We start from the raw sequence: 115,343 nt of genomic DNA on the forward strand, positions 1-115,343 counted from the left end.
ATAAACGAACGTATAACTTTCAATGGAAAAGCGGGTGTGCCTGTTGGAGGTATTAATCAATCTGCTATTGTTGGAAATGTCGAAATACAATACCGAGTTAACGAAGATGGTACTTTGAATTTGAAGTTCTTTAACAGAGAAAACGATATTAATTATCTTGGTCAAAACATTGGCTACACACAAGGTTTCGGAATTTCGTATGAAGTTGATTTTGACACTTTTCAAGAACTACTTCACAAGATATTCAAAAACCAAAAGATTGAAAAAGAAAAACAATCTGAAAAAGAAGTTCCTGATTCTGAAGTTCTACCAGAATTTATAAACTTTACTGATTCTTCCAAAAAGAAAAAAGAAACTACCGAACAAAAGAAAGAGTCGGCACCTCAAGAGGATTAATTTTTCATCTAAATAAGTAAAAATTAAAAACTTATCAACGAAAACGTTTGAATTTACCATATTTTATCATATTGGTAAAATTCAGGTGCTTTATATGGTTATTCTTTGCTAAATTTACATTTTAAAACATAAAAATATGTCAAAAACGATAAAAAAAATAGCTGTCCTAACATCTGGTGGTGACTCTCCAGGAATGAATGCTGCTATTCGTTCTGTGGTTAGAACTTGTGCCTATTATAATGTTGATTGTGTTGGAATTTACAGAGGTTATCAAGGAATGATAGAAGGTGATTTTAAAGAAATGGGACCACGTTCTGTACACAATATTATAAACAAAGGTGGAACAATTTTAAAATCAGCTCGTTCAAAAGAATTTATGACAGTTGAAGGTCGTGCAAAAGCACACAAAAATTTAGTTGAAGCTGGAGTTGAAGCATTAGTAGTTATTGGTGGTGATGGTTCTTTCACAGGAGCAGAAGTTTTTAATAACGAATATAATTTTCCAGTAATGGGAATTCCAGGAACTATCGATAATGATATTTTTGGAACAAGTCACACATTAGGTTACGATACTGCATTAAATACTGTTGTTGAATGTATTGATAAAATTCGTGATACAGCAAGTTCTCATAACCGACTTTTCTTTGTGGAAGTTATGGGAAGAGATGCTGGTCACATTGCACTAAACGCAGGAATTGGAGCAGGAGCAGAGGAAATTCTTATTCCTGAAGAAGATTTAGGTTTAGAAAGACTTTTAGAATCATTAAGAAAAAGCAAATTATCTGGAAAATCTTCAAGTATCGTGGTTATTGCAGAAGGCGATAAAATAGGTAAAAACGTATTCGAATTAAAGGATTATGTTGAAGAAAATATGCCAGAATATGATGTTCGTGTTTCTGTATTAGGTCACATGCAACGTGGTGGCTCACCTTCATGTTATGATAGAGTTCTAGCATCAAGATTAGGAGTTAAAGCAGTTGAATCTATTTTAGAAGGAAAATCAAATTTTATGGTTGGAATTCTTAATGATAAAGTTGCACTTACACCACTTGAACAAGCTATTAAAGGTCATTCAGAAATAGATCACGAATTAGTAAGAGTTTCTGATATAATGACAACATAGTTCAATATCAAAAATCAATTGCAATATCAAAAATCAAAATCAATTACAATATCAAATAATAATACAATATAAAAATAAAATAAGATGTCAAAAGTAAAATTAGGAATAAATGGTTTCGGAAGAATTGGAAGAATCGTTTTCAGAGAAACATTTAACAGAGATAATGTAGAAGTAGTAGCTATCAATGATTTATTAGATGTAGATCACTTAGCTTATTTATTAAAATATGATTCAGTTCACGGTCGTTTCAACGGAAAAGTGGAAGTTAAAGACGGACAACTTTATGTAAATGATAAATTCATCAGAGTTACTGCAGAAAGAGATCCAAAACTAATCAAATGGGATGATAAAGACGTTGATGTTGATATCGTTGCAGAATGTACTGGAATTTTCACCACTTTAGAAACAGCTCAATATCATATTGATGGTGGTGCTAAAAAAGTAGTTATTTCAGCTCCATCTGCTGATGCTCCAATGTTTGTAATGGGTGTAAATCATACAGAAGCAAAAGCTACAGATACTGTTGTTTCTAATGCTTCATGTACAACAAACTGTTTAGCGCCATTAGCAAAAGTTATCAATGATAATTTCGGAATTGTTGAAGGTCTTATGACAACTGTTCATGCTACAACCGCTACTCAATTAACTGCTGACGGACCATCAAGAAAAGATTGGAGAGGCGGACGTGCTGCAAGTGTAAATATTATTCCTTCATCTACAGGTGCTGCTAAAGCTGTTGGAAAAGTAATTCCTGCATTAAATGGAAAACTAACAGGTATGTCGTTCCGTGTTCCTACAGTTGATGTTTCTGTAGTTGACTTAACTGTAAAATTAGCTAAAGAAACTTCTTATGAAGATATTATGGCAGTTTTGAAAAAAGCTTCAGAAAATGAAATGAAAGGAATTTTAGGATATACTGAAGATGATGTTGTTTCTCAAGATTTTGTTGGTGATTCAAGAACTTCTATCGTAGATGCTAAAGCAGGAATAGGATTGAATTCTACTTTCTTCAAATTAGTTTCTTGGTATGATAACGAATATGGTTATTCAAGTAAATTAATTGATTTAGCTGTACATATTGCAAAATTATAATATATTTGAAATCCCGTTGCCTAACTAGTAACGGGATTTTTTCACAAAAAAACTAAACAAACCAAATAATTAGCGTTAGTTCTAGTCACTAATCACTAATTACTAATCACTTAACAAAATGAAATTATTAGTTGATAGTGGTTCTACAAAAGCTGACTGGATAGCCATTGATGACAATGGAAAAGTCCTTTTTACCACACAAACATTGGGTTTAAATCCTGAAATTTTAAAAAAAGAAGATGTAATAAGCCGATTGGATGCAAAGTTTGATATTGAGCATAACAAAGAAAAAGCTACGCATCTTTTTTTCTACGGAGCAGGTTGTGGAACCGAAAGAATGAAAGATTTTTTAGCAGATGTTTTTAAAGAATATTTCCCAAATGCAGCAGTAGCTGTTCATGAAGATACTTATGCTGCTGTTTATGCAACAACTCCAAAAGGCGAACAAGCCATTGTTTGCATACTCGGAACAGGTTCTAATTGTAGCTTTTTTGACGGAACAGTTTTGCATCAAAAAGTACAATCGTTAGGTTACATTGCTATGGATGATGGTTCAGGAAATCGTTTTGGACGTTCATTGATTCGCGGATATTATTTCAATAAAATGCCAAAAGATTTAGCCAAAGAATTTGAAGAAGAATACAATTTAGATGCCGATTATATCAAAGCTAATTTGTATAAAGAAGCCAATCCAAATGCCTATTTAGCCACTTTTGCTAAGTTTATCATCAAAAATAAAGATACTGAATTTTGTAAAAAAATCATTTACAAAGAATTAAAGAAATTTGCTAAAAACTACATTATGCAATATGAAAATTGCAAAGAAGTTCCAGTACATTTTGTAGGTTCAATAGCTTTTTATTTGAAAGATGAATTAACAGAAATTCTAACTGAATACGGAATTCAAATAGGAAACGTTTTAAGACGACCAATCGACGGATTAATCGCTTACCACGTTTTGAATAAATAATAGAATAGAACCTGAAAAGAAATTTTCAGGTTTTTTTTGCGATATTTGTGTCACCCTGAGCGCAGTCGAAGGGCTTTGATCATTAAAATTGAATAAACTTGATAAATAACTAATCAATTAAAAGAGGATTACTTCGTGCCTCGCAATGACTTATGGAAATAGCAATAATTGCCCACGACGGAAAAAAAGCTGACATGGTTCAGTTTCTAGATAAAAATAAGCATATTCTTCACAAAGAAAACATCAAACTTATAGCCACTGGCACAACAGGCGGAAAAGCCGAAGCAGCTGGATTTAAAGTCAAAAAAATGCTTTCAGGACCACAAGGTGGCGATGCACAAATAGCGGCTCGCGTAGCCGAAGGGAAAACAAAAATGGTCTTATTCTTCAAAGATCCCAACTCAAGCCATCCGCACGAACCCGACATTAATATGTTAATAAGGATTTGTGATGTTCACAATGTACCATTAGCCACTAACGAAGCTACAGCACAATTGTTGCTTTTGGGAATTGATGAGATGGAGTAGGAGTTTTGTATATATAGCAAAATTTCAACGTTTTGTTGCTTTTCACAGCTTCTTATTTTGCTTACTAACATTCACATATACAACAAAAAATTTAGTTTTAAAAATTGCATTCTATAAATAAATCCCAAGCTAGCCAGTGCGAGAAACAACTTTTAGTAGTTGTTTTTATTTAATCCAACCAACTTTTTTTTTCCAAAGATCAATTTCAATTTTTCTTTCATTAAGGTTTTTTGGTGCTTTTTGATTTTCATTTTTTGCTTGTTGTCTTATTTTTTGTGTTTGTTCTTCTATAGTGCATAATCCAATTTTTAATCTTCGAATGTTGACCTTCGAAAAATCATCACAAATATTTGGACTTAATTCACCATTTTCGTCCCAGTCAAATTGAGTTCCATATAATTGAGGTTTTCCCTCCAATACAGCTATTCTATCTGATAAATAAGCCAAATTTTTTTCGCAATTTTTATTTTCAACGCTTATATTCTCTAAAAGCTTCAAGCATTTTTTCATAAAATAAGGTTCACTAATAGAATGTTGTATTATTAGCCAAGCAGATTCATTTGCTTCAATTCCAACTTTTTCAATTGTAGGAAAACCGACCTTATCAATAATCTCATTAAGTTTTTTTGCATTGCTAATGTGAAGATTTTCCATTTCAACATCATAACCTTGAGAGAGTTTTTTTTTCTCAATCAATTTTTCTCTTAATTCTAAGTCAGTATTTTTTAATTTGATTAAATCATTTGCAACTTTAGAATAATTCATTTTATTGGAAAATTTTTAAGGTTATGATGTGTAAAAAACAGTTACTAACTAACGTCTATTTACATAAACAACAATTGTAAATATAAAAAAATCCCAAAAAGTTTTCACTCTTAAGGATTACTATTTTTCTGTCAACGTTAATTTACTTAACTGCTATCATTGAGATTTCAACATTCACGCCTTTTGGTAAGCCAGCTACTTGTACCGTTTCTCTTGCTGGTGCGGTTGACTCGTTAAAATAGCTTCCGTAAACACCGTTTATTTTGGCAAAGTCATTCATATCCATAATGAAAATGGTTGTTTTTACCACGTTTTCATATGTCATTTCGGCTGCTGCTAAAACCGCTTTCATGTTTTCCATTACTTGCTTGGTTTCGGTTTCAATATCATCAAGAACCAATTCCATTGTAGCAGGATTCAAGGCTATTTGCCCAGAAGTATAAAGTGTATTTCCCACCAAAACCGCTTGGTTATAAGGACCAATAGGAGCAGGAGCATCGCTAGTAATTATTATTTTTTTCATGTGCAAATTGTTATCTAAATTCTAAACTCAAATTTCTAAATTCTAAATTCTGAAATTATCTCGGTTTATTTTTCTCCCACTTAATATCGCTAAGAACACCCGCTTTTATTCCAATAAAAAATCCCCAAAATGAGTTGTTTCCAAAAGGCGACCAGTTAAAATCCATTCGCCAACTCAATAAATCTCTTTCAAATCGAAGTTGGGTAAACGTAACACCTTTTTGTACAAAATCATAACCAGTAGAAGCTCCAATTTTCCATTTGGGCGACAAATCAGTATTCATAGAAACCATTAAAGAGTTTCCAGAAATTTTCTTTTCACGTCTATCATTGCTATAAGTCAGCTGATAGGCGAGTGTCATATCCCAAGGAATTACCGATTTGAAAAACCCTTTAAAGTTGTCTTCTTCGTCATCATCGTCGGTAAATTGGCTTTCTCGTCGGTCACTAAAATCGACATTCGTACCAAATAAGTCATCTTCTCGACCACCATTTCGCGCACCTTGTTTGTTTTTTTTCTTTTCATCTTCGCCACCTTTGCTTGAAAGTGAATAATTCAAAGTCATATTGGCACTTGTCATTCTAAACAAACTTCCACCATTATCAATATTAAACATGTTGATTGTTTTTCCAGAATTATCAAGCGCGTATGGGTTTAATGTCATTCCAAAATTAACGTTCATTTTGTCTTTAAATAATAATGTTCCGCCGCTAACTCTCAAAGGTGACCAACGCAACGAATCGGCAATTACATTATAACTAGTTTGAAAGTTAAGATTGTTAAGCAACATTATTTTTTTAGGTTCCGTTTTGGTACTGTCTTTATCAGTAACTTTTGCTTCAAAAGTATTGCTTAAACTAAATCCGAAACTATTGGATTTACTAATTCCTGGTGCTCCGTACATTCCGCCTTCAAAACGGGTGTATTCTTTAATTTCCATACGACCACTTGCGTCAGAAGCATAAGTATCGTAATATTTTTCAAAACTTGGTGTATAACTATATGATAAGTTTGGTTTCATGACATGACGAATCGACTTGATTTTTTTGTTTTCACCCAAATTAAATGTTCCGTAAACCGTTGTTCCAATACCTGTTGAATAGGAATAGGTTCTAAAAGCATCAAAACCATTAACAGTTGAAGTTATATCTTTATCTGAATTAGCATCATATTCTCTTTTAATAGTTTTCAAATACCAAATTTCTTCATAATTTACAGATGATGAAACGCTAAAATATTTCATAACCTTAAAGTTGGTACTCAACGGAATAGAGTGTTTCATACCAGTCATTGCTTCTTTAAACATTTCTGATTTAAAAAAGAATTCATCAGTTGTTTTAAAACGATTTTCGCCAAGCAAATTATATTGTAAATTGATATTTTTAAAAAATCCTTTTTTTGGTGCATCTTTTGGTGCAAATGGAAATATTCTGTCAACACTAACTTGAAGCGTTGGCAACGTCATATTTATTTCTTGCGATTGCGTGTTCTGGCTATGAGTAGCCGTTAACGACATATTAACTTGAGGAACAGAATTAAATGTTTTGGAATACGAAATAGATGAGCTTAATGTATTGTTCAACTGCGAACCAACATTTACTTGATTAAGAGATTGTTGAAAATACTTGCTACTTCCTAAATTCACCGAAGCCGAGAATCTAGAATTCGGATTTGCTTTTCCATCTTGCGAATGTGACCATTGAATATTATAAATTCTCGATTTTGAATAATTTGGAAAGCCGCGTTCTTCAAAAATTTGATTTTCAAAACGCACATTCACATTTCCTCTAAATTTATATCGTTTTGCATAACTCGATTCAAATCGCATGGCATAACTTCCATTGGTATAATAATCGCCAAGAATGGCTAAGTCGTACATATCGCCAAGTGCAAAATAATAACCTCCATTTTGCAACGCATAACCTTGAGCACGCGTATCATTAAAAGTTGGAATAATCAAACCCGAAACACTTTCGGTAGTCATTGGAAAAAAGGCAAAAGGTAAGGCAAGAGGTGTTGGTACATTGGCAATTACCATATTGGTCATACCTGTAACCACTTTTTTTCCGGGAACAAATTTTACTTTGTTAGTTTTAAAATAATATTCTGGATCTTCAATATCTTTGGCAGTTGTAAATCGTGCACCTTTTAAGAAATAGACTGAGTCATTTTCTCTTTTTGAAATTTCTGCTTTTACTTTAAATTCACCTTGATCGGTTCTAGAATTCCAAATTAATGCTTTTTTGGTTTTAAAATTGAATCTAATAGAATCGGGTTCTACAACATTTGCACCTTGTTTGAAAACGGGTAATTGTGTATACTTTCCAGTTGAATCTTTTATTCTACCAGCATAAACTTCATCTTTTTCATAGTCTAAAACGATGATTCCCGACGTTAATTCGATGTCTTGATAGTATAATTCAGCTTTATTATAAAGTGTAATTCTTTTCTTTTCTTGATCTATTTTTTCATAGTCAACTGCTTTTCTTTTGATTTTACTTTCTATAACAGACTTCTTTTTTTTGACAGAATCTGTCTTGGTAGAATCTTTTTCGGTAAGTAAACTTGGTATTGAAATATGAGTGCTATCTGCTTGTTTATTAGCAGGTATAGTCAAGGTTTTATTGCCAATTTCTTGTGAATAACTTTTGGATATTCCAATTGTTAGGAAAATTGCTGATAAAACGATATTAAATAAGTTTGTGCGCAAAGGTTTAAATACTATTTTTGTAAAAATATGGCGTAATTATTGATACGCCAAACATACGTATTAATTTTCGCCAAAAATAAACATTTATAAATTTTAAAACGATACGCTTTTTATAAAAATTAACTTTATTAGTTCTATGAACATTAAACATAAATTTAGATTACTACTATTTCTTTTTGTTTTTGTATTTACTACGAATGCAATTTGGGCACAAAATAGTGAAAAGTTTATTGTAACACTTGATGCAGGGCATGGAGCACATGACCCAGGAGCTAAATATAATGGACATACCGAAAAAGAAATTACACTTGCAATAGTTCTTAAAACGGGAAAAATATTAGAAAAGCATTCAGATATTGAAGTTGTTTATACACGTAAAACAGATGTTTTTATCGATTTAGTTGAACGTGCAAATATTGCAAATCGTGCTGGAGCCAACATTTTTGTTTCTATTCACTGCGATGCAATTGCTAGGGCTGAAGCCTATGGTTCTCAATCATTTGTAATGGGTATTAACAAAAACGCGTCTAATTTAGCGGTCTCAAAAAGAGAAAACTCGGTTATTACTTTAGAAAAAGATTATAAGAAAAACTACAAAGGTTTTGATATAAATAATCCCGAAACTATTATTGGAGCAACTGTTTTGCAAGAGCAATATATGGATAACAGTATTTCGTTAGCAAGCAAAATTCAAGAAAAGTTTACGCATGATTTAGGAAGAAAAAACAGAGGTGTTTCTCCTGCGCCATTTATGGTGTTGCATAAGGCTTCAATGCCAAGAGTTTTGGTTGAAACAGGATTTATATCCAATCCTAGTGAAGGAAATTATTTGGGTTCTGAGTTTGGTCAAAATCAAATTGCACAAGCAATAGCTGATGCCATAATTAGTTATAAAAGAGAATATTATGGAACAAATGATGATGATTTTAAAGAAAAACCTAAGTATAGTAAGGAAGAAGTAAAAGAAATAACAAAACCTATAAAAGAAGAAGTTGTTGTTCCTGCCAAAACAGATACAGTAGTTCCAAAAGCTGAAAATATTGTGAAAACTGATAGTTTAAATGAAACTGACGGAATTATTTTCAAAGTTCAAATCATGGCTGCTAATCAGAAACTTGATTTAAAACCTAAAAATTTTAAAGGGTTGAAAAATGTTGATATGAAATATGAAACAGGTGGATTATACAAATACACTTATGGCACAACATCTGATTATCAAACGGCTAAAATGAATCTTCAAGAAGCAAAAGATAAAGGTTTTACAACAGCTTATCTTATAGCCTTTAAAGATGGAAAAAGAATAGACATTAAAGACGCTATCAAATAAAAAAAATAATCTAAATTTGTTAAAAACTACTTATTTTGAAATTTACAAGAGAAATTAAAACCGCCATATTAGTCATTGCCTCAATAGTATTATTTATTTGGGGCTATAGTTTTTTAAAAGGAAGCAACATACTAAATGATCATAAAAAATTGTATGTTGAATACGAAAACGTTGAAGGTCTTGCAACTGGAGCACCTGTGACTGTTAGTGGAAAAATTATTGGAAAAGTAAATTCAATTAACTTGACCAAAATGGGGAAATTATTGATTGAACTTCAAATTAACGAAGAAGATTTTCCTATTTCTAAATCAAGTGTTGCTCAAATATATGAGCCTGGTTTTATTGGCGGAAAACAAATTGCTATTATTCCAAATTATAAAGATCAGAACATGGCTGTAACCGGTGATAGACTGATGCCAAATGTAAAAATTGGTTTGATTTCATCTTTCGGAGATAAATTAGAACCGCTTCAAGAACGTTTAGAAAAATTGTTGGCAAATGCTGATGTTATGATTACTAATATCAATTCCGTTTTAGACGCACAAACACAAGCCAATTTAAAAGCAGCTGTAAAAGAATTGAACACAACGTTAGCTAATTTCAGTCATGTTTCTTCAAATATTGATGGAATGTTAGTTGAAAACAAAGCCAAAATTGGTTCTGCTGTTACTAATTTAGACAAAACAACGCAAAGTTTTGCCAATATTTCTTCCGACTTGGAGAAAGCAAAATTGAACGAAATGGTTACTAAATTACAAACTACTTTAGATAATGTAAACAAAATCATGACAAGTATCGAATCAGGAAATGGAACGGTTGGTAAGTTGATGAAAGATGATAAAATGTACACCAATTTCACCAAAGCATCCAAAGAATTAGAATTACTGCTTCAAGATTTGCGATTAAATCCAACCAGATATGTCAATGTTTCTCTTTTTGGAAAGAAAAACAAACCTTATAATGAACCAGTTTCCGATACAATCAAAAAGTAAAAACTAACCGCTATGAGTTTTTTAGATAATATACTATTTGCAATTCTCCTTATTATAGGTTTTGGCTATTTTGCTATCAATGTAAAAAAGCTAATTCGTAATATTAAATTAGGTCAAGATATTGACAGAAACGATAATTCCTCGCAACGATGGAAAAACATGACTATGATTGCGCTTGGTCAATCTAAAATGGTAAAAAGACCAATTGCTGGATTTTTACACATTATAGTTTATGTAGGTTTTGTAATTATCAATATCGAATTACTAGAAATTATTATTGATGGTCTTTTTGGAACACACAGAGTATTTTCTGGTTTAGGAGGTTTGTATAATTTCTTAATTGGTTCTTTTGAAATACTAGCATTATTAGTTTTAGTTACAGTAATTGTATTTTGGATAAGAAGAAACGTAATCAAATTAATACGTTTTACAAGTTCTGATTTAAATGGTGCTCCAAAGAAAGATGCCAACACAATTTTATATTTCGAAATAGTTTTAATGTCATTATTTTTACTAATGAATGCAGCCGATTTCCATTTGCAAAATGTAGTTGGCGGATTCGGACATTATCATCAAGCTGGTTCTTTTCCTGTTTCACAATTTATTGCGCCAATTTTTGATGGAATGAATAACCAACTTGTTGCCATTTTAGAAAGAACATTCTGGTGGTTGCATATTGTCGGAATTTTATGCTTCTTAAACTATTTATACTTTTCAAAACATTTACACATTTTATTAGCATTCCCAAATACATTTTATGCAGATTTGAATGCAAAAGGAAAGTTTGATAACCTTGAAAGTGTAACAAAAGAAGTTAAATTAATGATGGATCCAAACGCTGATCCATTCGCTGCTCAGCCTGTCGATGAAAATGCAGCTCCAAGTAAGTTTGGTGCTTCCGATGTTCAAGATTTGAATTGGGTGCAACTGCTAAATGCCTATACTTGTACAGAATGTGGACGTTGTTCATCTGCATGTCCAGCGAATCAAACTGGCAAAAAATTGTCACCAAGAAAAATCATGATGTCAACTCGTGATAGACTAGAAGAAGTTGGTAGAAATTTGGATGCAAATAAAGGAGTTTTTGTTCCAGATAATAAATCGCTATTAAACGATTATATCACTACTGAAGAGCTTTGGGCGTGTACATCATGTAATGCTTGCGTAGAAGAATGTCCAGTAAGTATAAGTCCATTGTCTATTATTATGGACATGAGAAGATACTTGGTTATGGAGCAAAGTGCAGCACCACAATCATTAAATGCAATGATGACCAATATAGAAAATAATGGTGCTCCATGGCAATACAACCAAATGGACAGATTAAACTGGAAAGACGAAAATTAAATATAAATAAACCTGATATTTTCCCTTTGTGAGGCTTGGGAAATTGTCAAATGAAATTAAAAAACTGAAAAAAATGAAAGCGGAAGACATCGAAAAAAACCTCCAATCGTTAACTGAAAATGGACAACATTTAAGTCCAATTTTAAAAGAAGGAATTAAAAATTATTTAATAGATATTGACGGAACAGTTTGTGACGACATTCCAAACGAAGAACCAGAAAGAATGCTAACTGCAGAAGTTTATCCTGATGCATTGATAACATTGAACAAATGGTATGATGAAGGACATATTATTTTCTTTTTTACTTCAAGAACTGAGGCTCATAGAGAATATACTGAGCGTTGGTTGAAACAACACGGTTTCAAATACCACGGCATTTTGTTTGGAAAACCTCGAGGTGGAAACTACCATTGGATAGACAATCACTTGGTAAAAGCAACTCGTTACAGAGGAAAATTTACCGATTTAATAGAAAAAGAAGTAACCATCGAAGTTTTTGACGATGGACAACATGAATAATTTTGATTAAAGAATAACGATTTTTGATTGTAGAATTTATCAGTTATGTTTTTCTAAACTCATAAACTTCTAAACTCATAAACTCATAAACAATAAAATATGTCAGAAGTTTTAATTGTGCCTACAATGGCCGAAATGATGGCTCAAGGCAAACAACCAGAAGTATTATTTTGGGTTGGATGTTCTGGTAGTTTCGATGATAGAGCAAAACGTATTACAAAGGCTTTCGTGCGAATTTTAAATCGTGCTAAAGTTGATTTTGCTGTACTTGGAACCGAAGAAAGTTGTACAGGTGATCCAGCAAAACGTGCCGGAAACGAATTTTTATTTCAAATGCAAGCTATGATGAACATTGAGGTTCTAAATGCTTATGAAGTTAAAAAAATTGTAACCGCTTGTCCGCATTGTTTCAACACAATTAAAAATGAATATCCTGAATTAGGCGGAAAATATGAAGTTGTTCATCACACAGAATTTTTAAAATCATTATTAGATTCTGGAAGATTAACAATTGAAGGCGGACAATTCAAAGGAAAACGAATTACGTTTCATGATCCATGTTATCTGGGAAGAGCGAATAATATTTATGAAGCCCCAAGAGATTTAATTCAAAAATTAGATGCTGAATTGGTCGAAATGAAACGTTCCAAAGCTAATGGTTTATGTTGTGGTGCTGGTGGTGCGCAAATGTTTAAAGATGCTGAACCAGGAAACAAAGAAATAAACGTTGAAAGAACAGAAGATGCTTTAGAATTAAAACCAGAAATTATTGCAGCTGGTTGCCCATTTTGTAACACAATGCTAACGGATGGTGTAAAGGTAAAAGAAAAAGAAAGTGAAGTAAAAGTGCTTGATATTGCTGAATTGATAGCAAATGCGCAAGATTTATAATTATGAAATATATTTATTTAGCATTTTTATTTTTTTTTAGTTTCTGGAATGTAACAGCTCAAGAACTAATTGATGTTGTAACGGCAGAAGTTTGTTCTTGCTCAGAACTTAAAAAAGAAAAGCTCGCAGGTTTAAAAGATGAAAAACTTCAATTCGAACTTGGGTTGTGTATTTTGGCAAGCTATTCTAAACATACTTCTGAAATTAAATCTACTTATGGTGATTTGTTGGTAGAAAAAGATAAAATGGAAAAATTCGGTGGTGATATTGGTATAAAAATGGCAACGATTTGTCCAGATAAATTACTCTATTTTGCTGGAAGTATGGAATTTGATGACGACGATACTGTTGTAAAATCAAATAGCACCATTGAAGGCAAGATTGTTGAAATAAAAATTGATCAGTTTGCCACAATTGTTGTAAAGGATAAAAATGGAAGAGTTCATAATTTCTTGTTTTTGAATTATTTTGATACAGCTTCATTATTTACAAATGATGAAATCAAAAAGAATGATTTTATTAGTGTTAATTATTCAGAATCTGAGATTTACGACCCTAAAAACAAAGAATTTCGTTATTATAAAATCATTTCTGGTTTAGAAAAAAAATAAAAAAATGTACATACCATTTGAAACATTACCCGAAGAATCTCGCATTTGGATATACCAATCCAATCGTAAGTTTTCTGATACCGAAATCGCTGAAATCGAAAAAGATTTAGTTGAATTTCTAACCAATTGGTCAGCACATGGAAGTTCTTTAGAAGCTTCTTACCAAATAAAATACAATCGATTTATAATAATTGCAATTAATCAAGAAGTTCATCCTGCAACGGGTTGTTCGATTGATTCTTCTGTTTCGTTTATTCAAAATCTAGAAAAGAAATACGAAGTTGATTTGCTAGATAAAATGAATGTTGCTTTCAAGCAAGGTGAATTTATAACCTACAAAACCTTACTTGATTTTAAAAAATTAGCTAAAGAGAAAGCAGTTTCTGAAAATACAATTGTTTTTAATAATTTAGTGAATACCATACAAGAATGGAACGAAAGTTGGGAAGTACCAGCAGCCGAAAGTTGGCATAGTCGTTTCTTTTAAAAAAAAATCAAATAGCAGTATGAATTATAATCAAAAAAACCTTTTTGTTAAGGTACTTTTTATGGTAACAATTGTTGTTATTACTATAAACTGTGCTTCTAAAAAAAGTAATATAACACCAATTTCTAAAACACCTGCTGTTCAAGTTGTAAAGAAAAAAGAAATAATTGGTGATGATCACGAAATTGTAGAAGAAGTTCAAGAAGTGACCATTCCAAAATACACAAAAGATTCTACAGATTATTTTTCTGATTCATCACTTGAAATCCAGTGGTCTGATAGCATTTACAATACATTAAGTCTTGACGAAAAGATTAGCCAATTGATGATGGTAGGAGCATATCCTAACAAAGACGAAGTTCATTATACTGCTGTTGATTCTTTAATCACAAAATATAAAATTGGTGGTTTGATTTTTTTTCAAGGTGGACCAGTTAAACAAGCCAAACTAAATAATCGTTTTCAATCAAAATCAAAAATCCCGATGCTTATTGGTATTGATGCCGAATGGGGATTGAGTATGCGAGTTGATTCGACTTATAAATTTCCATTTAACATGACGCTTGGAGCAGTTAAAGATTTGAATTTGATTCAAGCGGTCGGAAAAAAAATGGGAGCAGAGGCAAAAAGAATGGGAATTCACTATACTTTCTCGCCAGTGGTTGATATTAACACCAATCCGAGTAATCCAATTATTGGCGTTCGCTCTTTTGGTGAAGACAAAGAAGATGTCACAAATAAAGCTATCGCACTTATGAAAGGCATTAATAGCCAAGGTGTTTTCGCAACGGCTAAGCATTTTCCTGGTCATGGTGATACTTCTACCGATTCACATCATACATTGCCAGTTATCAATTTCACCAAACTTAGACTTGACGAAGTTGAACTTTATCCATATAAGAAAATGTTTGCTGAAGGTTTGCAATCGGTTATGGTAGCACATCTAAATGTTCCTGTTTTAGAACCAAATCCTGCTACGCCAAGTTCTCTTTCTAAAAATATTGTTACCGATTTACTAAAAAAAGAATTAGGTTTTAAAGGAATGATAATTACTGATGCACTTAACATGAAAGGCGCAAGTAATGCTTTTAAACCAGGAGATATTGAACTAGCTGCTTTTTTAGCAGGAAATGATATTTTATTAATACCCGAAAATGTTCCTGTTGCCATTGAAACTATCAAAAAAGCTTATAATGACACTCTTTTTTCTGAAGAAAGACTTGCTGAATCTGTAAAAAAGATTCTTCGTCATAAATATAAAGTTGGTTTAAAAAATTATAAGCCAATTGTAATTGATAATTTGTATAACGATATAAATCCGGTTCTAAATGATTCATTGCAATATGAGATTTATCAAAATGCAATTACGGTATTAAAAAATGACTCTAAAATTATACCTATAAAAGATTTATCTAAGAAAATAGCTTATGTAAAAGTTGGTAAAGATTTTAATTCTGATTTTGTTGAAACATTAAAAAAATATACTTCTGTGACGGAAGTTACTGGTGAAAATAGTACAGAATTAAATGAAAAATTAAAAGATTTTGATATTGTAATAGTCGGATATCATCCATCTGATAAAGCATGGAGAAACACCAATTTAACCGATGCGGAAGTAGCTTTGATTAACGATTTGGCTGCCAATAATAAAGTCATAGTTGACTTGTTTGCAAAACCTTATACCTTATTACCTTTCACTAACTTTGATGCTTTTGAAGGATTAATTATTTCTTATCAAAACAATCCAATAGCTCAAATTGTTTCTTCCGAAATTATATTTGGAGCAGCACAAGCAAAAGGAAAATTGCCCGTTTCTATCAATAACTTTTTCAAAATTAATGATGGAATTACTACTCAAAATCTTTATAGACTAGGATTTTCATCTCCAGAATTTGTTGGAATTAATTCTGAAAAATTAAAAGAAATTGAAAACTTTACTACCAAAGCAATTTCAAGAAAAATGGCACCTGGAATGCAAATTCTGGTAGCAAGAAAAGGGAAAGTGTTCTATCAAAAATCATTCGGATATCATACTTATAACCAAATAACGAAGGTTCAAAATTCAGATATTTATGATGTTGCTTCTATAACAAAAATGGTAGCTACTTTGCCCAATATCATGCAACATTTTGATAGAAAGAAGCTAACTCTAAGTACAACTTTAGGCGAAATGTTACCTGTTTTTAGAGATACCGATAAACAAGATATTAATCTTCTTGATGTGCTTTCTCATTATGGCCGTTTACAAGCTTGGAAACCTTTTTATAAAGAAACATTAGATAGTTTGCAATGTCCTTTAGATAAATATTATAGCAAAACGTATTCTTCAAAATTTTCTCGTAAAGTTGTTGATAGTCTTTATTTTAGAACCGATTATCATGATAGTATAATGAAATATATTGCGAATAGTAAATTAGCAGAAACCAAAACATATAAATACAGTGATTTTGCCTTTATGATTTTGGCAGAATATCTAAAAAAATCAACTGGAAAGACAATTGATAAATTAGCGTATGATAATTTCTATAAATCTATGGGAATGAATTATACACTATATAATCCATTACAAAAGTTTGATAAATCGGTTATTCCGCCATCAGAAGATGATGATTATTTTCGCCACACAATAGTACAAGGCTATGTACACGATATGGCTGCAGCTTTGGAAGGCGGTGTTGCAGGACATGCAGGAATTTTTTCAAACAGTATGGATATTGCCAAAATGATGCAAATGTATTTGCAAAAAGGTCGTTACGGAACCAAACGCTATTTCTCAGAAGATACTTTTGACATGTTTAACAATTGTTATTATTGTGATTTAGGAAACCGTCGTGGATTGGGATTTGACAAACCTCAAAGTGATAAAAAAGATGCTACTTGTGATTGTGTTTCCATGTTGAGTTTTGGACACACAGGTTTTACAGGAACAATTGCATGGGCAGATCCTGAAACTGAAATAATTTACGTGTTTTTGTCTAATAGAACTTTTCCAAATTCGACTTATAATACTTTATCAAAAGAAAATATTAGAGAAGATATCCAAAAAATCATTCAAGAGGCCATCATCAAATAATTTAACTTCATTTTTTGAGTTTTCTAATTAAGTATCTTTAACTTCGTGATTCTAAAAATTTCTAAATGAAAATTGCAATTGTTTGTTATCCGACATTTGGAGGAAGTGGTGTTGTGGCAACCGAATTAGGTATTGAGCTTTCTCATCGTGGGCACGAAGTTCATTTTATAACCTACAAACAACCCGTTCGACTTGAGCTACTAAACCCAAATGTGCATTTTCACGAAGTAAATGTTCCCGAATATCCTTTGTTTCATTATCAACCATACGAACTGGCACTTTCGAGTAAGTTAGTTGATATGGTAAAATTGTATAAAATCGAATTGTTACATGTTCATTATGCTATTCCACATGCCTATGCAGGTTATATGGCAAAGCAAATGTTGAAAGATGAAGGAATTCATATTCCAATGGTAACAACACTTCACGGAACAGATATTACACTTGTTGGAAATCATCCATTTTATAAAACAGCTGTTACTTTTAGTATCAATAAATCTGATTTTGTTACCTCGGTTTCACAAAGTTTAAAAGATGATACTTTAAAACTTTTCAACATAAAGAAAGAAATCAATGTAATTCCGAATTTTATTGAATTGGATAAACACCGAAATGAAACTTTAATTTCCTGTCAGCGTTCAGTTATGGCAAAACCTGAAGAGAAAATAGTGACACACATTAGTAATTTCAGACGAGTTAAGAGAATTCCCGATGTTATAAAAATTTTCTTCAAAATTCAAGAACAAATTCCAGCAAAATTGATGATGGTTGGTGATGGTCCAGAAAAAGTTAAAGCTGAAATTTTGTGTGAAGAATTGGGTATTTCTGATAAAGTAATCTTTTTTGGAAACAGTAATGAAATCGATAAAATTCTTTCTTATACCGATTTATTTTTGTTGCCATCAGAAACCGAAAGTTTTGGACTTGCAGCATTAGAAGCTATGGCTTGGAGTGTTCCTGTTATTTCAAGTAACTCTGGCGGTTTGCCAGAAGTTAATTTTGACGGGCAATCAGGTTATTTAAGCAACGTTGGTAATATTGATGAAATGGCCCAAAATGCTTTGAAAATTTTAGAAAATGACAAGACACTTTCTGAATTTAAAGAAAGAGCATTGTCTGTAGCACAACAGTTTGATATCAAAAACATTTTGCCAATGTATGAAGATTTATACGAACAAGCTTTGACAATCAAATTATGAAAAAATTAATTGCTTTATTTTCCGTGTTTGTTTTGTTTTCTTGCGCATCCAATTCTTCAAAAAAAACAAAACCTTTATTTGAAATTTTGACGGAGCAAAATAATGGTGGTGCATCCATTCAGTTTTATGAAATTCTATCAGAAGAAAAGGAAATAACAATGTTGTTGAATGATGATAATCTGAAAAGAAAAGTCAAACCAGAAGATATAAAAACGGCTAATTTTATTATTCTAAATCTTGGAGAAAAGAATTCAGGTGGTTACTCAGTAAAAGTTGAAAACATTCAAGAAACCGAAAATCAAGTTATCTTAACAGTTAAGGAAGTTAAACCAAAAGCAGGTGAACCAGTAACCGATGTAATGAGTAATCCTTATACTATTGTAAAAATAAATTCTAAAAAAGAAATTATTATAAAATAAAAAAACTCCAACATTTCTGTTGAAGTTTCTAGTGGGCGATGAGGGGTTCGAACCCCCGACCCCCTCGGTGTAAACGAGGTGCTCTGAACCAGCTGAGCTAATCGCCCTAAAAAAAAATAGGTCTGCAAATATACATTTACTATTTGTATTTCCAACTATAAATTAAAGGAATTTATTTTTTTTTAATTTCTTTTAAAACAGCTTTGGAAGTATAATTTATAACTTTTAGTTCAATAGCTTGATTTTTAACCGTTTTTCCCTCTACAATATAAATTTTTCCATTTTCAAATTTGATATTGCTTTTATCAAAATCAACATCACCATAAGTTAAAGTGTTTTTTATATCAGTAGTATCAATCCAATTCTCGGCTAAAACAGTCGATGCTTCTTTAGAATATTCAAATGGTTTGTTTCTCAAATCATTCAAAACTCTTGCATTTGGAAAATAATTGCATCGCGTATCTTTTCCGGTTAAAACTGCTGCTACAAAAAAACTTCCTAAAACAAAACCTACTAGGTAATAGGCAAATCGATATTTAAAACTCATGAAATATTTTTTTGCAAAGGTAAAGTTTTCTTTATTTAAAAAACAATTAAATTTATATCGCTATACTGAATATTGAACCATTCGCCAATAGCTTTATTAGTCAAAATTCCGTGATATAAATAAACACCATTTTTTAAACCTTTATTGCAACGAATGGCACTTTCAATTCCGCCATCTTCCGCAATTTGAAGTAGGTAAGGAGTGATGATATTACTGATAGATAAAGAAGCGGTTTTAGAATATCTCGATGGAATATTAGGAACACAATAATGAATTACGTTATGTTTTATGAAAGTTGGTTTTTCGTGAGTTGTAATTTCTGATGATTCAAAACAGCCACCTGTATCAATACTTACATCAACAATAACTGCACCTTTCTTCATGTGTTCGACCATTGTATCGGTTACAACAACTGGACATCTTTCTTTGCCTCGCATAGCACCAATGGCAACATCGCAACGACGAAGTGCTTTTAATAAAGTTTTGGGTTGAATAGTAGAAGTAAAAATATTTTGACTCAAGTTATTTTGAAGCCTTCTCAATTTGGTTATGGAATTGTCAAAAACTTTTACATTTGCTCCTAAACCAACAGCAGTTTTGGCTGCAAATTCGCCAACAGTTCCGGCACCAACTATTACAACATCGGTAGGAGGAACGCCAGTTATATTTCCAAAAAGTAAACCTTTTCCAAATTGGTTGTTAATCATCAATTCAGCAGCAATTAAGACTGAAGCAGTTCCCGCAATTTCGCTCAATGATTTTACAGCAGGATATGAGCCATCTTCATCTTTTATATATTCAAAAGCAAGTGCGGTGATTTTCTTTTTGGTTAATGCTTCAAAATAAGCAACTTTTCTAGTTTTTAATTGAATAGCCGAAATCACAACCGTATTCGGATTTACTAATTCAATCTCGTTCATTGTCAGCGGTTCAACTTTTAATAGAAAAGGACAACCTAGAACTTTTTGAGTATCCGCCGTTATTTCTGCTCCAGCATCACTATATTCTTTGTCTGAATAACTAGAACTTAAACCTGCACCAGCTTCAATAAGAACTCTATGTCCGTGAGAAGTTAGCGAATTAACAGCATCAGGCGTTAGGCAAATTCTTCTTTCTTGGTAACTTGTTTCTTTGGGAATACCAATAAAGAGTTCGCTTTTGTGTCTTGCGACTTCTAACTTTTCTTCTTGCGGAAGCAGTTGTTGCTTGGTAAAAGGTGTTAAAGACATATACTTTTGCTAAAATAGTTGGTATAAAGTTATAAAAAAGCTAGTAAGTACCAAAAAATAGCAACCGAATCTGTTATTTTTATTCAAAAGTTAACAATCTGTTTCCGTTAGCAAGCATTTTGATTGTAATTAAAGAATACTCTTCTGGAATAAGATTTGGAATCTTTTCTGACCATTCAATAAAACACCAATTGCCTGAATAAAGATATTCTTCAATTCCCATATCAAGTGCTTCATCTTCCGATTTTATTCTATAAACATCAAAATGAAAAACTTTTTGGTTTTGAATAGTTTGATATTCATTGACTAATGAAAAAGTTGGACTACTCATAGTGTCATTTACACCAAGTAATTTTGAAAAGGATTTAATAAAAGTTGTTTTTCCGGCACCCATTTCGCCGTTAAAAAGAATTACTTTTTTTGGATTTTGTGCCAAAACTTGAGCTGCAGCTTCGTTGATTTCGGTAAGAGAAAATTCGATATTCATTTAAAAAAATTAAGAATTTAGAATTAGAAACTATGAATTCATAAAAATCAGTCTTTCATCCATTAGTCTCTCATCTTGTTGTCTTATTTAGGATTAAAAACTAAAAACGGTACAATCATTTCTTCTAGTGAAATCCCACCATGTTGGTAAGTGTTTCTATAATAACTCACATAATGGTTGTAATTATTCACATAAGCCAAGAAATTATCATTTTTTGCAAAAATATAAGAACTACTCATATTTATAGCAGGTAAACCAATTAATTTTGGATCTTTTACTGCATAAACATCTTTATCTTCATACGAAAGACTTCTTCCTGTTTTGTATCTTAAGTTCAAACTAGTGTTTTTGTCGCCAATAACTTTAGAAGGATTTTTGACATTAATAGTTCCGTGGTCGGTTGTCAGAATCAACTTGAAACCCAATTTTTGAGCTTGTTGAATAATTTCTAACAAAGGTGAATTTTTAAACCAACTCGCTGTCAATGATCGATACGCTTTATCATCGGAAGCTAATTCTTTTACAACATCCATTTCAGTTTTAGCATGTGAAAGCATATCTACAAAATTGTAAACTACTGTTACTAGATTGTTATCTTTTAACCCTTTGAAATTTTCGGCCAATTTTTTTCCACTAGCAAGATTGGTGATTTTGAAATAATCTTGTTTGATATTCAAACCTAATCTTTTTAAATGAGCTGTTAAAAATTCGGCTTCATAAAGGTTTTTTCCACCATCTTCAACATCATTTTTCCAATATTGAGGAAATTGTTTTTCCATTTCTAAAGGTGTTAAACCCGAAAAAATGGCATTTCTCGCATATTGAGTGGCGGTTGGCAAAATAGCATAATAGGGAACTTCTTTCTCTAATTTATAATGATTAGAAACCACATTTTCTAATGTTTTCCATTGGTCATAACGTAAATTGTCGATTACTACAAATAAAATCGGTTTGTCTTTTTTTGTAATTTCAGGAACTACTAGTTCTCTAAAAAGGTTATGAGACAAAACAGGTTTATCTGCTTTTGGCAAAAACCAATCTTCATAATTACGCTCAATAAATTTACCAAACTGCGAATTAGCTTCCACCTTTTGAGATTCAAGAATTTCAATCATGCTTTGGTCTTCTATGTTTTCGAGTTCTAATTCCCAAAACAATAATTTTTTGTAACAATCAATCCATTCTTCATAAGAATTTACCATTGCCATTTCCATTGCAATTTTTCTAAATTCTTTTTGATAATCTAAAGTTGTCTTTTCAGAAATCAATCTCGAGTGATCCAAATTCTTCTTCAAACTCAACAATATCTGATTTGGATTGACTGGTTTAATAAGATAATCGGCAATTTTTGAGCCAATTGCTTCTTCCATAATATATTCTTCCTCACTTTTGGTAATCATTATCATAGGTACAGAAGATTTTTTTTCTTTCATTTCAGATAATGTTTCCAAGCCGCTCATTCCTGGCATATTTTCATCAAGAAAAACAATATCAAAATTAGTTTCGTCAAAAAGTGCAAGCGCATCAAGTCCATTATTACAAGTTGTAACATCATAATTTTTCTTCTCTAAGAATAATATATGAGGTTTTAACATCTCTATTTCGTCGTCAACCCAAAGTATTTTTATTTTGTCCATTTTAGAAAGATATTTTATAGGCTATATTATATTGTGCAAATTACTAGTAAAAAAAACGTATTTCTCTTAAAATTATTGTAAAAGTAAAATTTAGAAACATTAAATAAATATCTAATAGAGTTAAATTCCTTCATTTATATTTTTAAGATTGTATTTTATCGATTTATAATGTTTTTTAACGATTTGTTTACATAAAAGTAATGATGGTATAACTTTCTTTTATAAATTCACAGACTTAATTTTAATTAGTAACCAATTTTTTTAATTTATGACAAATTATTACAATTATTTGTGCAATAGTAGGGATACTGTTCACAAAAAATCAAAATTTGGCGCTTCGGGTGGTTCACCCAACACGACCAAGACATCACGATGGTGGCTAGCGAGTCTATTTATGTTTATGTCACTGTTTATGGGGCAAAATTTATCAGCTCAGATTACCGTTGGATCAGGAAATACAACTAATTCAACTGGACCATGGAGTTCATGTTGGGGTTATTCTTATCACCAACAATTGTATTTGAAATCTTCAATCAATTCTGCGGGTTCAATTACTTCAATCTCTTTTAAATCTGCGGGTACTTTGCCTACAACGGCTACAAGTGCGACTCCAAATACTCCTCAAGGCGCAAATACTGCATTTAAGATTTATTTAGGACACACTACAAAAGCAACTTTTGCTAGTACAACAGACTGGGTTCCTGAAGCATCTATGACATTAGTGTATGACGGGGCTGTTACTATGCCTTCAGTTTCTGGTGGTATTGTAACAATAACATTAACAACACCTTTTGCTTACAATAATGTTGACAATTTAGTTTTAGCTGTTGATGAAAATTCACCAGGGTATGCATGTACTTACTCTTGGATTGCTAATTCAACTCAAACAAACATGATGATTTATCAAAGAAGCGATTCTGTGAATACTACTGCTGCAGCTCCTGCAACAGGTACTAGAGCATCAGTTACTCCTCAAGTTATTTTGGGAGGTCTTGTTGCTTCTACACCACCTAATTGTATTGCAACTCCAACAAGCCCTGCAAATGCAGCTACTGGAGTTACTTCAAATGTTTTAACATGGCCTGTTGCAACAGGTTCTCCAACAGGATATAAAATTAGTGTTGGAACTGATGCTGCTGCAACAAATATTCAGAATGGTTTAGTCTTAGGAAATGTAACTACTTACACTCTTCCTAGTTCATTATCACCTGCAACTACATATTATTGGAAAGTTACTCCTTACAATGCTAATGGTGATAATACTGGTTGTACAATTTGGTCTTTTACATCTGGAAACGTTCCTAGTTGTGCCTCTGCACTTCTTCCAGCAAATTTATCTACAGCGGTAGCAAGAAATCCTACATTAAGTTGGACAGCTGCAACAGGATCTCCATCTAGTTATGATGTATATTTTGGAAATGCTTCACCTGCAGTTTTTGTTGCTAATCAAACAGCATTAACTTATACGCCAGGATTATTAAATGCTAATACTACATATTACTGGAAAGTAGTTGCTAAAAATGCTTTTGGAGATGCAGTTGGTTGTACTGAACAATCTTTTACTACAGGTACAAGTGTTCAATATTGTAATCCAGTGTATACATCGGGTAAAACAGACGGGGATTTAATATCAAATATTTCTATTTCAGGTACAACTTTATCTAACAATACAGGAACTTCACCTGTGAACCCTGCTTATACTTACTTTACCGGTCAACCTAATTATACAGGAGATCTTCAAGCTGGTGCTAGTTATACTGTAAATGTAACTGTTGGTACATTTGGAAATCAAAACATGGCAGCATGGATTGATTATAATGATGATGGTGTATTTAGTACATCTGAAAGAATTGGTTTTACAGCTTCTTCAATTGCTGCAAATGGTTCAGCTAGTTTTAATATTTCTTTAGCATGTAATCCTCCATTGGGTATTCACAGAATGAGAATTAGAGATGTATATGCTACAACTGGAAGTACAATAGATCCTTGTTCAAGCTATGGTTTTGGTGAAACAGAAGATTATGATGTTAATGTAACAACTGCTGATCCATGTCCAGTTCCAAAAAACTTAGCATCATCTGCACTTACAGCTGATGGTTCTACTTTAGCATGGGAATTAGGTTGTGCTGAAACACAATGGGATGTATTAGTACAACTTGCTACTGCTCCTGCACCTATAGCTTCTTCAACTCCTTCAAACCCAGGTTTAACAGCTACAACTCTTGTTGCAACTGGTTTGAATTCTAATACTGCTTACAATGCTTATGTTAGAGCAGTATGTGATTCTGGTCTAGGTGTTTATAGCCAATGGACATCTGCGGTTTCTTTTACTACTCAAGGAGTTCCTAACTGTGCTACTGCTTTAGTTCCTGCTGATTTAGCAACTGATGTTGTAAGAAATTCTTCTATGTCATGGACAGCTGCAACTGGTAATCCAGCAGTTACTAGCTATGACGTATATTTTGGTAATTCATCTCCAGCACCGTTTGTAGTTAATCAAACAGCTGTTACATATACACCTGCAACAATGGATGCTAATACTACTTACTATTGGAAAGTAGTTGCTAAAAATAGCGTTGGTGATGCAGTTGGTTGTGTTGAACAATCATTTACTACAGGTACTAGCATAAATTATTGTACACCTACTTATACTTCTGGTAAAACATTAGGAGATTTAATTTCTAATATTTCTATTTCAGGAACTACTTTATCTAACAATTCTGGTACAGATCAAGTTAATCCTGCATATACATTCTTTACAGGACAACCAAATTATACTGGAGACTTGCAAGCTGGAGGTACTTATAGTGTTAGTGTGACTATCGGTACATATGGTTCTCAAGGTATTGCAGCATGGGTTGATTACAATGATGATGGTGTTTTTTCAGCTTCTGAAAAGATTGGAAATACTGTTGGTACTTTTGGAACAGGAACAGGTTCTTTCCCAATACCAGCTGGCAACACAACTACATTTAATATTTCACTTGCTTGTAATCCTCCTTTAGGTATACATAGAATGAGAGTACGTGATGTTTGGAATCTTTCAGGTGAATCTATTGATCCATGCGCAAGTGCTGGTTATGGAGAAACTGAAGATTATTTAGTAAATGTAACAACTGCTGATCCATGTCCTACACCTTCAGCTTTAACAGCTTCTGCTGCTACTGCTACAAGTGCTACATTAGGCTGGAAACAAGGTTGTGCTGAAACTACTTGGGATGTATTTGTTCAAGAAGTTGGAGTAAGTATTCCTAGTGGATCAACAACTCCTACTTATGCAGGAGTAACTACTACATCTGCTCCTGGTTTTGGTACTTTAGATGTTTCTGGTTTGACTTCAGGTTTTGCTTATGAGTATTATGTACGTGCATCTTGTGATTCAGCAAGTGGTTTATATAGTCTTTGGGCAGGTCCATTCAAATTTATTGATGTTGTTCCAGGATGTACAGTTCTTACTTCTCCAGCAAATGGAGCTACAGGTGTAGCAATTGGAACTGTTGCATTTTCTTGGACAGCTCCAGCTGTTAGTTCAACACAAGGTACTCCAACATCTTATGATGTGTATTATGGACCAACAAGTGGTGCGTTGACATTAATTGGTAATACTGTAAACACTACTGTAAACGTTACAAATGTGACTTATGGTACTTATTATGTTGAAGTTCGTCCTAAAAATGCAGTTGGTTCTGCTGTAGGATGTTCAGAGACTAGTTTCACAACTATACCTGACCCATGTGCTGGTATAAATCCTCCTGGAGATACTTTTGCTACAGCTGTAGATTTAGGTGTATTAACAAATGCTGGTGCTTCTGCATCAGGTAATAACTTGGCAGCAAACTGCTACAGAGATGATTATACAACAACTTCAACAATTGGTGATGCAATACTTGCAAGAGCTGGTAGAGATGTTTTCTATAAATTTGAAGTGGCTGATGTTTGTAATACAATAACAATTGGAACATGTACAACTTCTATGGATACTTACATGCAAATATTGGATTCAACTGGAGCAAGAATAAATGGAGATGATGATGCTTGTACAGCTCCAAATAGTGCTGGTTCTTTGTTAACTGGTATAACATTGGCTCCAGGTGTTTATTATGCTGTTATTGAAGGTTATACTGCTACAACTGAAGGCACATTTACTCTTGATATTGCTTACACAGGTTCAGCTCAAAACACTTACTATGTTGATGCTGACGGTGATAACTATGGTAATTCTGCTTTACCAACTGTTATTGCATGTACAAGACCAACAGGATATGCTTTATTAAATGGAGATTGTGATGATGCTAACAATGCAATAAATCCGGGTCTTAGTGAAGTTTTATATAACGGTATTGATGATAACTGTGATGGTCAATTAGATGAAGGTTTTGAAAGAACAACAACTCTAAGCCCATCTTCTTGTGGTGCTGCATTACCATTCATTTACTCAAGTATTGCTGCCGATGCTAAAGCTGGTGCAACTGCTTATGACTTTGAAATTACTAACATGACCACTAACGCTGTGCATCATACAATAAGAAATGTAAACTGGTTTAGACTAAATGAAACATCTAGTTTTGACTATGGAACAACTTATTCTGTAAGAGTAATGTTAAGAATAGGTACTGTTTGGTTAGGTTACTATGGAGATTTATGTTCTGTAACTACACCTTCAATTTCTACACCTGCTAGCTCTGCAACTATTGTTAACCCAACTTGTGGAAGTACTTTAGCTACAATTTATTCAACTATTAATGCTAAAGCTATTACTGGTGTAACTGGTTATAGATATAGAGTAACTAGAGGTACTGAAGTTCAAACTTTTGTATCTGCATTCAACTGGTTTAAAATGAATCAATTGCCAAACTACGTTTATGGTGCAGAATATACTGTTGAAGTAGCATATAAAACTACAGGTGATTATACTGATTATGGCCCAGCTTGTACAATTTATACGCCAGCTGTACCAACAATTAATTCATGTGGTTTAACTGTTGCTTCAGGAAGTACAATTTCTACTTCATCATTAACAGGTGTTACATTATACACATTTGAAGTTACACCTTCTGGAGGTAGCGCAATTGTATTTAACAAAACTACACCTAATTTCCAAGTTAACAGCATTCCTGGTTATAGTTCAGCAACTGTTTATAGTATTAGAGTTGCAGTTACATCAACTGGAATTCAATCTGCTTTTGGATCTGCTTGTACTATTAATGTACCAGCTCCAACTAGATTGTCTGATGGAAATATTTCATCTGAATTTAAAGCTGTTGGTTATCCAAACCCATTTGCAACTAACTTTACTTTAGATATCACTACTTCTAGTGACGAAAGAGTTAAAGTAGCTGTTTATGACATGATTGGAAAACAATTAGAGAATGTTGAAGTTAATGCTTCTGAAAGTAATCTACTAGAAATTGGTTCTAACTACCCAGCTGGAGTATACAATATTATTGTATCTCAAGGTGATAATGTTAAATCACTTCGTATGATTAAAAGATAAGAATTAATTCTTTTCAATAAATTAGAGGCTGTCAGAAATGACAGCCTCTTTTTTTTATTTAAATTCCAATCAAAATTAATATCAAACTACCTAATCTGTTTTTAGTATCTTTGCACTAATAATTATTATTAAACTAAGTGGATACTATCAATAAGCAAAAAATTCTAAACGATCCAATTTATGGATTTATAACAATACCAAATTCTTTAATTTACGACTTAATTCAGCATCCCTATTTTCAAAGGTTGCGACGTATTTCTCAAATGGGTTTATCTTATTTGGTTTATCCAGGTGCTCATCATACTCGATTTCATCATGCTTTGGGTTGTATGCATATTATGCAAAAAGCAGTTGAAGTGCTTCGTTTTAAAAACATTAGTATTTCTCAAGAAGAAGAAGATGCACTTTATATTGCAATCTTATTACACGATATTGGGCACGGACCATTTTCTCATGCTATGGAACACAGTATTGTAGAAAATGTAAATCATGAAGAAATTTCGATGCTTTTCATGAATAAATTAAATCAAGAATTTGAAGGAAAACTTTCTTTAGCTATTAAAATTTTCAAAGGTGATTATCACAGAAAATTCATGCTTCAACTTATATCAAGTCAGTTGGATATGGACAGAATGGATTATCTAAAAAGAGATAGTTTTTACACTGGAGTTGCCGAAGGAAATATCAATTCTGATAGGCTTATTCAGATGCTAAATGTAGTTGATGATGTTTTAGTGTTGGAAGAAAAAGGAATTTATTCAATCGAAAAGTTCCTTATGGCAAGAAGATTAATGTATTGGCAAGCTTACTTGCATAAGACAAGTTTGGTTGCCGAATTAATTTTAACAAAAATATTAAAAAGAGCTAAATTCTTAACTCAAAACGGAACAATTTTAGAAAGCAGCAAACCTTTTCAATTTTTCTTGAATACCAAAGTTGAACTCGAAAATTTTGATGACGAAACATTGCTTAAATTCTCTCAATTAGACGATTTCGATATTATAAGTGCTATTAAAGCATGGCAATTCAATGATGATTTTATACTTAGTTCATTGAGTAAAATGATAATCAATAGAGATTTATTAAAGATAAAATTGAGTAGTGATAAATTTCCAGTTGAAGTAATTCAGAATTTAATTAATCAATTTTCTGAACAAAATAATATTTCAAAAGAAGATACTAACTATTTTATTTTTAAAGGGAAGATTAAAAATCAAGCATATAGCAAAATTGCTGAACCTATAAGGATTTTGAAAAAAGACAAAACAATTGAAGATATTGTGGAAGCGTCTGACCAATTAAACCTGAAAGCATTATCAAAACCCGTTACAAAATATTATATTTGTTATCCAAAACAACTGCAATAAATCTATTTTTTATATTTTTGTCGTGATGAAATTTACAGCCGAACAAATAGCCGGAATTCTTGATGGAATAGTAGTAGGGAATCCTAGTGCAGAAGTATATAAATTAGCCAAAATTGAAGAAGGCGTAAAAGGCTCTTTGACGTTTTTATCTAATGCAAAATACAATAACTATATCTATTCTACCGAAGCTACGATAACAATAGTTAACAAAAATTTTGAGCCTGAACAAGAGATAACTACTACAATGATAAAAGTAGATGATGCTTATCAATCTTTTTCTAAATTACTCGAATATTACAACCAAGTTAAATTAATGAAGTCAGGAATTGAACAACCTTCAATGATTTCTGAAAATGTAGTTTATGGTGAAAACCTTTATTTAGGAAGTTTTTGTTATATTGGTAAAAATGTTAAAATTGGGAAAGATGTCAAAATTTATCCTAACACTTTCATTGGTGACAATGTTGTAATTGGAGATAATTGTGTTTTCTTTGCAGGTGTTCGTATTTATTCTGAAACTGAAATTGGAAATAATTGTACCGTTCATTCGGGTTCTATTATTGGTTCTGATGGATTTGGATTTGCACCACATGAAGATGGAACTTATAGCAAAATTCCACAAATTGGCAATGTTATTTTAGAAGATAATGTCGAAGTTGGTGCTTGTACAACAATTGACAGAGCCACATTAGGTTCAACAATTATTAGAAAAGGAGTAAAATTGGATAATCAAATCCAAATAGCACATAATGTCGAAATTGGCGAAAATACTGTAATTGCTGCTCAAACCGGAATTGCAGGTTCTACCAAGATAGGGAAAAACTGCTTGATTGGTGGTCAGGTTGGATTTGCAGGTCATTTGGTAATTGGTGATAATGTAAAAATTCAGGCACAATCTGGTATTGGTAAAAATTTGAATGAAGGAGAAACAGTTCAAGGTTCACCAGCATTCAATTATAGTGATTTTAGCAAATCATTTGTTCATTTTAGAAATTTTCCAAAAATAATTTCTGAAATTGAGGATATAAAAAAGAAAATAAATTAAAGTTTCAATAAAATAATAAAAACTATGGTTAAACAAAAAACCATCAAAAACGAGATTTCTCTAATAGGAGTTGGGCTTCACACAGGAAAAGAAGTAAAAATGACTTTTAAACCTGCGCCAATTAATAATGGTTATACTTTCGTTCGTGTTGATCTTGAAGGTAGTCCAATTATTGAAGCAGATGCTAATTATGTTGTAAATACTCAAAGAGGTACCAATCTTGAAAAATTAGGAGTTAAAATTCAAACTTCAGAACACGTCTTAGCTGCATTTGTTGGTTGTGATGTAGATAATGTTATAATTGAATTAAACGAATCTGAACCGCCAATCATGGATGGTTCTTCTAAGTATTTTGTGGAAGCTATCGAAAAAGCTGGTATTGAAGAACAAGATGCTGAAAGAAAGTATTATGTGGTCAAAGAAGTAATTTCGTTTACAGATGAAGCAACAGGAAGCGAAATTATTTTAATGCCATCTGACGAATATCAAGTTACTGCTATGGTCGATTTTGGAACCAAAGTTCTTGGTACTCAAAACGCTACCATGAAAAATCTTTCTGAATTCAAATCTGAAATTTCTGATTCTAGAACATTTAGCTTTTTACATGAACTAGAAACGCTTTTAGATAACGGGTTAATAAAAGGTGGTGATTTAAATAACGCTATCGTTTATGTTGACAAAGATATCTCTGAATCAACTATGGAAAATCTTAAAAAAGCCTTTGGTAAAGAAAGTATTGCTGTAACTCCAAATGGAATTTTAGATAACTTAACATTGCATTACCCAAACGAAGCAGCAAGACACAAATTACTTGATGTAGTTGGTGATTTAGCACTTGTAGGTTGTTGGATAAAAGGAAAGGTAATTGCTAACAAACCAGGACATTTTGTAAATACTCAGTTTGCAAAAAAATTAGCAAAAATCATCAAAATTGAACAAAAAAATCATATTCCTGTTTACGATTTACACAAGGAACCGTTGATGGATATTCACCAAATTATGGCGATGCTTCCTCATAGACCACCATTTTTATTGATTGACAGAATTCTTGAAATGTCTGATTCTCATGTAGTAGGATTAAAAAATGTTACAATGAATGAAAATTTCTTTGTAGGACATTTTCCAGATGCTCCAGTTATGCCGGGTGTTTTAATTGTTGAAGCAATGGCACAATCTGGTGGAATTTTAGTTTTAAGCACTGTTCCTGATCCTGAAAATTATTTAACATATTTCATGAAAATAGATAATGTTAAATTCAAACATAAAGTATTACCTGGTGATACCTTAATATTCAAATGTGATTTAATTTCTCCAATCAGAAGAGGAATTTGTCACATGCAAGCCAACGCTTACGCAAATGGAAAATTAGTTGCAGAAGCTGAATTAATGGCACAAATAGCAAAAAAACAATAATTTAAGGCAGTAGGGTTTAGGTAGTAGAAAAGCAACCTACAGCCAAAAACCTACAACCTAAAACCCATAAAATATGAATCAACCATTAGCATACGTTCATCCAGGCGCTAAAATAGCCAAAAATGTTGTTATTGAACCTTTTACAACAATTCATAACAATGTTGTTATCGGTGACGGAACTTGGATAGGTTCCAATGTTACTATAATGGAAGGCGCTCGAATAGGTAAAAATTGTAATATTTTTCCAGGTGCGGTTATTGCTGCTGTGCCACAAGATTTAAAATTTGGAGGTGAAGATTCACTTGCAATAATAGGCGATAACTGTACTATAAGAGAGTGTGTTACGATTAATAGAGGGACAATAGCTTCTGGTCAAACTAAAATTGGAAATAATTGCTTACTAATGGCAACTGCTCACGTTGCTCACGATTGTCACATTGGTGATAATGTAATAATTGTAAATGGTGTACTTTTAGGTGGTCACGTTACTATTGGTAATTATGCAATTATTGGCGGTTTGTCAGCTGTGCATCAATTTATTAGTATTGGTGATCATGCTATGATTTCTGGAGGTTCATTGCTTCGTAAAGATGTTCCGCCTTATACAAAAGCTGCAAAAGAACCACTTTCGTATGTTGGAATAAATTCTGTTGGTTTAAGAAGAAGAGGATTTACATCTGAAAAAATAAGAGAAATTCAAGAAATTTATAGAATTTTATATCAAAAAAACTATAATACTTCACAAGCAGTTGGAATTATTGAAGCCGAAATGGCAGCATCACCTGAGCGCGATGAAATATTAGATTTTATAAGAAATTCTTCTCGTGGAATCATGAAAGGTTATTCAGGTAGTGTTTAAATTATAAAATCAAATGAATTTTAGCAGAAAAATATTTTGGTTAAGAAAGCGAATAAGTTGGAATCATAAATATTTCGTTGGAAAATGGAATTACATTGATAAAGAAACGTCTAGATATCTCAAAATTGTTGAGTTTGTTAAAGAAATTGACATTGAAAAACCTGACATATTAGATCTTGGATGTGGTTTTGGATCTTTACGAAAAAATATTAAAATTGAAGATTTTTCAAACTTTTTAGGAATTGATTTATCTGATACTGCTATTTATCAAGCAAAAAAAAAGAAATATGAGAATACTAAATTTTTAGTATCAGATATTCAAAGATATAGTTCAAATGAAAAATATGATGTTATAGTTTTTAATGAAGTTATTTATTATTTAGATAATTACATGGAAACTCTCAAACATTATTCAAATTTTTTCAAAGATGGAAATGGTTATTTCATAATTTCTATCTACGGAATTGGTCAAAATATTATTGATGATATTTCTAAAGAATATCAACTTATAAAAACTGAAAATGTACATAAAAAAGATAATATTGCCTATTGGGGCATAACATTATTTAAAACAATAAATTAAAAACTAAATAAATAAAAATGGCATCTACATCAGATATTAGAAACGGACTTTGTATAAAATTCAATCACGATATTTATAAAATCATCGAATTTCTTCACGTTAAACCAGGAAAAGGACCAGCTTTCGTAAGAACAAAACTTAAAAGTTTAACTAACGGTAAAGTTCTAGATAATACTTTCTCTGCTGGGCACAAAATTGATGAAGTTCGTGTAGAAACTCACACTTTTCAATATTTATATGCTGAAGGTGATCAATTTCACTTTATGAATAATGAATCTTTTGAGCAAATTACTTTGAACAAAACTATTCTTGATGCTCCAGATTTGTTAAAAGAAGGAACAAATGTAATGGTTCAAATTAATACTGAAACTGATTTACCACTTTCTGTTGATATGCCAGCTTCTGTAGTGTTAGAAGTAACTTATTCTGAGCCAGGTGTGAAAGGAAATACATCAACCAATGCAACTAAACCTGTAACAGTTGAAACAGGCGCAACTATTAACGTTCCTTTGTTCATAAACGAAGGTGATAAAGTAAAAATCGATACAGCAACAGGTTCTTATATGGAGCGTGTTAAGGAATAATTTTGTTTAAAGTTTCAAGTTTTAGGTTAAATTTTATAGCCTGAACATGAAACTTGAAACCTGAAACAATTTTTTAAATGAAATTTTCAAAAAAACAAGTTTTAAAAGATATTGCAGAAATCATCGGTTGCCAATACGTTGGAAGCGATGATTTTCCTGTTTTGGGAATGAACGAAATTCACGTTGTTGAAAATGGCGATATTGTATTTGTTGATCATCCAAAATATTATGACAAAGCCTTGCAATCTGCTGCAACAATCGTTTTAATTAATAAAGAAGTTGATTGTCCAGATGGGAAAGCATTGTTGATTTCTGAAGATCCATTTAGAGATTTTAATAAATTGACTAAACATTTTAGACCATTTCAATTTTCAAATGTTTCAATTTCTGAAACTGCTACAATTGGTGAAGGAACAATGATTCAACCCAATTGTTTTATTGGAAATAATGTTACAATTGGTAAAAACTGCCTAATTCATTCTAATGTTTCTATTTATGACAATGCAGTTATTGGTGATAATGTAATAATTCATGCTGGTTCAATTCTTGGTGCTGATGCTTTTTATTATAAAAAACGTCCTGAAGGTTTTGATCAATTAATTTCATGCGGTCGAGTAGTAGTAGAAGATAATGTTAGTATTGGAGCACTTTGCACTATTGATAAAGGTGTTACTGGCGATACAACAATTGGTGAAGGAACTAAAATGGACAATCAAGTGCATGTTGGTCACGATACTATTATTGGAAAAAGATGCCTCATTGCAGCCCAAACCGGAATTGCAGGTTGTGTAATTATTGAAGATGAAGTGACACTTTGGGGTCAAGTTGGTACAACCAGCGGAATTACAATTGGTACTAAAGCTGTTGTTTTGGGCCAAACAGGTGTTACCAAATCTATTGAAGGCGGCAAAACTTATTTTGGAACGCCAATTGAAGAATCTCGTGAAAAATTGAAGCAATTAGCCAATATTAAAAAAATTCCAGAATTATTAAAATCTATAAAGTAATGAATGCAAAAGAATTAGTACTAGATTTTTACAAAAATGATTTGATTTTGAATAAAAGCGAAGTTAAAGAGTTTTTGCATCCAGATGTTATTATTGAATGGAATAGTAGTAAAGGTTTTGTTCAAATGAAGTATGATGATGTTTTGAATTTATGCGATGAGCTTAGTCGTTCTTATATTCGTTCAAAAATGCAAATAACACATACCATTGCTGAAGATAATAAAGTATTTATTAGATATTCGCATTTTGTAAAAACAATTGAAAATCCAAGAGAAGATATGCTATTAGGTCACTTTTTTGTTATTTGGGAAATCAAAGACAATAAGTTATATCGTGGTTTTCAAATGAGCCAATTTTCATAAAATATATATAGAAAATTAGCAAAAATTGTATAAAAAACTATTAACTAATCACTAATTACTAATTACTATTTTATACTTTTGCAACACAATAAAATAAACACAAACAAATTAAACATACTATGAGCGTTTTAGTTAATAAAAATTCAAAAATAATTGTTCAAGGTTTTACAGGAAGCGAAGGAACTTTTCACGCTTCTCAAATGATTGAATACGGAACAAATGTTGTAGGTGGTGTAACACCAGGAAAAGGTGGTTCTACACATTTAGACAGACCAGTTTTCAATACAGTAAAAGATGCTGTTGAACAAGCAGGAGCAGACACCACTATTATTTTTGTTCCACCAGCTTTTGCTGCAGATGCAATTATGGAAGCAGCTGATGCTGGAATTAAAGTGATTATTTGTATTACTGAAGGAATTCCAGTGGCAGATATGATTAAAGCGTATTCATATATCAAAGATAGAGATTGTAGACTAATTGGGCCAAACTGTCCAGGTGTAATCACTCCAGAAGAAGCTAAAGTGGGAATCATGCCAGGTTTTGTTTTCAAAAAAGGAAATGTTGGAATCGTTTCTAAATCTGGAACTTTAACTTACGAAGCTGCTGACCAAGTGGTAAAACAAGGAATGGGAATTACAACTGCTATCGGAATTGGTGGTGACCCAATTATTGGAACAACAACAAAAGAAGCTGTTGAATTATTAATGAATGATCCTGAAACTCATTGCATCGTTATGATTGGTGAAATTGGTGGTCAATTGGAAGCTGATGCAGCAAAATGGATTAAAGCTGACGGAAACCGCAAACCTGTAGTTGGATTCATCGCCGGTGAAACAGCTCCAAAAGGAAGAACAATGGGTCACGCAGGTGCAATTGTGGGTGGCGCTGATGATACAGCTGAAGCTAAAAAACGTATCATGAGAGAAAATGGAATACACGTAGTAGATTCTCCAGCAGAAATTGGTAAAAAAGTTAAAGAAGTTATGGGATAATCAATCTCAAAATATAAATAGCTAAAAGCTCTACAAATTTGTAGGGCTTTTTTTAGTTTGTAAATTAAACTTTTATATATTTGAAAAAAATATAATTTTAAAAATATGAAAAAATCATTTCATTTAGTAATAGCATTTTTTGTTTTTGCAATTACTAATGCGCAAATTACAATTAGCTCAGATGTTTTAGGAAAATTAGACAAATTCAAACCTGAAACTTTCAAAAAATTCAAATCGACAACAACTATTTTTGTTTTGTCAAATGTTTTTCAAAAGGATCAATATGAAAAGTTATTAAAAGAAACTTGGACAGTAACACCATATAAAATTGTTTCTGTTGACGAATTCAAATACAATGATTACTTATCAGATAAATATTCATTTGCTCATTTAAGAGCTTTTGCACAAGATGGTAGCACTATTTTTGTTTTAAATAGCATGATAAATTTCTATTTATTAGACACTAAAGAGATTAATGAAAAGCTTGATAAAGTAAAAGATGATCCTAGAAAATTCAGAAAATTAATAATGACAAACAAAATGAATATTGGGGCAATCCAATTATTTGCTAATACAGAATTTCTTAAAAAAGTTGACAAGACTTTTGGTAACGGCGGCGGCGGTATCAAACTTATGGCAGGTTCAGCAGAATTTACTACTGACGATATTAACAATCCTAAGATTTCTAAAAGCGATAAAGGAATGATTAATGAAGTTTATAATTCTAATGTCTATAAAAATTATACTTTAGGAATGCTAAAAAATTATTTCCAAAAAGTAAATAGCTTAATTTCAAAAGAAGAATTTTGTGATTTGAGAGAACCTGAAAAAACATCTGAAGTGAAAAATCTAAAAAAAGAAACTCTTTATATACCTGATTACAATAAAATTACGTATAAACCAGGAAAAGTTGAAGACGAACCAAAATCAGATAAAGATTTGAAAGAACTTTTTAAAGATTATAAATTTAAATACGAATTCATTTCAGATAAAGACTTAGATACCAAGATTGCAAACGGAGAAAACTTTTATTATTTGAGATATGTAAAAGTAAATAGCCAAAAATTCTTTAGTGTTGTAAACGGAAAAACAGGAGAAGTTGTCTATAAAGAATATGATGCTGGAATGGGAACATACAATATCGATGGTGACGATTTCAAAAAATTGGCCAAAGAAATAGCAAAATAATCAATTTAGAAATAATTAAAAAGCGTTGCAAATAGTAACGCTTTTTTTGTTGAACTAAATCCAAAAATCTATATTTGTACAAATATTAAATTAAACATTTTACATATGAAATTACTTGAAGGAAAAGTAGCTATAATAACTGGCGCAAGCCGCGGAATTGGTAGCGGAATTGCAAAAGTATTTGCACAACACGGAGCAAACGTAGCTTTTACATACAGTTCATCTGCTGAATCTGCACTAGTTTTAGAAAACGAACTAAACGCTTTAGGAATTAAAGCAAAAGGATATAAATCAAACGCAGCCGATTTTAACGAAGCACAACAATTGGCTGACGATGTTATGGCAGAATTCGGAAACATTGATATTCTAATCAACAATGCCGGAATCACAAAAGATAATTTGTTAATGAGAATGAGCGAAGAAGATTTTGATAAAGTAATCGAAATCAACTTGAAATCAGTTTTCAATATGACGAAAGCTGTTCAAAAAGTAATGCTTAAAAACCGTAAGGGTTCAATTGTAAATATGAGTAGTGTAGTAGGAGTGAAGGGCAATGCCGGACAAGCCAACTATGCAGCATCAAAAGCCGGAATGATTGGTTTTACCAAATCTATAGCTTTGGAGTTAGGCTCAAGAAATATTCGTTGCAACGCAATCGCTCCTGGATTCATTGAAACCGAAATGACTGCAAAACTAAACGAAGATGTTGTACAGGGTTGGAGAGATTCTATTCCGTTAAAACGTGGTGGAACTCCAGAAGATGTTGCCAACGCTTGTCTTTTCCTAGCTTCCGATATGAGTGCTTACGTTTCTGGACAAGTGCTTAATGTTTGTGGCGGAATGTTGACTTAATTTATTTATTAGAAGCTATTTCCAGCTATACGTTCCAATCTTTTCTTTTTTAAAGAAAAAAAGAAAAGGATTTCCACTGCTATCTGGGCTAGGGGTATTTTGTAATTAGCAAATACATGTTTTTAAATGAAGAATAAATATATAATTGCATTTTTTGTTTTGGGAGTTATTGTAACTTCAATAGGAGCATTATTTAAAATTACACATTTAGAAATTGGAATTTTTACTGGAAACCTATTGATTACATTAGGTGTTTTTATAAAAGTTATTGCTGCTATACTATTTATAATTAAATTATTTTCTAATAATAACAACGATTTCCTAAACAAATAGAATAATTAGTCAATAAAATAATGCTGACAAACACAATTCTTTTACTATTACTTTCCTTAGCAATCGCTGGTGGTTTGTCGTATTTTCAATATTTTTACAAAGCTAATAGTAAGTCTAAAGTGACTAAATTGCTGGCTTTTTTACGTTTTTTTTCAATTTTCGGAATTTTACTTTTGTTAATCAATCCAATACTTTCTCGAAAAACATTTGAAACTATCAAAACGCCATTGGCAATTGTGGTTGATAATTCCAAATCTATTGCAGAACTAAAAGCAGATAAAACTTCAAAAGAATTATTCGAAAAACTAAATGCAAACGCTGATTTAAAAGAAAAATTCGACATTCAAACTTATAAATTTGATAGCGAATTTCAATCGGCAGACGAATTCGATTTTAAAGGAAATGAATCTAAAATTTCTGAAGTTTCTAAAAACCTAAAAAGTATTAACAAAAATCTAAGTTATCCAACAGTTTTAATTACAGATGGTAACCAAACTTCGGGTGAAGATTTCGTATATAGTTTTGATACTAAAAATAAAGTTTATCCTTTGGTTGTAGGTGATACAACTACTTATCTCGATTTGAAAGTTGTACAAGTTAATGCCAATAAATATGCTTTTCACAAAAATAAGTTTCCTGTAGAAGTGTTTTTGCAATATGCTGGAAATAAAAGTATAAATGCAAATTTCAGTATTTCACAAGGAAATAATGTTTTAGCTAAACAAACCGTTGCTTTTTCACCATCAAGAAAATCTCAAGTTGTAAATGTGTTACTTCCAGCTGATAAAGTTGGTTTGCAATTATTTACGGCAACCATTTCTTCATCTGAATCCGAAAAAAACAAGTACAACAATACGAAGAAATTTGCGGTTGAAGTTATCGATCAGCGAACAGAAGTAGCAATAGTTTCTGCGATAAATCATCCTGATGTTGGTGCGTTGAAAAGAAGTATCGAATCTAATGCTTCTCGCAAAGTAACCATTGTAAAACCTAAAGAAATCAATGAGTTAAATAAGTTTAATGTTTTGATTTTGTACCAACCAAATGGTGAATTCAAACAACTTTTTGAAACCAACAAAAATGCAAAACTAAACACTTGGATTATTACTGGAAACAATACCGACTATAATCTTTTGAATCAATATCAGAATACTTTAGATTTCAAAATGTCGTCTCAAAAAGAAAATTATTTGGCTTCGTATGAAAGTAATTTCAACTTATTTGCACTTGACAATATTGGTTTTGAAAACTTTCCGCCATTAGAAAACCCATTTGGAACAATAACTGCAAATGAAAATGTTTCGGTGTTATTAACTTCAAGAATTAGAAATGTCGAAACCAATTCACCGCTATTGGCATTTTCAGATAATCAAGGTTCAAGAAGTGCCTTTTTACTTGGTGAAAACATTTGGAAATGGCGAGGGCAAACCTATTTGGACAAAAAAGAATTTACCGATTTTGATTTGTTCGTTGATAAAACTATTCAATTCTTAGCAACGAATAATTCTAAAAAGTCTTTGATTGTCAATCATGAACGTTTTTACAATTCAGGTGATGCTTTAGAAATTACAGCTCAATACTTCAATAAAAATTATGAGTTAGATGAAAAAGCTCGTTTAACAATTTCGGTTACAAATACTAAAACCAAACAAGTTAAAAAATATGATTTGTTACGAGATTCAAATGCTTTCCAAGTTAATTTAGATGGATTAATAGCTGGTCAATATACTTTTACGGTAAAAGAATTAAATTCAAATGCTTCTTATACAAGTGGTTTTGAGATTTTAGATTTTGATATTGAAAAACAATTTGTAAATCCAGATTTAACTAAATTGAAACAATTAGCTTCACAAACTAATGGTAAAGCTTATGTTTCAAATCAAGTTGAAGATTTAGTAAAAATACTTTTAGCTAATGAAGATTACAAAGCAGTTCAAAAAGCAATAGTAAAGAAAACTCCAATAATTGATTGGGTTTGGTTGCTTGTTTTAATAGCTATTTCATTAGCTTCTGAATGGTTTATTAGAAAATATAACGGAATGTTATAAATTCAATTACGATTCGACAACTTCAAATAATTGTATCTGATTCTTAATTCTTTCAATAAGCATATTCATCATTCTTTTGTTTAGATTAGATGAATTCTTTATATATGTTTTGTATTCATCAATGGTGAAAAGGCTTATAACAATACCTTTCATACTATTTCTAAACTTTACTTCGTTTTTAATAATATGCTCAATGTATGCCATTTTTTTTTCTACTGGAAAGTGGTAAAAATCAGTTTTATGTTTACTTATTTGATTTTTAACTACTTCAATGAATAAGTCATTTTGCAATTTTAAAATAGGTCGTAATGTTTTGTTTTGAAAAATTTCATCAGCCGAAGATTGTTCGGTGATATTTCCAATTGGTTCTCCTCTGAACTTTTCTATGAATTGATTTCTATCTTCCATTTTTATTTTAAAGATAAAAAAAACCTCTGTCGGTATGACAGAGGTTTTATATAAGTTATTAAAAACTAATTGTTAATTATTTTTTGATTTTGAAAGATACTTTTCTTACTAATCTTCTAGCTAGAGCAGAGTTAGGATTAACTGATTTATCTTCACCTTTAGAGATTAAAACCAATCTATTAGCTTTTATACCAGCATCAATAAGTACTTTTTTAACGTTAGCAGCTCTATTATCGGCTAACTTATTGTTGTATTCTGAATTTCCAACTTCATCGGCATTACCATGAATTTCGATAATAGCATCTGGGTTGTTTCTCATATATGTAAGAATGAAATCAATTCCTTCTGTAGAAGCTTCTGTAGGATCCGTTTTATCAAATTCGAAGTAAGCAGTAACATAACCATCATTGATTAACTTGTCAACCATTTGAGCATTTATAGCATTTGCTGTTTTAGCTTCAGCACTTACACCATCAACACCATCTTTACTAGTTGTCATTGTAACAAGTTTTTCTAACTCATCAGGAACACCATTTTTGTTAACATCAATCATACGCCCTTTTGTATCAACAGCTACACCAGCAATAGAGTTGTTTTCAACATCTAAATAATCTGGCACACCATCTTTATCAGTATCATTCATTAATGTTTCTAAATCATTAATTCTATTGTCAAGTTCAGTGATCTCTTCTAATTTTTTATCTTCAATCATTGCCCAGTCTCCATGCACTTCATTTGGTCCTAGCGAATAATTTAATCCAAGTGATATGTTCATCATCTGACCAGATAAATTATTTTTTCTATCAGAATAATGACCATCCCATGCAAAATGCTGTCTGTAATTAGTAATTGATGTTAAATCAAGATTCATAGCCATTTTGTTAGTAATTCTGAATTGTGGAGAAAAACCAATAATAAGACCAATATTATATTCTGTAACACCAGCGTTAGATTTTTGACGATTAAATTCATCGCCTGGTTGGATTATAACACTCAAATCATCTGGTGTATCTTTTTTAGGAGTCATTGCTAAAAAGTTTAAACCACCATGAATTAATAGTCCAAATCTTTTCAAGTTCTCTTCAATACCAAGAAGTCGGGAAGCATTTATAACACCTTGTAAACCCAATCTATATTGTTCAACTTCAAATTCTTTTTTATTTCCATTTATGTTTTTAAAGACATCGTAATTAACATCCCCTTTAATTCCAAATTTTGGACTCATCATATAACGAGCACCTATCCCAAAATTATTAAAAGTAAATTTCCCTAATACTTTTGTAGCATCACTAGAAGAATAACCTTCAGTAAAAGGATTTATTCCTTTACTTTGTCCTGCATTAACTTCAACTGTCCAACGATTAAATCCGCTAGATTGTTGCTCATCGGATGATTCATCAGTTTGACTGAAAATAGGGGCAAAAGATAATAATGAAATAAGTAGTAAACTTTTCTTCATGATATGAATTTAAATTTTTAGTACATTTTAGGTCTTTGCAAACCTTATAAGCTGCAAATATACTATTTTAGTTTTAATTATCAAGTTTTTAGCTTATGTAATCAATTTTTTAAGCTAAATTTAATGATTTTTTGTTAAAAATAGTACTTTATTTTCAAATTTAAGAATCGTTTGGGTGCAAAAAACATTAATTTTGCAATTATTATAGAACCAAAAAGTAATACTGAATTCATTTAATTACATCAATAAATATGAGATTTCACACAAGAAAATGGGTAAAACCTGAAGATTTAAACCCAAATAGCACTTTATTTGGTGGTAGATTATTGGCTTGGATTGATGAAGAAATTGCTCTGTATGCGATAATTCAGCTTGAAAGCCCTAGAATTGTTACCAAACATATGTCAGAAATTAACTTTAGAGCTTCTGCTAAACAAGGTGATATCGTTGAAATTGGCATTGATGTTGTGAAATTCGGAACTACATCTTTGACACTAATGTGTGAAGTTCGAAATATGATGACCAAAGAAACTATTATCACTATAGATAATATAACAATGGTTAGTGTAAGTATGGATGGGAAGCCACAAGCTCATGGGAAAACCAAAATTGAGTATGTAGAAGATAGATTAAAAAAGTAAATTATGCTTCAAAATTTTCTTTATCAGTTGGTAACTCAAATATTTCTAAATCAAAGTATACAATGGAAGCAATAATATGGTCAAAAATATCGGCCATTATATATTCATATTGCTCAAATCGTTGATCTTTGGAAAAAGTGTAAATTTCTAACGGAATTCCATACGCAGTTGGTTGTAACTGACGACACAGCAAAATCATATTCTTATTTAATCCAGGATAATTTTCTAAATAATTGGTTATATATTTTCTGAACAAGCCAAAATTGGTCATATTTCTACCATTTATTGACAGTGATTTGTCAACATGATATGTTTTATTATAACTATTAATTTCAGTTTGGCGCGTATCTATATATTTGGAAATCAATTGAATTTTTTTCATTTTTTCCAATTCTTCATCAGTTAAAAAACGAATGCTTTTTGCTTTTATCAACAAATGTCTTTTAATTCTTCGACCATCAGAATTTAACATTCCACGCCAGTTTCTAAATGAATCTGAAATCAAACTATAAGTCGGGATTGTAGTTGTTGTATTGTCAAAATTTCTAACTTTTACAGTTGCCAAATTAATTTCGATAACATCACCATCAGCTCCATATTTATCAAAAGTAATCCAGTCGCCAATACGAACCATATCGTTTAAAGAAACCTGAATACTGGCAACAAATCCCAAAATGGTATCTCTAAAAACTAAAATGATAATGGCCGAAATCGCTCCTAAAGCGCCAAGAATTGCCTTTTTTTCAATATCAAAAATCTCGTAGATAATTACAAAAACGCCAAACAGCCAAAGCACAATCATAATTACTTGTACATAACTATCGATAGGTTTGTCGCTAAAACGCTGTTTGGATTTTAAAAAATCTCTAAAAGCATTTAAAACACTTCGACTAATCCATAAACTGAACAAAACTATGTAAACACCAACTGTTTTGGCAAAAAACCATTCCCAACTAACAAAATCTTCCATAATAATAGGAACTGATTTATAGATAAAAAGAAACGGAATTAAATGTGCTATATATTTGGCGGTTTGATTGTTAACTAATAAATCATCAAAATTTGTTTTAGTCCTTTTTGCAATAACTACTAATACTGTTACAAGAATAAGTCTAAAAACTACATAAATCCCATAAGCTAAAAATCCGAGCAAAACAATGTTTATCAACAAACTTGAATAAGATGCTAAAGTGTCATTAAAACCAATTTTGAGCAAAAATGGATAGCACCAACCAAATATTTTTCCAATAAAATTAGACATTTTTTAAATACTTTTTTTCAATGTAGAATGTTCCAAATGGAATAAAGGAAGCAATATTTACAACTGCTAAGTCTTTAAAACTCCAGTTTTGTTCTTTTTTTATCAAAATTGAAAATAAAACATAACCTATAAATAAAACACCATGTGCCATTCCAATAGGAAATAATAGTGATTTATATAATTCGAGGTTTGTTGGTTTTATAAATAGCATGTTAGCTAATAAAATTAAAAAGGAAATTCCTTCTGAAATGGCAGTAAATTTGAAAATTTTTGTCATCAATTGTTGATTTTAATTTGCAAAATTAACTATATCCAAATTTAAAAACCTACAAACTGCATTACTTTTGCAATAATTTAGCATTTTTATGAGTAAAAGAGATTTAAAAAAGTTCGTTTCCGAACTAACCAAGGCACAGCTTGAAGAGCAAGTTGTTGAATTGTACGAAAAATTTAAAGATGTAAAAGTCTATTATGATTTTGTTTTTAATCCAAAAGAAAATGATTTGGTAAAAGAAGCAAAACTCAAAATATCGAATGAATATTACCCAATTCGTGGCAAAAAACCAAAAATGCGTCGCTCGGTTGCTCAAAAGTTCATCAAACACTATATTTCTTTAGGCGTTGATGCATTTATTATAGCTGATATTATGCTTTACAATATAGAAATTGCGCAAACACTTTCATCTGAAAAACAAATTAATCAAGAAGCTTTTTACAAAAGCATGTTTAATTCGTATGAGCAAGTTATTGCCTTTGTTTTTGAAAAAGGAATTTTTTATGAATTCAAAAGTAGAGTAGTGGCTGTACATGATGAAGCTTTACATCAGAAATGGATGAATTCGTATCAGTTTATCGATAAAATGGAGCGCTTAAACCTATAATTTTGCTTTTCATCGATATAATATTGATTTAACTATTGTTTGGGTGTATTTTTGCAAAACCACCAAAACTGCATAATGCCACAGATAGATATAGAAACCGAAATCGAAGAAAAAAAGGAGCTTTATAGTTACCAACAAGGTGATATTGACGCCATTTTTGAACGATTAGATAATGCTGAAAGCAATTATCATTTATTATATCAATTGCCAACTGGCGGTGGAAAAACAGTGATTTTTTCTGAAATTGTAAGACGCTATTTGTCACAACATGACAAAAAAGTGGTGGTTTTGACACATCGAATAGAACTTTGTAAGCAAACTTCTAAAATGCTTAAAGGTTTTGACGTTAAAAACAAAATCATCAATAGCAAAGTAAAAGAATTACCAGATCAAAATGATTATTCGTGTTTTGTTGCAATGGTTGAAACCCTAAAAAACCGAATAAACGACGAAAAACTTCATTTAGATAATATCGGATTGGTAATTATTGACGAAGCACACTATAATTCGTTTAGAAAACTGCTAAGTTCGTTCAAAAACGCTTTTATTCTTGGTGTTACAGCAACTCCGTTAAGTTCTAATATAAAATTGCCAATGTATCAAAATTACAACGAATTGATTGTTGGTGATACAATTTCATCATTGGTAGAAAATGGATTTTTGGCAAAAGCAACAACCTATAGCTATGATGTTGGTTTAAGTTCGTTAAAAGTCGGAATTAATGGCGATTATACAGTAAAATCTTCTGATGATTTGTATAGTAATATGGTAATGCAAGAGAAACTTTTACATGCTTATACAGAGAAATCTTTAGGTAAAAAAACGCTGATTTTCAACAACGGAATCAATACATCCTTATATGTTTATGAAACGTTCAAAGCGGCCGGATTTGATATTAGACATCTTGATAATACGACTTCAACCGAAGATAGAAAGCAGATTTTGCATTGGTTTAAGAAAACACCAAATGCTATTTTGACTTCTGTTGGAATTCTAACAACTGGTTTTGATGAACCAACAGTGGAAAGTATAATTTTGAATAGAGCTACAAAATCGTTGACATTGTATTTTCAAATGATTGGTCGTGGATCAAGAAGATTACCGCATAAAGACGAATTCACGGTTATTGATTTAGGAAACAATGCTGCAAGATTTGGTTTGTGGAGTGATCCTGTAAATTGGCAACATATTTTCGAATCACCAGAATATTATCTTGAAAATCTGCGGGATGATGCCGAAATTGAAACGCATTTCAAATATGTAATGTCTGATGAATTGCGAAAAAAATTCTCTAAAACTGAAATTGTAACTTTTGATGTGGATGAAGAACATAAATTGGCAATTTCTCAAAATCTACGTTCAAAAATTGTTATTGAAAAATCGCTTGAACAACATGCAACAATGTGTGTAATTAATACAGAAGATTTATATAGCGCAAAACTTTTGGCTAGAGAACTTGCTGATGACATTGATTATAGAATGAATCGGTATGCAAAATGTTTAAGTCATTGTAGCAAAAATTATAGAGATTGGTTGATTGAAGATTATAAACTTAAACTTAATTTATTAATTGGCAAAAAGTTCAGAGATATCACTTTTGCAGAATAAATATAATATACATATATTTGAACTATAATTTATATTATGTAAAATAGATTGTTTCAAAATCCCTTATTCTATAGGTTTTTGTGAGAATTCAACTTTTTATTTAAATCCAACTCTTTGTATTGTTAGTTATTATTTTAAATACTATTTTTACATTTCAAAATTAATCATACTCAATGAACGCAATTGCATCTAGAATAGCTGATTTTCTTAAAGAACATTTACCGTTTAGCAATTTATCTTTTGACGAATTAACTCAAATTGCAACAAATATTCGCGTGATTAATCTTGAAAAAAATCAAACGCTTTTTCAAATTAATGATAAACTTCATGATAGTTTTTATGTGGTAGCTTCTGGCGTTGTCAATTTATCTGTTGTTTCCGATGCTGAAGAAACATTATTAAACAAATGTGTTGAAGGTGAAATTTTTGGATTGCGTCCTTTTTTTGCCAAAAACAATTACATGATGACTGCAAAAGCTCGTGAAGAAAGCATTATTTACGCAATTCCTATCGCGACTTTCAAGCCTTTTGTTGCTCAAAATACAGAAGTTTTGAATTTTCTTTTAGAAAGTTTTGCAAGCACTAATTATAGCTCAAATGATTCTAAAGGAAATTTAATTTCGGATACGGCGATATTTTCAAATTCTAAATCGGAAACGCAATATTTTCAATCATTAACTTATAATAAATCGCCGCTAACTACTACTATTACTAGTGTTGTTAAAGAAACGGCGCAATTAATGACCGAAAGCAATTCTGATTTTGTAATCGTTACCGATAAAAATTATCCTATCGGAATAGTGACTGATAGTGATATGCGTTCCAAAATAGCTACTGCTCGATTTCCAATGACTTCGACTATTGATAAAATCATGTCATCGCCTGTTATTGCTGTAACTGAGAATGTTTCTCTAGCCGAAGCTCAACTGCTTTTGCTTCAATATAGCGTGAGTCATTTGTGCGTTACCGTTGATGGAACAGACAAATCGGAAGTTAAAGGAATTATTACTGAGCATGATTTAATTGTAGCTCAAGCCAGCAATCCTGGTGTTTTGATTAAAGAAATCAAACGTTCTCAAGAACCAAAAGATTTGCGAAAAGTTAGACTTAAACTTGCCGAACTTATCCAGACATCGTTAGACAAAAATATTCCTCTTTCTCATGTTATGAATGTGGCTGGCGAAATAAACACTGCTATTTTAAAACGTGCTGTAGAAATTGCTATTATTGAGTTAGGCTCTGCTCCTGCTCGTTTTGCTTGGTTTAGCATTGGTAGTCAAGGTCGTAAAGAACAATTATTGTTAACTGATCAAGATAGTTTTTTAATTTTTGAAGATGTTGCCGAAGCTAAATATAGAGACGTAAAAGATTATTTTATAAAACTGTCTAAAAAAACGGTTTCTATCTTAGAAAAAGTTGGTTATGCACCTTGTCCGTATGGACACAATGCAAGTAATATGATTTGGTGTAAATCATTGACAGACTGGATTAAACAGTTTAATACTTGGATGAATACTCCAGGTGAAAATAGCGATAAAATAAGCGGGATATTCTTTGATTATGAGTTGGTAATTGGTGAATCCAAAATTGAAGAAGCTATCAGCAATTTGGTTATTAAAAACACTGAAAAAAATAGCTTGTTTTTTGATTATTTAGGAAACGATACACTTAGAAAGCCTGCTCCTCTTAGTTTCTTCAAAAAATTTAATTTGGAAGATGAAGGTATTTACAAAGATAAATTTGATATAAAAAATAGAGCCATTATGCCATTGGTTGATGCCGCTCGTTTATTTACATTAAGCAATCACATCAAAGGAATTAATAATACTTATCTAAGATTCAAACAATTAGCTATTTCAAATCCAGCTAATTCTGAAGTTTTTCTTGCTTGTGCGGAAGCGTTTTTAGTATTAAATAAAATTCGTACCGCCGAAGGTTTGAAAAATGATAACGATGGACAATATATCACAATTGAAAACCTTTCTAAAGCTGACAAAGAAAAACTTAAAAATGCTTTAAATCCGATGAAAGAATTGGAAGATTTGATTAAAGATTCTTTTCAACTTACTCAATTCTCCTAGCTTATGTTTGATTGGATAAAAAATATTACTAAAGAAAGTCCACCATTTTGGAAGAATTATTTATCTAAATTTGATAAAAAGCCTTCTAAAAGATTTGTTGTTTTATCAACTGAAACTACGGGTTTAAATCCAAAAAAAGACTTAATTCTATCAATTGGAGCTATTGGAATTGAAAATAATAGTATTCATATTGGCGACAGTTATGAAGTTATTATTTCACAAAAAGATACTATTTCTAAAGAAGACAGTCAAAATGAATTTTTGATTCATACACAACAAAAAAAAGTTACCGAAACTAGAGCTATTCAAAATTTTATAAAATATTTGGGAAATGCCGTTTTAGTTGGACATCGCGTCAATTTTGATATAGAAATGATAAACGAAGCTTTAGAAAAATTGGGTTGTGGACGATTGAAAAATGAAGCATTAGACATTGAAGTTATGTACAAAAAACTACACGACATTAATGATAAAAACTTTACTTTGGAAGATTTAGGAACACTTTTCAAAGTACCAAAAGCCGAGAGAGTTTCTACTGCTGACGATGCTTACACTATAGCTTTACTTTTTTTGAAATTAAAATCAAGATTAGGAATTAAATAAAATGAAAAAGCTAAAAATTCACCTATTACTACTTTTAGTAACTTTCAATATCTATAATTCTGTTTGTCAAAATACTATGAACACCGATTGGGCTAACCTAAATAAATATGCCTCAGAAAACCAAAGCCTCACTCCTACTGCAAAAAGTGTAGTTTTTATGGGTGATTCTATAACCGAATTTTGGAAAATAAATGACGCAGCCTTTTTTGCAGAAAACCCTTTTATTGATCGTGGAATTTCTGGGCAAACCACACCACAAATGCTTTTGCGCTTTCGTCAAGATGTGATTAACTTGAAGCCTGAAACCGTTGTTATTTTAGCAGGAATCAATGATATTGCAGAAAATACTGGACCAATTACTTTAGAACAAATCATGGGAAATATCATCTCGATGGTTGAATTGGCAAAAGCTAATAAAATCAAAGTAGTTTTGTGTTCGGTTTTACCAGCCAATAATTTTTACTGGAATCCAAAACTGAAACCAGCCGACAAGGTAATTGAATTGAATTTATTACTTAAAAAATACGCCAAAGCCAACAAAATGAGCTACGTAGATTATTATAACGCTATGGTTAACAACGAAAAAGGCTTGCTGAAAAAATACGGAGAAGACGGCGTTCATCCTAATCTTGAAGGTTATAAAGTAATGGAGACAATACTTTTGAAAAGTCTCTAACTTATAGTAACGAAAACGTTTTCTATCAAAAAAAACACTGCTTTATTAGTAGTGTTTTTTTTATTCTTGTTTTTTTTTGATATTTTTAAAAGATTATTAATTTTTAGTCAAAAAAATAACAAATAAACGATAATGAAGAAATTCTTTCTCTTTTTCACAACTTTTCTGTTCTCTTTTGGGTTTTCACAGCAGTATAAAGAGCCTTACCGACCACAATTTCACTTTACACCACCAGCTAAATGGATGAACGATCCTAACGGAATGGTTTATCTAAATGGAAAATACCATCTTTTTTATCAATATTATCCAGACGGAACCGTTTGGGGACCAATGCATTGGGGACACGCCGAAAGTACCGATTTACTTCACTGGAAACAATTACCAATTGCTTTATATCCTGATAATTTGGGTTGGATTTTCTCTGGAAGTTGTGTAATCGATAAAGAGAATACAGCTGGTTTTGGAAAAAACGCTATGATTGCCATTTTTACTTATCACAATGAAGAAATTTTGAAATCTGGGAGAAAAAATATTGAAAGTCAAGGAATTGCTTATAGTTTGGATGAAGGTTTAACGTGGACAAAATACGAGCAAAATCCTGTTTTGAATAATTCTGGTGAACAAGATTTTCGTGATCCTAAAGTTTTTTGGAACGAAAGCACTTCTAAATGGGTTATGACTTTGGCAGTTGGCAATCAAATTAAGTTTTTTTCTTCTGCTAATTTAAAATCCTGGCAACATGAAAGTACTTTCAAACCTGAAGATGATTTGAAGGAGTTAGGTGTTTGGGAATGTCCCGATTTGTTTCAGATTAAAACGGATTCTGGTGAAACCAAATGGGTTTTGATCATAAATCACGGTGATAAAGCACCCAATGGTGGTTCGGGAATCCGCTATTTTGTTGGAAATTTTGATGGTAAAACATTTCAAGAAACTCAAAAATCGCTTTGGTTAGATTATGGCACCGATTTTTACGCAGGTGTAACTTTTTCTAATGTTCCCAATAACAAAACTGTTCTTTTGGGTTGGATGAGCAACTGGCAATATGCACAAAAAGTACCAACAGAAGTTTGGCGAAGTGCCATGACTTTACCTAGAGAATTAACACTAAAAAAGGATGTTTATTTCTATAAGTTAGAACAAAATATAGTCGAAACATTTGCTTCTATCACTACTCCTATTTTCAATAAAAAAACGGTTCAATTGCCTTTAAACAATGATGTTAATTTGTCTCAAACCGAAATTGTTTTCGATTTAGATAAAAATACAACTAATTTAAGCATTGCTTTTTCTAACCAAAAAGGTGACGTTTTTTCAATTGAATTAAAAGATGGAAAAGTGTTTACCAACCGATTAAAATCAGGCAAAATTGATTTTAGTGAAACCTTTACCAACAAAATTCAATCAATGGATTTGGCTGGCAAAAAAGCTACTTCTTTTCAGTTAATTTTAGATAAATCATCTGTTGAAATATTGATCAATAAAGGTGAATTCTCGGTGACAAATTTATTTTTTCCAAATGAGGAATATTCGATTTTAGCTATTAAATCAAATCAAAAAGCTACGAAACTTAAAAACTTAAAAATCAATACTGTAAAAAGTGTTTGGAACTAAATTATTCTGATATGAAAAATTCAAAATTACTTTATTATTCAATTGTAGTAGCGTTGGCCGGATTTTTATTTGGTTTTGACACAGTTGTTATTTCGGGAGCTGATAAACAATTACAAAATTTATGGCACTCTTCCGATTTGTTTCACGGTTTGGTAGTGATGTCTTCGGCACTTTGGGGAACGGTTTTGGGTGCTATTTTTGGTGCTATTCCAACCAATTCTTGGGGACGAAAAAAGACTTTGATTTTTATAGGCGTTCTGTTTTTCCTTTCAGCCTTAGGTTGTGCATTTGCCAATGAACCCTATCTTTTTGCTTTCTTCCGTTTTATTGGCGGTATCGGAATTGGTGTTTCTACAATCGTTGCGCCTTCGTATGTTTCTGAAATTGCTCCTGCTAAACAACGTGGACAATTGGTTGCTTTGTATCAGTTCAACATTGTTTTCGGAATCTTAATTGCGTTTGTATCTAACTATTTCTTGCAAGATATTGGCGAAAATGCCTGGCGTTGGATGCTCGGAATTCAAACCGTTCCTGCGCTGATTTACACTCTTTTGGTGCTTAGAGTTCCAGAAAGTCCGAGATGGTTGCTCGAATACAAAAATAATAAAGAAGATGCCATTCGTGTGCTAAAACTTATCGAACCTGATGAAACTATTGTAAATCAAGAAATTGAAGCTATTAGCAAAGAACATTCGCAAAAAACTACCAACGAAAATATCTTCATGAAAAAATACAGAAAACCGTTATTATTAGCGTTTTTCATTGCTTTTTTCAATCAATTATCTGGAATTAATGCCTTTTTGTACTATGCACCACGAATTTTTGAATTGGCTGGATTGGAAAAATCGGCTTCGTTCTTGAGCAGTATCGGAATTGGCGTTATCAACTTGATTTTTACTATTGTTGGTATTTCGTTAATCGATAAATATGGACGTAAAACCCTTATGTATATTGGCTCGGTTGGTTATATCATTTCGCTAGGATTAGTCGCAACCGCGTTTTATATGGAATGGAAAGGCATGTTTGTACCTGTCTTTTTCTTCTTGTTTATAGCAGCACATGCTATAGGTCAAGGTGCCGTTATTTGGGTGTTTATCTCTGAATTGTTTCCTAACAAATTGCGTGCGGCCGGTCAATCATTTGGTACATCGGTTCATTGGGTTTTGGCTGCCTTAATTCCGTCGTTTATGCCGTTTCTTATTGACAAAATCGGTGCAGCAACGGTTTTCGCCATTTTCTGTATAATGATGGTTGGACAACTTTTTTGGGTATTCTTAAAAATGCCTGAAACAAAAGGAAAAACGTTAGAAGAATTGTCGGAGAGTCTTTCGGAGTGATTTTTGAAGGTAGAATTTTGAAGGCAGAATTTAGAAGTCAGAAGTTAGAAAAAAGAAAAAAGAAAAAAGAAAAAAGATAAAAGAATATAGACTATGTAATCTAAAACCATGCGCAGCGCCTTTATCCACAAAGTAAAGCCTATGTATCTATGTGGTTAAAAGAAGAAAAACATAGAATATGAGAATAGACTATGTAATCTAAAACCAAGCGCAGCGCCTTTATACACAAAGTAAAACCTATGTCTCTATGTGGTTAAAAGAAGGAAAAAGCATAGAACACAGAAAAAAGAATACATTATGAATACAAAAAAGATCGTTTGTTTCGGAGAAGTTTTATGGGACGTTTTGCCTACATTCAAAATTGCTGGCGGTGCGCCTATGAACGTATCTATTCGCTTGCAATCACTTGGTATTGAAACCAAAATGATTTCTAAAATTGGAAACGATGCTTTGGGCAACGAACTTCTTGCTATTATAAAAGACAAAAACGTCACTACCGAATTAATACAACAAGACGCCACATTGGCAACTGGCGAAGTGTTGGTGCATCTAAACGAAAACGGAAGCGCAACCTACGACATTGTCTATCCGTCGGCTTGGGACAAAATTGAGTTGACTGCTGCCAATTTGCAAGCTGTACAAGAAGCCGATGCCTTGGTTTACGGTTCGTTGGCGTGTCGAGATGATGTTTCTCGCCATACGCTTTTGAAATTGCTAAAAGTCGCTAAGTACAAAATATTTGATGTAAACATAAGACCGCCGTTTTACTCGATAACTTTTTTGAAAGAAATGATGGAATTAGCCGATTTTGTAAAGCTAAACGATGACGAATTGCTAGAAGTGGCGCAGGCTTTAGGCTCGACTTCTAGTAAAATTGAAGCCAATATTTTGTTTCTTGCCGAGCTTACTAACACCCACTCTATTTGCGTTACCAAAGGTAAAGATGGCGCAGTTTTGTTTACCGACAAGCAGTTTTACAGCCACAAAGGTTTTAGCGTACAAGTAGCCGATACCATTGGTGCTGGCGATAGCTTTTTAGCAGGTTTTTTGTCTAAATTTTTATACCAAACCGACTTTTTGCACGCGGTAGAATATGGTTGCGCCGTTGGTGCTTTAGTTGCCTCACACAATGGCGCCAACCCAGTAATTACCGACGCTGCTATACAAGCATTGCTACAATAACCACTACACTATTTTCTCGTTTGCAACACTATTTTACAACACTATGGCGAAAAACCGCAAAAGGTGTTGAAAGCTTTCTTGCTTTGTTAATAAACTTTTGTAAGATTTATTGAGTGTTTTGGTATATTTGAAGAAATTATTTGGCTAGTTATGAAGGAATTGAATGATTAGCGCAATATTTCAAGTATATACACTCTTTGTGTGTAATTTTAAAAATAATAAATCAAAAAAATGAAAAAAGCACTAATTGTATTATTACTATTCCCATTATTAGTTTCGGCAAAATTTTACAAAGCCAAAATCACATTAACCAATGGCACGTCTAAAAATGGCTTTATTGAATTGCCGGAATATCCAGATGATGCCAAAATCAAATTTAAAGCAGAAGAAAAAGGCAAAGTTGAAAAATTCAGTTTAGAAGAAGTAACTAGTTTTGAAATCACCAATGACAAAATGGAAACAATTAACTATGTTACTTTAAAACTTGCCGAGCAAAGCACGTTTAATCTCAATAAAATAAAACCAGGCGATAAAAAAGTTTGGGCAAGAATTGTAAAAGAAGGTAAAATTTCAATTTATTCAACGTATTCAGCTTATGATTTTGGTACCAAAACTGGTGGTGCAGGAACTTTTTATATTAAAAGACAAAATGAAGACTTCGCATTATTTCTTGAGGAATTTGGTGGTGATGGTATCAGTTTGTGCATGAATTGTTTTCCAGCTTTAAAGAAAACTCTAAAAGGCTATTTTGAAACAGCTTGTCCAAAACTGTCAGAATTGGTAACCAAAGAAGAATTAAAGAAAAAAGGTATTTCCTATTTAGTTGACTTATACGAACAAAATTGCGGAAAATAATAAACTGAAGAAATGAAAAAAGCACTGATCTTACTAAACCTTTTTCTACTTCTATCGGCATTAATTACAGTCATTTCTTGTTCAAAAAGTAATGATGCTGCACAAAATCCGTATCAAGGAAATTGGAGTGGAAATTTAACAGGGGACATTGAAGGAAGTTGGACAGCAAAAGTTTCTGCAAACGGAAGTTTTGATGGAAAAGTTATTACGCCACAATCTAGTTCAGATCATGATTTTGTATTAGCTGGTCAAGTTTCCGCAAATGGAAATTTGGTTGCCACTATGAAAAATGCAACTTATAATATGAACCTAGACTTTGTAGGCAACTTTCAAAACACCAACTGCAACGGAACTTGGATATATAACGGAGCAGGAATGCAAGGCACTTGGACAGGAACAAAAGAATAAATACTTTCAAGCTTATTGCCAAAACAATAATTGGTATTTACAATAAATTACTCATACATTATAGTTGGTTTTAAAGACAATAAAATTACACAATTAGGTGTTGAGTTTAAACCAAATTAAAAAAAATGAGTCTTACTTGGATTAAACTAACCAAATGAAACAATCAATCTATACTTTACTCTTATTTTTTCAAATTGCTGTTTTGCCAGCACAAGAAAATACTAGTTTTTGCGCTACGCAAACAATTTCTGACGAATGGGAAATGGAGTTTCAAAAGCTTGTTACACAATACAAAAAGTCACGAACAACCAATATTGTTTATCAAATTCCAGTGATTTTTCACATAATTCATGGTGGCGAAAATGTGGGTGTTTTTCCAAATATTGAAGCGCAACAAGTCAACTCACAAATTGTAGTTTTGAACCAAGATTACACAGGAACTGGCTTGAATGTTGAAGATTATCCAGCCAATGCTTTTGTGAACTGGGCAATAAATCAATCAATTCCGTCTGGGAATTTGGATAATTTGGGTAGAATTAAAATTGCGAATAGCGAAATACAATTTTGTTTGGCACAAGTAAATCCGTCAGGAATTCCACTTTCCGAACCTGGAATTGAACGCATTAATTATATAGAAAAAGGTTGGCAAAACCCGAATGTGTTTGCAAATAATCAAGATTTGAGAAATTTTATCGATAACACGGTAAAGCCGCAAAGTATTTGGGATGCAACTAAATATTTGAACATTTGGGTAACCGACAAAAGCGATGCCTTAAACTCCAAAGGATTTGCAACGCCGCCACCATTAAGTGGACTTTCTGGAATTCCTGCAAATGCTACAACTAGTTTAAATGACGGTGTATGGTGTTATGCCAAGTCGGTTGGTTCTTATTTGATTTACCCTGCTGGAATTTATGTCAATACTGATGTTTCCGGGCGTTTGCTAACACACGAAATTGGGCATTGGTTAGGATTACGACACATTTGGGGCGATGGTAACTGTTTGAGTGATTTTTGCAACGACACGCCTTCACAAGCCGACCCAAGTGCAGGAAATCCGACTTATCCACAAGGCGTTGGTTCGTGTAGTTCTCCGAGTAATGCTCCCGATGGCGAAATGTTTATGAATTTTATGGATTACACCGCCAACCCAAGCATGTATATGTTTACAACCGATCAAGTTACAAGAATGCAAACTGCTATGGCAAACAGTCCGCAACGCAACCAACATGGAACGCATGGTATTTGTAGTGGTTTAGCTGTTTCTGAGAATTCTTTTTCAAATAAAATTAAAATTTATCCTAATCCGACAACAGATTTTGTAATGATTGAAGACAAGGATAATCAAATTAATTTTATTGAAATTTACACCGTTCTTGGTCAAATGATAGCAAAAACTTCAGAAAAAAATATTTCATTTGATCAATCAGCAAAAGGAATTTATTGGTTGAAAGTTTATTTTAAAAATGATGAAATGCAATTTTTTAAGATTGTAAAAAATTAATTATTACTTTATTCTCAATTTTAATAATTGAAAAAACTTTAAAAGAAAAACCATGAATAAAAACAACCCACCCTTATTTCTCCTGACAATTGTAGCCATTATAGTTGGTTCAGCATTGTTCAAGCAAATTGATTTTAAAAACCTAACTATAGAGAAACCTGCACTTTCGGCAATTTACTTTATTACGTTTATGTTTTCGGTTTTTGTTTTGGTGAAACATTTTATAAATAAATCGAAGAAATAAAAAAACTGCTCCATTTCTGAAGCAGTTTTTAACTAAATAAACTAAAATAAACTAAAGTTTTCCGTCTTTGATTTCGTCAACAATTTCTGGATTCAGTAATGTTGATGTGTCACCAAAGTTAGAGAAATCTCCTTCGGCAATCTTACGCAATATTCTACGCATGATTTTACCTGAACGTGTTTTAGGCAAACCAGATACAAACTGAATTTTATCTAATTTGGCAATTGGTCCAATTTGATCAGAAATCAATTGGTTAATCTCTTTCGCTAAATTATCTCTATCTCTTCCTTCACCTCTTTCTTTTAAAATTACAAATCCGTAAAGCGCATTTCCTTTCACATCATGTGGGAAACCAACGATAGCACTTTCTGCCACAGCTGGATGCTCATTAATAGAATCTTCAATTGGAGCAGTTCCTAAATTATGTCCAGAAACAATGATAACGTCATCTACTCTACCCGTAATTCTGTAATAACCAACTTCATCGCGCAAAGCACCGTCACCAGTAAAATATTTACCTGGAAAAGCTGTAAAGTAAGTTTCTTTATAACGTTGATGATCACCCCAAATCGTTCGAGCCATCGATGGCCATGGGAATTTGATACACAAACTTCCTGTAACTTGATTGCCTTCAATTTCGTTGCGCAATTCGTCCATTAAAACTGGTTGAATTCCTGGTAATGGTAAGGATGCATAGGTTGGTTTAGTTGGCGTTACAAATGGAACTGGCGAAATCATAATACCACCTGTTTCTGTTTGCCACCAAGTATCTACTAGCGGACAACGCTTTCCTCCTACGTGGTCATTATACCAGTGCCAAGCTTCCTCGTTAATCGGCTCACCAACGGAACCAATAACTTTAAGCGAGCTTAATGGAAAACGTTGTACATAATCTAAACTTTCTTTTGCCAAAGCACGAATAGCAGTTGGCGCAGTGTAGAATTGATTGACTTTATGTTTTTCAATTACTTCCCAAAAACGACTAAAATCTGGATATGATGGAACGCCTTCAAAAATTACTGTAGTTGCACCGTTCAAAAGTGGTCCGTAAAGAATGTAAGAATGTCCAGTAATCCAACCTATATCAGCAGTACACCAATAGACGTCGTTTTCTTCGTATTTGAATATGTTTTTAAAAGTATAAGCGGTATAGACCATGTAACCTGCTGTAGTATGAACCATTCCTTTAGGTTTTCCAGTAGAACCTGAAGTATACAAAATGAATAATGGATCTTCAGCATCCATAATTTCGGCAACACAATTTGGAATCGCTGCGTCCATTAATGGTTGTAACCATTGGTCACGGCCTTCTTTCATATTTACTTCCGTATTAGTTCTTTTAACCACTAAAACTTTTTCAACACAAGGTGATTTTTCTAATGCTTCATCCACAATTCCTTTAAGGTCAATGGCTTTATTTCCTCTATAACTTCCATCAGAAGTAATAACCATTTTACATTCAGAATCATTGATACGAGTTGAAACTGCTGAAGAAGAAAATCCAGCAAAAACAACCGAATGGATAGCTCCAATTCTAGCGCAAGCCAAAATAGAAACAGCCAATTCAGGAATCATTGGAAGATAAATACATACTCTGTCTCCTTTTTTAACGCCTTGTTCACGAAGAACATTAGCCATTTTAGAAACTCTTGCATACAATTCGTTATATGAAATATGTTGTGCTTCTTCGCTAGGATCGTTTGGTTCGAAAATTATAGCGGTCTTCTCGCCTTTTTTAGCCAAATGTCTGTCGATACAGTTTTTTGTGATATTCACTTTTGCATCCACAAACCATTTGAATTGTGCTTCTTGCATATCAAATTCCATTACTTTTTCCCATTTTTGGTACCAAGTAAAATTTTCATCGGCAATTCTGTCCCAAAATTTTCTTGGTTCACGCACCGATTTTTTATACATTTTAAAGTAATGCTCTAAATTGTCAATTGTATAATAACTCATGGTTTATTTTTAGTAATTAGTTAATAGTGACTGATAAATAGTCTTTATTTTGTGTAAATATAAATATTCTATTTGTTTGGAAAAGATTTTTGTTGCTAAATAAGTATAGTTTGCTTTGAGATGAAAGAATATAGAGAATAGAAAATAGATGTGAGTACATTAAATTCTCTTTTCTCTATTTTCTTTAAAAATTATCTAAAAGAACCAATTTTAGCTTTTTCAAAATCCTCTCTTACTTCATCTATAATAGCTTCATCGTCAATAGTTGATGGAATTTGGAAATTTTCTCCGTCGGCAATACTTCTTAATAATTTTCTTAAAATTTTACCCGAACGTGTTTTTGGTAGTCTTTGAACAATTACAACATCGCGTAATGAAGCAACCGCTCCAATTTGATCTCTAACCAAATGAACAACTTCATGTTGCAATTGAAAATGCTCAATATCTTCACCAGATTTATTTACTACTAAAGCCAATGGAACTTGACCTTTCAAATCGTCGTTAATACCAATAACAGCACATTCTGCTACTGAATGATGAGACGAAACGATTTCTTCCATTTCTGCAGTAGAAAGTCTATGACCTGCCACATTTATTACATCATCTACTCTACCTGTAATATATATGTAATTTTCATCATCTTTATAACCACCGTCACCAGAGAAATAATAACCCGGAAATTTGTTTAAATAACCCGCTTTGAAACGTTCATTATCTCCCCATAAATCAAGCATTGTTCCTGGTGGCAATGGCAATTTGATAACTACATAGCCTTCTTCGTTTGGTCCTAATTCTTGTCCGTTTTCGCCAAAAATTCTGATATCATAACCAGTAACTGCTTTTCCAGCAGAACCTGGTTTAATTGGTAAATACTCCACGCCCATCATGTTGGCAATCATAGGCCAACCCGATTCTGTTTGCCACCAATGGTCAATTGCAGGAACTGGAATGTGTTCGCGGTACCAATCTAAAGTAGCTACATCGCAACGTTCACCAGCTAAGAATTGCGTTCTTAAACATGACAAATCATATTGTTTAATAAATTCACCATTAGGATCTTCTTTTTTGATAGCGCGAATAGCCGTTGGAGCTGTAAACATGATACTTACTCTATGCTCTGCAATCACTCGCCAAAACGTACTTGCGTCTGGAGTTCTGATTGGTTTTCCTTCAAAAATTACTGTTGTATTTCGATTAATAAGTGGTCCGTAAACAATATAACTGTGTCCAACTACCCAACCCACATCGGATGCAGCCCAAAAAATTTCGTCTTGTTTCGCTCCATAAATGTATTGCATTGAAAATTTAAGTGCAGTAGCATAACCACCTGTATCTCTTACGATTCCTTTTGGCTTTCCAGTTGTTCCAGAAGTGTATAAAACGTATAATGGATGTGTTGCATTTACAGGAACACAAGGCACTTCTTCTGAACCATAAACTAAGGCATCGTAATCTACATCATATTTTTTGAAAGGAATTCTTGCACCTAATTTTCTATTGAAAACGATTACTTTTTTAGGTTTGTGTTCGGCCAATTCTATCGCTTCATCAACTAAAGGTTTGTAGGCGATTAATCTATCGATTTCTATTCCAGAAGAAGCAGTTATGATGGCTCTTGGTTTGCAGTCATCAATTCTTATAGCTAATTCATGTGGTGCAAATCCACCAAAAACTACTGAATGCGTTACTCCTATTCGAGCGCAAGCTAACATGGCAAATGCTGCTTGTGGAATCATTGGCATATAAATTACAGCCGTATCTCCTTTTTTCAATCCTAAAGAAATCATTCCGCCTGCTAGTTTGGCTACTTCTGATTTGACTTCGTTATAAGTATACTTCTTTACATTTTGAGTTACTGGCGAATCGTAGATGATAGCTGTTTGATCTCCATAGCCGTCTTGAATGTGCTTATCTAAAGCTAAATAACACATATTTAATTCTCCATCTTTAAACCATAATGGATAATCATTATCATCTTTTGATAAAATAGTAGTTGGTTTGTTATACCATTCTAATTGGTCTGCTTGTTGTTTCCAAAAGGCTTCAGGAGATTGAATACTTTGGTTGTAAAATTCTTGGTAATTCATTCGTATTGATTGGTTTGTAGTTGATTTAATTACATAAGTAAATGTAAATAAATTATCAATACGACATAAAATATTCTTGCTAAATAGGTATATACGAAATCGATTTCGTAATCTACTATCTAATTTAAAAAATTAACTTTTTATTTCTAATTTATAACCAACACCATGAATGTTTACAATAGTAATTGTGGAATCTTTATCTAATTTTTTTCTTAGTTTTGAAATAAACATATCTAAACTTCTAGTAACTATTACGCCTTCATTTTCCCAAATTTCCTTTTGTAAAGTATTTCTATCGATGATTTCATTTGGAGATGATGAAAGAATATACAATAATTTAGATTCTTTGGGAGTTAATGAAATTTGTTCCATTTCAAATTGAAGCTGATTTTTTTGGAAGTAGAATATATATTTTCCAATTGTTATGTTGGTTTCATCGTCAGCAATAATTACTTCTTTTTCTATTTTTTCATTTCTAAATCGCATCAAAAAGAAAATTGAAATTGCTAAAAATAAAATTGCAAAAAAAGAATATTTAGTAAATAAAATATTGGTTTTTGAAGCAAATTTTAAAGTTATAACATAACAATCTAGAGGCATTTTTCTTCCAATACAAGTAATAACATTTTTACTTGAATCAGCATCAATATGAAAACCATAAACAATGACTTCACTTAAACATTTCTTAACTGAGACAGAGTATTCTTTTGGAAAAGAACTTTTTGAAATGTTATTTTGAAGAATATTGATAAGTGAATCAGGAGAAAAAGCAAATTGATTTTCAAATCTAATTTGAAATTCATTTTTTGAAATTGTTTTTATTGGTAGCACTCTAGAAGTTCTATCATTAGAGCTAATCAAAACCTCATGCCCTATTTTTCTCAAAATAATTTCATTTTTTGAATTATCTATTATTGATTCTGCAAGATAGTTAGAGCAAAAAGGAATTGCAAAAACACCTAAGACGATTAAGAATAAGATAAAAACATACTTTTGTTTCATGTTTCAAAAGTATTTACTTTTTAGTTTATTAAAAATGTATTTAATAAAGATTTACACTTTTTTTACAAAAAAAAATCTTCAAATACTCAAAATGATGTTAAGTTTGATGCATAATCAAAAGTAATTATGATAATAAAAAACGCACTGATTAAACTTACTATATTGTTAATTACTTTCAATACTCATCTTTTTGCTCAAAATGCAAAAGAAAAACAAATACTATGGACAACTGATTGGAGTCCAAATGGGAAATTCATTGCAATTGGTGGTAATATTGATTCTTTGAAAATTTATGATGCAAAAAGTTTAAAATTATATAAATCATTTGCAATAAAAGGAACAATAACTCGAGTAAAATGGCATCCTAACAAAAATGTTATTGCAGTTGCAACACAAATTTCTGATGATAAAGCAATGTTACTTAATTTAGATACCAATTCTAAAATTGAACTAAATGGAATTTCACCTGATGGCGCAAGAGGAATTGATTGGAATTATAACGGTGAGTTTCTAACAGTTGCTGATAATGACGGACAAATTACACTATTTGATGATAAAGGAGAATTGATTAGAAAGTTTGCCAATGAAAATAATTCAACGAAAGGAATCACTGCAATTGATTGGCATCCGAGCAAAAATATTTTTGTAACAGTTTCTGATAAAATCAGAATTTTATCAATGGATGGAAATTTGCTCCAAACTATAAAACACAGAGAAGAAGATGTTTTACTATTAAGTGTTGCTTGGCACAAGTCGGGCTTCTTTTTTGTAACAGGAGATTATGGCTATGATACTTATAAATCATTGCTTCAATATTGGGATGAGCAAGGTAATTTGATAAAATTAACTGATATAAGCAAAGGTGAATATCGAAATCTGACATGGAATCCAGAAGGCAACCGATTAGCTTCAGCAAGTGACGCATTAAGAATTTGGGATGAAAAAGGAAATCTAATTTCAGAAGGAAAATCTAAAGAATATTTATGGGGAATTTCATGGAATAAAAACGGAAAAAAAATTATTACATCAAGCATAGCACAAACTATCTCTATTTGGAATAAAAACGCAGAATTACTTATGAATTTTGAATGAATAAAAATGAATCTTCATAAATTATGAAAGCAACTCCAACACTTTATCCACCACTTTCTTAATAGAAAATGGTTTTGTCATATAGGCATCAGCACCAAGAGCCATTCCTTTTTCTATATCGCTTTCTTTGTTCTTGGCAGAAAGAAAAATTACTTTGGTATGTTTTAGATTATCATCTTTTCTTATTTGTTCAATTGTTGCATAACCGTCAACCATTGGCATCATTACATCTAGAATGATAACGTCAGGATAACTGGTTTTCACAATATCTAAGGCTTCTTGTCCGTCGCGTGCTATAAAAACTTCGTAGTTATTTTTCTTGAACGTATATTCAAGTGACATTACTATGTTAGGCTCGTCATCGACTATTAAAATCTTTTTCATTTTTTAAATTTCTATATTCAATTTCAACTTCAAAAATCAACTTCAAAAATCAATTTCAAAATTTAAATTCAATTTTACGATTATCTATCTGTTTTTTAGTTATCTTAAATCTGCTTTTTGCTAATTGAAATCTACTTTTTGTTTTGGTAAAGTAAACACAATACAAGCGCCTTTTACACTAGATTGAGCCCAAATTTTACCTTTGTGATGATCTATAATTTGTTTGCAAATAGCTAATCCTAAACCGCTACCTACCGGTTTTTTGATATTTTGGTTGGTTGATTGGTAGAACTTTTCAAAAATTGCTTCAAAATCATTCGGATTAATTCCTTTTCCATTATCATGTACTAAAGTATGAATAAAATCTTCTTTTTCAAAAATTTGAATGGTAATTAACCCTTCTTTTTCAGGACAAAACTTAATTGCGTTTGACACTAAGTTAGTTATCACCTGAAAAATTCTATCTTCATCATAAAAAGCTTTTACAGTATCTTTACTTTCTATATGAATTGAGATATTTTTATTTCTGATTAATTGCTGTAAAGGCTCAATCGCTTTTTCGATGGTTGCAACCAAATTATATTTTCCAGGATTAATAGTTTGTTTACCTGTTTCAAATTTTTCTAAATCTAAAATTTTATCAATCAAACGATTCAATCTATCAGATTCAGAAATGATATTTTGAAGAAATTGTTTTTTCAATTCATCCGGAATTTCATCATCGTCGTGCAAAATTTCACTAGCAGCACGAATCGCTGTAATTGGCGTACGAAGTTCGTGTGTTACTGTATCCAAAAATTCGTCTTTTTGCTTGTCTTTTACCATAAGCGAAAGATTAGCATTTTGCAATTTGGCAGTGATTTCTTTTAATTCGTTAGAAGTTTCTGTTAGTTTTTTATTGATTATAATATTCTCTTTCGATTCTTCTAGGATTTTTAGAACTTCAGGTAAGCTTATTTTTTCTTCTTTCACAACACTCGAAATCAAAATTCTAGCCGAAGCTGTTCCGATATGACCTGTTAAAAGATTTTCAGAAAATTTGATTAAACGTGCATCTGCCAATTCAATGTCTTTATCAACATTATATTTTACATTGAAAATATTCATGGCTCTTTTGGTGCGTTCTTCACCAAGAAAACGAATCAATACTTTCTCAATATCGTTTCTATATGCAGTTCCTTTCCAGATAAAAGCATTTTCGTGATTGGTTATGTAACGGCTAATATCTACAAACATTTCGGCATAATTGCGTTCGCGGTAATTTCCTTTAAAACTAACAGAAACCGCAAAATAAGTAATCGTATTAAAAAACAAACTCCAGAATAATGCATGCGGAACAGGTTGCAAATAATCTAATCCAAACAATTGAAAAGGTTTCAGTAAATAAATTCCATATAATCCATCAGAAATAAAGGTACTCGAACTATTGCTTAAACCAATTGCATATGGTGCTAACAATGTATAAATACAAATAGCAAAACCAACTAAAATACTGTAAACGGCGCCTAAACGCGAACCTCTTTTCCAGAATAAAGCACCAAAAAAAGCAGGTGCCAATTGGGCTATGATCACAAAAGCAATCATTCCTATTGAAACCAAATTATAATCTAATCCAAATAGTCTATAAATAAAATAAGATGTTATGATTAGCGAAAAGATGCCAATTTTTCTACTGTTAAGAATTTTTCTACTGCTAATGGTTTCATCGTTACCTTTAAGTTTTCCAAGTAAATTATAAGGAATCAAAATATTATTAGTCACCATAGTTGATAATCCGATGGAAGAAACAACAATCATAGATATTGCTGCCGAAAATCCACCTAGAAAAACCATTACCGTTAATGTTTTTTGGTCAAATAATTGCGGAATTAATAATGAATAAGTGTCTGAATTTACATTTTGACCTTCAAATAAAATATTGCCACCCCAAGCTATTGGATATACAAAAATATTGAAAATTAAAAGGTATAAAGGAAACAACCAAACGGCTGTATTAATGTGATTTTCGCGGTTATTCTCGATTACTCCAACTTGAAATTGACGTGGTAATAAGAAAATAGCAAACATGGATAAAACACAAAGCAAAAACCAGTTAATTGCTTGCGGTAAGCCACCAATAGTGTTTTTCTCTTTAAAATTTTCTAACAAAGAAGCTTTTTGGTAAATATCATCAAAACCATCAAAAACAAAAAAGGTTACATAAACTCCAATTATCACGAAGAAAACCAGTTTCAAAACACTTTCCATTGCAACAGCAGTAACAATTCCTTTTCTTTTTTCGGAAGCATCTACATATCTGGTTCCATAATAAGAAGCAAAAAGTGCTAAAGCCACTGCTACAAGTGTTGTGGTATCATCAAAAATGTTTTTGCTAGTTGGTGTATTGGTTACTACGTGAAATGTTTCTGAAATAGCTTTGAGTTGTAACGAAATGTATGGAATAATTCCTGTCAAACAAATAACGGTTACTATGGCACCAAGAAAACGACTGTTTCCGTAACGAAGCGAAATAAAATCGGCAATACTTGAAATTTTGTTAACTCGAGAAATTCGAATAATTTTCTTTAGAATTAAAATCCAGGAAGGTGCAATAATGATTGGTCCAAGATAAATTGGAAGATAACTCAAACCACTATCGGCTGCAACGCCTATACTACCATAATACGTCCAAGCTGTGCAATATACCGCTAAAGATAAAGTATAGATATATGGATTATTCGTCCATTTGCTATTTCCTTTTTTTTCTGCCCAATAAGCAATATAAAAAAGAACGGCCAAATAGCCCGAAAGAATCACTAAAAGAGCTATACTATTCATTATATCGAGTTACAATTAATAAAGAAATAAGTATGGAAATCAAAGAAATAGAAAAGAAATAAATATAAATTACAGGAAAGCCCAACAGATTTTGAGACGAGTCAAATAGCAATACTATAGGAAGATTAAATCCCATGAGTAAAACCATTGAAACAATTATCATTTTTTGTTGGTGTCGCTTTTTCATTTTATAAACACAAATTACACAAATTATTGTTGGATAAATTTTCACGAATTTAAACAAAGTTTTCAAACTCCTAAACTTTTAAACTAACAAACTTCTATACTCCTAAACTTTTAAACCTTTAAACCCTTAAACATTTTAAACTTTTAAACAATCTGTTATAAATGCTCAAAAGCCCTTAAATTAATAAGAGCTTCTGAGACTAACCAATAAAATTATTTAATCTTCGTATTCATCGGTGATTGCATACCAGCCAAAAATGGTTAAACCAGTAACAATCATAGGTAATAAAATGAAGAAAACAATAATTCCAAAAACTAAATCGTCTTGTTTTCCTGTGGTTAATTTATAACCAAAGATTCCAATTGAAAAGTAAGCAACTGCTGCAGCAAGAGCAATCCAAACAATTCCTAAATATTTTTTTAATGCGTTCATAGTTTTATATTTTAGTCGTGAAGAGTATTAATTTTTCTGTCAATGTAAATCATTCCGATAACGAAACAAACTGCGGCAATACCAATTGGATACCATAATCCTTCAAGGTAAAATTCTACATCACCGGCTTCTTTTGCATTCGTTACAAAGTAAGTTGAAATTGCAGGAAGTAATCCTCCAAAGATACCATTTCCTACGTGATAAGGTAATGACATAGACGTATATCTAATTTTAACTGGGAACATTTCTACAAGGAATGCAGCAATTGGACCATAAACCATCGTCACAAAAATTACTTGAACAAAAACCATAAGAATTAAGAACCATCTGTCGCCATTGTTAATCATTTTAGTAACTTTAGTTTCAATTTTATCTTTTCCTTTATCATCAAGCATTACTTTTCCATTTTCAAAATGAATAGTTTTGATTTCTTCAACTGTAGTTCCGTCAGTATAAGCTTTTGTAGTAGTATAGATTGAATCCATTTTTGTAGCGTCAACTTCTTTAATAGATGGAACTACTTTAGTTTGCTCAACAATTTCACTTTTCTTAGTCAAATCTGTTGAATTATACATTGCTCTATAAATTGGACGATATAATAAAATCGCTAACAACATACCTGCCATCATAATTGATTTTCTACCCCATTTATCACTTAACCATCCAAATACAACAAAGAACGGAGTTCCAAGTATTAGGGCAACACCCAAAAGCATATCAACTTGAGAAGAATCGATACTTTGAACAGTTTTTAAGAAGTTCATGGCATAGAATTGTCCTGTGTACCAAACAACACCTTGTCCCATTGTAGCACCAAATAATGCAAGAAGAACGAATTTTAAATTGAATTTATTTCCGAAACTTTCTTTTAAAGGATTAGTTGAAGTTTTTCCTTCAGCTTTAGTTTTTGCGAAAGCTGGAGACTCATGCATGTTTTTACGAATCAAATAAGATACAAAAACCATCAAGATTGATACCCAAAATGGTACTCTCCAACCCCACTCATCAAATGCTTCTTTAGATAAAGACGCTTTAGTAATTAAAATTACCATTAATGAAATGAACAAACCAACTGTTGCTGTTGTTTGAATCCATGATGTCCAATAGCCTTTTTCTCCTGCAGGTGCGTGTTCTGCTACATACGTTGCGGCTCCACCATATTCACCTCCAAGAGCTAAACCTTGAAGTAAACGAAGAATTAATACTAAAATTGGAGCAGCAAAACCAATTGTTTCATAACTCGGAATACATCCAATTACAAATGTTGCGCCACCCATTAACATCAACGTTACCATGAACGTGTATTTTCTTCCTATTAAATCGCCTAATCTTCCGAAGAAAAGGGCTCCAAACGGACGTACTACGAAACCTGCAGCAAAGGTTGCAAGTGTAGATAAGAAGGCTGCAGTTGGATTATCTGTTGGAAAGAATTTGGTAGACAATACTACTGCTAAACTTCCGAAGATATAGAAATCATACCATTCGATCATTGTACCCATTGAGGAAGCAGAAATAACTTTCCAAATTCCTGTTGTTTTTTTATCGCTCATATTTATTAATTTATTAGTTTATTGTTTGTTTTAAAAAGAATATACCGCAGAGATAGTTGTTCTTAGATTTCCAACTTTGTTTTGGTTGTCAGAAATGGATAAATCCGACTGTGTTTTTCCATGAGTGGCCGCTGTGTATTCAACTTCTGGTGTAATTCTAAATTTATTTTGTTTAAAATCTACACGAGCAGCAGTTCTCCACATATATTTAACACCTCTTGTAGCTGTAATACCTCTTGCATAAATATTGGCTGGAGCAACATCTGAAGAAGTACCCTCTTGATTTGTATAACCAAAAAATAAACCTGGTGCTGTTTTTTTGCTATTACTGGCTATATCTAACCAAAATGAATTTGTTCTTATTCCCTCATAAGTAACTGGATTAGTTCCATTTGCATAACTAGCATATCCGCCTAACATAACCAAATGATGCAAGTTTTCTCCTGAGATTCCATAAAGTTTTACATGAAACTTTTCATTATTGTATTTCATGTAAGCAACAATTGATGTTGAATTTAAAGTTTCGGAAGATTTTTTAATTACAGCTGGCACTGCAGGAGTCGTTCCCGTGGCAGGTATTGCTGGAGAGATTACTGACTCAATTAATGGTTTATTTGGATAAAATTCAGCTCCAAAACCTGCTATAATAGATTTGCTTCTATATTCAATTTTACCATGCATGGCAGGAATTACGCTATTGTAAACAGGTGAATTTTGATTTCCATCTGCTGAAAATGCTCCAAACTCTCTATCTTTATAGGCAATAAAAGATACTTTAAATTTATCATTTAATTTTTGATCAATTCTAAATTGTGTTGCCCATCCAAATGGATTGAAAGGAATTCCAGTAGAAAAGTTAGCAACACCAGGGAAAACCTCAGGAATAAATGTAGGATACCAAGTTTGACCAAAAGTTATTGATGTTTTAGCCCAATCTAACTTTGCATACGCATGACGTAATCTAAACAAAGCTATAGATTGTTGAGTGTTTCCAAAAAAATCGCCTTCGAGAACGCCATTCACCTTTGCACCCCAAACGTCTGGACCAGTTGCCTTAACACCTAATCTTGACACTACAGATAAAAAGTTGGATGCTCCTGTTTGGTTAATATCATCTCCGTTGGCATCTAGCTTTTCATCTAAAGGCCAAAAATTTAAATGATACTCTCTCACTTGTGCTGACTGTCTAGTGTCCATGCTATAATCAACACGGGCAAAACCATATACATCTACTTTATATGGGATTTCTTGAGTTTTTGGCTCTTGAGAAAATGCTAATGCTGAAAATAGGAATGCAACATTTAATAAAATTTTCTTCATAAGATTTAAAAAATTTGGTTAGTAATTCATTTTTGCTTGACCAAATTCTAAAATTTTGTTAATGAAAAAAATTATGATATATATTTATGTAAATACTATAGTTAATCTTTGAAACGCTCCCATTTTATTAACATAAACTTATCTCCAAGCTCTGTAATAATCATTCCTGCTCCTTTTAGTTGTTCTTTATTTTTCAAAAATTCTACCAATTCTAAGTGGTTGTATATCTTATAAGTTGGGTGATAATCGGTATGATTGGGTTTGGTTACCTTATATTCCTTTACCCAGTTACTTACTGTTACGTGCGAAACACCAATAATGCGTTCTATTTCTCTAAAACTTAAACCTTCTAAATAGAGTTGCAATGCTTTGGTTACATAGTAGCTATCTATCTTTTTACCCAACTTATTGACGGTGAAATAGTAATTGCATTTTTTGCACAAAAACCTTTGTCTATCTTTGATTACACCGCTTTTTACAATGTTGTCACTTTGGCATTTTGGACAAGCTAAAATCTCCATATATATAAATTTTGCATAAATATACTAATTTAGCAAATATACAAAAACATTTTTGCTATTTTTTTTAGTATAAATTTACATAGTGTGCAATTTTACTGGAAAATAATTACATTAATACTAATTTTAACTGTTTTTGCTAAATTTTCTCATCTAATGATTCTATTTGTGTAATACTTATTAAAGAAATTAATTAAATCTTGAAAATTCGTACCTCGTACTTTTTTTTAACCACAAAGAACACGAAGATTTATACAAAGCTCACAAAGTTTTAAACTCGTGAAACTGCGATAAATTAAAAAAGACATAAAGCAAAGCCTTATGTCTCTATAAAAAATTAAACATCTATCTTAACAAATAGTTCTTCTAAATTCTAATTTCTGAATTCTAATTTAGTACCTCGATTAATATAAATAAATTTTGTAGATTTGATGCAATGGATTGCTATAATTAAAAAAAATGAAATATAAATTAGTTTATTTCTTATTAGTATCACTAAGTTTTTGTTTTGGACAATCCGACTTTAAAGAGCAATTCAAAATATTCTCTTTTGAAAACAAAAAATTAGGAAAAGTAGAATTCTGCACTTTTAAATCTACAATCGATACCAAAAAGCCTTTATTGATTTTTATTCATGGTTCGGGAAATTTACCCACATTTCAGTACATCAAAGAAACTAATTCCTACAATTGGAGCGCCTTTACTGAAATTCAAAAATACAAAGACCAATACCACGTAATTTTAGTAAACAAACCAAATGTTCCTTTGTTTGACACTGTTGAAGGTGAAAATGGAAATTTTACCTATCCTGTTTCAGATATCTATAGAGAGAACTATTCGCTAGAATGGAGAGCTGAAGCTGCTTCTCTTATAATTAACAAAGCTATAAAATTACTACCAACCGACCAATCGAAAATAGTGGTAATCGGACATTCACAAGGTGGACAAGTGGCTCCCAAGGTAGCTGTTATCAATAAAAAAGTGACTCATCTTGTTTTGCTTAACACCAATTCATTGAATCATTTATACGATTTTGTTTTGCAAGAACGCCTAGCTGCCTTTAAGGGTGAGCAAACTTTTGAAAAAACACAACAAAACATTGATACCTTATTTGCTGACTACAAAAGAATTTTTAATGACCCAAAAAACAAAACGAAAATGTGGTATGACGAAACCTATTTTCGCTGGGCAAGTTTTAGTGATGAAACACCATTAGAAAATATGCTAAAACTCAAAATTCCAATATTTGTGATTGCTGGCGGTAAAGACTTGTGGGGTTCTTTTATAATGAATACTGACTATGTACAAATAGAGTTTTTACGGTACCAAAAAACAAATTTAACCTATAAAGTATATCCAAACGCCAATCATTTTTTACAAGATGAACTAGAAGAAAGTGGAAAAACAAAATATGTAGATATAAAGCCTACCGTTTTTGCAGAAATTGACCAGTGGACAAAGAGTAAAAATTAATTGTTTTTGAAGCACAAATAACACAAAGTTATTCTAACTTCATAACTCATCGAATACAACCCCATAACCAACGAATGTGATTTGATATACTTCAAATATTCATCAATTTAGAGTCAACCTTGTGGTATTGTGTAAAAATAAATTATGTTTGTATAAATTATCTCTAACAAAGATTTAAAAAATAAAATAATGATTAGAAAAATTACTCTTTTGGTGTTACTTACCACTTTTACTTCGGCATTCTCACAAAATTTAAATTTTATAAACAAAGCTGATAAATTAATTCCCCGTGGTGGTTCGGCAAGTTCTAAAGACCAAAGTAACGATATTATGTATGTAACCAATGGCTTTTCGAACGACCAGCCCTATACTTCAGAAATTGAAGCTTATAATTTTTATGAAGATTTGTGGTATCTCTTCACACCCTCAACACCAACCATTGCCAAAAGATATGGAAATATGGAAATTTTGGGTAATACAATGTACTTGTTTAACGGTTTAACAAGCACTGGTGCTAACAACAAATTAGAGCAATTAAATCCTGAAACAGGAGTATTGACTCAAAATACTACGCTAAATCCAAATCCGGTTTTCAGTGCTGGAAGCTCCGTTTGGGGCGATTATTTAATTAGCTTTGGAGGTTGCTCTAGTAACTTTAATGCTCAATATTCTAAAAAATTATACAAAATTACACCTTGGGGTGAATGGACAGCACTTGCTGATATGCCAGTTGGTTTGCAAACCAGAGGTGAAGTTGTTTATGATAGTAATTTTAATGCTAAACTATATACTTTTGGTGGTTATAGCGAAACCAATGCAACTGCAGAAAACTTTGAAACCGTAACATCAGGAAGCAACATTGCCCTTACTGACTGGGTAAACGTAGCAGAAACAGGAACAAAACTCTACAAAGGAAAAACTTTTACAGCTAATAAATATGCCGAAATTACAGCATTTGAAAGTTTAGTTGCCAATCAGCAACCTACTAACATATCATGGTTAGTTTCAAATCAGATAACAGCACTAAGCTCTGATCAAGTATTTTTAAATTTTGAAACCAAAGACGGATTTAATAACGGGGCAACTCTGCAAGCCTATCTAATTACCAATTGGACTGGTGATATAACTACTTCAACCAAAACGTTATTAGATGCCAACATCGCTAGCGGAACTACAACAGGTTATGCAGCTAATTTTATATTTTCAGGAAATATTCCACTTACGGGAGATTTAAGTAATTTTAGAATTGGATTTAAATATGTTGGTGGTTATGCTCCAACTCCTAAAACTACAACTTATCAAATTGACAATGTGAGAGTTTACAAAGCAAATTCTTCAAATACTATTTACATTTATGATTTTGCTAGTAACCAATGGAGCACTTCCAATACATTGTTACCTATTTCATTATCGGCTTATGCTGTTGCAATAGGAGAACTTACAGATACCAAACTGTATATAACAGGCGATTATAGCAATCAAACCTTTACAGGTGTTTACGATACTGCCAACGATACATTTACTACTCTGACGCAAACCAACATGATTGGAAGAAGACACCACACCTCTGAGATATGGCAAAATAAACTATTTATTTTTGGAGGAAATACGACACCATTTATATCTAGTTGTTTAACAAGCACTCAAAGTGCCGATTTACCAACGTTAACTTCAGCAACATTTGGAACAAATGCAGCATTAAAACTATATCCAAATCCAGTAAAAAACAGTTTTAATCTTTCATTTGATAAAGAAATAACTAGTATTTCAATTTATAGCCTAGTAGGACAAGAAGTATATTCAAAAGAAATCAATACCAAAGAAGAAATTATTGATGTTTCTAATTTAGCTCCTGGAACTTACTTGGTAAAAGTGACTTCAAACGAAGAAGTACAAACAACCAAAATTATAAAAGAGTAAAATCGAAAAATTCCAAAATACAAATCCCAAATTTGAAAAGAGTTTGGGATTTGATTTGCAATTACTAAATAATTATATATTTGAGTCATTAAAAAACTAAACAATACCTTATGAAAAAACTTTACATTTTATTATCACTTTTCATTTCTATTACTGCTTCGGCACAATACACCTTTACGGTTTACAATCCATCCAATTCGGGTGTAGCAAGCTACTTTATTGGCGATATTAAAGTGGATGCAAATGGCTTGTTATGGATGGCGACTTACGAAGGCGTTTCAACCTTTAACGGAACAACTTTTACCAACTATACAACTGCCAATTCAGGTATTGCTTCCAACGCCATAATTAAAATTGAAATAGATGGTTTAGGCAAAAAATGGATGGCATCACAAAATAATGGTATCATTTTGCGCAACGGAACTACATGGACTAATTATACTACAGCCAATTCTGGACTTCCAAATAATGCCATCAATGACATAGCGATTGATGGATTGAACAACCTTTGGATAGCTACAGCATCTGGACTTACCAAATTTAATGGAACAACTTGGACCACCTATACCTCGCTTACAAATATTAATTCTGTTGCAACAGACAGTAATAATGGAGTTTGGGTTAGCAATAACTTTGGAGTATTATACAAATTTAATGGTACTGATTTTAATACTATCTTTCAAGGAGGCACGAACAAAATTTTAAAAATTGCAAATAATAACATTTATTGTGATTCTGGAGATGGCTTAATGACTATTACAACTGGTGGTACCTACATTGGAACTCAATGGCAAAGTAATTCTTGTCTTTCGGGTTACCAATTCAATGCTTTAGATGTTGATAGTAATAACAAAATATGGATTGGATTTGGAGGAACAGGCTTGCAAAATTTTACTGATTGTACTTCTTATACGGTAGCAAATTCAGATTTACCAATGGATGATGTTAGAGCATTAAAAACACTTTCTGATGGCACTATTTGGGTAGGAACTTCTCAAGGTGGTTTGGTTAAAATGACACCTGGAGGAACTATAGGTTGCTGGAAACAAATAAGTTCAGGACAACAATTTACGGTTGCTATAAAATCTGACGGAAGTCTTTGGTCATGGGGAGCAAATGCTTTTGGACAATTAGGTTATGCTGGATCAAACAACAACCAACCTTCACAAATTGGAACTGCAACAAACTGGAAAAGTATTTCTTGTGGAGTTGCCCATACACTAGCAATCAAGACAGATGGAACTTTATGGGCATGGGGAAATAATTTTTATGGCTATTTAGGTGATGGCACAACTGTTGCTAAGAACACACCAGTACAAATAGGAAATGCAACCAATTGGAAAAATGTATATGCAGGATACACCCATAGTTTTGGTATAAAAAATGATGGTACGCTTTGGGCATGGGGTTACAACCAATATGGTCAATTAGGTGATGGTACAACTACAAATAGATCGGTACCAACTCAAATTGGAACAGCAACCAATTGGCAAAGTATTGGTGCGGGTAATTCGCATAGTATGGGAATTAAAACCAACGGAACTCTATGGACTTGGGGACGAAATGATAAAGGACAATTAGGAGATGGTACTTCTGTTAACAAAACTAATCCAACACAGATAGGTACAGCTACAAATTGGCAATACATTGATGGTGGAATAAGCTATACAGCGGCTCTAAAAACAGATGGTACTATTTGGACTTGGGGAGAAAATACTTATGGACAATTAGGACAAAATGATTTGGTGAATAGAACCACGCCAACTCAAGTTGGAACCCCAAACGACACATGGGAATTTGTTTCTGCTGGAGGTTATCATATTGTTGCTTCAAAAAACTATGATGCCATATTTGCTTGGGGAAGAAATGACTCTGGACAATTAGGAAACGGTACAACCACCAATAGTCTTGTTCCAACATTTCTAATAGATGGAATTGAATGGAATGCAGTCAGTGCTGGTTTCGACTTTTCTTCTGCAATGTCAACAAATGGCGATGTACATACTTGGGGTAATAATTCTTTAGGACAATTAGGGAATGGAACTAATACAAACAATAGTGACGCCTATAATTCAGTTACCTGTCCTACAACTTTAGACGTAACTGATTTTACAACCTCTTCAAACAAAGTCAAAGCATATCCTAACCCAGTAAAAAATATTCTAAATATTTCATTTGAAAATAAGATAACTAATGCTTCAATTTATAATTTAGTAGGTCAAGAAGTGCTTACTAAGTCAATAAACTCAAATGAAGACACAATAGATGTTTCAAATTTAGCATCTGGAACTTATTTGGTAAAAGTTACTTCTGATGGAGAAGTGAAAACTACTAAAATCATAAAAGAATAAAAGAAGAAATTCCAAAATGCAAATCCCAAATTCCAAATTTATGGAGTTTGGGATTTTTTGTTTTTTAGAAAATGAAACTCTAATTTTAACACTAACAAATGTCAATAATTTTAACAGAATTTAAATACAATTAAAAAAAATAGCTTTAATTTGTAGGTAACAAACAAACTATAATGCAATTTGACCCAAACAATTTAGATTCTTCATCTTTATATAAATTACTTACAGGTTCGATAATTCCAAGACCTATCGGTTGGATTTCTACAGTTGACCAAAACGGTATCAACAACCTTGCTCCTTTCTCCTATTTTAATATTGTTGGTGAAAAACATATTATGTTTTCGACTGCTAAAAAAAAAGGAAACAATAAAGATACTTTAAACAATATTCTTCTAAATAAAGAATTCGTTTTGAACATGGTTACAGAAGATGTTGTTGAAGCTATGAACATGACATCAGCAGAATTACCAGCTAATGAAGATGAATTCATTCATGCTGGTCTTACTCCTATTGATTGCAAACGAATAAAGCCAAAAAGAGTTAAAGAATCTAAAATTTCATTTGAATGTAAAATGATTCATAATTTCACAATGCCACATCCAGAAAACAATGGAGCAACTATGATTGTTGGTGAAATTGTAATGATGCACTTTGATGATGATGTGCTTTTAGATAATTACAAAATCAATATGGAAAATTACAAACCTGTTTCAAGATTAGCAGGTTCAAATTATAGTAAAATTGGAGAAGTTTTCTCAATTAAAAGAAGTTAAATAAAAAAATCCGCGGAAATCAGCGTTGCATAGCATCCGTTTCATCCGCGTTCCATTAAAATATGAAAATAGCAGTTATTGGTGGTGGTCCAGGTGGACTATACTTTTCAATATTAACAAAAAAAGCAATGCCTCATTGCCAAATCGATATTTACGAGCGTAATAAATCGGACGACAGTTTTGGCTTTGGTGTAGTGTTTTCCGATGAAACTTTGGGAGAATTTCTAAAGCGTGACATGCAATCGTATGAACTCATTCGTAGCAAATTTGCCTATTGGGATGATATTATCATTGCACGTGATGGACAAACTGTAAACATAGCAGGAAATGGATTTTGCGGATGTTCAAGAAAAACTTTACTACAATTATTACAACAAAGATGCACAGAAGAAGGTGTGAATTTGCATTTCGAACACAATGTAGATGATTTGAGTCAATTTGAAGATGCTGATATTATTATCGCTTCTGATGGAATTGGAAGTCAAATACGAACAAAATTTGCATCAGAATTTGGAACCAAAATCGAATTAAAGCAAAACCGTTTTGTGTGGTTGGGCTCAACAAAACCTTTAGACGCATTCACCTATTTTTTCAGAAATACAGAACATGGATTAATCGTAGCACATTCCTATCAATATGAAGCTGGAATGAGTACATGGATATTTGAATGTGCTGACGAGACTTGGCAAAAATTTCAATTTGAAGTTACTAACGAAGAAGATACGATTGCAAAAATTGCTGAAATTTTCAAAGAAGAACTCGATGGTCATCCATTAATTTCTAACAAATCGCATTGGCGTCAATTTCCGCATGTAACTAATGAAAATTGGTATCATAAGAATATCGTTTTACTTGGTGATGCAAAAGCTACAGCACATTATTCAATAGGTTCAGGAACAAAACTTGCTATGGATTCTGCTATAGGTTTGTTTGATGCATTAATAGCTAATCCAAACGATGTACAAGCTGTCTTTCAACATTATGATAAATCCCGAAGAAATACTGTAGAAATGATTCAGTATGCTGCGTTAGTATCGTTAGATTGGTTTGAAAACATGAACCGACACAATCAACATCCTTTTTATCAATTTGCTTTCGGATGTATGACACGTGCTAAAAAAGTAACTTATGAAAACTTGCGTTTGCGTGATAAATCATTTACAGATAAAGTTTTAGAAGAATTTTTGTTGGCTTCGAGTGCCTCAGGCAACAAAAATGAAACGTTGCCTAAGGCTCTCGAAGACAAAAGTGCTGCTTTCTCTCCATTCAAATTAAGAAATTTAGAATTACAAAACCGAATTACAATGTCATCAATGGGACAATATTCGGCAGAAAACGGATTAGTTAACGATTGGCATTTTCAACATTATACCTCAAGAGCCATTGGTGGATTAGGATTGATTTTAACGGAAATGACAGCAGTTTCAGAAACTGGACGCATTACTTTAGGTTGTGCAGGTATATATAATGATAATCAAATATTTGAATGGAAACGAATAAATAATTTTATTCATAAAAATACGCAAACAAAAATCGGAATTCAATTAGGACATTCTGGTCGAAAAGGTTGCTCTAAAATTCCTTGGGAAGATAGTTTTTCTGGAGAAAGTTGGGAATTACTTAGTGCGTCTGCAATTCCATTTAATGAAAATTCTGCAACACCAAAAGAAATGACTTTGGCCGACATGGATTTGGTTACTTCACAATTCGTTCAAGCAACCATAAATTCAGACAAAGCTGGATTTGATTTAATCGAATTACAAGCGCATCATGGATTTTTATTAGCTTCTTTCCTATCGCCTTTGACAAATATAAGAACAGATGAATTTGGCGGAACTGTTGAAAACCGATTGAAATTTCCGCTAAGAGTTTTCAATGAAATGCGAAATGTTTTCCCAAAAGAAAAACCAATGTCAGTTCGAATTTCAGCAACCGATTGGGCAGAAAACGGAATTTCTGAAGAAGATGTAATTGCAATTGCAACTGCTTTTAAAAACGCTGGAGCAGATATTATAAATGTTTCGACAGGAAATACTGTTGCAAATCAAAAACCAATTACAGGTAGAATGTGGCAAACACCTTTTTCGGATGCTGTTAGAAATACTGTTCACATTCCAACGATTACGGCTGGATATATTCAAGATATTGATCAAATAAACACAATAATTTTAAACGGAAGAGCCGATTTAGTAGCTTTAGGAAGACCATTATTATTGGATGCTAATTTTGTGAGAAACGCACAAGCTTATGAACAATTTCAACCAAATGATATTCCAAATCAATATAAAATGGGAATATCACATTTATATCCATTAAAAGCTTCAGAAAGAAAACAAGCGGAAGGAATGAAAAAAGCTTTGAAACCGAAGAGTAATAAGAAGTAAAAACTGTATATTGTATAATAGTATATTGTAAAATTGGTTCAATATACTATTATACAATATACAATATACAATTTTTCAAATGAAACACTACGAAGATAATTTTGCACACATAAACCTACCAAGTTTAGACTTGCAACCAAATTATGTTTTTACTGATTTACCTCAATTTCAACATCCTGAAATGCTGAATTGTGTTGAAAAATTATTAGATAATCATATTAAAGAAGGTCGAGGTAATAACATATGCATTAGAACTTTTGAAGAAACTTGGACATATCACGATTTGTATGAAAAAGCCAATCAAATTTCAAATGTTTTAGTTGATGATTTGGGCTTAAAATCAGGTAATCGTGTATTAATTCGTTCAGCTAATAATCCTATGATGGTGGCTTGTTGGTATGCTATTTTAAAAGCTGGCGGAATTGTTGTTGCCACTATGCCTCTACTTAGATCAAAAGAATTAACAACCATTATCGATTGTGCCGAAATTTCTCATGCCTTTTGTGATAAAGAATTAGAAGAAGAAATCCATTTGGTGAAATCTGATTTTTTAAAGAAAACCTGTTTCTACGGTAATTCCCAATTAGAAGAATTAATGGCTTCTAAACCAAAAACATTCGATAATTATCATTCAAAATCAGATTCGGTGGCTTTAATCGGATTCACTTCTGGAACTACAGGTTTGCCCAAAATGACATCGCATTATCATAAAGATATTTTGAATATTTGCGAATGCTTTCCGCAATATTCGTTACAACCCACTCAAAATGATATCTTTACAGGAAGTCCACCACTAGGATTTACCTTTGGTTTAGGTGGATTGGTTTTGTTTCCGATGTATTTTGGAGCTTCAACATTTCTAATCGAAAAGCCAAGTCCAGACTTATTATTAAAAGCCATTCAAGATTATAAAATTACAATCTGTTTTACAGCACCAACAGCTTGGAGAATTATTACTACTAAAGTTAAAGAATTTGATATTTCTAGCTTACGCAAATGTGTTTCTGCTGGCGAAACCCTACCATTAAAGGTTTGGCAAGATTGGTATGATACAACTGAATTAAAAATCATTGACGGTATTGGAGCAACAGAAATGCTTCATATTTTTATTTCATCCAATGAAGAAAATATGAAACCTGGTGCAACTGGATTAGCCATCACAGGATATGAGACCAAAATTATTGATTCAAAAGGAAATGAATTACCAAGAAATGAAGCCGGAAGATTAGTCGTTAGAGGAATTACAGGTTGTAAATATTTGAACAGAAAAGACAAACAAAAAGAATACGTTGAAAACGGTTGGAACATCACTGGCGATATTTTCCGTCAAGATGAAGACGGCTATTTCTGGTTTGTTGCTCGTGGCGATGACATGATTATTTCTTCAGGGTACAACATTGCCGCAATTGAAGTAGAATCTGTACTTTTAACGCACGAAGATATTCTAGAATGTGCAGTAGTCGGAATGCCAGATGAAGAACGCGGAATGTTAGTTTGTGCACATATTGTACTAAATGATCAATCTAAAGCAACAGATGCAATGAAAAACCGTATTCAACATTGGTTCAAAGAAGTAGCTGCTCCATATAAATATCCAAGAGTAATTAATTTTATAGAAAATTTACCAAAAACAGAAACAGGAAAAATCCAACGTTTTAAGTTGAAATAATAGTTCGTGTAATAATAACAAAAATAGAATTCGTGCAAATTCGTGCAATTCGTGTCTGAAATAAAAATGAGAAAAGCATTCCTAATAATAAGTATCACCATTCTTTCCTTAACTGGAATTCTAATTTACGTCAATTGGAAATTTAGTTTTCTGCTATTAATATTTATTCCATTGATTTTAATGGGATTATATGATATGTACCAATCCAAAAAAACCATTCGTAAAAATTTTCCTTTACTAGGAAGAATGCGTTATTTATTAGAAGGACTTGGTCCAGAAATTCGTCAATATTTTGTAGAAACCGATTTAGAAGGAAAACCATTCAATCGTTTGCAAAGAAGTATTGTCTATCAACGAAGCAAAAAAGAATCTGATTCTATGCCTTTCGGAACACAATTAGATGTTTATAAAGACGGTTACGAATGGATTAATCATAGTATTCGAGCCATTCCTTTTTCAAAAGTAAATGAAAATCCAAAAGTTCATATTGGTTCGTCGCAATGTACCAAACCTTATGATGCAAGTATGTTCAATATCAGCGCGATGAGTTTTGGTTCGTTAAGCAAAAATGCCATTTTAGCACTGAACAATGGAGCAAAACAAGGCGGATTTTATCATAATACTGGCGAAGGTGGACTTTCTCCTTATCATCTTCAAGGTGGTGATGTCGTGTGGAATATCGGAACTGGTTATTTCAGTTGCCGCACCGATGAAGGAAAATTCAATTTCGACGAATATGTAAAAAGAGCTACTTTAGATAATGTCAAAATGATTGAAATTAAGTTTTCACAAGGTGCCAAACCTGGTCATGGCGGCATTTTGCCAAAAGAGAAAGTAACCGATGAAATTGCAGCAATTCGTTTAGTTTCAAAAGGTCAAGATATTTTATCACCACCAACCCACTCGGCTTTTACAACACCTTTAGAATTAATGGATTTTGTAAAATTATTGCGAAAAGGTTCCGAAGGAAAACCAATTGGAATCAAAATTTGTATCGGAAATAAATCGGAGTTTTTATCTATCTGTAAAGCAATGGTCGAAACCAAAACGTATTTAGATTTTATCACTGTCGATGGTGGCGAAGGCGGAACTGGTGCAGCTCCACAAGAATATTCCGATCACGTTGGAATGCCTTTGCGCGACGCAATTGCCTTTGTTTATGATGCTTTAAATGGTTTCGGAATCAAAGATCAAATCAAAATAATTGCTTCTGGAAAAGTTATTACAGGTTTTGATATTGTTCGCACACTATCATTAGGTGCCGATTTATGTAATTCTGCTCGCGGAATGATGTTTGCTTTGGGTTGTATTCAAGCGCTCGAATGCCACAACAACACTTGTCCAACAGGAGTTGCGACGCAAAATCCCGATTTAATGAAAGGATTAGTTCCTGAAGAAAAAAGCATTCGTGTAGCGCGTTTCCAACACGAAACAGTAAAATCAGCAATGGATTTAATGGCGTCAGCAGGTTTATCACATCCTGATGAAGTAACTCGTGACATAATCACCACAAGAATCGACCGAAACAAAGTAGAAACTTTCGCCGAAATATTTCCCGAATTAGAAACAGGTTGTTTATTATTTGAAAGTACAGTTCCAAAAGAATTTTTGTATTTTTGGAGAAAAGCAAGTAGTGAGAAATTTTAGAAGCAAATCCCGCTATACGTTGCAATCTTTTCTTTTTTAAAGAAAAAAAGAAAAGGATTTCCACTACTATCGGGGCTAACCAATCGGTAAAGTGAAGTAATAAAATGAAAATCAGTGAAAATCAGTTAAATCTGTGGCAAAAAAATAAAACTATGAACCAACCTTTCATTAAACAAGAAAAAATCCGTTTCAAACACATTGATTACGCTGGAATAGTGTTCTATCCTCGTTTTCTTGAAATGCTCAACGATTTGGTAGAAGATTGGTTTGAAGAAGCATTAGAAAGACCATTCTCCAAAATGCATGAAACCAACGGAATTCCAACTGTAGATTTGAAAGTACAATTCAAAAACGCTGCACGAATTGGAGAAACTCTAACCAAAAAACTTTGGGTAAAAGAACTTAAAACTTCCTCTATAATTTGCGGATTTCAATTTGTTAATCAAAATGAACAAACCGTTTTAGAAGGCGAAGTAACTTTGGTAAATGTAAAAATTCAAGAAGATAGACAAAGCATCAAAGCAGAACCTTTTAATGAAGAAATGAAAGAAAGGATTATGAATTACAAACAAGACTAAACTCATACAATAAATAAATCCGCGGTTATCAGCGTTTGCAAAGCAATCAGTTTCATCCGTGTTCCAAAAAATATAACAATGGACTTTAAAAAATTCAAAGCCGCCACCGTTCAAACATCACCAGTTTTTTTAAACGTAGAAAAAACTATTGATAAAGCTATTTCTTTCATTAAAGAAGCAAGTCAAAACGGTGCTCAATTAATAGCTTTTCCAGAGGTTTTTATTGCTGGTTATCCTTATTGGAATTGGATTATGACACCCGTTCAAGGAAGCAAATGGTATGAACAGTTATATAAAAATTCAGTTGCCGTTTCTGATGAATCAATGAAACCATTATTCCAAGCTGCAAAAGATAACAACATACATATTGTAATAGGAATCAACGAACGTGGTGATAGTTATGGCGAAATTTACAACACCAATTTAATCATCGACAACAACGGAACTTTAATCGGAAAACACCGAAAGTTAGTTCCAACTTGGGCAGAAAAACTAACTTGGACTAGTGGCGATGGTTCTTCTTTAAAAGTTTATAATACAGAAATTGGTCCTATTGGAACACTTGCCTGTGGCGAAAATACTAATACTTTAGCACGTTTCACGCTACTTTCCCAAGGCGAATTAATTCACATTGCTAATTATATTTCACTTCCAGTGGCGCCACCAGACTATAATATGGCGGAAGCTATTAAAATTAGAGCAGCAGCTCATTCATTTGAAGGAAAACTGTTTACCATCGTTTCGTGTTCTACAATTTCTCAAGAAATAAAAGATGCTTTGCGAGAAGATGTTCCAAATGTTGATGAACTTTTAACTAGAAAAAATTCTGCTTTTTCAGGTTTTATTGGTCCGAATGGCGCTGTAATTGGTGAGCCACTAATTGACGATGAAGGAATGGTTTACGCCGATATTGATTTGGAAAAATGCATTCAACCTAAACAAATGCACGACATTCTAGGACATTACAATAGATTTGATATTTTTGATTTAAGAGTAAATATTGCTCCTACTCGAAAGATTACGTTTATTGATAATCATGAAGAGTTTAATAAAAGATAGTAAAAATGATGACTTCGAGAGCCTCAGTCAACTTTTTTTTTTAAATAATAATTATGGAAGATAAATTTTCAGACGACGTTATTGGTCGCGCAAGAGTACAAGATTCTCCTGAATTAATAGCCTATTACAAGGAATTAGAAACACTTGGTGCTGGCGCATTGTGGACTGTTGCCAATGATATCGAACCATGGGAACCAAGAAGTTCATCGGTTCCAATGCTTTGGAAATATGATGATTTACGCGAATTAGTTTTAAAATCATCTGAATTAGTTACGCCAGAACAAGCAGGAAGACGCGTTGTTTATCTAGTTAATGATAAACGAAAAGACGTTTCCGCAGCAGTTGGTTGGTTATACACCGGAATTCAAGTTACACGTCCAGGTGAAAGCACATCGGCACATCGTCATCGTGCTTCTGCTCTACGCTTTATTATGGAAGGCGAAAAAGGATATACCGTTGTTGATGGCAATAAAATAATGTTGGAAGTTAACGATTTTGTGATTACTCCAAATTCAACATGGCACGAACATGGCGTTGAAGAAGGCGGAAAAACGTGTATTTGGCAAGATGGTTTGGATATTCCGTTGGTAAATGCACTCGAAGCTAACGATTATGCTGTTTACGATGGCAAACAAGAATTAGTAAAACCATTAAATTATTCGCCAATAACTTACGGATGTGCAGGATTAATTCCAGCTGATAAAACTTGGGATAAACCTTATTCTCCTTTATTCAAATATTCTTGGAAAAATGTCTATCCAGCATTGTTGGAAGCTCAAAAAGTCAATGAAATCAATCCTTTTGATGGAATTTTTATGCAATATTCCAATCCATTAACAAGCGGACATGTAATGCAAACTATGGGTGCGGCAATGCAATTATTACCTGCAGGTTTCAAAGGAAAAGCGCATAAACACACTGGTTCATTTGTATATCAATGTGCTAAAGGAAAAGGATATTCCATAATTAATGGAAAACGTTTTGATTGGAAAGAACGAGATATTTTCTGTGTTCCAAGTTGGGCTTGGCATGAACACCACAATTTATCAGAAACTGAAGATGCTTGCTTATTCAATTTCAACGATTTACCAGTAATTGAAAGTTTGGGATTATATCAATCAAGAGAATTGGAAGAAAATAATGGTCATCAATCTATACAGTAAAGACAAGGCAATGCCTTGTCTCAACAAAAACATATAAATATGAAGCTACTTACCTACAAAACAGAAAATACAGAACCAAGATTAGGTTTTTTACACAACAATCAAATAATTGACATGGAGGATTTTGGAGATATTTCCAATTTCCCTTTGCCAAATGATATGTTGGAACTTATTGATATGGGATTTGAGATTATTGCAGAAATCACCGAATTAGTTGCTGAAACACCAGAAAATTTCTTTGAAGAAATCGCATATGAATTAGATGAAGTTACTTTCTTAGCACCAATAGAAAAACCTAGAAAAAACATTATCGGAATTGGTTTAAATTATACAGAGCACGTTGCCGAAAGCGCTAGAACACTAGACACAACAGGCAAATTACCTCAAAAACCAATCATATTTTCAAAACCACCAACAACAGTAACGGCAACAAATACTGAAATTATAAAAAACACTAAACTAACCGAACAATTGGATTGGGAAGTTGAATTGGCAGTTGTTATTGGTAAAAAAGGAAAGTACGTTCCTAAAGCCGATGCAATGGACTATGTTTTTGGTTATACAGTAATCAACGATATTTCTGCTCGTGATTGCCGTCGTGAAGGACAATGGATTGTATCAAAAGGTCAAGACACTTTTGCACCTATGGGACCAATTTTGGTAACTAAAGATGAAATCGAAAATCCACATAACTTGAATTTATCCTTAAAAGTGAATGATGTTGAAAAACAAAATTCAAATACCAAATTCTTATTATTCAATATCAATGATTTGATTGAAGATTTAAGTATCGTTTTCACTTTAGAACCAGGTGATATTATCGCAACAGGAACTCCATCTGGAGTTGGCGCAGGAAGAAATCCACAAGAATGGTTGTACGATGGCGATGTTTTAGAAGCAACTGTCGAAGGTATTGGAACGATTGTGAATACAGTTAGAGAGATTTAATTTAATGAAAGTTTCATATAAAATAAATAAGAATTCATTTTATGAACCAATAAAAAATTCAAAATGGATTTATTTAACTTTTTTATGTTACACAATTTTAACTATTTATCTTTTTCAAGACACAGGAATTTTAATATTTGCATTAATATTTCTTTCAATGCCATTTATTTTACAAATCATTCTTCATCTTGATTATTATTATCATGATAAAGACACAATATTAGAAATTGATTATTCAGAAAAGAAAATAATTCAAACAAAAAAGAACTTCAAAACTGAAATTTATTTTGATGAAATTTATAAAATAATACATTTCAAAGGTAGTAATTATCCCGAAAAATTTGGAAAATATGCAATACCTTCAAATTTTTATAATTTTACCGTTATTGTATCAAAAAATAAAAAGAAAATAAAATATACTGATTTTATATTAAAAGATTTTGGATTATTTCCAATTGAAAAAAGAGTTGTTACTACTCCATTTCTTAATTTAACTCATAATATATTCTAAAAAATAGATTTAAGAAATTCTAATAATTTTAAAAATTTCTTAAATCTGTGTTCAAAAATAAAACAAATGAAAAAATACAGAATAGGCCAAATAGTTCCATCATCAAACGTAACGATGGAAACCGAAATACCAGCAATCTTTCGTTCACGCGAAACCATTTTGCCAGAGCGTTTTACGTTTCACAGCAGTAGAATGAGAATGAAAAAAGTAACCAAAGAAGAACTCGAAGCTATGGATGCCATGAGTTTGAAATGTGCTCAAGAACTTTCTGACGCTCATGTTGACGTTATGGGTTATGCTTGTTTAGTAGCAATTATGAGCATGGGAAGAGGTTATCATTGCGTTTCGGAAGTGAATTTACATCAGGAAACTGTGGCAAACGACTTTCCTACTCCAATTGTAACTTCTGCCGGTGCATTAATTAATGGATTGAAGGTTTTAGGTGCGAAACAAATTTCGATAATTACACCTTATATGAGACCATTGACTGACATGGTTGTAGATTATATAGAACATCAGGGCATCAAAGTAAAAGAAAGTATTGCTTTGGAAATTCCTGATAATTTGGAAGTTGCGGCTCAAAATCCGATGAATTTATTGGAAATTTATAAGCAATTGGATCTGACGGATATTGATGTTTTAGTCGCTTCAGCTTGTGTACAAATGCCATCGTTAGAAGCTATTGATTTAATTCAGGCAGAATGTGGCATTCCTGTAACTTCAGCAGCAGTTTGTACAACATATGAAATGATGAAAAAAATAGGAATCGAAGCAAAATCTGCCATTGGTGGTGAATTACTAAATGGAAAATATTAATTGGGAAACCGTAAACGGAAAATTAGTAACTAATTTAAAGTTTAAATCGCAAACTGAGTTGGTTGAATTCCTTTTGAAAGTTGCTCATCTTGCTGATGAAATGAACCATCATCCCGATTGTAAAATTCATAAAGCATTTCAATTAGAGATTTCGTTATTTACGCACGATGAAGAGGATATTACAGATTTAGATTATCAATTAGCTGAGAAAATTGATAGCATAATCACTAAATAAAAATCATATGAAAAATTTAATCGCATTCATCGCTGCTTTTTTTGCCGCTAAGAAAACAAAATTTGGTTGTTTTGGTACTGTTATCGTTTTTATAGTAGTTTATTGGCTGGTAAAGAAAATACTTTAATCAACTTAAAATGGAATGGAAAATTGTTGATGAAAAACTGGTAAATCAATTTGAGTTTGCAACACAAACTAAATTGGTAGAATTTCTATTGAATATTGCTCAATACGCAGATAAAATTAATCATCATCCTGATTATAACGTTTTTCAATTTTCAAAAGTGAAGTTTATTATATTTTCACATGATAAAAATCAAATAACAGATTTAGATAATCAACTTGCAGAATTTATTTCTTCTTGTTATCATTCTAATAAATGAATTCAATTTTAACATCAGTTGTAATTTTTCCACTACTTTTTTTACTATATTTTTTATTTACAAGCCATATTATAACAAATAATAATAATTTTCTATTTACTAATTACTAATTACTAATTTTCCAATACCTGAATTAGTTCTAATTAAATAAAATCCTTCTTTTAAAAGTTCAATAGAAATTCCACCTTTTTCATTCAAATATCCAGAAAAAACAACTTTTCCCATTATGTCAATGACAGATATTTGTTCATTGATTTTAAAATTTTTTATATAAACACAATCACTAGCTGGATTTGGATAAATTTCTATTGAAAAATTAGAATCTACAATTGCTGTACTCAATTCAGTATTGCAATTATTCAACTTCATATCTATTTGTTCTAATAAAGCCCAAGTATAAATATTATAATCTTTTTGATGATAACCAAGTGTTGAAAAGGTTGGATTAGATTCTTCATCCAATAAGTAATTTGGTCGCAAATCGCTTATTTCAGGGGTATGCTGTACTAAAAAACCAACTTGATTTAAACTTGCTCGGTAATGTCTTATTTGATATAAATTATCAAAGGCAACATAACCTGCATTTCCGCCATATGTTGCGTTATTTCTCAAAATAATAAAGTTTTCTAGCGAACTTGATTCATCAGTGTAATATAAAGAATCTTGCATTGTCCAATTCTCTGACAAATCTATTTGACTATTTGCCCAACCATTTGAAACTACAATTGGATTCAGACACGGATGCGAATTTATTGGAGCTGGAGGAATTTGACCTTCTTTATAACATCGCCAAGACATAACACAACCGCATTCATTCTGTTGGGTACAAAAAGGGATATTTTGCCACCAACCACCGGTATTCAAATCTGGATTTGCGTAATTACTTACTATTCCAGCAATTACTGCCACAACAAGTTTTTGTTGCAAATCTGGATTGGAATCAAAGACATCTTTTAATAAAAAACCTGCCAAATAGGCACCTTGAGAATGACTCGCAATAATAATTTTATTCCCATTATTATGATTTTCTAAATAATTTAGAAATGCTGCTTTTATATCGCTATAAGCAATACCTAAAGTAGCAGCTTGTGTTGCATCTGAATTATTATTTATAAAGGTTGGTGGTGTTGCTTGTCTATAACGTGGTGCAAACATTCTCCCGTATTTAGACAACAAACCTGCTTGACCACGAATACTTGCTGCAACCATAAAAGTATTTTGATTGGCAATTGGAATTGTTTCAATTTCAGTAAAACTTCCCATATTTTCTAATACAGTTGGATGTACAAAAAAAACATCAACACCTGTGTTAATCATTGAATTATTAGTGTTTTGAATAACTGTCGTTGTGTTGAGATTTTTATCAATAACAGCAATATCTATATTAAAACCATCTAGTAAAGTTCCTGTTTTATTAGGATGAAAAGCCCAATTTGACATCAAATTATAATTTGTTTGAGCAAAGGATAAAAAATTTATAAAAAAGAAGCAAATAGCAACTAAATAACTGATTTTGTAATTTTTAGTCATAATATTCAAAATAAATAATGAGTTACTTTTTTGGACTAAAAAAGTATAAAAAGGTTTAATGTTATAACTAAATTTTAATTTAATAGTAATGCATAAACTAGATAAAATCAATTATTTAGCAATAACTCAAAAAAAATTATATATTTGAAAATTAATTAATTTCATTCCTCAAATTATGAAAAGAAAATTACTCCTACTAGTTTTTATTTTCTCAGCAACTTTCAGTATTGGTCAAGAACTTTGGAATAAAACCAATGAAAATCTTATTAGCGCTCTTGGCAAAATGGACCGAAGTTCAATTCCAAGTAAATATGATTTATATACTTTAAATTTTGTTAAGTTTAAAAGTCAACTACAAAATGTACCTTTAGATATTTCAGGACAATATTCAAATAAAATTGTTGCTTTTCCTAATACTAATGGTGAAATGGAACAATATAGAATCTACAATGCTCCTGTTATGGAAGATGGATTAGCTTTAAAACATCCTGAAATTCAATCATTTTCTGGGATAAATATTAATAAACCTTCAGAATCAATTCGTTTTAGTACAACATTATTTGGACTGCATGCAATGGTTTTTTCTAATGAAGGAACTTATTACATCGATACTTATACAAAAGACTTAAACAATTACATTCTTTATGAAAAGAAAGATGTAGTAAATACTAGAAATTTTACTTGTGAGGTCGGTAATGACGAGTCAGTGAAAAGAGTCATGGACACAAATGCTTCTCCGATTTCTGCTAGAGCGAGTGATGGTAATTTCAGAACATATCGACTTGCTATGGCATGTACAATTGAATACGCTGCCTTTCACGTTAATGCTGCAGGTTTGAATGCAGGAACATTAGCACAAAAAAAAGCAGCTGTTTTAGCAGCTATGGTTGTTACTATGGTTCGAGTAAATGGTGTTTTTGAAAAAGATATGTCGTTGCGTATGAGTCTGGTTGCCAATAATGATTTAGTTATTTTTATTGATGCAGATACTTTTGATAATGCCAATTCTGGAACATTAATCAATCAAAGTCAAACAGTAATTGATACCAATATCGGTTCAGCAAATTATGATATTGGACATACAGTAAGTACTGGCGGTGGCGGATTGGCACAACTTTTTTCACCATGCTCAGGAAGTAAGGCAAGAGGAATAACAGGTCAAGGCTCTCCTGTTGGTGATCCATTTGATATTGATTATGTAGCACACGAAATGGGACACCAATGGGGTGCAAATCATACTCAAAACAATGGTTGTAATAGAAATAGTGGAACAGCTGTTGAACCAGGAAGTGCCAGCACAATAATGGGTTATGCAGGAATTTGTGCTCCAAATGTTCAGAGTAATTCTGATGATCATTTTCATGGAGTAAGTATTTCTGAAATGATGAACTTTATTGCTGGTTCAGGAGGTAGTTGTGCAGTTACAATTCCAAATGGAAATAGTGCCCCAATTGTAAATGCAGGTATTGATTATACCATTCCGAAAGGAACTGCCTTTGTATTAAAAGGTAATGCAACCGATGCTAATAACGATGCACTTACTTATTGCTGGGAACAAACAAATACAGAAGTTTCAACACAACCACCGACACAAACAGCTACCGTTGGTCCAAATTTTAGATCCAATATTCCAAGTATTTCGCCTAATCGTTATATGCCAACATTATCGAGCGTAATTGCCGGCAACCTAGCTCCTACTTGGGAAGTTGTTCCAACTGTGGCAAGAACAATGAACTTTTCTTTAACTGTAAGAGATAACAGAACCCCAAATGGTGGACAAACTGGTAGAGATAATATGGTAGTAACAGTTGCGAATGTAGGACCATTTTTGGTCTTAAGCCCAAACACAGCGGTTTCTTATGTTGCAGGCTCAAATCAAACAATAACTTGGGATGTTGCAGGAACTACTGCTAACGGAGTTAATTGTTCAAATGTTGATATTTATCTTTCTACAAATGGAGGAACAAGTTTTCCAACACTTTTAGCAAGCAATGTTCCTAATGATGGCTCCGAAACAGTAACAATTCCAAATGCCATTGGTACAACAAACAGAATAATGATAAGCGGGAACAAACATCTTTTTTACGATGTTTCAAATGCTAATTTCAGTATTACTGCTCCAACGTCTGATTTTGCTTTAGCTTTTTCAGGAATAGAAAACGGCCAAAATAAAGAAGTTTGCCAAGGTACAGATGCTTCTTATGATTTGAACTATTCAACTCTTGCAGGCTTTTCTGGAACAACAACCTTTAGCATATCTGGTAATCCTGCCGGAACAATAGCTACATTTTTGCCATCATCTACAAATGCAACAAGTACAGTTGGCTTAACAATAAGCAATACTGCTTCATCTCTAACAGGTCTTTATGAAATGACTGTTACCGGAACTTCAGGTGCTACTACAAAAATTGTAAAATTGTATTTAAACATATTAAATTCAACTTTTGCTACAATGGCATTAACATCTCCAGCAAATTTAGCTTATGCTCAAGCTACAAATGTAATTCTCAATTGGGGAGCAGATGCCTCTGCAAGTTCTTATATTGTCCAAGTTGCAACTGATGAAGATTTTACAACTATTATAAACAATCAAACTGTTGCAACTAATTCATTTAACCTTTCTGGGTTAAATCAATTAACCAATTATTTTTGGAGAGTGCAACCAAGAAATTCTGGCTGTTTCGGTAGCTTTAGTGCTCCATTTAGATTTACTACTGGTCAACAAACTTGTTTGAATACAAGCTCAACTAATGTTCCATTAGCAATTTCTGCTTCAGGCACACCCACTGTTAACTCTACACTTACAATCCCTGCAGGAAGCAATGTTACTATTTCTGATATTAATGTTACAGCACAAATAACTCATAGTTGGGCCGAAGACATTACTTTAACGTTAATAAGCCCTTCTGGAACTCAAGTACAATTAGTTGCAGGTCAATGTTCAAATAATGATAATTTAAATACAACTTTTGACGATTCAGGAACAGTATTAGCTTGTGGAACAAATCCAGCAATAGTAGGCACTATTTTACCTTCTCAGCCACTATCTGCTTTAAACGGGCAATCATCTCAAGGTGTTTGGACGTTAAGAGTTTTTGATACTGCTGCAGGTGACGGTGGTTCATTAACTGCTTGGAGTTTAAACATATGTTCAGTTCCAAATACGCCAATAACCTGTGGGCAAATTACAACAACTTGGAATGGAACATCATGGACAAATGGAAGACCTGTAAACAATGTTGCTGCAACAATCAATGGTGATCTAACTTTAAGTGGTGATTTAGATGTTTGCTCGCTTGATATTATTGGAACATCTCAAGTTGTCTTACAATCAAATTCTAATTTAACGGTAGATGGAATAATTAATGTTGCTCCAGCGGCAAATTTAACAATTGAAAACAATGCGAATTTAATTCAAAATCAAAACGTTGTTAATGTTGCAAATGCAATCGTAAAAAGAAATTCAAATCCGTTGATGCGTTTAGACTATACAATTTGGTCATCACCTGTTACAGGAACGCAAACCCTAAAAAGCTTTTCTCCTAATACATTGACAAATCGTTTTTACAATTATAATACGTCGACTAATTTTTACGAATTAGTAGCCAATCCGTTAACACAAACATTTAATTTAGGTAAAGGTTATCTAATCAGAATGCCTGATAATCATCCAACAACACCAACTATTTGGAACGGTGAATTTGCAGGAAATTTGAATAATGGAACTATTGATATAAACTTATCTTATGTTAGTGCTAGTCAAAATTACAATATGATTGGTAATCCGTATCCATCAACTATAAGTGCTGAAAATTTAATTTCTAATAATACTTCAACAATTTCTGGTGCAATCTATTTTTGGAGAAAAATTAATAATGCTTCGGGTACAGCTTATGCTTCTTATACGCAAGGTGGCGCTACCACAACTTCACCGACAAGCCCAATTCCAAATGGAATAATTCAAGTCGGACAAGGATTTTTTGTAAGAGCTAAAAATGTTGCAACTCCAAAAGTAACATTTACAAATGCTTTGAGAACAACCAATAATGATAATCAATTTTTCAGAACAAATTCTGATACTGAAAAAAATAGAATCTGGTTGAATTTGACCAATGATTCTGGATTGTTTGTACAAATGCTTGCTGGTTATATGACTGGTGCCACCTATGGTTTTGATGATTCATATGATGCGATTTCTATGAATGATGCTCCGATCGGTTTGACTAGTTTAGTTGCAAATGAAGAATATTCAATTCAGTTAAAAGCGTTGCCTTTTGATGTAAATGATGTAGTTCCATTAAATTTCAAAACTGACGCTGCTGGAAATTATTCAATCGCAATTGATCATGTTGATGGTTTGTTTGAAACGACTAATCAAGAAGTTTACTTAAGAGATAATATGCTACAAGTTGTTCACAATCTTTCAAATGCTCCTTATACCTTTAGTTCTGAAATTGGAAATTTTGCTAGTCGTTTTGAAATAGCTTATCAAAACACTTTAGCAACTACCACTCCAACTTTAGAAAACAATTTGGTTACTATTGCAACTGCCAACAGTCAAATAGAAATTAAATCGTTGACTGAGAAATTGAGTAAAGTATTTATATACGATTTACTTGGCAGAAGTTTATATTTCTATGAAAAAGTGGATAAAAACGAATTGCAAATCTCAACCATAACAGCGCACCATCAAGCTCTTTTAGTCAAAATAGAATTGCAAAATGGGCAAACAGTTATAAAGAAAATTGTTTTTTAAGAATAAAAATGGAGTTCGTTTGAGCTCCATTTTTTTTGAATGTTTAGTGACTATATGAATCACTGACAACATCAATTATTACCAATTTAACAACACCAACTCACTTTCAATCCAAAGACCAAATAAAGTTATTGCTTTGAGTGACATTAATACTTTCATAAAAACACCTAACTATGAAAAATAGTATTACTTTCTAAACCATTGATTGATAAATTATTTTCTAATCCGATTATATTTTTTCAAATACCATATATTGCTATAAATCTAAACAATAAAAAAACTATAAATGATTTTATCCAAATTGAAATCAAGGTTACGTCTTCTTTTTGAAGAAAAATTCATTAATTTTTTTGCTTGATTTAGTAGAAAAGCCCCACTTTCTTCAAATCCATGTGAGCCGTAGATTTCATTTCCTATCATTTCCTTACTATCGTAATTATCTGATTTGCAACAATGAATATTATTCCTGTTACAATGAATATTCCCCACCAACCCACATTAAATGGATTATGGTGCATAAAATATCTCAAAACCAAATTACTTATTAGTAAATATAACAAACTATTTTGTCCAATTCTTTTAAAAAACACACCAAAATTAATTTTGCCAATTTGCGAACATAATAAATACAGGCAGTATGTGTATAAAAAGGATAAAGTTAACCAAAATATAGAAGGAGGAAATCTACTTGGCATACCCCAAATCGTTATGTATAAAATACTTGAAGAAGATAATGCTGCGGTACCGATTAAAATGTATTTATTAAAAACAATGTTATTTTTTGAGATATATACACCTAGAAGAAAATAAGGAAAATATAATAGAATTGGGAAAGAGGCAAATTTGCTACTACCTATAAAAATTCCTAATTGTGGTGGAATTATAGAATATGGAATAAATGATGAAGATACAATCAAAATAACAGAATAAATAAGTAAAATTCTATAATTTGATGTTATTTTTAGAATGTAGTCCCCAATAAATATTGTTAAAAAAGAAATAAATGAAAATGCAAGTAAAAATTCTGAATAACCAATGATATTATTTAATACTAAAATGTTATATATATTCCCAAACCCAATTACTTCATTATCTATAATAAAAATGCCAAATGCACTTATGTAATATGCAATTAAAGTATTTATTCCATTCCTAAATAACTTCTGTTTTGAATTTTTAAAATTTTTAAAATACGCAACATAAAACACATATCCAAAGCAAAAAAGAAATGACGAAAATGTTGTGATATTAACAAATAAAGATAAAAATCCGAGAGAGCGACTTATCAATTTTGGAGCAGAGCTATCCCAAAAAAATGATAATAATTGAATTGTATGAGCAAAAATCATATTGATAGTCAATATAGCTTTCATATAATCCAAAGCCATGTTTCTTTTAGCATCATTTATTTTTTGAATTTCTTCAAGCATACTAGTAATTTTTTAATTTATTTTTTGTTAGCAAATCCGCCCTTACAATCAATAATTACTTACAACTAGTGCATGTATCTATACAAATTAAAAAACATCCCTACCAAATCACCACCTTCAACTTCTCATCTTGATACATTGAGCTTCCTTTTTTGATATTAAAAGCCTTATAAAATTCTGGGATATTGGCTAATGGACCGTTAATTCTAAACTGTGCTGGCGAGTGTACATCGGTCATTACTTGTTGTGCTAGTGCTTCTTTGTTGGTATTAACCATCCAAGCATATCCGTATGCCAAAAAGTATCTTTGGTCTGGGTTTAGTCCGCTAATTTTTTCGTTGGTTTTGTATTGTTTGGTTTTCTTAAAAGCTTCGTAACCCATTACAACACCACCCAAATCGGCAATATTTTCGCCTTGTGTAGCATCGCCATTTACGTTTTTGACACCAACTTTGAACTTGCTGTATTGGTCAACAATCAACTTGGTTTTGGCTTTGAACTTGGCTAAATCTTCTGGTGTCCACCAATTATTCAAGTTTCCTTTTTCGTCAAACTGGCTTCCTTGGTCGTCAAATCCGTGTGTGATTTCGTGTCCAAAAGTTGAACCGCCAATAATTCCATATAAAACCGCATCATCGGGCATTCTTCCTTCAAATCCTGGTACTAAAATGTTACAAGCTGGCACGCAAATTTCGTTGTTACTTGGGTTGTAATAAGCATTATACGTTTGTGGATACATGCCCCATTCGTTTCTATCAACCGGTTTTCCAAATTTAGAAACATTATAATCATAACCCCATTTATTAACAGCCATTACATTGGCACAATACGATTTTCTGTCAATAGAAACACTGCTCATGTCTTTCCATTTGTCTGGATAACCTACTTTCATTACTACTTTGCTCAATTTGGTCAACGCTTTTTCTTTGGTAACAGCACTCATCCAATCTAACTTTTTGATTCTTTCGGCGTACACATCACGAATATTGTTTCCTATTTCTAGCAGTTTTTCTTTAGAACCTTTTGGCAAATAATCAGTTACGTAAACTTGCCCAATTAATTCACCTAAAGAATTATCGGTTTGCCCTACTACTCTTTTCCATCTTGGTTTTTGCTCTTTTACTCCACTCAAAACCGTTGAGAAAAACTTGAAATTTTGGTTTTCAAAATCTTTACTCAAATAAGAAGCATAGGTGTTAATCAAATCCCATTTGAGATACGTTTTCCAATCTTCGATAGTATATTTGGTAATGCAAGTATTCAATTGCGTAAAAAACTCAGGTTGCCCAACAATTACAGTATCTGCGTTTTTAATTTTCAAATCGATAAAAAGTTTATTCCAATTTATATTTTTAGTAGCCGTATTTAATTGCGAAATACTCATTTTGTTGTAATTCTTAACAGGATCACGCATTTCTTCTAACTTTCTAGAAGCTTTGGCTAAATCAGTCTCCAATTTCATTATAGTAGTAGCATTTGCAGCAGCATTAGTATTTCCAGCTAATTCCATCATTTTTTGCAAATGTTTTACATATTCTGCACGAATAGCAACCGTTTCAGCATCGGTATTGAAATAATAATCGCGTTGTCCCAACCCTAAACCACCTTGGTACAAAGCAAGTGCATTTTTAGCACTATTTTTTTCATCTTGACCAACATAAAAATTAAAAGCAGGCGAACAACCAATAGTGTGCAAATAACCAATAGATTGTAACAAACTTGGTACATCTTTGATAGCTTCAATTTTGGCTAATTCCATTTTTAGTGGTGTAATTCCAGCTTTGTCAATGGCAATTGTATCCATTCCAGATGCATAGAAATCGCCTATTTTTTGTTTGTTGCTTCCTTTTTCGGCATCGGTTTCTTTAGCCGATGTTTCACAAATAGATTTGATTTGATTATTAATAGTATCTTGAATCATTCTGAAAATCCCATTGCTTCGCTCACTTGCCGGAATTGGATTTCGCTTGAACCAACCACCATTAGCATAGTTGAAAAAATCTTGAGAAGGATCAACAAGTGTATCTCTATTAGTCACCAACGGATCGACAAAAGCAGTTTCTTTTTTAGAACAACTCGTTATTGTTATAGCAGCAAGCAAAAGTATTTTAAAATGGGTTTTCATATTTTTTTGATAAAATTAATAAGCCATCAATTCGTTTAAGGCTGTTTCAAATCTTGATTTTGGTAAATATTGATCTTCCAACGCTTTGGTAAACGGAATTGGAGTTTCTAAACTGGCAACACGTTTCACTGGGCCGTCAAGATATTCGAAACAATCTTCCATAATCATAGCTGAAATATCACTTGCAATTCCGCCAAACATAGAATCTTCTTGTAGAATAATTACTTTGTTGGTTTTCTTAACCGAAGCATAAATGGTTTCTTTATCAAGTGGTTGCAAGGTTCTCAAGTCAACTAAATCAGCCGAAATTTGAGGGTTTTTATCCAACGTTTCTATTGCCCAATGCACAGCTGCACCAAAAGCAATTATAGTAATTTGATTTCCAGTTCGTAAAACAGAAGCTTTTCCTAAAGGTAAAGTGTAATAGTCTTTTGGAACTTCTTGATGAATGCTTCTATATAATTGTTTGTGTTCAAAAAACAACACAGGATTTGGATCGTTAATAGCAGTATTTAACAAACCTTTTGCATCATATGGAAAAGCAGGATAAACTACTTTTAAACCTGGTGTTTTGGTAAACCAAGCTTCGTTAGTTTGCGAGTGAAATGGTCCAGCTTGTGTTCCGCCACCACAAGGCATTCTGACTACAACATCTGCTTTTTCAAGCCAACGATAATGCGATTTTGCCAATAAATTCACAATAGGATTAAATCCAGTCGAAACGAAATCAGCGAATTGCATTTCAACAATAGCTTTGTGTCCGTTAATAGACAATCCCATTCCAGCAGAAACTACAGCTGATTCGCAAATAGGTGTATTTAAAACTCTTTCTTTACCAAATTCAGCCACAAAACCATCTGTAATTTTGAAAGCACCACCGTATTCGGCGATATCTTGTCCCATAATCACAAGGTTGGAATGTTTCTGCATAGATTGTTTCAAACTATGTGAAATGGCATCTATAAAACGAATATCTTCAACTTCGCCAGAAGGTTTAACTTCTTCAAAATCATACGGTTTATAAACATCGTTCAATTCTTCTTCGTAGGTTGCTTTTATTTCAGCTTCTGTATTTGACATTAATAAATGATCATCAATTTCTTTTTTGATTTCATTTTTCATGGCTTCATCTTGCGCTTCCGATAAGATATTTTGCTTAATCAAATAACGTTTGTAGTTATCAACAGGATCTTTTTCTGCCCAAGCATCCATCAATTCCTGAGGAACATATTTGGTACCACTCGCCTCTTCATGACCACGCATTCTAAACGTTTTAAACTCTAACAAAACTGGTCTTGGATTAGTACGCATCGATTCTACAATTTCAGAAATTTCGTTGTAAACATCTAAAATATTGTTTCCATCAATAATATGTGCTTCCATACCGTAACCAACACCTTTGTCGGCCAAATTTTCGCATCGATATTGTTCACGTGTTGGTGTTGAAAGTCCGTATCCGTTGTTTTCTATTACAAACAAAACGGGTAAATCCCAAACTGCTGCAATATTCAAAGCCTCGTGAAAATCACCTTCGGAAGTAGCGCCTTCACCAGTGAAAACTGCAGTTACTTTTCCATTTTTCTTTAATTTATTGGCTAATGCAATTCCGTCGGCAACACCTAATTGTGGACCTAAATGCGAAATCATTCCAATAATTTTATATTCTTGTGTACCAAAATGGAAACTTCTGTCACGACCTTTGGTAAATCCACTTGCTTTTCCTTGCCATTGGGAAAACAATCGGTATAAAGGAATATCTCTACTAGTAAAAACACCCAAATTTCGGTGCATTGGCAAAATATATTCGTCTTTTCCTAACACAGAAGTAATTCCAACCGAAATGGCTTCTTGACCAATACCCGAAAACCATTTAGAAACTTTTCCTTGACGGATAAGAATCAGCATTTTTTCCTCGATAAGTCTTGGTTTTAGTAATCTTTTGTATAAATCTAATAATTGTGTATCGGTAAGATTTTTTCTTTCAAAATTCATTTTATGATGCTATATGTATATTTAACGCTCAAAAATAGAAAAAAAATATGGTATTGCTTGAAAAATAGCTCTTTTTTTAAAATGTTGATAACTTTCATTGCTGAAATTGAAAAAATCGTTACATTTGTAGTTATGATTGGTTTTTGGCCAGTTAAAGTTATTAACAAAAAAGTTTTAGTATGCAACAAATTCCTAGTGTTGACTTACGTGATTTCCTGTCGGATGATCCGGCACGTAAACAAAAATTTGTAAATGAAATCGGAAGAGCTTATGAAGATATTGGCTTCGTAGCATTAAAAGGTCATTTTTTAGATGACAAATTAGTAGAAGATTTGTATTCAGAAGTGCGCAACTTCTTTAGTCTTCCATTAGAAACAAAAGCCAAGTATGAGATTCCAGGAATTGGAGGACAACGTGGTTATATTTCTTTTGGAAAAGAACATGCAAAAGGTCGTTCTGCTGGAGATTTGAAAGAGTTTTGGCACTTTGGTCAGTATGTAAGTGAAGGTTCAAAATACGCTAACGAATATCCTGAAAATGTTACTGTTAACGAATTAGCAAACTTTAATTCAACTGGAAAAGAAGCTTACAAAATGCTTGAGAAGACAGGTGTTTATGTGCTAAGAGCTTTGGCAATACATATTGGGCTAGATGAATTCTATTTTGACAATTACATCAAAGACGGAAACAGTATTTTACGTCCAATTCATTATCCACCAATCACTGACGAACCTAAAGATGGTGCTGTTCGTGCTGCTGCTCATGGTGACATCAACTTGATTACACTTTTAATGGGCGCGCAAGGAAAAGGATTGCAAGTTCAAAATCACGATGGTGAATGGATTGATGCTATGGCACAACCAGACGAATTGATGATAAACGTTGGAGATATGTTGTCAAGACATACCAACAACAAATTGAAATCAACAATTCACCAAGTGGTAAATCCGCCAAGAGAATTATGGAATACTTCAAGATATTCTATTCCTTTCTTCATGCATCCTGTAAGCGATATGAAGTTAGATTGCTTACCAGAATGCATCGACGAAAACAACCCAAAATTATATGAAGATATCACTGCTGGTGATTATTTATATGAAAGACTGGTTGATTTAGGATTGATTAAGAAATAAAAAGGAAGAAATTCCAATTTTAAAATTCCAAATTCCAATTAGTTTTGGAGTTTGGTTTTTTGTTTAAAGATTGAAAAAAATATACGCCACAATAGAACGCGGATGAAACGGATTTACTTCGTAAAACGCAGATTAAAACAGATTTTTGAAAATTAATTATTAAAATATATGCCAAATGGAATTATTACACAAAGATTTAACCGATGTAATTTTGAAAACTTTTTATGAAGTTTATAACGAACTTGGATACGGTTTCCTTGAAAAAGTTTATCAAAATTCTCTACTAATTGAATTAAGAAATAAAGGATTAAATGTTATTCCTCAAAAGAAAATTAAAGTCTTCTATAAAGGATACGAAGTTGGAGATTATTTTGCAGATTTAATTGTTGAGGACAAAGTTGTTTTAGAATTGAAAGCAGTTGAATATATTGTTGAAGAATTTGAAAATCAGCTATTAAATTATTTAAAAGGGACAGATTGTGAAGTTGGATTACTATTAAATTTTGGTAAGAAACCTGAATTCAGAAGAAGAATTTACGAGAATAAAAGAAAGAATAGAAAAAATCAGTTTTAATTCGTGTTTCGCATAAGCGAATCCGTTTTATCCGCGTGCTAAAAAATATGGATTTACAAGAACAACTAAAAAAACTTTTTCCAGACCACGAAGTTTCTAACGAACCAGAAATAGTCGAAGAAAAAGAACATGAATTATTCGTTCAAAAAGAACCAATGATTTGTAAATTTGAAAAACGAAAAGGAAAGCCCACAACCATTATTTCAGGTTATGAAGGTGAAGATGAGGATTTCAAACTATTAGCAAAAGAATTAAAAAACAAACTCGCTGTTGGAGGAACATTCAAAGACGGCGAAATCATTATTCAAGGCGATTATCGTGATAGAATAATGAAATTATTACAAGACAAAGGATTTAAAACAAAACGAGTTGGAGGCTGATTCTTGTTGTATAATGTAGAGATGTATATTGTATATTGCTTTATTCTGCTGAAATAAGATGTTTAACCTTAAAAGGTATTATACAATTCCTAAAATCATTATACAACAATACAATATACAAAAACAAAGACAATGATACAATCATCAGAATTAATATTAAATCCGGATGGAAGTGTTTACCACTTGAACCTAAAACCGGAGCATATTGCAAAAGACATCATCTTTGTAGGTGATCAAAATAGAGTAGAAAAAATTACCAAACATTTCTCAAGCATAGAGTTTTCACAACAAAAACGTGAATTCAAAACGCAAACAGGAATTTACAAAGGAAAACGAATCTCGGTAATGTCGACAGGAATTGGTCCAGATAATATTGACATTGTTATGAACGAATTGGATGCTTTAGTAAATATCGATTTAAAAACTCGTGAAATCAAAGAGGAATTGACTTCGTTGAACATTGTTCGAATTGGAACTTCAGGTTCTTTACAAGCTGATATTCCTTGCGATAGTTTTGTTATGAGTCAATATGGATTAGGATTGGACAACATGCTTCGCTCCTATTTGATTGATGAAATTTCAGAAACTGCTATGGAAGACGCTTTTATTGCTCAAACCAATTGGGATATGAAAAAAGGTCGTCCTTACGTAATTAAAGGAAGTGAAATTCTAGAAAAACGTTTGGAAAGTGACAAAATCTATAAAGGATTTACTGGAACGGCAGGTGGATTTTATGGACCACAAGGAAGAGTTTTAAGATTAGATATTCAAGATCCAGAATTGAACAGTAAAATGGATAAATTTGAATTTGAAGGCATCAAAATGACTAATCTTGAAATGGAAACCGGAGCTATTTATGGTTTAGGAAAATTGCTAGGACATCAGTGTTTATCATTAAATGCAATCATTGCTAATCGTGCAACTGGAACTTTTAGCGAAGATCCATACAAAGCTGTAGATGCTTTAATTGAATATGCTTTGGATAAATTGGCGGAGTAAGTCAATTTGATAATTAAATAAAAAAGGAACACAGATTGGAGAAATTAGAGAAATTTTAATAATTTTTTAAATTTCTTTAATCTGTGTTCCTAAAAAATTATGAAATGAATTTAATACTAGAAACCGAAAGATTACTTCTTCGACCATTTGAAAAATCAGATGCTGAAGCTTTATTTGAAATGGATAAAAACCCAGAAGTTCACAATTACTTATGGCAAAAACCTTGTATTGATATTCAAGAAGTTTACGATTATATTGAAATGGTTCAAAAACAATATCAGGAAAGAGGAATTGGTCGATTTTCAACTATTTTAAAAGAAACTAATGAACTAATTGGTTGGACAGGAATCAAATTTGTAAACGATCATGTTGAAAACGGAAATACGAATTTCTTTGATTATGGCTATCGCCTAAATGAGAAATTTTGGAACAAAGGATATGCAACAGAAGCATCAAAAGCATGGCTTGATTATGGTTTTAACCAAATGAACATAAAAGAGATGAACGCTTACACACATGCAGAAAATGGTGCTTCCAATCATGTTTTGCAAAAAGTAGGATTCAATTTTATGGAAGATTATCCAGATAAAGATGGGGTAATTTGGAAATGGTGGCAAATTAGTAAGCAGTCGCAGTAAGCAGTTTTCAGTTGAAATAACTAAGAACAAAATCCGTTTAATCTGTGAAAATATGTGGCATAAATTAACAAAATACCTTTTAAACTTTTAAACACAAAAATGAAGCACATAAAAATAGCAGGCGTTCCCGAACATTTCAATCTTCCATGGCATTTATGTATTGAAAATGGCGAATTTGAATCCGTTGGAATTGATTTACAATGGACTGATGTTCCTGAAGGCACTGGCAAAATGTGTCAAATGCTTCGCGATGGTGAAACCGATATTGCTGTGATTTTATCAGAAGGAATTGTAAAAGATATCAATGCTGGAAATCCTTCTAAAATTGTACAAGTTTATGTTGAAAGTCCATTGATTTGGGGAATTCATGTGGCTGCAAACTCCAACTTTAAAACGCTTTCTGATTTGGAAAATAAAAAAGTTGCCATTTCAAGATTAGGTTCAGGTTCGCAACTGATGGCATATGTCAATGCTAACAATCAAGGTTGGAAAACTGAAAACCTGCAATTTGAAATTGTAAACACTATTGATGGCGCCGTTGAAAGTCTAACAAAAGGCGAATCCGATTACTTCATGTGGGAACGTTTTATGACCAAACCACTTGTTGACAAAGGAATTTTTAGAAGAGTAGCCGATTGTCCTACTCCATGGCCTTGCTTTGTAATTGCAGTTCGTGAAGAAATTTTGAAAAAACATCCCAACACAATTGCGCAAATTCTAGAAATCATTAACCTAACAACTCAAGAATTCAAAGAAATTCCGAGTATTGACAAAACTTTAGCATCAAAATACCATCAAAAAACAGAAGATATTCAAGAATGGTTGCGTTTAACAGAATGGTCACAAAAACCATTAACTGAAAATATGTTAAACAAAATTCAAAATCAGTTATTTGAACTCAAAATTATTGATAAAATCGGTACATTTGCGTCGATTGTAAAAGCCGTTTAGCTTTGCAATAATGCGTTTATGATTCAAAAAGCAAAACTTACTTATGAGCAACTAATTGCCAAATTCCAAGTCAAAAAACCTTGGGATATGATTATTATTTTTGTTTTGAATGTTTTGCTTGCCATTCCTATTTTTCTAATTGCTCATCAAAATTTCATCGATCTAGAATGGACTTTGCATTTAGATAGAATAATACTGTTTATCACAATTATAGTTTTGATTCAGTTGGCATTACGAGCTATGCGCAGAGTAACGCTTATCTCAATTTTCCTTTATTTAATCATTCTTTTTATAGGAACTGTTTTTGGCGGTTACGGTTTCAAAAGCGTTTTTGAAGACTATCGTTATATGCTTTATTCGATGTCGGAAGATCCAAATCCGCAAGACATAATTATTTCTAAATTGTTGCCGTTTCCTAATAAATCTAAAGTAATTGATGCCATTCAGTATGACAATCCAAAAGTAAGAAGTTTTGCGCTTATGGCGACAACAAAAAAATTTAATGATTTAAAAGAATACGGAGATTATCGCACTATTATTCAATGTTTTGCCGTTTTCAAAGAAATCAATTCTCGCTGGAATTATGTTAGCGATCCCAAAGGAAAAGATTACATTGCAACTGCTTCTGAATCTTTACGTTACCTGTCAGGCGATTGCGATGATCATTCTATTTTGATGGCTGCTTGTATCAAATCTATCGGTGGAATTCCAAGACTAATTCACACCGACGGACATATTTATCCCGAAATTCTAATTGGTTCAAGAAAAGATTTTGAAGCTATCAATTACCTAATCAAAAAAGAGCTTTTTGTCGAAGAAAGCAAAGGACAAACCATTCATTATCATATAGATGAACGCAATCAAATTTGGTTAAACCTTGATTATACAGCACATTATCCAGGTGGACCATTCATGCACGAAGTTATTTTAGGAAGTTTGACTTTAGATTGATATTTTATATATTTGAATATGAAAAAGTGCTTACTTATATTTGTTTTATTTACGAATTTGCTTTTTGCTCAAAAAGACAGCTTAATTTTCAAAAAAAACGACATAAAATTTGACGGTTTTAGTGCATTAGTTTTTAGAAATTACGGACTAACCTATGAACGAATTATTAACAATAAATTTTCTGCTGGAATAAGTATTTTAAAAAGAGATACTAAATTTATTAAAACCCGTTTACAAGATAATATAAATAATAAAGTCTTGGATTGGCAATTTAATCCTTACGTTAGGTATGCTTTTAGTTCTGTTGAGAATAAAAATTTTTTTTATGCAGAAATTTTTGGATCAATTAATTCATTAAAAACATATTCACTTAATCGATATATTGAAAATAATTTAGCATTTTATAAAGTTGAAAAAGATATTCAGAAAAATATTGGATTAGGAGCAAGTATAGGATATAAAGAATACTTTTTTTATAATCTAATTTTTGATGCTCAGATAGGATTTGGACTAAATAATAATCAATCTGAAAATGAAGCTGCTACTTTGATACCTAGAATTGGTTTATGCTTAGGTTATAATTTTTAATCTTTAAATATGAAAAAATCACCAATTTTATTTACTATCATATTGTTATTATTTAACTCTTGTTCGTTACCAGAAGAAGATGAATCGTATGACAAGAAAATAATTCAAATTAACTTACCTGATGCAATAAATGTTGCTCAACAACAAAATTATTCGATTAATGAACTTGTAAATTTTTCAATAACAATTCCACGCTTGGTTAGAGAAAATAATTATTCTGAATTATTAGATATTCGACGAACTTCACCAAATGGAAATTTTAAATTTCAAATTAAATATTCTAAAAAGAATGTTTCTGGAAATTGGGAAATAATAAAATTTGAACCATTTTTAAAATTTGTCAATGGCGGAGTTATTAGTAGCAATGATGAATATTCACCAACTTATGGATTAGCAATATTCAATGAAACTAATCAAAATTATAGTTTTGAAGCTGCAATTATGCTCATACAAACTGGACAATATAAATTAGAGATTTCACCGTTAATTACAACATATTATAAAGAAAAGCAAGATTTAACCTTTTTTGAAATCTACCATAATGAACAATCAATAACAAAATATTCAGTTGAATTTAGTGTTAATTAATCCAATCAATCGGAAGTTTTCCTACTCGTTCTAAATATATATTCGCTGATGTAAAATTCATTTTCTCTCTTAACCACTTTTTTTTATTATAACTCAAAGGCGAAGGATGCCCATTTGTAATAATACAATTCTTGGTCGGGTCGATAAATTTAATTTTTTTTTGAGCAAAATTTCCCCAAAGCATAAAAACCACATTTTCCTTTTTCTCAGAAATCAGTTCAATAACTGCGTCTGTAAAGGTTTGCCAATTAAGATGTTTATGACTATTGGCAACATCTTTTCTAACCGTCAATGTTGCGTTTAACATAAGAACTCCTTGCCTAGCCCAACGTTCTAAATTTCCAGAAGTTGGTGTAAAAATAGCATCAAATTCTGTATTTATTTCAGTAAAAATATTTCGTAACGAAGGCGGAATTTTTACACCATCATTAACCGAAAAACACAAACCATTAGCTTCACCATCACCATGATATGGATCTTGCCCAATAATAACTACTTTCAAATCATCAAATGAACATTTCTCAAAAGCATTAAATATCAAATCTTTTGGTGGAAAACAAGTAAAATTAGCATACTCATTATCAACTTTTTGCATTAAATCAATAAAGTAAGGTTTCTCAAATTCTGACTCTAAAATAGCTTTCCAAGATGGATGAATGTTGACTTGCATTTTAATATTTTTTTACAAATATAAATACTTTAAAACTTTGTAACTTTGACCTTTTACTATAAAAATGATTTCAATTACAGATAAGACACTTCAAGACCTAGAATTCAATACCATTTTGGAAACCATTTCGGCTATTTGCAACACCGAAATTGGAAAACAAAAAGCATTGCAAATAATTCCTTTTAAAGATAAAGAATTATTAATGAACGCTTTGCTACAAACATCCGAATACGTTTCCTCTTTTACCAATAATAATGCAATTCCCAATCACGGATTTGAAACCATCACTTCCGATTTGAAAATGTTGGCTATTGAAGATAGTTTTCTAGAAGTTGTTAGCTTCCGAAAAATGGCAACTTTGTCTGAAACCGTTAATGTTTTGCTTCTTTTTCTGAAAAAATATAATGATTATTATCCTAAGTTAAACGAAAAAGCTTCTCAAATAGAATTTACTAAAGTCATCATTCAAAAAATTGAAGAAGTTGTAGATAAATATGGTGAAATCAAAAACAATGCTTCACCAGATTTGGTAAACATTCGTAGAGATATGAGTTCGGTTCGTGGCAAAGTCAACCAAAGTTTTGGTATGGCATTATCGCAATACAATTCGCTAGGCTATTTAGATGAAATTAAAGAAAGTTTTGTCGAAAATCGTAGGGTTCTAGCGGTTTTAGCCATGTATCGAAAAAAAGTAAAAGGTTCAATTTTAGGAAACTCTAAAACTGGAAGCATAGCTTTTATTGAACCCGAAGCAACTTTAAAATATTCAAGGGAATTAAACAATCTTGAATATGAAGAACGTGAAGAAATCACTCGAATTTTAAAACAACTTTCTAACGATATTCGTCCATATTTAGAACTTTTAAAAAGTTACCAAGATTTTTTGAGTGATGTAGATGTAATTGCTGCTAAAGCTAAATATGCTAATAAAATCAATGGATTATTACCAAAAATAGTTGAAGAAAAGCGTTTGTTTTTTAGAGATGCCTTTCATCCTATTTTGTATCTAAATAACAAAGAAAAAAAGGAAATCACATATCCGCAAACCATTGAATTAACCAATCAAAACAGAATTATAGTTATTTCTGGACCAAATGCTGGTGGAAAAACTATTTCGCTAAAAACGGTTGGATTGCTCCAATTAATGCTGCAAAGCGGTATGTTAATTCCTGTTCATGAACGAAGCGAAACCTTTTTATTTGATAGAATACTAACAGATATTGGTGATAATCAATCTATTGAAAATCATTTAAGTACATACAGTTACCGACTTAAAAACATGAACTACTTTTTGAAGAAATGCAACTCCAAAACCATGTTCTTGATTGACGAGTTTGGTACTGGTTCTGATCCTGAATTAGGTGGTGCTTTGGCCGAAACTTTTCTTGAAGAATTTTACCATCGTGAAGCTTTTGGTATTATTACAACGCACTATTCAAATTTGAAAATTTTAGCTAATGAATTACCGTTTGCATCGAATGCCAATATGCTTTTTGACGAAAAATCATTAGAACCAAAATACAAACTTATTTTAGGTCAAGCCGGAAGCTCGTTTACGTTTGAAGTAGCACAGAAAAACGGAATTCCTTATGGTTTAATCAATCGTGCCAAAAAGAAGATTGAAGGTGGAAAAGTACGTTTTGACAAAACAATTGCTACACTTCAAAAAGAGCGTTCCAAAATGGAAAAAACGGCAACAAATCTAAAAGAAGAAGAAACAAAAGCACGTGAAGAAGGCAAGAAGATGGAAATCATCAATGCCAAAATTCAAGATAAATTAGAAAAGTACCAAGAATTATACGATGCCAATCAGCGCCTAATTTACATGGGACAAAAGATTGACGATATTTCTGAAACGTATTTTAATAACAAAGATAAAAAGACACTAATTGGTGAATTTCTTAAAATAGTAGAGATTGAAAATTCAAAACGAAGAAAACTTTCTGTTAAAGAAAAGAAAGTCAAAGAAGTAGTTCAAAAACAAGTAGTTGAAGAAGTGAAAGTTATTGTAGAAGAAATTAGAAAAGAAAAAAAAGAAAAGAAAATAAAAGCGGCTCTAATTCCTGAAAAACCAAAAGTGACACTAAAAGTTGGAGACAGAGTAAGAATGACCGATGGAAGATCAATTGGTACGATTGACAAAATTGAAAAAAATAAAGCTATTGTAAATTATGGTGTTTTTACTTCAACGGTAAGCATAGAGACATTAGAATTTGTAGATGCTTTAAAGAAATAGTTTAAAAGTTTAAGGGTTTAAATGTTTAAATGTTTAAAAGTTAAGCATATATTAATTCAAATATTTAAACAACTAATCATAATAAAGATGCAAGATTTACCAAAAGATAAAAAGATAGTTCTCTTTGATGGCGTTTGCAATTTGTGCGACAACTCTGTTCAGTTTATCATAAAGCATGATAAAAAGGATATTTTTCGATTTGTAGCTTTGCAATCCGATTTGGGAAAAGAAATTCTTAACTATATTGGTGTTAATACAAAAACGATTGATAGCATTTTATTATACGAACCAGGAATTGCCTACTATTATAAAGCTGAAGCAGTATTCCAAATTGCAAAAGAGTTAGATAGTTGGCTTAAATTCATTTACTATTTTAGGTTTTTAGGAAAATCCGCCAATTTCCTTTATGATTTTATTGCCAAAAATCGTTACAAATGGTATGGTGAAAAAGAAAGTTGTATGATACCATCACCAGACTTACAATCGAAGTTTCTATAGTATGACAATTATCATATTTGAATTCAGTAAATTGAAATAAATTTGAGCAACTAAACTGATGAAATTATGAACAACTTAATTATTCCTCTTTATTCTCACGACAATGGCTCATTCATTATGATTGGCGTTTTTGCGCTAGTCATAGTAGGACTAGTTGGTGCCATATTTTTAATGATGGGAAGTGATAAAAAGAAAAAAGACTAAGCCTAGCTTAGTCTTTTTTTATTCTGTTTGAACTACTAAATTATTCTTTGATAATTTTTTTAGTTGTTGTTCCTTCGTTTGAAGAAATTTTCATCATGTAAACTCCTGTTGCTAAATCAGAAATATTGATTTGAGCTTCGTTTGTACCAGCAATGTTTACATTTTTAACAGTTCTACCGTTAACATCAGTCATAACAACAGAATTGATTCCATTATTTTTAGATGAAATGTTAACCACATTTGTAGCAGGATTAGGATATGCTTCAAAATTTGAAGCAGAAACTTCAACTGAATCAATCGCTAATAATGTGTCTGTTGCTGTAGCAGTTGCAGTAATATTATCAAAAACGCCAACACTTGAAATAGTATTTGTTTCACCAGTAAATAATATTCCTGTTGCCAGAATACTTAAATTATCAACATTAAGTCCAGCAGAAACACCTATTTTCGAAACATTAAACAATCCGTTTCCTTCTTTCCATTTGATCTCTCCTGTAGTTTTATTAAAACTAAATCCCAATTTATACCAAGTATTTGGACTCAACAATATAGGAGTTGCAGCAGTTGCTCCTAAACCAAATGCAATATTTTGTATTGTACCAGCATTATCATATCTTGCAAGTCCTCTAACTTCTTTTGAATCCATTTGAACTGAAATACCTCCAATTAATCCACCAGTTGGATTGAAAAAAACAATTCTCTGGGTATTTTTACTTGTAGAAACTGGTCCAGTAAAAAAATCATAAGTAACTTCTGCAATTTCGTTTCCTACTTCTCTAGAAGTCCAAGTATCAGCGATGGTTTCATTATAGATATATCGTGTACCAGTATTAGTAGCAGGACCAGTTAACTGAAAAGCATTTCCGTAAGCACCACCCATATCAACAACTGCCATATGCGATAAAGGAGTACCAGTTGGTGCAAAAATTCTCCAAACACCTTGACCAAGTGTTGCTCCTGTTAAATCTGTTCCTACATCGCCAACAGTTAATGAAGAGCAATCTTCAACTAAAAGACTTTGTGCATTAACTGTAAACCCAAAGATCGAAATCAATAAAAGTAAAAGTTTTTTCATAATATTTCTTTTTAAAATTTTTACAAACATACAAAATATAAACTCTCTATAAATGAAAAAACCTCTAATCATAGTGATTAGAGGTTTTTAAAATAATATAACAGAAATTATTCTTTAATAATTTTTTTAGTTGTTGTTCCTTCATTTGAAGTTATTTTCATCATGTAAACTCCTGCTGCTAAATCAGAAATGTTGATTTGAGCTTCAGTTGCACTTGCAACGTTTACATTTTTAACAGTTCTTCCATTAACATCAGTCATAACAACAGAATTGATTCCGTTATTTTTAGATGAAATGTTAACCACATTTGTAGCTGGGTTTGGATAAACAGCAATGTTTTTATAATCAAAAGTTTCATTTGCAAGTGGATCGGCTCCAGTAGTAAATGTCCAATCAGTACACCCTACAGCTGCTCCACCTGGTCCGATTGGAACAATTTTCCAATAAAACAATGCGTTATAACCTGTAATGTTTATTGTTGCTGTTGTTGTTGTATAATTTGATAATAAAATTGTTGCTGAACCAGTTGCGCTTGTACCGTAGTATAAATTATATGAAACAGCTTCAAGAACTTCATCCCAGGCAAAAGTTAATGGAACTGGAGTCGCAGTAGTTCCTGCTGGTATACCAGTAGCACCATTTGCTGGATAAATTACTGTTGTACAACTTGCAGGCAAAAAGGTATTAAATGCAAAAGGACCAGCCCAAGCACTATATTCAACACCATCAACACACTCAGTACGCACATAAAATTCATATAAAGTATCAGCAAACAAACTTGTAGCTTGATAAGTACTTCCTGCAACATTTGTTCCTGTATTTGGAGCAACAGACGGAGCAGGTTCTTCTGCTAATTGAACAACAATTTCACTATTTGCTCCTCCAGATGTCCATGTTAAATCTGCAGTTAATAATGTAGTATTAACCGAAGCACTACCTCCAGATGGAGAAATACATGATGGCACAGTTACCGCTAAAGTATAATCTTCGGCTTGTCCAAATCCTGCTCCTGTAGTACATGGCAAAGGGAATACTGTTCCATTATTATATTTTTTAATAACTCTCATTCTTTTGTTACCAGCGGTTGCATTTCCAGGTACTAAGATTGAAGTTGTAGCTTGAACAGCATCTAAACCAGTAGAGTTCGCAATGCTTCCAACATTATAAGATTCACCAGCATCTAAAAAATCATTATCACTATTCCAATCAACAAAAAGAGAAATATTACTGTTGTAATTACCATCTGTATTACCTTTAACGATAATTGGATAAGTATTTCCTGCAATAACATTTCCAACTATTGCTGTGAAGTCTTGATGCGGCGCTGTTGCGAGTGTATTTGGCGAAGTATTATTAATACCTGCAAAATTAACCAAAGTAATAGGTTCAACACCATTTGTAAATGTATTTGCACAATATGGTGCAGGAAATTGAGCATTTGCATTAATTCCAACAAGAATTAACGCTGAAAGTAAAAGTTTTTTCATAGTTGTAGTTTTTAAATATTTTGCTAAAGTATAATTTTTTTTTTAATTTCAGTCCTCTTTTTCCCATTTTCCTACAACACTTGTTGCAAGTGCGTTTCCTAAAACGTTGGTTGCGCTTCTGAACATATCGCAAAAATGGTCAATTGGTAGTATTAATGCAATTCCTTCTATTGGAATATCAAACATTCCGCAGGTTGCGGCAACTACTACCAAACTTGCTCTTGGTACACCAGCAATTCCTTTACTGGTAAGCATTAAGACTAATAGCATAGTCATTTGTGTTCCCATGTCAAGATGAACTCCGTAGGCTTGCGCTATGAAAATACTAGCAAATGTCATATACATCATACTTCCATCAAGATTAAAGGAATATCCCAAAGGCAACATGAAAGAAACTATTTTATCTTTTACACCAAAACGTTCTAATTCTTCTGTCAATTTTGGAAAAACAGCTTCAGAACTTGTTGTACCAAAGGCAATTATTAGTGGACTTATGATGTGTTGTAACAACGTTTTCATTCTGCTTTTTAGAAAAATAAATCCAACTAGTAATAATACCAGCCAAAGTGAAGAAATTCCAACTAAAAACGAACCAAAAAATTTGGCATATGTTATAAGTAATTCTTGCAAATCTCTAATAGCAAAAACTCCTGCAATAGCTCCAAAAACACCTATTGGAGCAAACTTCATTACATAATTTACCATTTTAAGAATGATATGCGATGTTTTATCTAAAGCATTTACAACAGGTTTTACATAATCTCCAATTGAAGCAGCAGCTAATCCGAAGAAAATGGAAAAAATTACTATTTGAAGTATTTCGTTGGTTGCCATTGCTTCGACAATACTTTTTGGGATAATATGTTCGATGAAATTTTGTGCCGAAAAATTTTGTGTCTTATCAGTTACTTCAGCAGCAGTTGATGCATCTACATCGGATAATTGCAAACCAGTTCCAGGATGCAAAACGTTTACCCAAAACATTCCTATTAAAAGTGAAATAAATGAAGCTGTAAAAAACCAGCCTAGTGCCTTTCCTCCTATTCGACCAACGGCTTTTATGTCACCAAGTTTTGCGATTCCGACAACTAGTGTAGTGAATACTAATGGCGAAATTATCATTTGCACCAATCGAATAAAAACGGTAGCTAACATTTTGATGTAACCACTAAACTCTTTAGCGGCCTCTTCGGTATAATTGTTATGAATAAAAATTCCTAAAATGGCTCCAAGAACCATTGCAATAAGAATTTGAAAAGTAAGATTGGATACTAACGATTTTTTTGGTGTTTCGTTTGGTTGAATTGAAGTCATGGTTTGTTTTGATTTACTTAAACTAGCCCCGATAGCAGTGGAAATCCTTTTCTTTTTTTCTTTAAAAAAGAAAAGATTGCAACGGATAGCGGGAAATAGCTCCTAAAAAAATTAATATATTTTGTTGATTAAATAAAAATCGGCTAAAACAATTGCTGCCATTGCTTCGACAATAGGAACAGCTCGAGGAACAACGCATGGATCG

General features: G+C 32.1%; 99 protein-coding genes and 1 tRNA gene (1 of these 100 running past the window's edge). 70 read left to right on the plus strand and 30 right to left on the minus strand.

Translation table 11 applies throughout. From position 1 onward, the window contains the following. The 5 genes from O9267_RS07890 to O9267_RS07910 form a co-directional block, all read left to right on the plus strand. Positions 1 to 396: translocation/assembly module TamB domain-containing protein (locus tag O9267_RS07890; protein ID WP_298177903.1), on the plus strand; the 396-nt coding region annotated here is incomplete at its 5' end. 136 nt (positions 397 to 532) lie between these two features. Beyond that, positions 533 to 1,519 carry a 6-phosphofructokinase gene (gene pfkA, locus O9267_RS07895; RefSeq protein WP_298177905.1) on the plus strand — a complete coding sequence of 329 codons (987 nt, stop codon included), beginning with the start codon at positions 533 to 535 and terminating at the stop codon, positions 1,517 to 1,519. A gap of 84 nt (positions 1,520 to 1,603) precedes the next feature. Further along, complete coding sequence (gene gap, locus O9267_RS07900) at positions 1,604 to 2,611, plus strand: type I glyceraldehyde-3-phosphate dehydrogenase (protein ID WP_298177907.1); 1,008 nt, start codon at positions 1,604 to 1,606, stop codon at positions 2,609 to 2,611. 118 nt (positions 2,612 to 2,729) lie between these two features. Beyond that, positions 2,730 to 3,581 (plus strand): BadF/BadG/BcrA/BcrD ATPase family protein, encoded by an 852-nt coding sequence (locus O9267_RS07905; RefSeq protein ID WP_298177910.1) that lies wholly within the window; start codon positions 2,730 to 2,732, stop codon positions 3,579 to 3,581. Positions 3,582 to 3,733: 152 nt separating this feature from the next. Then, the gene (locus O9267_RS07910) at positions 3,734 to 4,108 is read left to right on the plus strand and encodes a methylglyoxal synthase (RefSeq protein ID WP_298177912.1); all 375 of its coding nucleotides are present in this window, start codon (positions 3,734 to 3,736) and stop codon (positions 4,106 to 4,108) included. A 165-nt stretch (positions 4,109 to 4,273) separates the two neighbouring features. Here the strand turns inward: O9267_RS07910 and O9267_RS07915 are convergent, their stop codons facing one another. The 3 genes from O9267_RS07915 to O9267_RS07925 form a co-directional block, all read right to left on the minus strand. After that, positions 4,274 to 4,873, minus strand: coding sequence for a DUF6624 domain-containing protein (locus O9267_RS07915; protein WP_298177914.1), 600 nt, complete (start codon positions 4,871 to 4,873; stop codon positions 4,274 to 4,276). 142 nt (positions 4,874 to 5,015) lie between these two features. Next, complete coding sequence (locus O9267_RS07920) at positions 5,016 to 5,396, minus strand: RidA family protein (RefSeq protein ID WP_298177916.1); 381 nt, start codon at positions 5,394 to 5,396, stop codon at positions 5,016 to 5,018. 55 nt (positions 5,397 to 5,451) lie between these two features. Continuing rightward, a complete protein-coding gene (locus tag O9267_RS07925; RefSeq protein WP_298178229.1) occupies positions 5,452 to 8,133 on the minus strand; it encodes a putative LPS assembly protein LptD in 2,682 nt (893 codons plus the stop codon). Positions 8,134 to 8,242: 109 nt separating this feature from the next. Between O9267_RS07925 and O9267_RS07930 the strand changes: the two genes are divergently transcribed. The 10 genes from O9267_RS07930 (at position 8,243) to O9267_RS07975 (ending at position 18,972) form a co-directional block, all read left to right on the plus strand. Beyond that, on the plus strand, positions 8,243 to 9,433 hold the full coding sequence (locus tag O9267_RS07930; protein WP_298177918.1) for an N-acetylmuramoyl-L-alanine amidase: 1,191 nt from the start codon (positions 8,243 to 8,245) through the stop codon (positions 9,431 to 9,433). 35 nt (positions 9,434 to 9,468) lie between these two features. After that, positions 9,469 to 10,425: an MlaD family protein gene (locus O9267_RS07935; protein ID WP_298177920.1), complete on the plus strand. Its 957-nt coding sequence runs from the start codon at positions 9,469 to 9,471 to the stop codon at positions 10,423 to 10,425. Positions 10,426 to 10,437: 12 nt separating this feature from the next. Continuing rightward, entirely contained in the window at positions 10,438 to 11,772 is a 1,335-nt protein-coding gene (locus tag O9267_RS07940; RefSeq protein ID WP_298177922.1) for a (Fe-S)-binding protein, read from the plus strand. Between the two features lie 73 nt (positions 11,773 to 11,845). Further along, complete coding sequence (locus O9267_RS07945; RefSeq protein WP_298177925.1) at positions 11,846 to 12,292, plus strand: phosphoheptose isomerase; 447 nt, start codon at positions 11,846 to 11,848, stop codon at positions 12,290 to 12,292. A 99-nt stretch (positions 12,293 to 12,391) separates the two neighbouring features. Next, positions 12,392 to 13,183 (plus strand): (Fe-S)-binding protein, encoded by a 792-nt coding sequence (locus O9267_RS07950; RefSeq protein WP_298177927.1) that lies wholly within the window; start codon positions 12,392 to 12,394, stop codon positions 13,181 to 13,183. A gap of 2 nt (positions 13,184 to 13,185) precedes the next feature. Continuing rightward, positions 13,186 to 13,794: a hypothetical protein gene (locus tag O9267_RS07955; RefSeq protein ID WP_298177929.1), complete on the plus strand. Its 609-nt coding sequence runs from the start codon at positions 13,186 to 13,188 to the stop codon at positions 13,792 to 13,794. A gap of 4 nt (positions 13,795 to 13,798) precedes the next feature. After that, positions 13,799 to 14,281 (plus strand): ABC transporter ATPase, encoded by a 483-nt coding sequence (locus O9267_RS07960; RefSeq protein ID WP_298177931.1) that lies wholly within the window; start codon positions 13,799 to 13,801, stop codon positions 14,279 to 14,281. Positions 14,282 to 14,300: 19 nt separating this feature from the next. Continuing rightward, on the plus strand, positions 14,301 to 17,354 hold the full coding sequence (locus O9267_RS07965; RefSeq protein ID WP_298177933.1) for a glycoside hydrolase family 3 N-terminal domain-containing protein: 3,054 nt from the start codon (positions 14,301 to 14,303) through the stop codon (positions 17,352 to 17,354). A 65-nt stretch (positions 17,355 to 17,419) separates the two neighbouring features. Beyond that, positions 17,420 to 18,553: an N-acetyl-alpha-D-glucosaminyl L-malate synthase BshA gene (gene bshA / locus O9267_RS07970; RefSeq protein ID WP_298177935.1), complete on the plus strand. Its 1,134-nt coding sequence runs from the start codon at positions 17,420 to 17,422 to the stop codon at positions 18,551 to 18,553. After that, positions 18,550 to 18,972 carry a protease complex subunit PrcB family protein gene (locus O9267_RS07975; protein ID WP_298177937.1) on the plus strand — a complete coding sequence of 141 codons (423 nt, stop codon included), beginning with the start codon at positions 18,550 to 18,552 and terminating at the stop codon, positions 18,970 to 18,972. The genes bshA and O9267_RS07975 overlap by 4 nt, the downstream gene beginning before the upstream one ends. A 32-nt stretch (positions 18,973 to 19,004) precedes the next feature. On the opposite strand, the gene O9267_RS07980 is transcribed toward O9267_RS07975, so the two are convergent. From O9267_RS07980 to O9267_RS08000, 5 genes are all read right to left on the minus strand, one after another. Further along, positions 19,005 to 19,079: transfer RNA gene (locus O9267_RS07980), tRNA-Val, on the minus strand. 65 nt (positions 19,080 to 19,144) lie between these two features. Next, on the minus strand, positions 19,145 to 19,519 hold the full coding sequence (locus O9267_RS07985; protein WP_298177940.1) for a DUF4258 domain-containing protein: 375 nt from the start codon (positions 19,517 to 19,519) through the stop codon (positions 19,145 to 19,147). A gap of 35 nt (positions 19,520 to 19,554) precedes the next feature. Then, positions 19,555 to 20,748, minus strand: a complete 1,194-nt coding sequence (locus O9267_RS07990) for an alanine dehydrogenase (RefSeq protein WP_298177942.1) — start codon at positions 20,746 to 20,748, stop codon at positions 19,555 to 19,557. Positions 20,749 to 20,827: 79 nt separating this feature from the next. Beyond that, positions 20,828 to 21,235 carry a tRNA (adenosine(37)-N6)-threonylcarbamoyltransferase complex ATPase subunit type 1 TsaE gene (gene tsaE / locus O9267_RS07995; RefSeq protein ID WP_298177944.1) on the minus strand — a complete coding sequence of 136 codons (408 nt, stop codon included), beginning with the start codon at positions 21,233 to 21,235 and terminating at the stop codon, positions 20,828 to 20,830. A gap of 83 nt (positions 21,236 to 21,318) precedes the next feature. Further along, a complete protein-coding gene (locus O9267_RS08000) occupies positions 21,319 to 22,872 on the minus strand; it encodes a bifunctional response regulator/alkaline phosphatase family protein (RefSeq protein ID WP_298177946.1) in 1,554 nt (517 codons plus the stop codon). Between the two features lie 268 nt (positions 22,873 to 23,140). Between O9267_RS08000 and O9267_RS08005 the strand changes: the two genes are divergently transcribed. From O9267_RS08005 to O9267_RS08070, 14 genes are all read left to right on the plus strand, one after another. Then, positions 23,141 to 28,366, plus strand: a complete 5,226-nt coding sequence (locus O9267_RS08005; protein WP_298177948.1) for a GEVED domain-containing protein — start codon at positions 23,141 to 23,143, stop codon at positions 28,364 to 28,366. A gap of 137 nt (positions 28,367 to 28,503) precedes the next feature. Further along, on the plus strand, positions 28,504 to 29,733 hold the full coding sequence (locus O9267_RS08010; RefSeq protein ID WP_298177950.1) for an HD domain-containing protein: 1,230 nt from the start codon (positions 28,504 to 28,506) through the stop codon (positions 29,731 to 29,733). A 25-nt stretch (positions 29,734 to 29,758) separates the two neighbouring features. Beyond that, a complete protein-coding gene (lpxD, locus tag O9267_RS08015; protein WP_298177952.1) occupies positions 29,759 to 30,778 on the plus strand; it encodes a UDP-3-O-(3-hydroxymyristoyl)glucosamine N-acyltransferase in 1,020 nt (339 codons plus the stop codon). A 24-nt stretch (positions 30,779 to 30,802) separates the two neighbouring features. After that, a complete protein-coding gene (locus O9267_RS08020; protein WP_298177954.1) occupies positions 30,803 to 32,191 on the plus strand; it encodes a bifunctional UDP-3-O-[3-hydroxymyristoyl] N-acetylglucosamine deacetylase/3-hydroxyacyl-ACP dehydratase in 1,389 nt (462 codons plus the stop codon). A 73-nt stretch (positions 32,192 to 32,264) separates the two neighbouring features. Continuing rightward, a complete protein-coding gene (gene lpxA, locus O9267_RS08025) occupies positions 32,265 to 33,050 on the plus strand; it encodes an acyl-ACP--UDP-N-acetylglucosamine O-acyltransferase (RefSeq protein ID WP_298177956.1) in 786 nt (261 codons plus the stop codon). A gap of 13 nt (positions 33,051 to 33,063) precedes the next feature. Next, a complete protein-coding gene (locus O9267_RS08030; protein ID WP_298177958.1) occupies positions 33,064 to 33,633 on the plus strand; it encodes a class I SAM-dependent methyltransferase in 570 nt (189 codons plus the stop codon). Between the two features lie 17 nt (positions 33,634 to 33,650). Next, the gene (gene efp, locus O9267_RS08035; RefSeq protein WP_298177960.1) at positions 33,651 to 34,217 is read left to right on the plus strand and encodes an elongation factor P; all 567 of its coding nucleotides are present in this window, start codon (positions 33,651 to 33,653) and stop codon (positions 34,215 to 34,217) included. 77 nt (positions 34,218 to 34,294) lie between these two features. Beyond that, positions 34,295 to 35,224, plus strand: a complete 930-nt coding sequence (locus O9267_RS08040; RefSeq protein WP_298177962.1) for a UDP-3-O-(3-hydroxymyristoyl)glucosamine N-acyltransferase — start codon at positions 34,295 to 34,297, stop codon at positions 35,222 to 35,224. Next, a complete protein-coding gene (locus tag O9267_RS08045; RefSeq protein WP_298177964.1) occupies positions 35,224 to 35,586 on the plus strand; it encodes a nuclear transport factor 2 family protein in 363 nt (120 codons plus the stop codon). Before O9267_RS08040 ends, O9267_RS08045 begins: the two co-directional genes overlap by 1 nt. Positions 35,587 to 35,705: 119 nt before the next feature. Continuing rightward, a complete protein-coding gene (sucD, locus tag O9267_RS08050; RefSeq protein WP_298177966.1) occupies positions 35,706 to 36,578 on the plus strand; it encodes a succinate--CoA ligase subunit alpha in 873 nt (290 codons plus the stop codon). A 105-nt stretch (positions 36,579 to 36,683) separates the two neighbouring features. After that, positions 36,684 to 37,766: a hypothetical protein gene (locus O9267_RS08055; protein ID WP_298177967.1), complete on the plus strand. Its 1,083-nt coding sequence runs from the start codon at positions 36,684 to 36,686 to the stop codon at positions 37,764 to 37,766. A 105-nt stretch (positions 37,767 to 37,871) separates the two neighbouring features. After that, a complete protein-coding gene (fabG, locus tag O9267_RS08060; protein ID WP_298177969.1) occupies positions 37,872 to 38,618 on the plus strand; it encodes a 3-oxoacyl-[acyl-carrier-protein] reductase in 747 nt (248 codons plus the stop codon). A 126-nt stretch (positions 38,619 to 38,744) separates the two neighbouring features. Then, positions 38,745 to 38,951 (plus strand): gliding motility protein GldL, encoded by a 207-nt coding sequence (locus tag O9267_RS08065; protein ID WP_298177971.1) that lies wholly within the window; start codon positions 38,745 to 38,747, stop codon positions 38,949 to 38,951. 20 nt (positions 38,952 to 38,971) lie between these two features. Next, positions 38,972 to 40,999 (plus strand): hypothetical protein, encoded by a 2,028-nt coding sequence (locus tag O9267_RS08070; protein ID WP_298177973.1) that lies wholly within the window; start codon positions 38,972 to 38,974, stop codon positions 40,997 to 40,999. 6 nt (positions 41,000 to 41,005) lie between these two features. Here the strand turns inward: O9267_RS08070 and O9267_RS08075 are convergent, their stop codons facing one another. Together O9267_RS08075 and O9267_RS08080 are read right to left on the minus strand one after the other, a co-directional pair. Beyond that, complete coding sequence (locus O9267_RS08075) at positions 41,006 to 41,407, minus strand: glyoxalase (protein ID WP_298177975.1); 402 nt, start codon at positions 41,405 to 41,407, stop codon at positions 41,006 to 41,008. Between the two features lie 76 nt (positions 41,408 to 41,483). Next, entirely contained in the window at positions 41,484 to 42,866 is a 1,383-nt protein-coding gene (locus tag O9267_RS08080) for an OmpA family protein (protein WP_298177977.1), read from the minus strand. Between the two features lie 251 nt (positions 42,867 to 43,117). Between O9267_RS08080 and O9267_RS08085 the strand changes: the two genes are divergently transcribed. Further along, the gene (locus O9267_RS08085; protein WP_298177980.1) at positions 43,118 to 43,507 is read left to right on the plus strand and encodes a hotdog domain-containing protein; all 390 of its coding nucleotides are present in this window, start codon (positions 43,118 to 43,120) and stop codon (positions 43,505 to 43,507) included. A 1-nt stretch (position 43,508) separates the two neighbouring features. Here O9267_RS08085 and O9267_RS08090 read toward each other — a convergent pair whose 3' ends face one another. Further along, positions 43,509 to 44,768 carry a mechanosensitive ion channel domain-containing protein gene (locus tag O9267_RS08090; protein WP_298177982.1) on the minus strand — a complete coding sequence of 420 codons (1,260 nt, stop codon included), beginning with the start codon at positions 44,766 to 44,768 and terminating at the stop codon, positions 43,509 to 43,511. Then, positions 44,761 to 45,045, minus strand: a complete 285-nt coding sequence (locus O9267_RS08095; protein ID WP_298177984.1) for a DUF3817 domain-containing protein — start codon at positions 45,043 to 45,045, stop codon at positions 44,761 to 44,763. The genes O9267_RS08090 and O9267_RS08095 overlap by 8 nt, the downstream gene beginning before the upstream one ends. Positions 45,046 to 45,133: 88 nt before the next feature. Here O9267_RS08095 and O9267_RS08100 point away from each other — a divergent pair, with 88 nt between their 5' ends. From O9267_RS08100 to O9267_RS08150, 11 genes are all read left to right on the plus strand, one after another. Further along, entirely contained in the window at positions 45,134 to 45,649 is a 516-nt protein-coding gene (locus tag O9267_RS08100; RefSeq protein WP_298177986.1) for a DUF6155 family protein, read from the plus strand. A gap of 75 nt (positions 45,650 to 45,724) precedes the next feature. Then, positions 45,725 to 47,257 carry a DEAD/DEAH box helicase gene (locus tag O9267_RS08105; protein WP_298177988.1) on the plus strand — a complete coding sequence of 511 codons (1,533 nt, stop codon included), beginning with the start codon at positions 45,725 to 45,727 and terminating at the stop codon, positions 47,255 to 47,257. A 173-nt stretch (positions 47,258 to 47,430) separates the two neighbouring features. Continuing rightward, a complete protein-coding gene (locus O9267_RS08110; RefSeq protein WP_298177990.1) occupies positions 47,431 to 49,338 on the plus strand; it encodes a DUF294 nucleotidyltransferase-like domain-containing protein in 1,908 nt (635 codons plus the stop codon). Positions 49,339 to 49,341: 3 nt separating this feature from the next. Beyond that, complete coding sequence (locus tag O9267_RS08115; protein ID WP_298177992.1) at positions 49,342 to 49,941, plus strand: 3'-5' exonuclease; 600 nt, start codon at positions 49,342 to 49,344, stop codon at positions 49,939 to 49,941. A 1-nt stretch (position 49,942) separates the two neighbouring features. Beyond that, positions 49,943 to 50,617: an SGNH/GDSL hydrolase family protein gene (locus tag O9267_RS08120; RefSeq protein WP_298177995.1), complete on the plus strand. Its 675-nt coding sequence runs from the start codon at positions 49,943 to 49,945 to the stop codon at positions 50,615 to 50,617. A 132-nt stretch (positions 50,618 to 50,749) separates the two neighbouring features. Continuing rightward, complete coding sequence (locus O9267_RS08125; RefSeq protein WP_298177997.1) at positions 50,750 to 52,231, plus strand: glycoside hydrolase family 32 protein; 1,482 nt, start codon at positions 50,750 to 50,752, stop codon at positions 52,229 to 52,231. A gap of 11 nt (positions 52,232 to 52,242) precedes the next feature. Continuing rightward, positions 52,243 to 53,568 carry a sugar porter family MFS transporter gene (locus O9267_RS08130; RefSeq protein WP_298177999.1) on the plus strand — a complete coding sequence of 442 codons (1,326 nt, stop codon included), beginning with the start codon at positions 52,243 to 52,245 and terminating at the stop codon, positions 53,566 to 53,568. A gap of 297 nt (positions 53,569 to 53,865) precedes the next feature. Beyond that, a complete protein-coding gene (locus tag O9267_RS08135) occupies positions 53,866 to 54,750 on the plus strand; it encodes a carbohydrate kinase (RefSeq protein WP_298178001.1) in 885 nt (294 codons plus the stop codon). Positions 54,751 to 54,981: 231 nt separating this feature from the next. After that, complete coding sequence (locus O9267_RS08140) at positions 54,982 to 55,605, plus strand: hypothetical protein (RefSeq protein WP_298178002.1); 624 nt, start codon at positions 54,982 to 54,984, stop codon at positions 55,603 to 55,605. A gap of 12 nt (positions 55,606 to 55,617) precedes the next feature. After that, positions 55,618 to 56,013: a hypothetical protein gene (locus tag O9267_RS08145; protein WP_298178003.1), complete on the plus strand. Its 396-nt coding sequence runs from the start codon at positions 55,618 to 55,620 to the stop codon at positions 56,011 to 56,013. A gap of 154 nt (positions 56,014 to 56,167) precedes the next feature. Then, positions 56,168 to 57,517, plus strand: a complete 1,350-nt coding sequence (locus O9267_RS08150; RefSeq protein WP_298178005.1) for a M43 family zinc metalloprotease — start codon at positions 56,168 to 56,170, stop codon at positions 57,515 to 57,517. A gap of 295 nt (positions 57,518 to 57,812) precedes the next feature. Here the strand turns inward: O9267_RS08150 and acs are convergent, their stop codons facing one another. The 3 genes from acs to O9267_RS08165 all read right to left on the minus strand — a co-directional run bounded on the left by acs (position 57,813) and on the right by O9267_RS08165 (position 62,809). After that, positions 57,813 to 59,720 carry an acetate--CoA ligase gene (acs, locus tag O9267_RS08155; protein ID WP_298178008.1) on the minus strand — a complete coding sequence of 636 codons (1,908 nt, stop codon included), beginning with the start codon at positions 59,718 to 59,720 and terminating at the stop codon, positions 57,813 to 57,815. A gap of 191 nt (positions 59,721 to 59,911) precedes the next feature. Continuing rightward, complete coding sequence (locus O9267_RS08160; RefSeq protein ID WP_298178230.1) at positions 59,912 to 61,813, minus strand: acetate--CoA ligase; 1,902 nt, start codon at positions 61,811 to 61,813, stop codon at positions 59,912 to 59,914. Positions 61,814 to 61,939: 126 nt separating this feature from the next. After that, on the minus strand, positions 61,940 to 62,809 hold the full coding sequence (locus O9267_RS08165) for a helix-turn-helix domain-containing protein (protein WP_298178010.1): 870 nt from the start codon (positions 62,807 to 62,809) through the stop codon (positions 61,940 to 61,942). A 126-nt stretch (positions 62,810 to 62,935) separates the two neighbouring features. Between O9267_RS08165 and O9267_RS08170 the strand changes: the two genes are divergently transcribed. Further along, entirely contained in the window at positions 62,936 to 63,901 is a 966-nt protein-coding gene (locus O9267_RS08170; RefSeq protein ID WP_298178012.1) for a hypothetical protein, read from the plus strand. Positions 63,902 to 63,922: 21 nt separating this feature from the next. Here O9267_RS08170 and O9267_RS08175 read toward each other — a convergent pair whose 3' ends face one another. The 6 genes from O9267_RS08175 to O9267_RS08200 form a co-directional block, all read right to left on the minus strand. Beyond that, positions 63,923 to 64,285: a response regulator gene (locus tag O9267_RS08175; RefSeq protein WP_298178014.1), complete on the minus strand. Its 363-nt coding sequence runs from the start codon at positions 64,283 to 64,285 to the stop codon at positions 63,923 to 63,925. Positions 64,286 to 64,405: 120 nt separating this feature from the next. Continuing rightward, positions 64,406 to 67,102 (minus strand): ATP-binding protein, encoded by a 2,697-nt coding sequence (locus tag O9267_RS08180; protein ID WP_298178017.1) that lies wholly within the window; start codon positions 67,100 to 67,102, stop codon positions 64,406 to 64,408. 403 nt (positions 67,103 to 67,505) lie between these two features. Then, a complete protein-coding gene (locus tag O9267_RS08185; RefSeq protein WP_298178020.1) occupies positions 67,506 to 67,721 on the minus strand; it encodes a DUF6814 family protein in 216 nt (71 codons plus the stop codon). 11 nt (positions 67,722 to 67,732) lie between these two features. Then, the gene (locus O9267_RS08190; protein ID WP_298178022.1) at positions 67,733 to 69,271 is read right to left on the minus strand and encodes an MFS transporter; all 1,539 of its coding nucleotides are present in this window, start codon (positions 69,269 to 69,271) and stop codon (positions 67,733 to 67,735) included. A gap of 30 nt (positions 69,272 to 69,301) precedes the next feature. Next, the gene (locus tag O9267_RS08195) at positions 69,302 to 70,591 is read right to left on the minus strand and encodes a hypothetical protein (RefSeq protein ID WP_298178024.1); all 1,290 of its coding nucleotides are present in this window, start codon (positions 70,589 to 70,591) and stop codon (positions 69,302 to 69,304) included. Positions 70,592 to 70,692: 101 nt separating this feature from the next. Next, positions 70,693 to 71,112: a helix-turn-helix domain-containing protein gene (locus tag O9267_RS08200; RefSeq protein WP_298178026.1), complete on the minus strand. Its 420-nt coding sequence runs from the start codon at positions 71,110 to 71,112 to the stop codon at positions 70,693 to 70,695. Between the two features lie 456 nt (positions 71,113 to 71,568). Between O9267_RS08200 and O9267_RS08205 the strand changes: the two genes are divergently transcribed. The 15 genes from O9267_RS08205 (at position 71,569) to O9267_RS08275 (ending at position 89,019) form a co-directional block, all read left to right on the plus strand. Then, positions 71,569 to 72,582 (plus strand): alpha/beta fold hydrolase, encoded by a 1,014-nt coding sequence (locus O9267_RS08205; protein ID WP_298178028.1) that lies wholly within the window; start codon positions 71,569 to 71,571, stop codon positions 72,580 to 72,582. 189 nt (positions 72,583 to 72,771) lie between these two features. After that, entirely contained in the window at positions 72,772 to 74,502 is a 1,731-nt protein-coding gene (locus O9267_RS08210; RefSeq protein WP_298178029.1) for a T9SS type A sorting domain-containing protein, read from the plus strand. 110 nt (positions 74,503 to 74,612) lie between these two features. Next, entirely contained in the window at positions 74,613 to 76,853 is a 2,241-nt protein-coding gene (locus tag O9267_RS08215; protein WP_298178031.1) for a T9SS type A sorting domain-containing protein, read from the plus strand. 173 nt (positions 76,854 to 77,026) lie between these two features. Then, positions 77,027 to 77,626: a flavin reductase family protein gene (locus O9267_RS08220; protein ID WP_298178033.1), complete on the plus strand. Its 600-nt coding sequence runs from the start codon at positions 77,027 to 77,029 to the stop codon at positions 77,624 to 77,626. Between the two features lie 62 nt (positions 77,627 to 77,688). Then, the gene (locus O9267_RS08225; protein WP_298178035.1) at positions 77,689 to 80,010 is read left to right on the plus strand and encodes a bifunctional salicylyl-CoA 5-hydroxylase/oxidoreductase; all 2,322 of its coding nucleotides are present in this window, start codon (positions 77,689 to 77,691) and stop codon (positions 80,008 to 80,010) included. 79 nt (positions 80,011 to 80,089) lie between these two features. Next, a complete protein-coding gene (locus O9267_RS08230; protein WP_298178037.1) occupies positions 80,090 to 81,679 on the plus strand; it encodes an AMP-binding protein in 1,590 nt (529 codons plus the stop codon). Between the two features lie 66 nt (positions 81,680 to 81,745). Then, positions 81,746 to 83,326, plus strand: coding sequence for an FMN-binding glutamate synthase family protein (locus tag O9267_RS08235; protein ID WP_298178039.1), 1,581 nt, complete (start codon positions 81,746 to 81,748; stop codon positions 83,324 to 83,326). Positions 83,327 to 83,478: 152 nt separating this feature from the next. Further along, positions 83,479 to 83,904 (plus strand): thioesterase family protein, encoded by a 426-nt coding sequence (locus tag O9267_RS08240; RefSeq protein WP_298178040.1) that lies wholly within the window; start codon positions 83,479 to 83,481, stop codon positions 83,902 to 83,904. Positions 83,905 to 83,982: 78 nt separating this feature from the next. Continuing rightward, positions 83,983 to 84,963, plus strand: coding sequence for a carbon-nitrogen hydrolase family protein (locus O9267_RS08245; protein WP_298178041.1), 981 nt, complete (start codon positions 83,983 to 83,985; stop codon positions 84,961 to 84,963). Between the two features lie 53 nt (positions 84,964 to 85,016). Continuing rightward, positions 85,017 to 86,126 carry a cupin domain-containing protein gene (locus tag O9267_RS08250; protein ID WP_298178042.1) on the plus strand — a complete coding sequence of 370 codons (1,110 nt, stop codon included), beginning with the start codon at positions 85,017 to 85,019 and terminating at the stop codon, positions 86,124 to 86,126. Between the two features lie 39 nt (positions 86,127 to 86,165). Further along, positions 86,166 to 87,074 carry a fumarylacetoacetate hydrolase family protein gene (locus O9267_RS08255; RefSeq protein WP_298178044.1) on the plus strand — a complete coding sequence of 303 codons (909 nt, stop codon included), beginning with the start codon at positions 86,166 to 86,168 and terminating at the stop codon, positions 87,072 to 87,074. 157 nt (positions 87,075 to 87,231) lie between these two features. Beyond that, positions 87,232 to 87,585 (plus strand): hypothetical protein, encoded by a 354-nt coding sequence (locus O9267_RS08260; protein WP_298178047.1) that lies wholly within the window; start codon positions 87,232 to 87,234, stop codon positions 87,583 to 87,585. 66 nt (positions 87,586 to 87,651) lie between these two features. Further along, entirely contained in the window at positions 87,652 to 88,401 is a 750-nt protein-coding gene (locus O9267_RS08265) for an Asp/Glu racemase (protein ID WP_298178049.1), read from the plus strand. Beyond that, positions 88,388 to 88,636 (plus strand): 4a-hydroxytetrahydrobiopterin dehydratase, encoded by a 249-nt coding sequence (locus tag O9267_RS08270; RefSeq protein ID WP_298178051.1) that lies wholly within the window; start codon positions 88,388 to 88,390, stop codon positions 88,634 to 88,636. The genes O9267_RS08265 and O9267_RS08270 overlap by 14 nt, the downstream gene beginning before the upstream one ends. Positions 88,637 to 88,773: 137 nt before the next feature. Then, the gene (locus O9267_RS08275) at positions 88,774 to 89,019 is read left to right on the plus strand and encodes a 4a-hydroxytetrahydrobiopterin dehydratase (protein WP_298178053.1); all 246 of its coding nucleotides are present in this window, start codon (positions 88,774 to 88,776) and stop codon (positions 89,017 to 89,019) included. 99 nt (positions 89,020 to 89,118) lie between these two features. Here the strand turns inward: O9267_RS08275 and O9267_RS08280 are convergent, their stop codons facing one another. Further along, positions 89,119 to 90,459 carry a DUF3089 domain-containing protein gene (locus O9267_RS08280; protein ID WP_298178055.1) on the minus strand — a complete coding sequence of 447 codons (1,341 nt, stop codon included), beginning with the start codon at positions 90,457 to 90,459 and terminating at the stop codon, positions 89,119 to 89,121. 265 nt (positions 90,460 to 90,724) lie between these two features. Between O9267_RS08280 and O9267_RS08285 the strand changes: the two genes are divergently transcribed. Continuing rightward, complete coding sequence (locus tag O9267_RS08285; protein ID WP_298178057.1) at positions 90,725 to 95,305, plus strand: reprolysin-like metallopeptidase; 4,581 nt, start codon at positions 90,725 to 90,727, stop codon at positions 95,303 to 95,305. A gap of 416 nt (positions 95,306 to 95,721) precedes the next feature. Here O9267_RS08285 and O9267_RS08290 read toward each other — a convergent pair whose 3' ends face one another. The 3 genes from O9267_RS08290 to O9267_RS08300 form a co-directional block, all read right to left on the minus strand. Beyond that, positions 95,722 to 96,735 (minus strand): hypothetical protein, encoded by a 1,014-nt coding sequence (locus O9267_RS08290; RefSeq protein WP_298178059.1) that lies wholly within the window; start codon positions 96,733 to 96,735, stop codon positions 95,722 to 95,724. Between the two features lie 100 nt (positions 96,736 to 96,835). After that, positions 96,836 to 98,860 carry a M13 family metallopeptidase gene (locus tag O9267_RS08295; RefSeq protein ID WP_298178061.1) on the minus strand — a complete coding sequence of 675 codons (2,025 nt, stop codon included), beginning with the start codon at positions 98,858 to 98,860 and terminating at the stop codon, positions 96,836 to 96,838. Positions 98,861 to 98,875: 15 nt separating this feature from the next. Continuing rightward, the gene (locus tag O9267_RS08300; RefSeq protein ID WP_298178063.1) at positions 98,876 to 100,852 is read right to left on the minus strand and encodes a dehydrogenase E1 component subunit alpha/beta; all 1,977 of its coding nucleotides are present in this window, start codon (positions 100,850 to 100,852) and stop codon (positions 98,876 to 98,878) included. 179 nt (positions 100,853 to 101,031) lie between these two features. Between O9267_RS08300 and O9267_RS08305 the strand changes: the two genes are divergently transcribed. The 9 genes from O9267_RS08305 to O9267_RS08345 all read left to right on the plus strand — a co-directional run bounded on the left by O9267_RS08305 (position 101,032) and on the right by O9267_RS08345 (position 107,654). Then, a complete protein-coding gene (locus tag O9267_RS08305) occupies positions 101,032 to 101,985 on the plus strand; it encodes a 2-oxoglutarate and iron-dependent oxygenase domain-containing protein (protein WP_298178064.1) in 954 nt (317 codons plus the stop codon). 175 nt (positions 101,986 to 102,160) lie between these two features. Then, entirely contained in the window at positions 102,161 to 102,559 is a 399-nt protein-coding gene (locus O9267_RS08310) for a GxxExxY protein (protein WP_298178066.1), read from the plus strand. A gap of 47 nt (positions 102,560 to 102,606) precedes the next feature. After that, entirely contained in the window at positions 102,607 to 102,939 is a 333-nt protein-coding gene (locus O9267_RS08315; protein ID WP_298178069.1) for a translation initiation factor, read from the plus strand. Positions 102,940 to 103,071: 132 nt separating this feature from the next. Beyond that, positions 103,072 to 103,938 (plus strand): nucleoside phosphorylase, encoded by an 867-nt coding sequence (locus tag O9267_RS08320; protein WP_298178072.1) that lies wholly within the window; start codon positions 103,072 to 103,074, stop codon positions 103,936 to 103,938. Between the two features lie 104 nt (positions 103,939 to 104,042). After that, positions 104,043 to 104,576 carry a GNAT family N-acetyltransferase gene (locus O9267_RS08325; protein WP_298178074.1) on the plus strand — a complete coding sequence of 178 codons (534 nt, stop codon included), beginning with the start codon at positions 104,043 to 104,045 and terminating at the stop codon, positions 104,574 to 104,576. 99 nt (positions 104,577 to 104,675) lie between these two features. Then, entirely contained in the window at positions 104,676 to 105,527 is an 852-nt protein-coding gene (locus O9267_RS08330) for a substrate-binding domain-containing protein (protein ID WP_298178076.1), read from the plus strand. A gap of 18 nt (positions 105,528 to 105,545) precedes the next feature. After that, positions 105,546 to 106,478 carry a transglutaminase gene (locus O9267_RS08335; protein WP_298178078.1) on the plus strand — a complete coding sequence of 311 codons (933 nt, stop codon included), beginning with the start codon at positions 105,546 to 105,548 and terminating at the stop codon, positions 106,476 to 106,478. A gap of 57 nt (positions 106,479 to 106,535) precedes the next feature. After that, the gene (locus tag O9267_RS08340; RefSeq protein ID WP_298178080.1) at positions 106,536 to 107,066 is read left to right on the plus strand and encodes a hypothetical protein; all 531 of its coding nucleotides are present in this window, start codon (positions 106,536 to 106,538) and stop codon (positions 107,064 to 107,066) included. Positions 107,067 to 107,075: 9 nt separating this feature from the next. Next, positions 107,076 to 107,654: a hypothetical protein gene (locus tag O9267_RS08345; RefSeq protein WP_298178082.1), complete on the plus strand. Its 579-nt coding sequence runs from the start codon at positions 107,076 to 107,078 to the stop codon at positions 107,652 to 107,654. On the opposite strand, the gene O9267_RS08350 is transcribed toward O9267_RS08345, so the two are convergent. After that, positions 107,647 to 108,324, minus strand: a complete 678-nt coding sequence (locus O9267_RS08350; RefSeq protein WP_298178084.1) for a uracil-DNA glycosylase — start codon at positions 108,322 to 108,324, stop codon at positions 107,647 to 107,649. The two genes, O9267_RS08345 and O9267_RS08350, sit on opposite strands and share 8 nt — an antisense overlap. A 64-nt stretch (positions 108,325 to 108,388) precedes the next feature. Here O9267_RS08350 and O9267_RS08355 point away from each other — a divergent pair, with 64 nt between their 5' ends. The 3 genes from O9267_RS08355 (at position 108,389) to O9267_RS08365 (ending at position 111,262) form a co-directional block, all read left to right on the plus strand. Further along, a complete protein-coding gene (locus tag O9267_RS08355; protein ID WP_298178086.1) occupies positions 108,389 to 110,560 on the plus strand; it encodes a DNA mismatch repair protein MutS in 2,172 nt (723 codons plus the stop codon). 87 nt (positions 110,561 to 110,647) lie between these two features. After that, positions 110,648 to 111,058, plus strand: coding sequence for a DCC1-like thiol-disulfide oxidoreductase family protein (locus O9267_RS08360; protein ID WP_298178088.1), 411 nt, complete (start codon positions 110,648 to 110,650; stop codon positions 111,056 to 111,058). Between the two features lie 66 nt (positions 111,059 to 111,124). Then, complete coding sequence (locus O9267_RS08365) at positions 111,125 to 111,262, plus strand: hypothetical protein (protein WP_298178089.1); 138 nt, start codon at positions 111,125 to 111,127, stop codon at positions 111,260 to 111,262. Between the two features lie 40 nt (positions 111,263 to 111,302). Here O9267_RS08365 and O9267_RS08370 read toward each other — a convergent pair whose 3' ends face one another. From O9267_RS08370 to aroC, 4 genes are all read right to left on the minus strand, one after another. After that, complete coding sequence (locus O9267_RS08370; RefSeq protein WP_298178091.1) at positions 111,303 to 112,337, minus strand: T9SS type A sorting domain-containing protein; 1,035 nt, start codon at positions 112,335 to 112,337, stop codon at positions 111,303 to 111,305. A gap of 107 nt (positions 112,338 to 112,444) precedes the next feature. Then, a complete protein-coding gene (locus O9267_RS08375; protein WP_298178093.1) occupies positions 112,445 to 113,824 on the minus strand; it encodes a T9SS type A sorting domain-containing protein in 1,380 nt (459 codons plus the stop codon). Positions 113,825 to 113,872: 48 nt separating this feature from the next. Then, positions 113,873 to 115,138 (minus strand): cation:dicarboxylase symporter family transporter, encoded by a 1,266-nt coding sequence (locus O9267_RS08380; protein WP_298178095.1) that lies wholly within the window; start codon positions 115,136 to 115,138, stop codon positions 113,873 to 113,875. Between the two features lie 111 nt (positions 115,139 to 115,249). Continuing rightward, positions 115,250 to 115,343 carry the 3' end of a chorismate synthase gene (gene aroC, locus O9267_RS08385; protein ID WP_298178097.1) on the minus strand. It continues 965 nt past the right edge of the window, so 94 of the gene's 1,059 nt are visible here — the last part of the coding sequence; the start codon falls outside the window, past its right edge — the gene reads right to left on this strand; it ends in the stop codon at positions 115,250 to 115,252.

It is taken from the genome of Flavobacterium sp. (assembly GCF_027531705.1).
In the GTDB taxonomy this organism is placed as follows: Bacteria; Bacteroidota; Bacteroidia; order Flavobacteriales; family Flavobacteriaceae; genus Flavobacterium.

Bases quoted from the DNA above. Each gene is read 5' to 3' on its own strand.
- pfkA (WP_298177905.1), top strand. From the start codon at position 533: ATGTCAAAAACGATAAAAAAAATAGCTGTCCTAACATCTGGTGGTGAC.
- gap (WP_298177907.1), top strand. From the start codon at position 1,604: ATGTCAAAAGTAAAATTAGGAATAAATGGTTTCGGAAGAATTGGAAGA.
- O9267_RS07905 (WP_298177910.1), top strand. From the start codon at position 2,730: ATGAAATTATTAGTTGATAGTGGTTCTACAAAAGCTGACTGGATAGCC.
- O9267_RS07910 (WP_298177912.1), top strand. From the start codon at position 3,734: ATGGAAATAGCAATAATTGCCCACGACGGAAAAAAAGCTGACATGGTT.
- O9267_RS07915 (WP_298177914.1), bottom strand. From the start codon at position 4,873: ATGAATTATTCTAAAGTTGCAAATGATTTAATCAAATTAAAAAATACT.
- O9267_RS07920 (WP_298177916.1), bottom strand. From the start codon at position 5,396: ATGAAAAAAATAATAATTACTAGCGATGCTCCTGCTCCTATTGGTCCT.
- O9267_RS07930 (WP_298177918.1), top strand. From the start codon at position 8,243: ATGAACATTAAACATAAATTTAGATTACTACTATTTCTTTTTGTTTTT.
- O9267_RS07940 (WP_298177922.1), top strand. From the start codon at position 10,438: ATGAGTTTTTTAGATAATATACTATTTGCAATTCTCCTTATTATAGGT.
- O9267_RS07945 (WP_298177925.1), top strand. From the start codon at position 11,846: ATGAAAGCGGAAGACATCGAAAAAAACCTCCAATCGTTAACTGAAAAT.
- O9267_RS07950 (WP_298177927.1), top strand. From the start codon at position 12,392: ATGTCAGAAGTTTTAATTGTGCCTACAATGGCCGAAATGATGGCTCAA.
- O9267_RS07955 (WP_298177929.1), top strand. From the start codon at position 13,186: ATGAAATATATTTATTTAGCATTTTTATTTTTTTTTAGTTTCTGGAAT.
- O9267_RS07960 (WP_298177931.1), top strand. From the start codon at position 13,799: ATGTACATACCATTTGAAACATTACCCGAAGAATCTCGCATTTGGATA.
- O9267_RS07965 (WP_298177933.1), top strand. From the start codon at position 14,301: ATGAATTATAATCAAAAAAACCTTTTTGTTAAGGTACTTTTTATGGTA.
- bshA (WP_298177935.1), top strand. From the start codon at position 17,420: ATGAAAATTGCAATTGTTTGTTATCCGACATTTGGAGGAAGTGGTGTT.
- O9267_RS07975 (WP_298177937.1), top strand. From the start codon at position 18,550: ATGAAAAAATTAATTGCTTTATTTTCCGTGTTTGTTTTGTTTTCTTGC.
- O9267_RS07985 (WP_298177940.1), bottom strand. From the start codon at position 19,519: ATGAGTTTTAAATATCGATTTGCCTATTACCTAGTAGGTTTTGTTTTA.
- O9267_RS07990 (WP_298177942.1), bottom strand. From the start codon at position 20,748: ATGTCTTTAACACCTTTTACCAAGCAACAACTGCTTCCGCAAGAAGAA.
- tsaE (WP_298177944.1), bottom strand. From the start codon at position 21,235: ATGAATATCGAATTTTCTCTTACCGAAATCAACGAAGCTGCAGCTCAA.
- O9267_RS08000 (WP_298177946.1), bottom strand. From the start codon at position 22,872: ATGGACAAAATAAAAATACTTTGGGTTGACGACGAAATAGAGATGTTA.
- O9267_RS08005 (WP_298177948.1), top strand. From the start codon at position 23,141: ATGACAAATTATTACAATTATTTGTGCAATAGTAGGGATACTGTTCAC.
- lpxD (WP_298177952.1), top strand. From the start codon at position 29,759: ATGAAATTTACAGCCGAACAAATAGCCGGAATTCTTGATGGAATAGTA.
- O9267_RS08020 (WP_298177954.1), top strand. From the start codon at position 30,803: ATGGTTAAACAAAAAACCATCAAAAACGAGATTTCTCTAATAGGAGTT.
- lpxA (WP_298177956.1), top strand. From the start codon at position 32,265: ATGAATCAACCATTAGCATACGTTCATCCAGGCGCTAAAATAGCCAAA.
- O9267_RS08030 (WP_298177958.1), top strand. From the start codon at position 33,064: ATGAATTTTAGCAGAAAAATATTTTGGTTAAGAAAGCGAATAAGTTGG.
- efp (WP_298177960.1), top strand. From the start codon at position 33,651: ATGGCATCTACATCAGATATTAGAAACGGACTTTGTATAAAATTCAAT.
- O9267_RS08040 (WP_298177962.1), top strand. From the start codon at position 34,295: ATGAAATTTTCAAAAAAACAAGTTTTAAAAGATATTGCAGAAATCATC.
- O9267_RS08045 (WP_298177964.1), top strand. From the start codon at position 35,224: ATGAATGCAAAAGAATTAGTACTAGATTTTTACAAAAATGATTTGATT.
- sucD (WP_298177966.1), top strand. From the start codon at position 35,706: ATGAGCGTTTTAGTTAATAAAAATTCAAAAATAATTGTTCAAGGTTTT.
- O9267_RS08055 (WP_298177967.1), top strand. From the start codon at position 36,684: ATGAAAAAATCATTTCATTTAGTAATAGCATTTTTTGTTTTTGCAATT.
- fabG (WP_298177969.1), top strand. From the start codon at position 37,872: ATGAAATTACTTGAAGGAAAAGTAGCTATAATAACTGGCGCAAGCCGC.
- O9267_RS08065 (WP_298177971.1), top strand. From the start codon at position 38,745: ATGAAGAATAAATATATAATTGCATTTTTTGTTTTGGGAGTTATTGTA.
- O9267_RS08070 (WP_298177973.1), top strand. From the start codon at position 38,972: ATGCTGACAAACACAATTCTTTTACTATTACTTTCCTTAGCAATCGCT.
- O9267_RS08075 (WP_298177975.1), bottom strand. From the start codon at position 41,407: ATGGAAGATAGAAATCAATTCATAGAAAAGTTCAGAGGAGAACCAATT.
- O9267_RS08080 (WP_298177977.1), bottom strand. From the start codon at position 42,866: ATGAAGAAAAGTTTACTACTTATTTCATTATTATCTTTTGCCCCTATT.
- O9267_RS08085 (WP_298177980.1), top strand. From the start codon at position 43,118: ATGAGATTTCACACAAGAAAATGGGTAAAACCTGAAGATTTAAACCCA.
- O9267_RS08090 (WP_298177982.1), bottom strand. From the start codon at position 44,768: ATGTCTAATTTTATTGGAAAAATATTTGGTTGGTGCTATCCATTTTTG.
- O9267_RS08095 (WP_298177984.1), bottom strand. From the start codon at position 45,045: ATGACAAAAATTTTCAAATTTACTGCCATTTCAGAAGGAATTTCCTTT.
- O9267_RS08100 (WP_298177986.1), top strand. From the start codon at position 45,134: ATGAGTAAAAGAGATTTAAAAAAGTTCGTTTCCGAACTAACCAAGGCA.
- O9267_RS08105 (WP_298177988.1), top strand. From the start codon at position 45,725: ATGCCACAGATAGATATAGAAACCGAAATCGAAGAAAAAAAGGAGCTT.
- O9267_RS08110 (WP_298177990.1), top strand. From the start codon at position 47,431: ATGAACGCAATTGCATCTAGAATAGCTGATTTTCTTAAAGAACATTTA.
- O9267_RS08115 (WP_298177992.1), top strand. From the start codon at position 49,342: ATGTTTGATTGGATAAAAAATATTACTAAAGAAAGTCCACCATTTTGG.
- O9267_RS08120 (WP_298177995.1), top strand. From the start codon at position 49,943: ATGAAAAAGCTAAAAATTCACCTATTACTACTTTTAGTAACTTTCAAT.
- O9267_RS08125 (WP_298177997.1), top strand. From the start codon at position 50,750: ATGAAGAAATTCTTTCTCTTTTTCACAACTTTTCTGTTCTCTTTTGGG.
- O9267_RS08130 (WP_298177999.1), top strand. From the start codon at position 52,243: ATGAAAAATTCAAAATTACTTTATTATTCAATTGTAGTAGCGTTGGCC.
- O9267_RS08135 (WP_298178001.1), top strand. From the start codon at position 53,866: ATGAATACAAAAAAGATCGTTTGTTTCGGAGAAGTTTTATGGGACGTT.
- O9267_RS08140 (WP_298178002.1), top strand. From the start codon at position 54,982: ATGAAAAAAGCACTAATTGTATTATTACTATTCCCATTATTAGTTTCG.
- O9267_RS08145 (WP_298178003.1), top strand. From the start codon at position 55,618: ATGAAAAAAGCACTGATCTTACTAAACCTTTTTCTACTTCTATCGGCA.
- O9267_RS08150 (WP_298178005.1), top strand. From the start codon at position 56,168: ATGAAACAATCAATCTATACTTTACTCTTATTTTTTCAAATTGCTGTT.
- acs (WP_298178008.1), bottom strand. From the start codon at position 59,720: ATGAGTTATTATACAATTGACAATTTAGAGCATTACTTTAAAATGTAT.
- O9267_RS08165 (WP_298178010.1), bottom strand. From the start codon at position 62,809: ATGAAACAAAAGTATGTTTTTATCTTATTCTTAATCGTCTTAGGTGTT.
- O9267_RS08170 (WP_298178012.1), top strand. From the start codon at position 62,936: ATGATAATAAAAAACGCACTGATTAAACTTACTATATTGTTAATTACT.
- O9267_RS08175 (WP_298178014.1), bottom strand. From the start codon at position 64,285: ATGAAAAAGATTTTAATAGTCGATGACGAGCCTAACATAGTAATGTCA.
- O9267_RS08180 (WP_298178017.1), bottom strand. From the start codon at position 67,102: ATGAATAGTATAGCTCTTTTAGTGATTCTTTCGGGCTATTTGGCCGTT.
- O9267_RS08185 (WP_298178020.1), bottom strand. From the start codon at position 67,721: ATGAACGCATTAAAAAAATATTTAGGAATTGTTTGGATTGCTCTTGCT.
- O9267_RS08190 (WP_298178022.1), bottom strand. From the start codon at position 69,271: ATGAGCGATAAAAAAACAACAGGAATTTGGAAAGTTATTTCTGCTTCC.
- O9267_RS08195 (WP_298178024.1), bottom strand. From the start codon at position 70,591: ATGAAGAAAATTTTATTAAATGTTGCATTCCTATTTTCAGCATTAGCA.
- O9267_RS08200 (WP_298178026.1), bottom strand. From the start codon at position 71,112: ATGGAGATTTTAGCTTGTCCAAAATGCCAAAGTGACAACATTGTAAAA.
- O9267_RS08205 (WP_298178028.1), top strand. From the start codon at position 71,569: ATGAAATATAAATTAGTTTATTTCTTATTAGTATCACTAAGTTTTTGT.
- O9267_RS08210 (WP_298178029.1), top strand. From the start codon at position 72,772: ATGATTAGAAAAATTACTCTTTTGGTGTTACTTACCACTTTTACTTCG.
- O9267_RS08215 (WP_298178031.1), top strand. From the start codon at position 74,613: ATGAAAAAACTTTACATTTTATTATCACTTTTCATTTCTATTACTGCT.
- O9267_RS08220 (WP_298178033.1), top strand. From the start codon at position 77,027: ATGCAATTTGACCCAAACAATTTAGATTCTTCATCTTTATATAAATTA.
- O9267_RS08225 (WP_298178035.1), top strand. From the start codon at position 77,689: ATGAAAATAGCAGTTATTGGTGGTGGTCCAGGTGGACTATACTTTTCA.
- O9267_RS08230 (WP_298178037.1), top strand. From the start codon at position 80,090: ATGAAACACTACGAAGATAATTTTGCACACATAAACCTACCAAGTTTA.
- O9267_RS08235 (WP_298178039.1), top strand. From the start codon at position 81,746: ATGAGAAAAGCATTCCTAATAATAAGTATCACCATTCTTTCCTTAACT.
- O9267_RS08240 (WP_298178040.1), top strand. From the start codon at position 83,479: ATGAACCAACCTTTCATTAAACAAGAAAAAATCCGTTTCAAACACATT.
- O9267_RS08245 (WP_298178041.1), top strand. From the start codon at position 83,983: ATGGACTTTAAAAAATTCAAAGCCGCCACCGTTCAAACATCACCAGTT.
- O9267_RS08250 (WP_298178042.1), top strand. From the start codon at position 85,017: ATGGAAGATAAATTTTCAGACGACGTTATTGGTCGCGCAAGAGTACAA.
- O9267_RS08255 (WP_298178044.1), top strand. From the start codon at position 86,166: ATGAAGCTACTTACCTACAAAACAGAAAATACAGAACCAAGATTAGGT.
- O9267_RS08260 (WP_298178047.1), top strand. From the start codon at position 87,232: ATGCCATTTATTTTACAAATCATTCTTCATCTTGATTATTATTATCAT.
- O9267_RS08265 (WP_298178049.1), top strand. From the start codon at position 87,652: ATGAAAAAATACAGAATAGGCCAAATAGTTCCATCATCAAACGTAACG.
- O9267_RS08270 (WP_298178051.1), top strand. From the start codon at position 88,388: ATGGAAAATATTAATTGGGAAACCGTAAACGGAAAATTAGTAACTAAT.
- O9267_RS08275 (WP_298178053.1), top strand. From the start codon at position 88,774: ATGGAATGGAAAATTGTTGATGAAAAACTGGTAAATCAATTTGAGTTT.
- O9267_RS08280 (WP_298178055.1), bottom strand. From the start codon at position 90,459: ATGTCAAATTGGGCTTTTCATCCTAATAAAACAGGAACTTTACTAGAT.
- O9267_RS08285 (WP_298178057.1), top strand. From the start codon at position 90,725: ATGAAAAGAAAATTACTCCTACTAGTTTTTATTTTCTCAGCAACTTTC.
- O9267_RS08290 (WP_298178059.1), bottom strand. From the start codon at position 96,735: ATGCTTGAAGAAATTCAAAAAATAAATGATGCTAAAAGAAACATGGCT.
- O9267_RS08295 (WP_298178061.1), bottom strand. From the start codon at position 98,860: ATGAAAACCCATTTTAAAATACTTTTGCTTGCTGCTATAACAATAACG.
- O9267_RS08300 (WP_298178063.1), bottom strand. From the start codon at position 100,852: ATGAATTTTGAAAGAAAAAATCTTACCGATACACAATTATTAGATTTA.
- O9267_RS08305 (WP_298178064.1), top strand. From the start codon at position 101,032: ATGCAACAAATTCCTAGTGTTGACTTACGTGATTTCCTGTCGGATGAT.
- O9267_RS08310 (WP_298178066.1), top strand. From the start codon at position 102,161: ATGGAATTATTACACAAAGATTTAACCGATGTAATTTTGAAAACTTTT.
- O9267_RS08315 (WP_298178069.1), top strand. From the start codon at position 102,607: ATGGATTTACAAGAACAACTAAAAAAACTTTTTCCAGACCACGAAGTT.
- O9267_RS08320 (WP_298178072.1), top strand. From the start codon at position 103,072: ATGATACAATCATCAGAATTAATATTAAATCCGGATGGAAGTGTTTAC.
- O9267_RS08325 (WP_298178074.1), top strand. From the start codon at position 104,043: ATGAATTTAATACTAGAAACCGAAAGATTACTTCTTCGACCATTTGAA.
- O9267_RS08330 (WP_298178076.1), top strand. From the start codon at position 104,676: ATGAAGCACATAAAAATAGCAGGCGTTCCCGAACATTTCAATCTTCCA.
- O9267_RS08335 (WP_298178078.1), top strand. From the start codon at position 105,546: ATGATTCAAAAAGCAAAACTTACTTATGAGCAACTAATTGCCAAATTC.
- O9267_RS08345 (WP_298178082.1), top strand. From the start codon at position 107,076: ATGAAAAAATCACCAATTTTATTTACTATCATATTGTTATTATTTAAC.
- O9267_RS08350 (WP_298178084.1), bottom strand. From the start codon at position 108,324: ATGCAAGTCAACATTCATCCATCTTGGAAAGCTATTTTAGAGTCAGAA.
- O9267_RS08355 (WP_298178086.1), top strand. From the start codon at position 108,389: ATGATTTCAATTACAGATAAGACACTTCAAGACCTAGAATTCAATACC.
- O9267_RS08360 (WP_298178088.1), top strand. From the start codon at position 110,648: ATGCAAGATTTACCAAAAGATAAAAAGATAGTTCTCTTTGATGGCGTT.
- O9267_RS08365 (WP_298178089.1), top strand. From the start codon at position 111,125: ATGAACAACTTAATTATTCCTCTTTATTCTCACGACAATGGCTCATTC.
- O9267_RS08370 (WP_298178091.1), bottom strand. From the start codon at position 112,337: ATGAAAAAACTTTTACTTTTATTGATTTCGATCTTTGGGTTTACAGTT.
- O9267_RS08375 (WP_298178093.1), bottom strand. From the start codon at position 113,824: ATGAAAAAACTTTTACTTTCAGCGTTAATTCTTGTTGGAATTAATGCA.
- O9267_RS08380 (WP_298178095.1), bottom strand. From the start codon at position 115,138: ATGACTTCAATTCAACCAAACGAAACACCAAAAAAATCGTTAGTATCC.